Source organism: Leucobacter insecticola (assembly GCF_011382965.1).
GTDB lineage: Bacteria > Actinomycetota > Actinomycetes > Actinomycetales > Microbacteriaceae > Leucobacter > Leucobacter insecticola.
In genome coordinates this window covers 1,724,003-1,839,345 of sequence record NZ_CP049934.1, presented here as the reverse complement: position 1 = coordinate 1,839,345, position 115,343 = coordinate 1,724,003, and the positions used below count along the sequence as shown (strand labels likewise).

At 62.1% G+C, this 115,343-nt stretch carries 92 protein-coding genes, 2 tRNA genes and 15 pseudogenes (2 of these 109 running past the window's edge); 24 read left to right on the top strand and 85 right to left on the bottom strand.

The window, feature by feature from the left end:
- Positions 1-1,501: pseudogene (locus G7067_RS08455) on the bottom strand (DEAD/DEAH box helicase) (it extends 307 nt beyond the left edge of the window).
- Positions 1,502-1,569: 68 nt separating this feature from the next.
- Here G7067_RS08455 and G7067_RS08450 point away from each other — a divergent pair.
- Both G7067_RS08450 and G7067_RS08445 read left to right on the top strand, forming a co-directional pair.
- Positions 1,570-2,391, top strand: a complete 822-nt coding sequence (locus G7067_RS08450) for an SGNH/GDSL hydrolase family protein (protein WP_166323477.1) — start codon at positions 1,570-1,572, stop codon at positions 2,389-2,391.
- Between the two features lie 35 nt (positions 2,392-2,426).
- On the top strand, positions 2,427-2,768 hold the full coding sequence (locus G7067_RS08445; protein WP_166323475.1) for a spore germination protein GerW family protein: 342 nt from the start codon (positions 2,427-2,429) through the stop codon (positions 2,766-2,768).
- A gap of 6 nt (positions 2,769-2,774) precedes the next feature.
- Here G7067_RS08445 and gluQRS read toward each other — a convergent pair whose 3' ends face one another.
- Positions 2,775-3,725: a tRNA glutamyl-Q(34) synthetase GluQRS gene (gene gluQRS / locus G7067_RS08440; protein WP_166323473.1), complete on the bottom strand. Its 951-nt coding sequence runs from the start codon at positions 3,723-3,725 to the stop codon at positions 2,775-2,777.
- An 89-nt stretch (positions 3,726-3,814) separates the two neighbouring features.
- Between gluQRS and G7067_RS08435 the strand changes: the two genes are divergently transcribed.
- Complete coding sequence (locus G7067_RS08435; RefSeq protein WP_166323471.1) at positions 3,815-5,161, top strand: FAD-binding oxidoreductase; 1,347 nt, start codon at positions 3,815-3,817, stop codon at positions 5,159-5,161.
- Positions 5,162-5,181: 20 nt separating this feature from the next.
- On the opposite strand, the gene G7067_RS08430 is transcribed toward G7067_RS08435, so the two are convergent.
- Positions 5,182-6,675: an HNH endonuclease signature motif containing protein gene (locus G7067_RS08430; protein WP_166323469.1), complete on the bottom strand. Its 1,494-nt coding sequence runs from the start codon at positions 6,673-6,675 to the stop codon at positions 5,182-5,184.
- A gap of 142 nt (positions 6,676-6,817) precedes the next feature.
- On the opposite strand from G7067_RS08430, the gene pdxY reads away from it, so the two are divergent.
- On the top strand, positions 6,818-7,669 hold the full coding sequence (gene pdxY / locus G7067_RS08425; protein ID WP_166323467.1) for a pyridoxal kinase PdxY: 852 nt from the start codon (positions 6,818-6,820) through the stop codon (positions 7,667-7,669).
- Here pdxY and G7067_RS08420 read toward each other — a convergent pair.
- Together G7067_RS08420 and G7067_RS08415 are read right to left on the bottom strand one after the other, a co-directional pair.
- Positions 7,653-8,021, bottom strand: a complete 369-nt coding sequence (locus G7067_RS08420; protein ID WP_166323465.1) for a fluoride efflux transporter FluC — start codon at positions 8,019-8,021, stop codon at positions 7,653-7,655. The genes pdxY and G7067_RS08420 overlap by 17 nt on opposite strands.
- On the bottom strand, positions 8,014-8,475 hold the full coding sequence (locus G7067_RS08415; protein ID WP_166323463.1) for a fluoride efflux transporter FluC: 462 nt from the start codon (positions 8,473-8,475) through the stop codon (positions 8,014-8,016). The genes G7067_RS08420 and G7067_RS08415 overlap by 8 nt, the downstream gene beginning before the upstream one ends.
- Positions 8,476-8,535: 60 nt before the next feature.
- Between G7067_RS08415 and G7067_RS08410 the strand changes: the two genes are divergently transcribed.
- Positions 8,536-8,889 carry a DUF2200 domain-containing protein gene (locus G7067_RS08410; RefSeq protein ID WP_166323461.1) on the top strand — a complete coding sequence of 118 codons (354 nt, stop codon included), beginning with the start codon at positions 8,536-8,538 and terminating at the stop codon, positions 8,887-8,889.
- Positions 8,890-9,013: 124 nt separating this feature from the next.
- Here G7067_RS08410 and G7067_RS08405 read toward each other — a convergent pair whose 3' ends face one another.
- From G7067_RS08405 to G7067_RS08340, 14 genes and pseudogenes are all read right to left on the bottom strand, one after another.
- Positions 9,014-10,321 carry a hypothetical protein gene (locus G7067_RS08405; protein ID WP_166323459.1) on the bottom strand — a complete coding sequence of 436 codons (1,308 nt, stop codon included), beginning with the start codon at positions 10,319-10,321 and terminating at the stop codon, positions 9,014-9,016.
- Between the two features lie 128 nt (positions 10,322-10,449).
- Positions 10,450-11,967, bottom strand: a complete 1,518-nt coding sequence (locus G7067_RS08400) for an IS1634 family transposase (RefSeq protein WP_166323457.1) — start codon at positions 11,965-11,967, stop codon at positions 10,450-10,452.
- Positions 11,968-12,586: 619 nt separating this feature from the next.
- Positions 12,587-12,659 (bottom strand) — tRNA-Ala (locus G7067_RS08395).
- Between the two features lie 34 nt (positions 12,660-12,693).
- Positions 12,694-13,113, bottom strand: coding sequence for a ribosome silencing factor (rsfS, locus tag G7067_RS08390; RefSeq protein WP_166325981.1), 420 nt, complete (start codon positions 13,111-13,113; stop codon positions 12,694-12,696).
- Positions 13,114-13,152: 39 nt separating this feature from the next.
- A complete protein-coding gene (locus G7067_RS08385) occupies positions 13,153-13,689 on the bottom strand; it encodes a hypothetical protein (protein WP_166323455.1) in 537 nt (178 codons plus the stop codon).
- 166 nt (positions 13,690-13,855) lie between these two features.
- Positions 13,856-14,701 carry a hypothetical protein gene (locus G7067_RS08380; protein ID WP_166323453.1) on the bottom strand — a complete coding sequence of 282 codons (846 nt, stop codon included), beginning with the start codon at positions 14,699-14,701 and terminating at the stop codon, positions 13,856-13,858.
- Positions 14,698-15,270: a nicotinate-nucleotide adenylyltransferase gene (nadD, locus tag G7067_RS08375; RefSeq protein ID WP_166325978.1), complete on the bottom strand. Its 573-nt coding sequence runs from the start codon at positions 15,268-15,270 to the stop codon at positions 14,698-14,700. Before nadD ends, G7067_RS08380 begins: the two co-directional genes overlap by 4 nt.
- Positions 15,271-15,323: 53 nt before the next feature.
- The gene (locus tag G7067_RS08370; RefSeq protein ID WP_166323451.1) at positions 15,324-15,527 is read right to left on the bottom strand and encodes a hypothetical protein; all 204 of its coding nucleotides are present in this window, start codon (positions 15,525-15,527) and stop codon (positions 15,324-15,326) included.
- A 59-nt stretch (positions 15,528-15,586) separates the two neighbouring features.
- Positions 15,587-16,848: pseudogene (locus tag G7067_RS08365) on the bottom strand (glutamate-5-semialdehyde dehydrogenase).
- A gap of 21 nt (positions 16,849-16,869) precedes the next feature.
- Positions 16,870-17,664, bottom strand: a complete 795-nt coding sequence (proB, locus tag G7067_RS08360; RefSeq protein WP_166323449.1) for a glutamate 5-kinase — start codon at positions 17,662-17,664, stop codon at positions 16,870-16,872.
- On the bottom strand, positions 17,661-19,166 hold the full coding sequence (gene obgE / locus G7067_RS08355; protein ID WP_166323447.1) for a GTPase ObgE: 1,506 nt from the start codon (positions 19,164-19,166) through the stop codon (positions 17,661-17,663). The genes proB and obgE overlap by 4 nt, the downstream gene beginning before the upstream one ends.
- Before the next feature lie 76 nt (positions 19,167-19,242).
- The gene (gene rpmA, locus G7067_RS08350; RefSeq protein WP_166323445.1) at positions 19,243-19,497 is read right to left on the bottom strand and encodes a 50S ribosomal protein L27; all 255 of its coding nucleotides are present in this window, start codon (positions 19,495-19,497) and stop codon (positions 19,243-19,245) included.
- Positions 19,498-19,541: 44 nt separating this feature from the next.
- On the bottom strand, positions 19,542-19,850 hold the full coding sequence (gene rplU / locus G7067_RS08345; protein ID WP_166323443.1) for a 50S ribosomal protein L21: 309 nt from the start codon (positions 19,848-19,850) through the stop codon (positions 19,542-19,544).
- A gap of 156 nt (positions 19,851-20,006) precedes the next feature.
- Positions 20,007-22,388 carry an Rne/Rng family ribonuclease gene (locus G7067_RS08340; protein ID WP_166323441.1) on the bottom strand — a complete coding sequence of 794 codons (2,382 nt, stop codon included), beginning with the start codon at positions 22,386-22,388 and terminating at the stop codon, positions 20,007-20,009.
- A gap of 245 nt (positions 22,389-22,633) precedes the next feature.
- On the opposite strand from G7067_RS08340, the gene G7067_RS08335 reads away from it, so the two are divergent.
- Positions 22,634-23,245, top strand: coding sequence for a vitamin K epoxide reductase family protein (locus G7067_RS08335; RefSeq protein ID WP_166323439.1), 612 nt, complete (start codon positions 22,634-22,636; stop codon positions 23,243-23,245).
- Here G7067_RS08335 and coaE read toward each other — a convergent pair.
- Positions 23,214-23,831, bottom strand: coding sequence for a dephospho-CoA kinase (gene coaE, locus G7067_RS08330; protein WP_166323437.1), 618 nt, complete (start codon positions 23,829-23,831; stop codon positions 23,214-23,216). The two genes, G7067_RS08335 and coaE, sit on opposite strands and share 32 nt — an antisense overlap.
- Positions 23,832-23,875: 44 nt before the next feature.
- Here coaE and G7067_RS08325 point away from each other — a divergent pair, with 44 nt between their 5' ends.
- Positions 23,876-24,469, top strand: coding sequence for a DUF4126 domain-containing protein (locus tag G7067_RS08325; RefSeq protein WP_166323435.1), 594 nt, complete (start codon positions 23,876-23,878; stop codon positions 24,467-24,469).
- Positions 24,470-24,534: 65 nt separating this feature from the next.
- Here G7067_RS08325 and rpsA read toward each other — a convergent pair.
- Positions 24,535-25,985 (bottom strand): annotated as a pseudogene (rpsA, locus tag G7067_RS08320) (30S ribosomal protein S1).
- Between the two features lie 203 nt (positions 25,986-26,188).
- Positions 26,189-28,808, bottom strand: a pseudogene (polA, locus tag G7067_RS08315) (DNA polymerase I).
- Between the two features lie 124 nt (positions 28,809-28,932).
- On the opposite strand from polA, the gene G7067_RS08310 reads away from it, so the two are divergent.
- Positions 28,933-29,328: a PaaI family thioesterase gene (locus G7067_RS08310; RefSeq protein ID WP_425280710.1), complete on the top strand. Its 396-nt coding sequence runs from the start codon at positions 28,933-28,935 to the stop codon at positions 29,326-29,328.
- A 106-nt stretch (positions 29,329-29,434) separates the two neighbouring features.
- On the opposite strand, the gene G7067_RS08305 is transcribed toward G7067_RS08310, so the two are convergent.
- Entirely contained in the window at positions 29,435-30,043 is a 609-nt protein-coding gene (locus G7067_RS08305) for an ANTAR domain-containing response regulator (RefSeq protein ID WP_166323431.1), read from the bottom strand.
- 153 nt (positions 30,044-30,196) lie between these two features.
- Between G7067_RS08305 and G7067_RS08300 the strand changes: the two genes are divergently transcribed.
- A tRNA-Leu gene (locus G7067_RS08300) sits at positions 30,197-30,281 on the top strand.
- A 43-nt stretch (positions 30,282-30,324) separates the two neighbouring features.
- Here G7067_RS08300 and G7067_RS08295 read toward each other — a convergent pair.
- The 16 genes and pseudogenes from G7067_RS08295 to rpe all read right to left on the bottom strand — a co-directional run bounded on the left by G7067_RS08295 (position 30,325) and on the right by rpe (position 44,887).
- Entirely contained in the window at positions 30,325-30,693 is a 369-nt protein-coding gene (locus tag G7067_RS08295; RefSeq protein ID WP_166323429.1) for a hypothetical protein, read from the bottom strand.
- 176 nt (positions 30,694-30,869) lie between these two features.
- Complete coding sequence (locus tag G7067_RS08290) at positions 30,870-32,417, bottom strand: SulP family inorganic anion transporter (RefSeq protein WP_166323427.1); 1,548 nt, start codon at positions 32,415-32,417, stop codon at positions 30,870-30,872.
- A complete protein-coding gene (gene pyk / locus G7067_RS08285) occupies positions 32,410-33,885 on the bottom strand; it encodes a pyruvate kinase (RefSeq protein WP_166323425.1) in 1,476 nt (491 codons plus the stop codon). Before pyk ends, G7067_RS08290 begins: the two co-directional genes overlap by 8 nt.
- Positions 33,886-33,900: 15 nt before the next feature.
- Positions 33,901-34,962 carry a prolipoprotein diacylglyceryl transferase gene (gene lgt, locus G7067_RS08280; RefSeq protein ID WP_166323423.1) on the bottom strand — a complete coding sequence of 354 codons (1,062 nt, stop codon included), beginning with the start codon at positions 34,960-34,962 and terminating at the stop codon, positions 33,901-33,903.
- Between the two features lie 109 nt (positions 34,963-35,071).
- Positions 35,072-36,331, bottom strand: a complete 1,260-nt coding sequence (locus G7067_RS08275) for an Nramp family divalent metal transporter (RefSeq protein WP_166323421.1) — start codon at positions 36,329-36,331, stop codon at positions 35,072-35,074.
- Between the two features lie 17 nt (positions 36,332-36,348).
- A pseudogene (gene trpA, locus G7067_RS08270) lies at positions 36,349-37,133 on the bottom strand (tryptophan synthase subunit alpha).
- Positions 37,134-37,141: 8 nt separating this feature from the next.
- A pseudogene (trpB, locus tag G7067_RS08265) lies at positions 37,142-38,382 on the bottom strand (tryptophan synthase subunit beta).
- 31 nt (positions 38,383-38,413) lie between these two features.
- Positions 38,414-39,184, bottom strand: a complete 771-nt coding sequence (trpC, locus tag G7067_RS08260) for an indole-3-glycerol phosphate synthase TrpC (RefSeq protein ID WP_166323419.1) — start codon at positions 39,182-39,184, stop codon at positions 38,414-38,416.
- A 1-nt stretch (position 39,185) separates the two neighbouring features.
- Positions 39,186-39,419: a DUF6704 family protein gene (locus tag G7067_RS08255; protein ID WP_166323417.1), complete on the bottom strand. Its 234-nt coding sequence runs from the start codon at positions 39,417-39,419 to the stop codon at positions 39,186-39,188.
- Positions 39,420-39,455: 36 nt separating this feature from the next.
- The gene (locus G7067_RS08250) at positions 39,456-40,076 is read right to left on the bottom strand and encodes a Trp biosynthesis-associated membrane protein (RefSeq protein ID WP_166323415.1); all 621 of its coding nucleotides are present in this window, start codon (positions 40,074-40,076) and stop codon (positions 39,456-39,458) included.
- 3 nt (positions 40,077-40,079) lie between these two features.
- A pseudogene (locus tag G7067_RS08245) lies at positions 40,080-41,670 on the bottom strand (anthranilate synthase component I).
- 184 nt (positions 41,671-41,854) lie between these two features.
- Positions 41,855-42,214 (bottom strand): phosphoribosyl-AMP cyclohydrolase, encoded by a 360-nt coding sequence (hisI, locus tag G7067_RS08240; RefSeq protein ID WP_166323413.1) that lies wholly within the window; start codon positions 42,212-42,214, stop codon positions 41,855-41,857.
- Positions 42,211-43,000, bottom strand: a pseudogene (gene hisF / locus G7067_RS08235) (imidazole glycerol phosphate synthase subunit HisF). Before hisF ends, hisI begins: the two are co-directional and overlap by 4 nt.
- Before the next feature lie 10 nt (positions 43,001-43,010).
- Positions 43,011-43,852, bottom strand: a pseudogene (hisG, locus tag G7067_RS08230) (ATP phosphoribosyltransferase).
- Positions 43,853-43,948: 96 nt separating this feature from the next.
- Positions 43,949-44,212 (bottom strand): phosphoribosyl-ATP diphosphatase, encoded by a 264-nt coding sequence (locus tag G7067_RS08225; protein WP_166323411.1) that lies wholly within the window; start codon positions 44,210-44,212, stop codon positions 43,949-43,951.
- Positions 44,213-44,224: 12 nt separating this feature from the next.
- Entirely contained in the window at positions 44,225-44,887 is a 663-nt protein-coding gene (gene rpe / locus G7067_RS08220) for a ribulose-phosphate 3-epimerase (RefSeq protein WP_166323409.1), read from the bottom strand.
- Positions 44,888-44,940: 53 nt separating this feature from the next.
- On the opposite strand from rpe, the gene G7067_RS08215 reads away from it, so the two are divergent.
- Positions 44,941-45,786 carry a hypothetical protein gene (locus G7067_RS08215; RefSeq protein WP_166323407.1) on the top strand — a complete coding sequence of 282 codons (846 nt, stop codon included), beginning with the start codon at positions 44,941-44,943 and terminating at the stop codon, positions 45,784-45,786.
- A 104-nt stretch (positions 45,787-45,890) separates the two neighbouring features.
- Positions 45,891-46,307: a hypothetical protein gene (locus G7067_RS08210; protein ID WP_166323405.1), complete on the top strand. Its 417-nt coding sequence runs from the start codon at positions 45,891-45,893 to the stop codon at positions 46,305-46,307.
- Here the strand turns inward: G7067_RS08210 and G7067_RS08205 are convergent.
- The 4 genes and pseudogenes from G7067_RS08205 to G7067_RS08190 all read right to left on the bottom strand — a co-directional run bounded on the left by G7067_RS08205 (position 46,294) and on the right by G7067_RS08190 (position 53,164).
- On the bottom strand, positions 46,294-47,634 hold the full coding sequence (locus G7067_RS08205) for an MFS transporter (RefSeq protein WP_166325975.1): 1,341 nt from the start codon (positions 47,632-47,634) through the stop codon (positions 46,294-46,296). The genes G7067_RS08210 and G7067_RS08205 overlap by 14 nt on opposite strands.
- 132 nt (positions 47,635-47,766) lie before the next feature.
- A pseudogene (locus G7067_RS15235) lies at positions 47,767-49,220 on the bottom strand (RsmB/NOP family class I SAM-dependent RNA methyltransferase).
- Positions 49,217-50,134 (bottom strand): methionyl-tRNA formyltransferase, encoded by a 918-nt coding sequence (locus G7067_RS08195; RefSeq protein WP_166323403.1) that lies wholly within the window; start codon positions 50,132-50,134, stop codon positions 49,217-49,219. Before G7067_RS08195 ends, G7067_RS15235 begins: the two are co-directional and overlap by 4 nt.
- A 57-nt stretch (positions 50,135-50,191) precedes the next feature.
- Entirely contained in the window at positions 50,192-53,164 is a 2,973-nt protein-coding gene (locus G7067_RS08190; protein WP_166323401.1) for a DEAD/DEAH box helicase family protein, read from the bottom strand.
- Between the two features lie 345 nt (positions 53,165-53,509).
- Here G7067_RS08190 and trpB (G7067_RS08185) point away from each other — a divergent pair, with 345 nt between their 5' ends.
- On the top strand, positions 53,510-54,718 hold the full coding sequence (trpB, locus tag G7067_RS08185) for a tryptophan synthase subunit beta (protein WP_166323399.1): 1,209 nt from the start codon (positions 53,510-53,512) through the stop codon (positions 54,716-54,718).
- A 267-nt stretch (positions 54,719-54,985) separates the two neighbouring features.
- On the opposite strand, the gene G7067_RS08180 is transcribed toward trpB (G7067_RS08185), so the two are convergent.
- From G7067_RS08180 to G7067_RS08165, 5 genes are all read right to left on the bottom strand, one after another.
- Positions 54,986-57,121 carry a primosomal protein N' family DNA-binding protein gene (locus G7067_RS08180; protein WP_166323397.1) on the bottom strand — a complete coding sequence of 712 codons (2,136 nt, stop codon included), beginning with the start codon at positions 57,119-57,121 and terminating at the stop codon, positions 54,986-54,988.
- 20 nt (positions 57,122-57,141) lie between these two features.
- Positions 57,142-58,332, bottom strand: a complete 1,191-nt coding sequence (gene metK / locus G7067_RS08175) for a methionine adenosyltransferase (protein WP_166323395.1) — start codon at positions 58,330-58,332, stop codon at positions 57,142-57,144.
- A 155-nt stretch (positions 58,333-58,487) separates the two neighbouring features.
- Positions 58,488-58,742, bottom strand: coding sequence for a DNA-directed RNA polymerase subunit omega (rpoZ, locus tag G7067_RS08170; RefSeq protein ID WP_166323393.1), 255 nt, complete (start codon positions 58,740-58,742; stop codon positions 58,488-58,490).
- A gap of 67 nt (positions 58,743-58,809) precedes the next feature.
- The gene (locus G7067_RS14280) at positions 58,810-59,061 is read right to left on the bottom strand and encodes a DUF8185 domain-containing protein (protein WP_244301023.1); all 252 of its coding nucleotides are present in this window, start codon (positions 59,059-59,061) and stop codon (positions 58,810-58,812) included.
- Positions 59,034-59,456, bottom strand: coding sequence for a DUF8010 domain-containing protein (locus G7067_RS08165; protein WP_244301022.1), 423 nt, complete (start codon positions 59,454-59,456; stop codon positions 59,034-59,036). Before G7067_RS08165 ends, G7067_RS14280 begins: the two co-directional genes overlap by 28 nt.
- Positions 59,457-59,535: 79 nt before the next feature.
- Here G7067_RS08165 and G7067_RS08160 point away from each other — a divergent pair.
- The 3 genes and pseudogenes from G7067_RS08160 (at position 59,536) to G7067_RS08150 (ending at position 61,921) form a co-directional block, all read left to right on the top strand.
- Positions 59,536-60,404 (top strand): annotated as a pseudogene (locus G7067_RS08160) (acyl-CoA thioesterase).
- A gap of 96 nt (positions 60,405-60,500) precedes the next feature.
- Positions 60,501-61,391 (top strand): hypothetical protein, encoded by an 891-nt coding sequence (locus tag G7067_RS08155; RefSeq protein ID WP_166323391.1) that lies wholly within the window; start codon positions 60,501-60,503, stop codon positions 61,389-61,391.
- A complete protein-coding gene (locus tag G7067_RS08150) occupies positions 61,388-61,921 on the top strand; it encodes an RNA polymerase sigma factor (RefSeq protein WP_166323389.1) in 534 nt (177 codons plus the stop codon). Before G7067_RS08155 ends, G7067_RS08150 begins: the two co-directional genes overlap by 4 nt.
- A 143-nt stretch (positions 61,922-62,064) precedes the next feature.
- Here G7067_RS08150 and G7067_RS08145 read toward each other — a convergent pair whose 3' ends face one another.
- From G7067_RS08145 to G7067_RS08135, 3 genes are all read right to left on the bottom strand, one after another.
- Positions 62,065-62,535 carry an acyl-CoA thioesterase gene (locus G7067_RS08145; protein WP_166323387.1) on the bottom strand — a complete coding sequence of 157 codons (471 nt, stop codon included), beginning with the start codon at positions 62,533-62,535 and terminating at the stop codon, positions 62,065-62,067.
- An 18-nt stretch (positions 62,536-62,553) separates the two neighbouring features.
- Positions 62,554-64,236 carry an energy-dependent translational throttle protein EttA gene (gene ettA, locus G7067_RS08140; protein WP_166323385.1) on the bottom strand — a complete coding sequence of 561 codons (1,683 nt, stop codon included), beginning with the start codon at positions 64,234-64,236 and terminating at the stop codon, positions 62,554-62,556.
- Positions 64,237-64,331: 95 nt separating this feature from the next.
- Positions 64,332-64,832: a DUF6993 domain-containing protein gene (locus G7067_RS08135; protein WP_244301021.1), complete on the bottom strand. Its 501-nt coding sequence runs from the start codon at positions 64,830-64,832 to the stop codon at positions 64,332-64,334.
- Between the two features lie 224 nt (positions 64,833-65,056).
- On the opposite strand from G7067_RS08135, the gene G7067_RS08130 reads away from it, so the two are divergent.
- Positions 65,057-65,590, top strand: a complete 534-nt coding sequence (locus G7067_RS08130; RefSeq protein ID WP_166323383.1) for a single-stranded DNA-binding protein — start codon at positions 65,057-65,059, stop codon at positions 65,588-65,590.
- Between the two features lie 19 nt (positions 65,591-65,609).
- Here G7067_RS08130 and msrA read toward each other — a convergent pair whose 3' ends face one another.
- The 3 genes and pseudogenes from msrA to dnaE all read right to left on the bottom strand — a co-directional run bounded on the left by msrA (position 65,610) and on the right by dnaE (position 70,597).
- Complete coding sequence (gene msrA, locus G7067_RS08125) at positions 65,610-66,134, bottom strand: peptide-methionine (S)-S-oxide reductase MsrA (RefSeq protein WP_166323381.1); 525 nt, start codon at positions 66,132-66,134, stop codon at positions 65,610-65,612.
- Positions 66,131-66,962: pseudogene (gene nadE, locus G7067_RS08120) on the bottom strand (ammonia-dependent NAD(+) synthetase). Before nadE ends, msrA begins: the two are co-directional and overlap by 4 nt.
- Positions 66,963-67,099: 137 nt before the next feature.
- Positions 67,100-70,597 (bottom strand): DNA polymerase III subunit alpha, encoded by a 3,498-nt coding sequence (dnaE, locus tag G7067_RS08115; RefSeq protein ID WP_244301342.1) that lies wholly within the window; start codon positions 70,595-70,597, stop codon positions 67,100-67,102.
- A 136-nt stretch (positions 70,598-70,733) separates the two neighbouring features.
- Between dnaE and G7067_RS08110 the strand changes: the two genes are divergently transcribed.
- A complete protein-coding gene (locus tag G7067_RS08110; protein WP_244301020.1) occupies positions 70,734-72,263 on the top strand; it encodes a glycosyltransferase family 2 protein in 1,530 nt (509 codons plus the stop codon).
- Positions 72,264-72,391: 128 nt separating this feature from the next.
- On the opposite strand, the gene G7067_RS08105 is transcribed toward G7067_RS08110, so the two are convergent.
- From G7067_RS08105 to G7067_RS08005, 21 genes and pseudogenes are all read right to left on the bottom strand, one after another.
- Positions 72,392-73,309, bottom strand: coding sequence for an RluA family pseudouridine synthase (locus G7067_RS08105; protein ID WP_166323377.1), 918 nt, complete (start codon positions 73,307-73,309; stop codon positions 72,392-72,394).
- The gene (lspA, locus tag G7067_RS08100) at positions 73,296-73,871 is read right to left on the bottom strand and encodes a signal peptidase II (RefSeq protein WP_166325966.1); all 576 of its coding nucleotides are present in this window, start codon (positions 73,869-73,871) and stop codon (positions 73,296-73,298) included. The genes G7067_RS08105 and lspA overlap by 14 nt, the downstream gene beginning before the upstream one ends.
- Before the next feature lie 65 nt (positions 73,872-73,936).
- Positions 73,937-74,602, bottom strand: a complete 666-nt coding sequence (locus tag G7067_RS08095) for a DivIVA domain-containing protein (RefSeq protein WP_166323375.1) — start codon at positions 74,600-74,602, stop codon at positions 73,937-73,939.
- 112 nt (positions 74,603-74,714) lie between these two features.
- Positions 74,715-75,011: a YggT family protein gene (locus G7067_RS08090; protein WP_166323373.1), complete on the bottom strand. Its 297-nt coding sequence runs from the start codon at positions 75,009-75,011 to the stop codon at positions 74,715-74,717.
- A gap of 3 nt (positions 75,012-75,014) precedes the next feature.
- On the bottom strand, positions 75,015-75,521 hold the full coding sequence (locus tag G7067_RS08085; RefSeq protein WP_166323371.1) for a cell division protein SepF: 507 nt from the start codon (positions 75,519-75,521) through the stop codon (positions 75,015-75,017).
- 31 nt (positions 75,522-75,552) lie between these two features.
- Positions 75,553-76,239 carry a YggS family pyridoxal phosphate-dependent enzyme gene (locus tag G7067_RS08080; protein ID WP_166323369.1) on the bottom strand — a complete coding sequence of 229 codons (687 nt, stop codon included), beginning with the start codon at positions 76,237-76,239 and terminating at the stop codon, positions 75,553-75,555.
- Between the two features lie 26 nt (positions 76,240-76,265).
- Positions 76,266-77,495 carry a cell division protein FtsZ gene (gene ftsZ / locus G7067_RS08075; RefSeq protein WP_166323367.1) on the bottom strand — a complete coding sequence of 410 codons (1,230 nt, stop codon included), beginning with the start codon at positions 77,493-77,495 and terminating at the stop codon, positions 76,266-76,268.
- A 134-nt stretch (positions 77,496-77,629) separates the two neighbouring features.
- Positions 77,630-78,034 (bottom strand): cell division protein FtsQ/DivIB, encoded by a 405-nt coding sequence (locus G7067_RS08070; RefSeq protein ID WP_166323365.1) that lies wholly within the window; start codon positions 78,032-78,034, stop codon positions 77,630-77,632.
- Complete coding sequence (locus G7067_RS08065) at positions 78,004-78,831, bottom strand: hypothetical protein (RefSeq protein ID WP_166323363.1); 828 nt, start codon at positions 78,829-78,831, stop codon at positions 78,004-78,006. Before G7067_RS08065 ends, G7067_RS08070 begins: the two co-directional genes overlap by 31 nt.
- Positions 78,828-80,264, bottom strand: coding sequence for a UDP-N-acetylmuramate--L-alanine ligase (gene murC, locus G7067_RS08060; RefSeq protein ID WP_166323361.1), 1,437 nt, complete (start codon positions 80,262-80,264; stop codon positions 78,828-78,830). The genes G7067_RS08065 and murC overlap by 4 nt, the downstream gene beginning before the upstream one ends.
- Positions 80,265-80,310: 46 nt before the next feature.
- A pseudogene (locus G7067_RS08055) lies at positions 80,311-81,401 on the bottom strand (UDP-N-acetylglucosamine--N-acetylmuramyl-(pentapeptide) pyrophosphoryl-undecaprenol N-acetylglucosamine transferase).
- Positions 81,398-82,600 (bottom strand): FtsW/RodA/SpoVE family cell cycle protein, encoded by a 1,203-nt coding sequence (locus G7067_RS08050; RefSeq protein WP_166323359.1) that lies wholly within the window; start codon positions 82,598-82,600, stop codon positions 81,398-81,400. Before G7067_RS08050 ends, G7067_RS08055 begins: the two are co-directional and overlap by 4 nt.
- A pseudogene (gene murD / locus G7067_RS08045) lies at positions 82,584-84,082 on the bottom strand (UDP-N-acetylmuramoyl-L-alanine--D-glutamate ligase). Before murD ends, G7067_RS08050 begins: the two are co-directional and overlap by 17 nt.
- Positions 84,083-84,093: 11 nt before the next feature.
- Positions 84,094-85,179, bottom strand: coding sequence for a phospho-N-acetylmuramoyl-pentapeptide-transferase (gene mraY, locus G7067_RS08040; RefSeq protein ID WP_166323357.1), 1,086 nt, complete (start codon positions 85,177-85,179; stop codon positions 84,094-84,096).
- Positions 85,176-86,585, bottom strand: coding sequence for a UDP-N-acetylmuramoyl-tripeptide--D-alanyl-D-alanine ligase (locus G7067_RS08035; protein ID WP_166323355.1), 1,410 nt, complete (start codon positions 86,583-86,585; stop codon positions 85,176-85,178). The genes mraY and G7067_RS08035 overlap by 4 nt, the downstream gene beginning before the upstream one ends.
- Positions 86,582-88,129, bottom strand: a complete 1,548-nt coding sequence (locus G7067_RS08030; protein ID WP_244301018.1) for a Mur ligase family protein — start codon at positions 88,127-88,129, stop codon at positions 86,582-86,584. Before G7067_RS08030 ends, G7067_RS08035 begins: the two co-directional genes overlap by 4 nt.
- Before the next feature lie 28 nt (positions 88,130-88,157).
- Entirely contained in the window at positions 88,158-89,954 is a 1,797-nt protein-coding gene (locus G7067_RS08025) for a peptidoglycan D,D-transpeptidase FtsI family protein (protein WP_166323351.1), read from the bottom strand.
- 21 nt (positions 89,955-89,975) lie between these two features.
- Positions 89,976-90,587, bottom strand: a complete 612-nt coding sequence (gene ftsL, locus G7067_RS08020) for a cell division protein FtsL (protein WP_166323349.1) — start codon at positions 90,585-90,587, stop codon at positions 89,976-89,978.
- A complete protein-coding gene (gene rsmH, locus G7067_RS08015) occupies positions 90,584-91,555 on the bottom strand; it encodes a 16S rRNA (cytosine(1402)-N(4))-methyltransferase RsmH (protein WP_166323347.1) in 972 nt (323 codons plus the stop codon). Before rsmH ends, ftsL begins: the two co-directional genes overlap by 4 nt.
- An 11-nt stretch (positions 91,556-91,566) precedes the next feature.
- The gene (gene mraZ / locus G7067_RS08010) at positions 91,567-91,998 is read right to left on the bottom strand and encodes a division/cell wall cluster transcriptional repressor MraZ (protein WP_166323345.1); all 432 of its coding nucleotides are present in this window, start codon (positions 91,996-91,998) and stop codon (positions 91,567-91,569) included.
- A 625-nt stretch (positions 91,999-92,623) separates the two neighbouring features.
- On the bottom strand, positions 92,624-93,001 hold the full coding sequence (locus G7067_RS08005; protein ID WP_166323343.1) for a DUF3040 domain-containing protein: 378 nt from the start codon (positions 92,999-93,001) through the stop codon (positions 92,624-92,626).
- Positions 93,002-93,157: 156 nt separating this feature from the next.
- On the opposite strand from G7067_RS08005, the gene G7067_RS08000 reads away from it, so the two are divergent.
- Positions 93,158-94,174 carry a polyprenyl synthetase family protein gene (locus G7067_RS08000; RefSeq protein ID WP_425280709.1) on the top strand — a complete coding sequence of 339 codons (1,017 nt, stop codon included), beginning with the start codon at positions 93,158-93,160 and terminating at the stop codon, positions 94,172-94,174.
- A gap of 36 nt (positions 94,175-94,210) precedes the next feature.
- Here the strand turns inward: G7067_RS08000 and G7067_RS07995 are convergent, their stop codons facing one another.
- Entirely contained in the window at positions 94,211-94,558 is a 348-nt protein-coding gene (locus tag G7067_RS07995; protein WP_166323341.1) for an Rv2175c family DNA-binding protein, read from the bottom strand.
- A gap of 94 nt (positions 94,559-94,652) precedes the next feature.
- On the opposite strand from G7067_RS07995, the gene pknB reads away from it, so the two are divergent.
- A complete protein-coding gene (pknB, locus tag G7067_RS07990; protein WP_244301017.1) occupies positions 94,653-96,593 on the top strand; it encodes a Stk1 family PASTA domain-containing Ser/Thr kinase in 1,941 nt (646 codons plus the stop codon).
- 2 nt (positions 96,594-96,595) lie between these two features.
- Here the strand turns inward: pknB and G7067_RS07985 are convergent, their stop codons facing one another.
- Positions 96,596-97,924 carry a class II 3-deoxy-7-phosphoheptulonate synthase gene (locus G7067_RS07985; RefSeq protein WP_166325959.1) on the bottom strand — a complete coding sequence of 443 codons (1,329 nt, stop codon included), beginning with the start codon at positions 97,922-97,924 and terminating at the stop codon, positions 96,596-96,598.
- A 121-nt stretch (positions 97,925-98,045) separates the two neighbouring features.
- On the bottom strand, positions 98,046-98,726 hold the full coding sequence (locus G7067_RS07980; RefSeq protein WP_166323339.1) for a lysophospholipid acyltransferase family protein: 681 nt from the start codon (positions 98,724-98,726) through the stop codon (positions 98,046-98,048).
- A gap of 139 nt (positions 98,727-98,865) precedes the next feature.
- On the opposite strand from G7067_RS07980, the gene G7067_RS07975 reads away from it, so the two are divergent.
- A complete protein-coding gene (locus tag G7067_RS07975; RefSeq protein ID WP_166323337.1) occupies positions 98,866-100,698 on the top strand; it encodes an AMP-dependent synthetase/ligase in 1,833 nt (610 codons plus the stop codon).
- The gene (locus G7067_RS07970) at positions 100,698-101,246 is read left to right on the top strand and encodes a hypothetical protein (RefSeq protein ID WP_166323335.1); all 549 of its coding nucleotides are present in this window, start codon (positions 100,698-100,700) and stop codon (positions 101,244-101,246) included. The genes G7067_RS07975 and G7067_RS07970 overlap by 1 nt, the downstream gene beginning before the upstream one ends.
- Before the next feature lie 191 nt (positions 101,247-101,437).
- Here G7067_RS07970 and def read toward each other — a convergent pair.
- Together def and G7067_RS07960 are read right to left on the bottom strand one after the other, a co-directional pair.
- Positions 101,438-101,928, bottom strand: a pseudogene (gene def / locus G7067_RS07965) (peptide deformylase).
- Between the two features lie 17 nt (positions 101,929-101,945).
- Entirely contained in the window at positions 101,946-105,344 is a 3,399-nt protein-coding gene (locus tag G7067_RS07960) for a pyruvate carboxylase (protein WP_166323333.1), read from the bottom strand.
- Positions 105,345-105,557: 213 nt separating this feature from the next.
- Between G7067_RS07960 and G7067_RS07955 the strand changes: the two genes are divergently transcribed.
- A complete protein-coding gene (locus G7067_RS07955) occupies positions 105,558-106,403 on the top strand; it encodes a ParA family protein (protein ID WP_166323331.1) in 846 nt (281 codons plus the stop codon).
- Positions 106,404-106,473: 70 nt separating this feature from the next.
- Here the strand turns inward: G7067_RS07955 and G7067_RS07950 are convergent, their stop codons facing one another.
- The 4 genes from G7067_RS07950 to G7067_RS07935 all read right to left on the bottom strand — a co-directional run bounded on the left by G7067_RS07950 (position 106,474) and on the right by G7067_RS07935 (position 110,499).
- A complete protein-coding gene (locus G7067_RS07950) occupies positions 106,474-107,013 on the bottom strand; it encodes a MerR family transcriptional regulator (protein ID WP_166325956.1) in 540 nt (179 codons plus the stop codon).
- Positions 107,014-107,223: 210 nt separating this feature from the next.
- A complete protein-coding gene (gene ftsR, locus G7067_RS07945) occupies positions 107,224-107,901 on the bottom strand; it encodes a transcriptional regulator FtsR (protein ID WP_244301016.1) in 678 nt (225 codons plus the stop codon).
- A gap of 1 nt (position 107,902) precedes the next feature.
- Positions 107,903-108,379, bottom strand: a complete 477-nt coding sequence (locus G7067_RS07940; RefSeq protein ID WP_166323327.1) for an FHA domain-containing protein — start codon at positions 108,377-108,379, stop codon at positions 107,903-107,905.
- Positions 108,380-108,762: 383 nt separating this feature from the next.
- Positions 108,763-110,499, bottom strand: a complete 1,737-nt coding sequence (locus tag G7067_RS07935; protein ID WP_166323325.1) for a DUF7507 domain-containing protein — start codon at positions 110,497-110,499, stop codon at positions 108,763-108,765.
- On the opposite strand from G7067_RS07935, the gene G7067_RS07930 reads away from it, so the two are divergent.
- Together G7067_RS07930 and G7067_RS14275 are read left to right on the top strand one after the other, a co-directional pair.
- Positions 110,498-111,671 (top strand): IS3 family transposase gene (locus G7067_RS07930; RefSeq protein ID WP_166323323.1). Its coding sequence is split into 2 segments (ribosomal slippage): positions 110,498-110,778 and positions 110,777-111,671, totalling 1,176 coding nucleotides; the frame shifts between segments, so codons are not numbered across the junction. The genes G7067_RS07935 and G7067_RS07930 overlap by 2 nt on opposite strands.
- Positions 111,672-112,559: 888 nt before the next feature.
- A complete protein-coding gene (locus tag G7067_RS14275; RefSeq protein WP_166323321.1) occupies positions 112,560-115,163 on the top strand; it encodes a helix-turn-helix transcriptional regulator in 2,604 nt (867 codons plus the stop codon).
- 30 nt (positions 115,164-115,193) lie between these two features.
- On the opposite strand, the gene G7067_RS07920 is transcribed toward G7067_RS14275, so the two are convergent.
- Positions 115,194-115,343, bottom strand: partial view of an XRE family transcriptional regulator gene (locus G7067_RS07920; protein ID WP_166323319.1) — the 3' end only. 1,326 nt of this gene lie beyond the right edge of the window; only the last 150 of its 1,476 coding nucleotides appear in the window; the start codon falls outside the window, past its right edge; it ends in the stop codon at positions 115,194-115,196.

The following is a 115,343-nucleotide window of genomic DNA, read 5'->3' as shown; positions in this document are numbered from 1 at the left end:
GCTCAAGCAATCCCGGGAACCCCAAGAAGTCGAGCTCTTCCTCGCTCTCAACCTCCGCGTAGCCGCCAAACTCTGCACCATCGAACACGGCACGGTCAAAGTGCGCGTCGGAGGCGAGCGCCTGATACTTGAAATCGTCCTCAAGCAGCTCCGAGGAGGCGCGATCCTCACGCTCAGCCTCGGCCATGAGCGCTGCTTCCGCATCCCACATCTCCTCGGCGCTCCCCGGCCCCTCAAGCACGTGGTTGCGTTCCTTTTCAAGCTCGGCGGCAAGCTGCATGAGCGCGGGAACATTGGGGATGAACACCGACGCAACCTCACCGCGGCGGCGCGAACGCACAAAACGACCGATCGCCTGCGCAAAAAACAGCGGCGTCGACGAGCTGGTCGCGTATACCCCGACAGCGAGACGCGGCACGTCGACCCCCTCAGACACCATCCGAACGGCGACCATCCACCGCGAGTCACCGTGCGAGAACGCATCGATCCGCTCGCTCGCCCCCGAATCATCGGAGAGGATCAGCGCAACCTCTTCACCGGTCATTTGCTGCAGCAGCTGCGCGTAAGCCTTCGCCGAGGCATGATCGGTCGCGATCACAAGTCCCCCGGCATCGGGAATGTGCTGCCGCACCTCACTCAGACGCCGATTGGCGGCGTGCAACACCTTTGAGATCCAGTCACCAGCAGGATCAAGCGCCGTGCGCCAGGCCTGAGAGGTGATGTCTTTTGTATTGCCCTCGCCGAGGCGGGCTTCCATCTCTTCGCCCGCCGAGGTCTGCCATCGCATCTTGCCGGCGTAGACCATGAAGATAACGGGGCGCACGATCCCGTCCGCGAGAGCGCGGCCGTAACCGTAGTCATAGTCCGTGAGTGAAATTGTGGTGCCGTCGCCCTGCGGCGCATATCTCACAAACGGGATCTGGGCATCGTCGGATCGAAACGGCGTCCCGGTGAGCGAGAGTCGCCGCTTCGCTGTGCCGTAGGCCTCCCGGATCGCGTCCCCCCAGCTCAACGCGTCCCCGCCGTGGTGTACCTCGTCGAGAATCACGAGCGTGTCGGCGTGCTCGGTAAGGAGCCTGTGCTGGACCGGTTTCATCGCCACCTGCGCATATGTCACCGCCACGCCGTGATAGTGCCTGCCGTAGCCGAGCCCGTCGCTGTTGGAGTAGCTCGGATTCAGGCGAATCCCGGCACGCGCCGCCGCATCGGCCCACTGGGTCTTCAGGTGTTCCGTGGGCGCGACGACAATGATCTGCTGAACGGTGTGCTGCGCGCGGAGGATCGAGGCGAGACGCAGCGCAAACGTGGTCTTTCCGGCGCCGGGGGTGGCCGAAGCAAGAAAGTCTTGGGGGCCTGTTTCGAGGTACCGACGAATCGCTTCCTCCTGCCACGCACGCAGGCTTCCCGCGGTGCCGTGGGCGGCGCGCTCGGGGTAGGCGGGCGGGAGCTGTTCGGCGGCACTCGTCCCCGGAAGGTGGAGTGCTGGATCCGAATCTGTCACAAGGATCTAGACTACCTGTCAGAGCCGCATTTGTTTTTGTGAGATGCTCAGCCGATTCAGCAGGGAGTATGCAGGTGACCGAAGATCAGACAAGTTTTCCAGCGAAGGTCGAGATCCCCTGGTCACGATTTGTCGCAATTGGTGACTCCTTTACGGAGGGTGTCGGGGATCCCGATCCGGACAGCCCCAACGGATTGCGCGGATGGGCGGATCGTTTTGCCGAGGTGCTGAGCGAATACGATGAAGATTTTTCTTATGCAAACCTTGCCGTGCGTGGGAAGCTGATTCAGCAAATCTCCGAAGAACAAGTTGATGCGGCTTTGGATCTGCGACCCGATCTCTTGAGCCTGTGCGCAGGCGGCAACGATGTGATCCGCCCCGGCACCGATCCAGACGAGGTCGCCGCCAAGCTTGACCGTGTTGTTGAACGCCTCACCGCCAGCGGGGCCACGATCCTCCTTTTCACTGGGGTGGACGTGGCCTTCCAGCCCGTGTTTCGATCGATCCGCGGCAAGGTCGCGATCTTCAATGAAAACGTGCGCAAGGTCGCCCAAAAGTACGACTGCGTGATCGTTGATCAGTGGGCGATCGAGGAGCTTCAGGACAGCCGCTACTGGGCCGGGGATCGTCTGCACCTCAATACACTCGGTCACCACACGATCACACGGGCGGCTCTTGACGCGCTCAATGTTCCTCATGATTTGCGACCGCTTGACCCGCCACCACTTCCTGAACGTGCCTGGCGGCAGGCACGCAAAGATGACGTTGTGTGGGCCCGCGAACATCTCTTGCCTTGGGTGATTCGCCGGATCAAGCGGGTTTCTTCCGGCGACAACATCGAGCCCAAGCGGCCGCAACCTGCCCCGGCACGAACAGCCAAACACGGGTGATTCCGTCTTTCGCCGCCCGGGGTAGAGTTACTGATATGGCTAACCTCACGAAGCAGCTCGCAGTTACTCTCACCAAGGTCGGGGTTCACTCGGCGTACGGTGCCCCCGTGGAGGTGGACGGCACAACGATTATGCCTGTCGCCTGCACCGGCTACGGTTTTGGTGCCGGCGAAGCCACCGGCGAGCAGGCCGACGCTGGCGGTCAGGGTGAGGGCGGCGGAGGCGGCGGCCTGGCGATCCCGGTGGGCGCATACGTCACTCGGGAAGGCGTCACCCGCTTTGAACCCAACGTGCTTGCGTTGCTCGTGGTCGGGACCCCGTTCGTGTGCGTCGCCGGACGCGCTCTGGCGCGGGTCGTGCGCGCGCTGAAGCGCTAAAGTCATCTACTCGCGCGGGTGCCAGATCCACGGTTCGCGCGGCAACTTCGCCGGATCGAAGCGTGCAAGCAGCGTGTCCATACTCGGCCGCTCCCCCTCAAACGCGAGCCCGAGGGACGCCGCAAGCTCGCCCCGTACCTCTGTGTCACTGACGCCGTGATCCCGCAGTTGCGCAAGCGTCACCGCACCATCGCGCTTCGCGAGCCGCGCACTATCCGGGCCGAGCACCAGAGGAACGTGGGCATACTCGGGAGTAGGCAGCCCGAGCAGTTGCTGTAGCAGGATCTGCCTGGGTGTTGAGGGTGCCAAGTCATCGCCTCGCACCACCTGATCGATGCCCATCTCGGCATCGTCCACCACGACAGCGAGGTTGTACGCGACGGTATTGTCGCCGCGGCGCAGCACGAAGTCATCGATGTCGCCGCGGCCGGTGCCGAGCATCAGATCTGGGAACTCGGTCAGCACTTCATCGCCAAGGGGCGCGCGAAGCCTGAGCGCCGGGAGCCTCGGAGCAATCGCTGCCCGCGCCACCGCACGCTCTCCCTCCGAGCGGTTCCTGCAGGTCCCGGGGTACGCACCCGGGGGCGCATGGGGCGCTGTCGGCGCGGCAAGGATGTCCCGGCGAGTGCAGGTGCATTCATACACGAGCCCCCGCGCGCTCAGTCGTTCGATCGCGGCGGTATAGAGTTTCCCGCGGTCCGTTTGAAACACGACCTCGCCGTCCCACTCGATCCCGAGCCCGCGAAGGTCTGCGAGCTGGCGATTCGCCCCGCCACTGTCGCGTGCGCGATCCAGATCCTCGACGCGCATCAAGAATCGTCGACCGCTGGCTCGCGCAAACAGCCAGGCGAGCAGCGCCGTCCGCAGATTTCCAAGGTGCAGATCACCCGAGGGGCTCGGAGCGTAGCGCCCGGCTCCGGGGGTTTGGGCGCCGGGAGATACGGTCGCGGCGGGCATGCATCTATCTTGCCACGGCGGACACTTCAAGAGGCACCTCAGCTGAACCTCGATACGCTTAGACGATCAGTGACGACAGAGGAGGCAGCGTGGCCAAAACAGAGCAACTGCAGCAGAAGCTAGGTGATCGTCTCGTGCTCGATCCCGAGCGGATCGCCCACTACGCCCATGACAGCTCCCGCGCCGAGCCGGAGGGGACAGCGCTGGCACTCGTGCTGGCCGAGTCAACCGCGGATGTTTCCGCGGCGCTCGCCTGGGCGAACGAAGCTGGGGTTCCAGTAAGTGTGCGGGGAGCCGGCACCGGTCTCGTGGGTGGAGCCAATGCCTACCCCGGTGGCCTCATCATTTCGCTCGAGCGCATGAACCGGATCCTTGAGCTCGACGCGGAGAACCGCCTCGCCACGGTCGAAGCCGGCGTCATCACCGCCGAGCTTGACGCCGCGGCGCGAGCGCAGGGCCTGTTCTTTCCGCCGGATCCCGCGAGCGCGCGCACCTCAACGGTCGGCGGAAACATCGCCACCAACGCGGGTGGGCTCAGGTGTGTGGCTCACGGCGTCACGACCGACGCGGTTGCGGGACTTGAAGTGGTGCTCGCGGATGGCCGCGTGATGCGGACTGGCGCACGCACACGAAAGAACGTTGTTGGCCTGAATCTGACGAGCCTGATGGTCGGCTCAGAGGGCACGCTCGGGATCATCACCACGGCGACAGTGAGGCTGAAGCCAGTGCCGCCCGGGATCCCGCGCACCTTCCGCGCGAGCTTTGCGAGCCTCCAGGATGCGGGTCGGGCTGTCTCCCTGATCGTGAACGGCCCCGCCCAGCCCGAGGTGCTGGAACTGATGGATTCGTGGAGCGTGGAGATCATCGAGTCGTTCCATCCGAGCGGGTTGACCGCCCCGGGAGGGGCGATGCTCGTGGGGCAGACCGTCGGTCTTGACGCGCAAGACAAAGCCGAGGCGATCACCGAAACCTGCCTCGGCGCGGGGGCTGACGATGTCGAGATCTCAGAGTCGGACTCGCTGCTCGAAGCGCGGCGTCTCTCGAACCCGGCGTTGAACGCACGCGGCCTCAAGATCTCGTGCGACGTGGGGGTGCCGATCGCGCAGCTTGCGGAGGTGTTTCACGGGATCGACGCGATCTCCGAGCGCCACGGGCTCCGAGTTTCGACCGTCGCGCACGCCGGTGACGGCAATCTGCACAGCACCGTCGAGTCGCCCGACTCTCGCGAGGGAATCGCCGCGGCCGACGCGGTGATCGATGAGATTACGCGGCTCGCACTCTCGCTCGGCGGCACGATCTCCGGCGAGCACGGCATCGGGTCGGTGAAACGCCATGAATTGCCCTGGCAACAAGACGCGGTGACGCTTGACATCCAGCAGTCAATCAAACACGCACTTGACCCGCGGGGCACGCTCACGCCCGACCGCGCGATCTAGAACGGATCGGCCACACGACACTAGAACGGATCAGCTGACTCAGCATGCACTACCCGCCGGAATCGAACCGTGCTGCCGGGCCGGTCGGTGTACTTTCTGCCGAGAGGTGTTTCCCACTCCATCACCCCGCCGGGGTGTTGTCGGATTTTCCATCCGGGGTGATGCTTCATGGTGTGGTGGTATCGGCATGTTGTCGCGAGATTGTCGGTTGAGGTGGTTCCTCCCAGCGCCGCATCGAGCGTGTGATCGATGTCGCTGCGGTTCACCATAACGTTGCAGCCCGGGGCCCGACATCGCAGATCTCGTGCCGCAAGGAATCGTTTGATTGCGGCCGACGGGCGATAGGTGTCAGTGCTCAAGACCTGACCGGTGAGGGTGCTCACCATGATCCGTTCCCAGGCGGGTGAGAGACCCGCCACCGTGCGACTCGTGTCGGTATCGATCGGCCCATACCCAACAAGCTCTGTCGCGATGTGGTCACTGGCCTTGTCGCCGATACTGCCGCTGGCGCTGTCGCGACGGGCACTGCCAGCGGCGCTCCGATCACGGAGCTTTTCCTCGGGAATAATGACCTGGACGCGGGCTTTGATCGCGGCGAGCCCCTTCCCGTGTGCGGAGGCAATACCCGAGGGGTCGGCACTGAGGAGCATCTCGACAAACGCGTCTGCACGGATCTCGTTCAGGGAACGCTCGTCAACTTCACCCCCGGGATCAGCCGCCGCCGCGTTTCGGTTCGCGTTCTTCACTGCCCACCCGATCTGATCAAGCCGATCCATGATGCCTTTCCCATAGATCGCGGAAACGGTGGCAACAAGATCAACCATCCCGTCAGGTTGTTCAACCAGCACGACCCCGCGCCCCCGTAAGGCCTCCGCATGCCGGTCCTGAAGGGGGCGACATGCGAGTGCCTCAGCCAGGCCTTTGGCAATGGCGCGCAGCCGGCCAGCGGTCTCAGTTTTTGCGATCTCCAGTACCTGTTGTTCGTAAATCGCCCGCTTCCGGTCGACCTCCGCGTCACCGATCCCGAGGATACCTCCAGCGTCACGTATCACGCTGACGTGCCCCTGGGAGATCTCCCCCGCTGCCAGCGCAGCATGGACCGCCGGATAGTGTTCCACCAGCGTCGAAGCTCGCGCGATCTGGTGGACCATGGATCGGTCAGACTCACGAAGCGCAAACCCGATCTCTGCCGCAACCGAGCGATGCGCAAACTCACCATGGTCGAGGTGCCCCTCGTCTCTGGCGAGCCGACTAGCCGCCTCATCACACTGCTGCAACAGGGTAGCTTCGCGGGCTTGCAGTGCGGTGATCTGCGCGCGAACCTTCACCAGTTCACTAATCGCGGGGCCCACCGTCGCCGCGTACACCTCGGCGGGCGGCAGCGACGGCGCAGCGGCACCTTCGGCACCAGCGACAACGGGTGCCGCTGCGCCGGAGGCGGGAGTGGGACTCGACTTAAACATGTCACCATTACACACCACGCCACCGACATTTGCGAGGCCAAAATGCGTCAATTTAGAGATTGTGGATAACTCCCCTGAACAGGGAAAATATAGCACTTGTGAGCGGGTAATGAGATCCCCAAAATCGCGGGCCATGGTCCACCGAACTTTCGCAACACTGGTCTATTGACTGAACCAGTGCCAAGATTGGGGAATGCGCATTCTCTCCATCCAGTCCTCCGTTTCCTATGGCCACGTCGGCAACTCTGCCGCGGTGTTTCCGCTGCAGCGGATCGGCGTGGAGGTCATGCCCATCGCCACCGTCTGCTTCTCGAATCACACAGGCTACGGATCCTGGCGCGGCCCCATGCTGAGCGGTGACAATGTCCGTGAGATCGTCACAGGCATCGAAGAGCGGGGCGGATTGGAGGGCGTTGACGCAGTTCTCTCGGGCTACCAGGGAGGCGACGATATCGGCGATGCGATCCTCGACGCCGTCGCGCGGGTCAAGCATCACAGCCCCGATGCGATCTACGCCTGCGATCCCGTGCTCGGCAATGCACATTCGGGCTGCTTCGTCGCCCCCGAGGTGCAAAACCTGATTCGGGATCGGGTCGTGCCGCACGCAGACCTCATCACCCCCAACCAGTTCGAGCTCGGCTTCATTACGGGCACCTCCCCCGACACCCTCGAATCTACCCTCGAATCCGTTGATGCCACCCAGGAGCTTGGCCCGCAGACGGTGCTCGTGACGAGCCTGCAGCGGCCGGACCGCCCGGAAGGAACGATCGAAATTCTCGCCGCTACCGGCAAGGGAGCGTGGCTCGTGCAGACCCCTCATTTGCCGTTCAAGGCGAACGGATCCGGCGATGTCACCGCGGCGCTATTCACCGCCCACTTCCGCCGCAGCGGCGACGCAGCCGACGCCCTCGCGCGCACCACCTCGAGCGTGTTTGCGCTGCTGGAACGCACCCACGCCTCAGGGCAGCGCGAGCTCCAACTGGTGGAGTCGCAGGAAGACTACGCGAACCCGAGCATGCGCTTCGCGGTTACGCAGGTGCGGTAGTTAGGATCCCGAGCACCGCGAGCGCGACGCCGGCAACAAGAACCCCGAAGCCGTTAACCAGCGCGGCCCCAGGCCGCCTTGTGAGAAACAGCCGAACGGTGTCAACGCTCGCAGTACTGAAGGTGGTGTAGCCGCCGAGCAGACCGACCGCGAGCACGCTCGCCAGGGGTTCACCGAGGGACGCTCCCGTGAGCAGGCCAAGGGCGAATGATCCCGAGAGATTGACCACCGCGATGCCCCAGGGGAATCGGGATCGCAGACGCGTCGTGAGCGCGGTGTCGAGCAGGAAGCGCAGGCCCGCGCCCAGCCCGCCCGCGACAGCGATTCCGGCGACCATGAGAACGTCACTCATCTTGCACCCTGCCGCGGAACGCCCGTGCGCCGATCACGCCAGCCCAGCTCGCGAGTACCCCGGCAACCACCGTAACGATTCCGTAGGCTGCGCCGAGCAGCAGGTAGCCGTGAAGCAGCATCGCAGCAATATCGGCCGCGAGCAGACTGTAGGTGGTAAAGCCGCCAATCACCCCCGTGCCCAGCAACAAACGCAGCCGACGACTGCCGCCGGTATCCGATCCGCGCAACGCGAGCGATTCCAGCAGCACTCCGAGTACAAACGCACCGGAAACGTTGATAACGAGGATCCCGAGGGGCACACCCGCAACTTCACCAATCAGCCGGTTCAGCGCATAGCGGGCAAGAGTACCCACCGTGCCTCCGAGAATCACCCAACCGAACTCTGCGAGCAACACGAAACGCGCGACAGCGTTCGCGCCTGCCGGCGCCTCGTTCGCTCCTGTGATACCCATACTTCTTCCAAATTGTAGTGGTGTGAGAGACTCGGTGAAGGCTTAAGGAAAGGGACAACGATGACTCGTCACAAGATTTTCGACATGACTTTCGCGAGCATCTACCCGCTGTACCTTGCGAAGGTTGAGCGCAAGGGGCATACACGGGAGGAACTTGACCGGGTCCTCACCTGGCTCACTGGCCTCGATGCCCACTCGTTGCGGGCGGCCCAATCCTCGGACATGACGCTCGAAGAGTTCTTTGCCAACGCCCCCGCACTGAACCCCAATGCCGAGCTCATCACCGGAGTCATTTGCGGGATCCGGGTTGAAGACATCGAAGATCCACTCATGCAAAAGATCCGTTACATGGACAAGCTCGTCGACGAGGTCGCCCGAGGCAAGAAGATGTCGTCGATCCTGCGCGGATCCTGAGGAGCTGGGGTGCTCGACGCGCCGTAGACCATCATCCCGTCAACTACCGTGCCGGGAGGAAGATCTATGCTGAGCGTCGCGGCCTACTCCTTGGCGGCGCAGCCACCGCCGAAGAAGCTCCAGTTCACTCTTCGATCGCTTCTGCCGGAAACACCACGACAGAGCCATCACTGCGACGTTCGATCTCGATCAGCATGTCTGAATGCCGTCCGCCAACGTCAATTCCGCTACTCAGGCTCCTGAGCCGGTACGCGGCGCCTAGTAGCTTGTCGACCTCAGCCGGCGCATAGTGCACGTTCTTCAACAGACCGCTCGGGCGCTTAAGCTCAAGTGCAGACAGGCGCTGCAGCACATCGTTGATACTCGCCTCGAGGCCGTTCAGCCGCTGCTCGTCACTGCGCAACTCGCTAAGGAATGACTTGAACGGGTTGCCGGAGCCGTCGAGCTGCGCATGTTCGACGGACTGTAACACCAAAACACGACGCTTCAGCGCGATGGCCAGTCTCGCGGTGTCCAGGTGTGCGCCGAAGACACTGTTCTCGTCCAAGATGCCGGGGAATACCTTCGTCAGCGCGGTCAGCTCCACTGGACCCTCAGGGAGTCTGTCGAGAGCGCCTCGCCATTTCTTGAGTCTGTCTTCGACAGCTGCAATCGCCGTACTGATCTCGTGGGACGCGGAGTCGAGCCCGAGCGACTGCCCAATCTTGCCTTGATCAAGCAACACTGATGTGGCTTTGTCGATCGCGTCCCGGCAGCCGTCGAGCCGGTAGCGTTCCTGATCCAGTGTGTCGTCCTGCAGTTGCTCAAGCAGATCTGTGATCCGCTCAATAGCTTTCTGACGCTGATGGTCTGCATAGGCACTCGCGCTGACAGCGACGGCCATGAGGACGAGCGGTGCCGCGACTGTCAACGCTCCAGCTCCCGCGAGGCCGACGCCTGCGGTGGCCGTAGCACCGGTGGTCGCGCCCGTCCCAGCAACTGGCACAAATGTCGCTTTGGAGACGATGCCCGTCGAATCCAGAAGTGCACTGTAGACGCCTCCCGATACAGCCTTGGAGGTCATCGGCTTCACAAGCCCCTTGCTCACTTGGGACGCGACTTTCGCGGGCACCACCATGCGGTAGAGCGCTTCTCCAGAGGCGGCCATATCAACCTTCGCCGGGGATGACCTTGCCGTCTGCGTGACCAGCTGGGAGAGCTGTTGGGCGAGCGGACTACTCGAGCGCAGTACAATCCCGCCGGACGGATCACGATGCCGATCGATCGGGTGCATCTCCAGCGTCGCGATGGGTGCCTGTGCGAAGGCCGCAAGCGCAGTGCGCAGGTCGGCGAGACGCGCAGGAGTCATCTCCCCGTCCAGCATGAAGTCAGGTACGGCCATATCCTCGGTAGCGAGCGTCCACACCGGCACGAGCGCACTCTCGTCTGCCACATCTCTCCTACCGCCGCGAGTACCGCACCTCGGGCGGCGCGCATCTCTCTTGGAGATGATTCTAGGGGATTGAGTGCATCGGATGTGTTGGGCGTCGGGGGTCGCGTGAAACCCCTGAGTTGACCGGTTTAGTGACCACCACCCATGACAGTCAGACCCTTCAGTAGCAATGCAACTTCGTCAGTGATAGCCGCGGGAATTGTGTGCTCGATGCCCTCAACCACGATCACCGCGTCTTTCACCGGAGCCAACACCTTTACGAACCGCTTAATCGAGACCCCGGTGACTTCCTGGATATGCCGCGATACCGCGATTGCACAAAACACGACCGTGAGATGCGCCTCGATCTTTTCCCGCTGTCGATGAAAAATTGGGCGAGCCCGTAGATCAGTCTTCGCCATCCGAAACGACGCTTCCACGTTGAAGAGCTGATGATACGCATCAATTACTGTCGTTGCTGAGGCTGTCAATATCGGCAGATTTGTCACATACCCCTTCACCCCGGCTCGCTGCTTCGCTGATTCCACGAGCGCCTCATCAATACTCTTCTTGGCATCCGTGATCTTCAAGAATCGGCCCTTCTTTACGGCACTCGTCCCCGCAACCACGTTGCGGGCCTTCTCGACTTGCTTCTCAATGTTGCGCAGATCGAGACGGGCACGCTTCTCGCGATACTGGTACACCACCCGACGTTGTCTGCGGGTCTCACCTCGACCAAACCACTGCTGTGATTCAAAGATTTGACCATCGTTCAGGATCCCGCCATCGTTCTGGAATTCGGCAATATCGTATGGAGTTTTCGCGATCCTCGACCCTACAATGAATGAGTAGCCGGCGTCCTCTAACGCGAGGAGGTTCGCGGCAGAAAGCATGCCCGCATCACACGCCACACTTACTGCCACGTCGGGGTGCTGTGCTCTGAACGCGTCAAGCACCGGCACCAGGGTGAGCGTCTCTGCTTTGTTCCCCTCGAAGGAGTGCAATTGCAGGGGGAACCCCCGCTCATCAACGAGAAGACCAACCACAATTTGGGGTTCCAACCGGCGTTCTTTGGAGAGCCCCGGGATACGGTAGTCGTCTTCTTGTTCAACCTGGAAGAACAATGTCGTAACGTCATACAACACGAGGGTGAGTTGCTTGGTGCCACGAAACTCGACACACGCCTTCGAGAACTGGTCACGATAGTTCTCATCGGCAGCACGATTGAGGGAACGGTGAATGCCTGTGTTCGAAGGCGGGGTGAGCCCGAGTTCGTCAAGGATTCGGATGGTGTCGAGCTTTGAGGCGGGTTCGATGATGCGTGCGATCACCAGGTCACGGAACACGGCGTCATCGACGGCGGAAGCGAACCCGAGCTGCGCATATACGCCCGCGAGGGTGTCGTAGAGCAGTCGCGAGTATGCGCGTGCCAGCAGCGCAGTCGACGCGGGAGACGGGGCAAGACCGAAGTCGAACTCACCTTGCCCGGCATCGCGCTCACGTTCACGGATGCGTTGTCTCGCGATATCGGTCAGGAGTGCCAAGTCGGTGTCAGTGTGCGCGGACCCGATGTGATCGATTCCGGTGACCTGTCGCCCCGTTTTGGTGACGATCTGAACCGCGGTCGCACCAGATTTCGTCAGAACTTTCCGAACGAATACTGACATGCGTTCAGCCTACATAGGGGCACGTTAGTAACCACATTCTCAGCAGAGACCCGCATAAAATCAACGTTCTCGCGTTCAAATCCCACAAAACCACCCCAAAGCGGTCAACTCAGGTTCTAGGGGATTGAGTGCATCGGATGTGTTGGGCGTCGGGGGTCGCGTGAAACCCCAACGGAAAGTGTTCGCGCCGGAGTATCAACCCTGAAGTCAACACAAACTTGGCTTCACTCAACGTCTTCGCGAAGCCCGAATGCTTCCCGCTACCGGTTACACCCGTGACACATCGAACCCCGAGGAGCTGCGGTGGCACATGAGGCGTGAAGTGTGAAGTGCTGAGTTTCTGCGCACTGACCACGAATGCAACGAGTCAATCTGAGGGATTCGAGCCCCTGACCTCCCTGAGAGAAACTGCACGACGAGTATCGGCGCCCTCGGTTGCTTTTCCCTATTTGAGTCCCCCTTCTGTCCAAAGCATGGAAGCAGTGAGGAAAGTGGTCTCGGGTTTCGGGTGCGAGGATCCTGCGACTTCGCGCAGGATGACGGTGGAAGCGCCGGATGATGGGGTGGAGGCGCAGGATCACTGAGTGGCGCAGCACAACAGATTACCGAATGTAATGAGTGGATCTGAGGGGATTCGAACCCCTGACCCCCTGCATGCCATGCAGGTGCGCTACCAACTGCGCCACAGACCCGTGAAGTCGAGCGAATGCTCACCCGACAACTTTTCTAGTTTACACTACCGCCGGGTGCCTCTTGCAAATCGGCGGGCGCCTCGAGTATTGGCTTCAGATCGATGACCGGGGCATCCTGCCACAGTTTCTCAAGCTGATAGAAATCGCGCTCATCCTGATGAAAAACATGCACGATAAGGTCGCCAAAGTCGATCAGCACCCAGCGCCCACTTTCGCGACCCTCACGGCGGATAGTGCGCACGCCTGCCCCGCCCAGCGCATCTTCGATGGCGTCGGAGATCGCCTGCACGTTCCGCTCGACCGCTCCGCTGACCACCAAGAAAACATCAGCGAGGCCAAAGTTTTCGGATACTTCGAGCGCGACCTGACCAAACCCGCCCTTGTCGTCGGCCGCGCGCGCTGCGATCCGCAGCTCTTCGAGAACATCGCGCTGCTTGGGTAGTGTCGTATTCAGAGTATTTTCCTTCGTATCGGGGTAATGCACCGGTTCAGCCTAGCCGAACATCCCCTGACTTGCCGCCCAGACCACATATGCAATCACCGCGGCGAGAAGCCCGCCGCCGGTCAGTGACAGCACAAGCGGGAGCTTGTTGTTTTCCTTCGCAGGCTTCGCAACCACGGGAATCCCCGATGACACACGCGCACTCACAGCGCGGCGCGCGGAGACAGGGACGGGTCCTGCCTCGGAAGTCACCTGAGGTTCAGACGTCTCGTGCGCGACGACGGGATCCACTTCAACAGAGTCAATCAGCGCGGAATGCCCGCCGGTTTCACCCATCGACTTCGGCAGCTCAATCGACCCGGTGAGATAAAACTCACCGGTGCTTCCCAGTGGACCGCTCAAGCCACCGGTATCTTCAGGCATCGAAGGCAGGATCAGCGCGGAGGTATTAGATGTACCTGCGGCACCCTCCTGTGCGACCGCACGCGAGATCAGGTCGTCGAAGTCGCCGCCGCTGGGAGTGGCTGGGGCGCTCGGCGAGTCTGGCGAGTTCGATACCGCGGCTCGAGAGGCAGGATCATCAAACACTGATCGCCATTCCTCGGGGGAACGATGTCAGGGAACGAGTATCCGGGAGTTTCGCTGTCTGCGCGAGTCTCCGTCGCTTCTGCGGCTTCAAGATCGGGCTCGACTTCTGGCCCTGCCTCGTTCTCCGCTTCGACCTCAACTTCGTCAGCTTCCGGCAAATCTTCGATCACTTCACCAGCAACGGTCGAAGTGTCCTCAAAAGCCGTGCTGCTTGCGGAACGTTTGTCGGCGCTCTCGTCAGACGGGGCAGGATCTGTCTCTGGCTCAGGATCCACTTCTGCCGCAGCCGCAGGCACCTCGGCTTCTTTGTTTCGATTCCAGGGGAAGCGTCGCTTAGGTTTCGCGGGAGCAGCCTGCTCTTCGGGGAAGCAGACTCTTCCTCCGGTTCAGCTTCGAGAGGCACCTCGACAACGGGCTGTGGCGCATCTTTCGATGCGGGCTCGTCAAAAAGCATCGACCGCTCGGAAGGCTGCGAAGCCTCGTGCAGATCGGCCACAGAGAAAGGCTCAGTAGGCGGGGCGATGAGGCTGTCAAAATCTGGCGCGACCCCGGCATCGCTATCAACAGAAACCGATTCTGGGTTGTCGTCTGGAATCGGCTCAGCCACAGGCTCAGGCTCAGCAGCGGCTTCAGGCTCAGCAGCACCTTCCGGCTCAGCCTCAGCAACAACTTCCGGCTCAGGCTCAGGCTCAACCGCTACTGGATCAGGCTCCACCGCTGCTGGTATAGCTGCCGCACGCGCGGCTTCCCGCTCCGCCAACGCCGCCTCACGGAGCTGTCGCATTTCACGACGACTTCGGGGAGTGCCATCGTCGTTGAACGGAGAGATCTCAATATCATCATTTCCGTCAACAACGACCGCGGCCTCCGTCGCCGCTGCGGGTATGCTTTCAGATACCTCGCGGGAAGGCACCTCAGTCGATTGAGAGAGATCCAGCGCGCCGGTCTCCCCCATCTCCCTCGCTCTACGCTCTCGTCGCGTCAGCGGTTGCTGCTCCTTGTGCTCGCTCATCTCTTCGTCGCTTTCTCGCCGTACAGTCCGTGCTTGGCGATGTACTGCACAACGCCGTCAGGCACCAGATACCATACTGGAAAACCCCGTGCTACCCGCTCACGACAATCCGTAGAAGAGATTGATAGTGCGGGAACTTCCAACAAGCTTACGTGTTCACCAGACAATCCCGAAAGTGAGAGTTCATGCCCCGGACGCGAAACGGCGATGAAATGGGCAAGTTCCCAGAGTCGATCCACGTCTTTCCAACTCAGAATCTGCTCAACCGCGTCAGCTCCTGAGATAAAGAATAGATCCGCATCGGGCATTCGCTCACGCAAGTCCTTGAGCGTGTCCACCGTGTAGGTCATTCCATCGCGATCAACGTCTACCCGACTCACCGTAAACCGAGGGTTTGAGGCGGTCGCAATTACGGTCATCAAATAGCGATGTTCGCTCGGAGAAACATGTTCCTTTTGCCAAGGTCGCCCCGTCGGCACAAACACGACCTCATCGAGGTCGAAACTCTGCGCGACTTCGCTCGCCGCTACTAGGTGGCCGTGATGGATGGGATCGAAGGTACCGCCCATCACCCCGACGCGACGCCTCTGTGACACCGTCCGCTAAGGTCTAACTAGTGAGTCTACGCTGCGCCGTGCTCACGTGCGTAGGCTTCAGCCTTCGCTGCGTGACGATTTGCGACATCACGAAACGAGAAGGTCACAATAGCAAGCGCGGTGAATACGACAAACGCGGCAACACCGAACACGGGTGCCGGGAACGGCAACTCGTTGACGATGTGCTGGCCCTCTTCAGCGGCGACAGCGATCGTGGCGAGAAGTGACATGAAAACCCCTGCATTCATAACGGATTCGGATATATCAATACTTAGTGTAGCGCTTTCACTCAGCGGATCTGACCCGCACCGCGCACCAGCCACTTCGTGCTGGTTAACTCCGACAGCCCCATTGGGCCACGGGCGTGCAGTTTCTGGGTCGAAATCCCGACCTCAGCACCAAAGCCAAACTCGCCACCGTCGGTGAACCTGGTCGAGGCGTTCACCATCACGACGGCCGAATCAACCTCGGCAAGAAACTTCTCTGCGCTCGCGTAGTCTTGGGTAACGATTGACTCGGTGTGGTGGGTCGAGAATCGGTCGATATGTGCGATCGCCTCGTCAATCGAGTCAACAACGCGCACGCCCATCTGAAGCGCAAGATGCTCTGTGGCCCAGGTCGTGTCATCAGCATGAGCAAGTGACGCGACATCTCCGATGCTGGATCGTGCGCTCTCGTCACCGCTCAGCTCAACGCCCGCGGCCACCAATTCACGCGCAAGCCGCGGCAGCATACGGGCCGCTGCGTCACGGTGCACAAGAAGCGTCTCGGCAGCGTTACACACGCTCGGACGATGAGTCTTCGCATTCTTCACGATGTTCACGGCCATCTCTTCGTCGGCCGTAGCGTCAACGTACACGTGCACGATCCCCGAGCCGGTCTCGATCACCGGCACCGTCGATTCCTGCACCACGGTAGAAATGAGGCCGGCACTCCCCCGCGGGATCAGCACATCGACGTAGCCGCGTGCCTTCATCAGGCGGGATGCGCCTTCACGTCCGAACTCGTCAATCGTTTGCACGGCATCCCTGTCGAGACCCACACTCGAAATTGCGCGCTGGATCAGTGACACGAGCACCGCGTTCGACTGCTCCGCCGCGCGACCACCGCGAAGCACCGCACCGTTGCCGCTCTTCAGCGCGAGTGCCACGATGTCAACCGTGACGTTGGGGCGTGCCTCATAGATGGCACCGACAACACCAAACGGCACGCGCACCTGGCTGATCGTGATCCCGTTCGCGAGGGTACTCCCACGCACAACCTGGCCGATCGGATCCGGGAGCGCAATCACATCGCGGACCGCCGCTGCGAGAGCACGCAGCCGCGGCGCGTCGAGCATCAGCCGGTCGAGCAGGCCGTCGCCGATCCCCTCTTCGCGCCCCTCGCGAGATCGAGCGCATTCGCCGCAGCAACCTCGGCGATTCCCTCTTCGATCGCGAGGGCGATCGCTTCAAGGGCGGCGTTCTTTTGGCCTGTGGTGACGGTGGCGAGACTCTTCGACGCGGCTCGTGCGCGTTCAAGTTTGACGAGAAAGGGATCAGCGCTGGTCATAGCCCCAGTCTAGTCCCACACCTACTTGGCCGTGTCTGCTTCCATTTCGCGCGCATCAAAGCAGGTGCCGTGATCTGCACCGTCCAAAACGCTCGCGAACAGCGTTGTCTCGGTGAGCAGCACTGCAGTGCCTGCGTCTGCCGCGAGCCGAGCAGCCTGCACCTTGGTGGCAGCGCCCCCAGTGCCCCATCCCGACTGGGTCTCACCAATCTCGATGCCCTCAAGTTCGTCTCCGTGGGGCACGTGGGCGATCCTCGTGGCTCCCACCGTGGTGGGCGGCGCCGTATAGAGAGCATCGACGTCGGAAAGCAGCACGAGACGGTCTGCTCCGATCAAGCGGGCCACGAGCGCCGCAAGCATGTCGTTGTCACCGAAGCGAATCTCGTGGGTCGCTACCGTATCGTTCTCGTTGATGATGGGGAGGATCCCGAGCTGCAAGAGCCGTTCCAGAGCACGCCTCGCGTTACCGCGGTGTGTCGGATTCTCCATATCGTTCGCAGTAAGAAGCACCTGCCCCGCGATAATGTCGTGGTCCCCGAGCGCCCGCTGGTAGCGATTCACCAGAATGTTCTGGCCCACCGCTGCCGCCGCCTGCTGTGTAGCAAGATCCTCCGGGCGAGCCTCCAACTGCAGAAAGGGCACTCCCGTAGCGATCGCACCGCTCGACACCAGCACCACTTCGGCGCCGGCCGCGTGAAGTCTCGCGAGCGATTGCACCAGGGTCGGAATCTGGGTGGCATTCTCACCACTTACTGAGGAGGATCCCACTTTCACCACTATGCGTCGCGCTGCCAGTAGCTTGGCGCCCGCGCTCACGAGTCTTCGCTCCACATGCCCGCTTCACGCTCGCGCGCGAGTTCAGCACGCGCCTCGGCTTTCGCGTCCATCATCCTTGTGTATTCGGCACGGCGTTCCACATTGGTGCGCCTACTACTCTGGTCCACCCGATGATCGGTACCGCGGGCCCCCATTTGCACTTCGGCGGCACTCGTGACGGTCGGCTCCCAATCGAAGACAACCCCGGCACCCGGGCCAATCACGACGGTCGACCCGGCAACGGCCCCGGCCTTCACCAGCGCGTCTTCGAGACCAATCTTCTGCAGCCTGTCCGCGAGATATCCAACGGCCTCATCGTTCTTAAAGTCGGTCTGCTCAACCCAGCGCTCGGGTTTTGCGCCGAGGACCCGGTAAATCGTGCCGTAGCTGCCGCCCTCGGTGACGATGCGAAACCCGCTTTCGTTCACCGGCTTGGGCTGCAGCACGATCTTCGGCTGCTCAGTCGCTTCCGCAAGTTGCTTGGCTCGCGCGGCTTCAACAAGCTCCGCGAGAGCGAACCCCAGCTGGCGAAGACCCTCGTGAGAAACGGTTGAGATCTCAAAGACTCGATAGCCACGTGATTCGAGCTCGGGGCGCACAAAATCTGCAAGCTCGCGCGCTTCGGGCACATCGATCTTGTTCAAGGCGATCACCTGGGGTCGCTCAAGCAACGGTGCCTGGCCTGCCGGCACAGGATATGCGCCAAGCTCCTCAAGAATAATGTCGAGATCAGAGATCGGATCTCTGCCCGGCTCAAGGGTCGCGCAGTCGAGCACGTGCAGCAGCGCACTGCAACGCTCGACGTGACGCAGAAAATCGAGGCCGAGCCCCTTGCCTTCGCTCGCGCCCTCGATAAGGCCCGGAACATCGGCGACCGTGAATCGGTGTTCGCCTGCCTGCACCACGCCCAGGTTCGGGTGCAGCGTGGTGAAGGGGTAGTCAGCGATCTTCGGCTTCGCCGCACTCATGGCGGCGATCAAGCTCGACTTGCCTGCCGAGGGGTAGCCAACGAAGGCGACATCAGCAATGGTCTTGAGTTCAAGGGTAAAGGTTCCACTCGTGCCCTCAGTGCCAAGCAGAGCGAAGCCGGGCGCCTTACGCTTATTGCTGGCGAGCGCAAGGTTGCCAAGGCCGCCGAGGCCACCCTTAGCCGCGACGAAGCGGGTGCCCGGCTCAGCGAGGTCAGCGAGGGTCTCACCTGCAGCGTTCTTTACGACTGTGCCAACCGGGACCGGGAGAATGAGCTCCGGAGCCGTGGTTCCCGCACGGTAATCGCCAGCTCCAAAGCCACCGTTCTCCGCGGATCGGTGCGGCCTGCGGTGGTACTCGAGTAGCGTAGTGATCTGCGGGTCAGCGAGCAAGACAACGTCGCCGCCGTTGCCGCCAGCTCCGCCATCGGGGCCTGCGAGCGGTTTGAACTTCTCGCGGCGGATCGAGACACACCCGTTTCCGCCGCGACCTGCCTGGAGGTGCACCTGCACCTGATCCACGAACGTCACCATGCTGATGTACCCCTTAGAAAACCTCTATATATGGCAAAAGGCGAGCCGAAGCCCGCCTCGCCTTTACTGCCTCAGTCTACGCGGCAGCAACGATGTTGACGACCTTACGACCGCCCTTTGCGCCGAACTCCACGGCCCCCGCTGCGAGAGCAAAGAGAGTGTCATCTCCGCCACGACCGACGTTGACGCCGGGGTGGAAATGAGTGCCGCGCTGGCGAACGATGATCTCGCCGGCGTTCACCTGCTGGCCGCCGAAGCGCTTTACGCCCAGACGCTGTGCATTCGAGTCGCGACCGTTGCGGGTCGAGCTCGCGCCCTTTTTATGTGCCATGAGTCTCTAACTCCTAAGTCGTATCTGAAAACTGGTGGTGCTGGCTACTTGATGCCAGTGACCTTGAGGCGGGTCAGGTCCTGACGGTGACCCTGACGGCGCTTGTAGCCGGTCTTGTTCTTGTAGCGCTGGATCACGATCTTCGGGCCGCGGAGATCTTCGAGGACCTCTGCAGTCACCTTGACCTTGGCAAGCGCAGCTGCGTCGGTAGTGACCTTGTCGCCGTCAACGAGCAGAACAGCGGGAAGCTGAAGCTTACCCTTGGAGTCTCCTGCTACACGGTTGACGGTGATGATCGAGCCAACCTCGACCTTCTCCTGCCGGCCGCTTGTGCGCACAACTGCGTAAACCACTTGTCACCCTTTTCTTGAGGATTGTCTTGCGTGTCGAACCGCAGCCGTGCCGCGCTCGAAGTCTGAAGTTTCATCGCCCCGAGGGGCGACAGCAACACTCAATAATATCTCACACCACCAAGGCGGGTCAAATGCGTCCGCCTCGCGTGTCACGACTTATTGTGAGGATCTCTGCTGAGACGTCGCGTTCAAGGCCTCGAGCAGCGACTGCTGAGCAGCCTGCGCGGCTTCAGAGTTCTGCTCCACGCCACCCTTCAGCGTTTTCGTAGAGACTCGCCGATTCTTGGCACGGCCGCTGCCTGCGACCGGGGCTTCGGGAAGCGCATCGAGCACCGATCCCAAGAGGTCCTCCGGGTCGGAAGATACAGGTGCCCCGGGGTCGATCTCTTGCACGAGTGACCCTTCAGAAACACCAGATTCGGGATCCCGGGCTTTCCGCTGCTGCACACGCCCCGACTGGACTCGGCCCGAACGCACAGGAGCCTTGGCTGCTGGCGCATCGGGCGTTTCGTTGACCTCGGAGGTCTGATCCTCGCCCTCGATGCCCGACTTGGCCCCCTGGAGCGTCGAGGCTGCCACCTGGGCCAGCATGTTCTTTGCCCCGTCGGTAATGGCGTGCGTCTGCGATTTCGGCTCCTGAGGAGCTCCCTGGGAGCCCTTGCCGCGCTTCGAGCTGCTCCGCGGCGCACTGTCGCTACGGTGCTTTGATACGGGCTCGTGGTGCACGACAACTCCGCGACCCGCGCAAATGTCGCAGGGCTCACTGAAGGTTTCAAGGAGGCCGAGGCCGAGTTTCTTGCGGGTCATCTGCACGAGGCCGAGCGAGGTAACCTCGGCAACCTGGTGCTTCGTGCGGTCTCGGCTCAGGCACTCCACCAGGCGACGGAGCACAAGATCACGGTTCGACTCAAGGACCATATCGATGAAGTCGATCACGATGATCCCGCCAATATCGCGCAGCCGGAGTTGACGGACGATCTCCTCGGCCGACTCAAGGTTGTTCTTCGTCACGGTTTCTTCGAGGTTACCGCCGGTGCCAACAAACTTGCCGGTGTTCACATCGACGACGGTCATCGCCTCGGTGCGATCGATCACGAGAGAGCCACCAGAAGGCAACCAGACCTTACGATCAAGCGCCTTCGCGATTTGCTCGGTGATGCGGTATTCGTCGAAAATATCGCGCTCTTGCTCGTAGCGTTCCACCCGCTGCAACAGATCCGGAGCCACCTGCGAGAGATAGTCTTCGATGACCTCGTAGGTCTCTTTGCCTGAGATCAACAGGCGCTGGAAGTCTTCGTTGAAGACGTCACGCACGATCTTGATGAGCATGTCCGGTTCAGAGTGCAGCAGGACCGGCCCACCGCCCTTGGCAACGCGGGTCTGGATCGACTCCCACTGTCGCGTCAACCGCTGCACATCGTTGGTAAGCTGATCCTCGCTCGCGCCCTCGGCGGCCGTGCGCACGATCACACCGGCGCCGCTCGGCAACACCTCTTTCAAGATCTTCTTGAGGCGAGCGCGCTCGGTGTCAGGGAGCTTACGGGAAATACCATTCATGGCTCCCCCCGGCACATACACGAGGTAGCGACCGGGAAGCGAGATCTGGCTCGTCAACCGCGCACCTTTGTGGCCTACCGGATCCTTCGTAACCTGAACGAGCACCTGGTCGCCCGGCTTCAACGCATTCTCGATCTTGCGCGCGGCGTTTCCGCCGTCGAACTCGGACCAGTCAACCTCGCCCGAGTAGAGCACAGCGTTGCGACCCCGCCCGATATCCACGAAGGCCGCCTCCATGCTGGGAAGCACATTCTGTACGCGACCGAGGTAAACGTTGCCGATGAGAGAGTTCTCACTCGAGCGGGCGACATAGTGCTCCACAAGCACCTTGTCTTCGAGCACGCCGATCTGCACACGGTCCGGAGTTGTACGTACGATCATCTCCCGGTCAACGGATTCGCGACGGGCCAGAAATTCAGACTCGGTAATCACCATGCGACGGCGGCCTGCATCGCGGCCATCGCGGCGGCGCTGCTTCTTCGCTTCAAGCCTCGTCGATCCCTTTACCTTCTGAGGTTCAGTGATGAGCTGGGGGCTGCGCGAAGCACGACGGGAGCCGTCATCTTCCGAGCGATTCTGATCAGTGTCACCGGATCGACGGCGCTGCCGACGCTGACCCGAGAACGAGTCGCGATCACCGCGGTCGTCGCGATCCTGGCGGTCATCGCGGTCGTCGCGGTCGTAGCGGTTGTGATTCCGCATGAAGCGCTGGTCGAGCAAATCGTCGAGCTGCCCGAGATCACCACGACGAGAGCGGGGCTGGATCGGCGGCACATCAGGCGCCAGGAAAATCAATCGCGTCGTCGCGCGAAAGCGTTCCTCGGGAGTCATCTCCGAAAGCGGCAGCAACAGCTGGACCGGTTCAGGCGCCTCGGGGTTCTCCCCCGCTTCAACGATATCGCTCTTGATTTCCTCTGCGGCGGGCGCCCCCGCCGCTTCGAGATTCGCTTGCGGCTCTTCTGTGTGTTCTGTATTCACCATTTCTGGTGTGCTCCTCTGACCCGGGGAGACGCTCAGCCGCCCCGGGAACCTATTTGTGCGAGATATCCCGCAAATCCTATTCTCCGCGAATGCTCCGCAACCGCGCTCGATCGCTCTTCGACCGGTGAGTACCTTTCGGAACCCAAAAGACTGTGCGTGCTGCGAGCCTCCTCAGCTCACCGCACAGCTTTCATTATGTCACGCCACGGTCAGAACTCGCAGCAGACATCGTTATGATCGGAGATATGAGTTCTTCGATCCCTACATCGACACGGCCGCTCGCTTTTCCCATTTTTTCAATCATTGCCGGAGTGATCGGGTGGTTCGCATCCTTTGAGCTCTTGACGGAATATGTGAAGACCCTGCAAAATCCGGGCTATATTCCCAATTGCGCGGTCAGCGTCCTCGTTACTTGCGGCCCCAATATGGGCTCATGGCAGGGATCGGTCTTCGGTTTCACCAATACGCTGCTCGGCATCGCGGCGTTCATGGCACCCATAATTGTGGGCGTTGCGCTCCTCGCGGGTGCAACATTCGCCCCGTGGTTCTGGCGGCTCTACCAGCTCGGTCTATTGGGCGGCGTATTTGGCGTGTTTTGGCTCGCCTACCAGAGCATCTTCTCTCTCGGCACGCTGTGCCCGTGGTGCATGGTGGTGTGGACCGTCGTGATCCCGCTGTGGTGGGTTACGCTCTTCCGTCCTTACGCCAACGGGGATATTCCCGTTACAGAGTCGACGCGGCGTCTATTCGAGCGCATGCTCTCATGGACCTGGGTCATCGTGCTGATTTGCTACGTTGTGATCGCCTTCGCCGCACAGCTACACCTTAACTGGTTCGCTGAGTTCGCCCGCTTGTAAGCTTTTCCCACAGCTCATCGACCTGGTCAAGAGTGTGCGTTTCGCTGCCTGAAGTGTCGATGACAATATCGGCGAGGGCACGACGCTCCGCATCGCTTGCCTGATTCGCGATTCGGCGCCGGGCATCCTCCTCACTCATACCGCGCAGCTCGACCATTCGGACCACTCGCTGATCGACGGGCGCTTCGGCCACCACAACCAGATCCCATTCATCATTGCGCCCCGTTTCCGCGAGCAGCGGGATCTCGTAGACGATGATGGCATCGGGATCCGCGGCGCGTGCCCGCGCAAAGCTCTCACTCGCAAGCCGGCGCACCTCCGGGTGCACGATCGCATTGAGCTGTTCAAGCGCGGCAGGATCTGAAAACACGAGTTCGCCAAGCGCTGCTCGATCGAGAGATCCGTCGTCGTTCAGCACCCTCGGCCCGAAGCATTCCCGCACACGACTAAGACCCGGCGATCCGGGAGCAACCGCGTCACGCGCCAGCTGATCCGCATCGACCCGGAAAGCCCCAAGCGCGGCAAGGCGCGCACCAATCATCGACTTTCCCGAGGCGATACCGCCAGTCAATCCGATCAGTGTCATTCCTCAGCACTCCCTCAACTTGTTGCCGCTCTATGCTAGACGACATGCTCGAACTTATCACCGGCATTACGCTGGCATCGGCCGCGGGCCTGAACGCGTACATCCCTCTGCTGGGCATCGCGTTGCTCTCGCGCTTCACCGAGATGATCGAGCTGCCCGCAGGCTGGCTGTGGCTCGAAAACGACTGGTCGCTCGGTATCCTCGCCGTGCTACTCGCTGTCGAGATGTTGGTAGACAAGATCCCAGCCCTCGACAGCATCAATGATGTCCTGCAGTCGGTAGTGAGGCCAGCCTCGGGCGGCATGGTGTTTGCCGCGGGAACCTCAAGCAGCACCGTGGCTGTCGCAGACCCCAGCACTCTCTTCACCTCGGCCGAGATCTGGCCGTTCTTGCTCGGGATCGGGGTCGCGCTGATCCCTCACGTCTTGAAGGCGCTCGCCAGGCCGGTGCTCAACCTGCTCACCGCTGGCGCGGGCGCCGCGGTGTCGAGCCTCCTTGAGGATGTAGGGGCGGTGCTCCTGACAGTTCTCGCGGTGATCGTGCCCATCGTTGCCCTGCTGCTACTCATCGCGTTGATCGTGCTGCTTGTGCGTCGACTGCGGCGGGCACTGTCGAAGCGGCGGGCAGTCAGGCAGTAGGCAGAGACGCCAAAGGCCCGGCACCACGCTGCGAACAGCGGGAGGCCGGGCCTTCAGTGTAAGGGTTAGTTGCCCTCGAGCTGCGCCTTCAGCGCGGCAAGCGCTTCGTCATCAGCGAGTGCGCCAGCCGAAGCCGAATCGCTCGAGAAGGTCGATCCTGCGGCCGCATCATCCGACACGGGAGCAGCAGCGATCTCGGCAGCGGAAGCAGCAACCTGCTTCTTGTGTGCCTCCCAGCGCTCCTGGGCAGCTGCGTATTCCAGCTCCCACTTCTCGCGCTGCGACTCGAAGCCTTCCTTCCACTCCTGAGTCTCGGGATCGAAGCCCTCGGGGTACTTGTACTCACCGTTCTCGTCGTACTCGGTGGTCATACCGTAGAGCGCAGGATCGAACTCAGTGCCCTCGGGATCCAGGCCCTCGTTCGCCTGCTTGAGGCTGAGCGAGATGCGGCGGCGCTCGAGATCGATGTCGATGATCTTGACGAAGACTTCCTGGCCTGCCGAAACGACCTGCTCAGCAAGCTCAACGTGCTGACCCGACAGCTCGGAGATGTGCACCAAGCCCTCGATGCCATCTGCAACGCGCACGAATGCGCCGAAGGGCACAAGCTTCGTGACTGCGCCCGGAGCGATCTGACCGATCGCGTGGGTGCGGGCGAAGACCTGCCACGGGTCTTCCTGTGTGGCCTTCAGCGAGAGCGAGACGCGCTCGCGATCGTGCTCGACCGAAAGAACCTCGACGGTGACTTCCTGGCCAACCTCGACAACGTCAGAGGCGTGCTCGATGTGCTTCCAGCTGAGTTCGGAGACGTGCACGAGGCCGTCAACGCCACCCAAGTCAACGAACGCACCGAAGTTGACGATCGAGGAAATGACACCCTTGCGAACCTGGCCGGGCTTGAGCTCTGCGAGGAACGAGGTGCGCGTAGCCGACTGCGTCTCTTCGAGAAGCGCGCGACGCGACAGCACAACGTTGTTGCGGTTCTTATCAAGCTCGAGGATCTTCGCCTCGATCTCCTGACCCAGGTACGGGGTGAGATCGCGCACGCGGCGCAGCTCGATGAGCGAAGCGGGAAGGAAGCCACGGAGCCCGATGTCAACGATGAGGCCACCCTTGACAACCTCGATGACGGTGCCGGTAACGACACCCTCGCTCTCCTTGATACGCTCCACATCGCCCCAGGCACGCTCGTACTGCGCGCGCTTCTTGGACAGGATCAGGCGACCTTCCTTGTCCTCCTTCTGGAGAACGAGCGCCTCAACCGAGTCTCCGACCTGAACAACCTCGTCGGGGTTCACATCGTGCTTGATGGACAGCTCGCGGGAGGGATAACACCCTCGGTCTTGAAACCGACGTCGAGGAGAACCTCGTCGCGGTCAATCTTCACGACGGTGCCCTCGATGAGGTCTCCGTCGTTGAAGGACTTGATAGTCAGTTCGACCGCTGCAAGGAAGTCTTCGGCTGAGCCGATGTCGTTAACTGCAACCTGCTTGCGTTCGGTCGTTGCGTTCGTCATGTAATTGGTCTCCAGAATGGACAGGGAATCAGGCGCGTACGTACCGAAGTTTCGGTCGAGCCGAGGCTCGCAAGTCGCACACACGTGGACATTGTTGAGTCGCCACAGATGTGACGATTCATCCTACCGCGGATTCCCGCGCCTGAGCAAACGCTCGGGGCTCCTCATGACGTCAGCTACTCAGCCGATTGACCAGACAGGCGCTAGTGCGCTGCAGCGTTCCAGTTCGGACCGTGCCCGAGCTGCACCTCGAGCGGCACCGACAGCTCGGCCGCGCCAGCCATCTCTTCTCGCACGATCACCTCGAGCGCGTCCCACTCGCCTTCCGCGACCTCAAACATGAGCTCATCGTGGATCTGCAGCAGCATTCGGGAACTCATTGATTCCTCGCGCATTCTGCGTTCGATCTCGATCATGGCACGCTTGATGATGTCGGCGGCGGAGCCCTGGATCGGAGCGTTCAGCGCCGCTCGCTCCGCGTTCTCGCGGAGGATCCGGTTCGGGCTCGCGAGATCCGGGAACGGCCTCCGACGCCCAAAGATCGTTTCGGTGAAGGTGTCGCGCTTCGCCTGATCGACAACGGCACGCAGGTAATCGCGCACGCCACCGAATCGCTCGAAATAGTCCGTCATGAGCTGCTTCGCCTCGGCGGCCGAAATCCCGAGCTGCTTGGAAAGCCCAAACGCAGAAAGCCCGTAAGCAAGGCCATAGGACATGGCCTTAACTTTGGAGCGCATGTCGCTCGTAACCTCCTCGGGGCAACACCAAAGATCCGTGCGCCCACGAAACGGTGCAGGTCCTCCCCCTGATTGAACGCTTCAATGAGCCCCTCGTCGCCGGAAAGATGCGCCATGATCCGCATCTCAATCTGTGAGTAGTCGGCGGTCATCAGCGTCTCAAACTCGGGCGCGTGAATGAATCCTTCGCGGATCCTGCGACCCTCCTCTGAGCGCACCGGAATGTTCTGTAGATTCGGGTCGGTGGAGGCAAGACGCCCGGTGCTTGATCCGGTCTGCACCAGCGTCGTGTGGATCCGGCCGTCCTCTTTCACAGCCTTGATGAGCGTCTCGACCATCTGCCGCAGCTTGTTCGCATCGCGGTGCGCAAGCAGGGCGTCGAGGAACGGGTGTGGCTTTTTCACCTGGAGTTCGGCGAGCGCCGCAGCATCGGTCGTGTAACCGCTCTTCGTCTTGCGGGTCTTCGGCATGTCAAGCTGCTCGAAGAGCACCTCCTGCAGTTGCTTGGGCGAAGACAGATTCACCTCGCGATCGATCGCGGCAAATGCCTGCTTCTCAAGCTCCGCGACGCGGGCGCGCAGCTCCGCATCGTGCGCTTCAAGCAGCGGCAGATCGATCTGCACACCGCGATGTTCCAGGGCAGCGAGCACCGGTACGAGAGGCAGCTCGATATCGCGGTAGATCTCGCCCGTGCGAGACTGGAATCGTTCCACGATGGCTGAGTGGGTGCGCACCGTATACCAGGCAAGCGCGGCGACATCGGACACACTGCCCTCATCAGGCACGAGCTGGTTCGGATCCCCCTCGGGCACCTCTTCACCGAGATACCGGAACGCGGCCTCGGCGATGTCTTTCTCGGCGTTGGAGGGGCGCATCAGCCACGCCGCAAGCAGAACATCGCCGGCGAGTCCACCGATACGTTGACCCAAGCGGGTCACCAGCCCAATCTGCTGCTTCGAATCGAAGAAGATCTTGGGGGCGTCAGAGGCCAGCCACGCTTCAAACTGGGCGTAGTCGCGTCCACCGAGCTGCCAATGGAACAGGACACTCGCGGTGGGGGTTGCGACACCCACCTCAACGCCAGCCGAGCCTTCACGAATCAGCACCGCCGGCGTATCGGCCTTTGCCAGCCAGTCACCAAGCTCCTCATCAATCAGGTTCTTCGCGACCGGCTTCTCGGGTGCCAGCGGAGCCGCGCTCACACTGCCCCCGAGGGCGCCTCGGCACCAGCAAGCTTTGCGACGCGCTGCAGCAGCGTGCGGAACTCAAGTTCAGCGAACACCCGCTGCACCGCAGCCATGTCCATTTCGCCGCGCTTCAGATCTGCCAGCTCCACATCGAGCTCCACGTCGCGCACGAGGCGGTTCAAGCGCCGGTTACGCACGGCAAGGTGCGCGTGCTCTCGAAGGCTCTCGCCAACCTTTCCACCGATCTCATCCTGGCGGCGCAGAATCTCATCGAGCGAGCCAAACTGGTTGATCCACTTCACCGCGGTCTTCTCGCCTACCTTCGGCACCCCGGGCAGGTTGTCACTCGTTTCGCCCACCAGCGCGGCAATCTCCGGATACTGCTCGGGGCGGATCCCGTAGCGCTCCATCACTTTGTCCGCGTCGTAGCGGGTGAGTTCACTGACACCCTGCTTCGAGGGGTAGAGCAGCGTGACATTGTCGTCGACAAGCTGGATCGTGTCGCGGTCGCCGCTCACAACGAGCACCCGGTAGCCAGCCTGACTGCCTCGGGTCGCGAGCGTCGCGAGAATGTCGTCGGCCTCGTAGTTCTCTTTCTCGATGGTCCGGATCCCCATCGCGCGCAGTGCCTCCTGCAACAGAGGGATCTGCCCTTTGAACTCAACCGGGGTTTCACCGCGAGTGCCCTTGTATTCGGGATATTCCTCGGTGCGGAATGAGTGCCGAGAAATATCGAAGGCGACCGCGAGCGCGTCGGGCGTTTCGTTGCTGAGCAGATTAATCAGCATCGCGATAAAGCCGTGGATCGCGTTTGTGTGTTGGCCCGACTGCGTTTGAAAGCTGTCCACGGGCAGCGCGTAAAATGCCCGGAAGGCCAGCGAGTGGCCGTCGATGATCATGAGGGTAGGCTGAGGCGTATTCGTCACAGGCCCAGCCTACAAGCCGACGACGACAGACACGCAGAAGGAGCGGAATACGATGACTCAGCTTTTCCCTTCGAACAGCACCTCCGAGAACGCAGGAATGGATTTCATCCGCCTACGCGGCCTCGGAGCACTCGCCGACAAAATGGGGATTGAAATCACCGAGTTCACGCCAGAGCGTGCCATCGCCACGATGCCCGTCGAAGGAAACACGCAACCCTTGAATCTCTTGCACGGCGGCGCCTACGTGGTCCTCGGGGAATCTCTCGGATCGATGCACGCCAACTTCGTCGCGCCGGAGGGGTACGTGGCCGTCGGCGTCGACATCAATGCAACGCATACGGGATCCGCGACCGAAGGGTTGGTCACGGCTGTGTGTGAGCCTATCCAGAAAGGGCGAACGCTCGCTGTGCACGAGATTGTGGTGCGGGATCATAACGGCCGTCGCTGCTCGACAGTGCGCATCACGAACTACTACAAAAAGCACCGGGGATAGGCCGGGATCGCTTGGGGCTGATCCTCACCTGCGTATCGGCTCTGCAAAATGACGAACGCCCCGGCACAGCGAATGCTGAGCTCGAGGCGTTCGAAATGAGCGGGTACTAGTCCTTCTTCGGGCCCAGCTGGTCGATGATGGTCTTGGCAACGTCCTGCATGGTGAGGCGGCGATCCATCGACGCCTTCTGGATCCAGCGGAACGCCTCTGGCTCGCTGAGGCCCATCTTGTCGTTCAGGATCCCCTTCGCGCGATCCACAAGCTTGCGGGTCTCAAAACGCTCGGCAAGATCCGAAACTTCACTCTCGAGAGCAACGATCTGCTGGAAACGCGAAATCGCAATTTCAATGGCCGGGATTAGGTCGGCGGGGGTGAACGGCTTCACCACGTATGCCAGGGCGCCAGCCTCGCTCGCACGCTCAACCAGCTCACGCTGGCTAAACGCGGTCAGCAGCACGACCGGGGCGAGATGATTCTTGTTGATGCGCTCGGCGGCCGAGATACCGTCAAGCTGAGGCATCTTGACGTCCATCACTACGACGTCGGGAAGCAGATCCTCAACAAGTTTGACGGCAGTCTCACCGTCACCGGCCTCTCCAACCACGTCGAACCCGTTGTCACGCAGGGTTTCGACGATGTCGAGACGGATGAGGGACTCGTCCTCCGCAACAACAACGCGTCGCGGGGTGCTCGGTGCAGTACTTTGGTCATTCACGGAATTCAGCTTAGCGGTTTTGGCTGGTGACTTGCCCGAACTCTCCCTGCTTTAATCGCATTTCTTTGCTCGCCGAATGTTCTTCGACCACTAAGCTGCGATAAGGTAGTCCCTGGCATCGACTGCGGTCAGCGCCAACATAACTTCATACTTGCCGGATTGGCGGAATTGGCAGACGCGGCGCACTCAAAATGCGTTGTCGAAAGACGTGAGGGTTCGAGTCCCTCATCCGGCACCACCAACGAATTATTGTCTCTGCGTACGAGCAGGTGATTGCGGAGCTATTTCCGGCTCGTGATAATCGCGCGGGTAACGAAAAAAGCGACCGCCGCAATCAGCCCCGCAAGCAGGCTGGGGCCGATCAGTCCGGACCAGATCAGGAGCGTGATCGGGTTCTCTGTGTTCACAGTAACGATTATTGCGACAACAGCAAGGGCGAAGCCCATGCCACTCAGCCAAGCGATCGTTGCCAGGCTTCCGTTTGTGATCCTGCGCGTTTCAGGAGAGTCACCGTATTTGTTCTGGATGTGCTGCCATGTTCCGAACGTGAGATCACCGGGGATACTTGTTCCGGTATTCTCCCTGATCGCCTCACGCCGCGCAGCAGCTGCAAGCTCACGCTGTTCGGCAGAGGCATTCGTGTCACTCACTGCGCTTCTCTATCCACAACCACTATTGGCGCTTATCGCGTCTGATTTTTCGCACTGCTAGAACAACAACCACACCCGCGGCGACGAAAATTGACCATGAGATGATTGCTCCAATAACCACAGGGCAACAATATCAGGCCCGGCCATAGCCGGTTGATTTCGATTCACAAGCTCACTCAATCGGCGGTAAACACCGCCCACTCAATCGGCTGAGGTGAATCCCCAGAAAGCCGTGTGTGCAGCGCCGTCGCGGCCTCGTCCATGCCAACGATCTCGACGGTCTTGTCGCGTTGTGCATACTTCGTCACGATCGCATCGAGCGACGCCACCGTCGAGGCGTCCCAGAGGTGCGCCTGCGACATATCAATCACAATTCGTTCGGGATCCTTCGCGTACGAGAACAGCGTCGTCAGATCATTGCTCGACGCGAAGAACAGCTCGCCCGTCACAACATAGTGCGCCGACTCAACACCAAACGCAGAACTCAAGGTGCGTTCTACGGACACGAAGTGCGCGACACGACGCACAAACAGCACCGAGGCAACGAGCACCCCCACGATCACTCCGATGGCGAGGTTGTGCGTCAAGACGACCACCAGCACGGTCACCACCATCACAAAAGTCTCGCTCTTCGGCATGCGCCGCAGCGTGCGTGGCGCGATACTGTGCCAATCAAAAGCCGCAATCGACACCATGATCATTACGGCGACGAGCGCTGCCATCGGGATCACACTCACCACATCGCCGAGCACGACAACCAGCACGAGCAGAAACACCCCGGCCAAAAACGTAGAGACTCGGCTTCGCGCGCCAGACACCTTGACATTCATCATGGTCTGCCCGATTACGGCGCAACCACCCATGCCGCCGAAGAACCCTGACAGCATATTTGAGACGCCCTGCGCCCACGACTCGCGCGTCTTGTTCGAGTGGGTATCGGTGATTTCGTCGACGAGCTTCGCTGTGAGCAGCGATTCCAGCAGCCCGACGATTGCGACAGCAAAGGCGAAGGGCGCGATAATCGCGAAGGTCTCGGGCGTCAGCGGCAACTGCGGCATAAACAGTTCGGGCAGACTACGGGGCAGCTCCCCCTGGTCACCCACGGTCGGGACGTTCAGCGAGAACACGACCGCGGCGGTCGTAATGACAATGACGGACACTAGCGGGGCAGGAATCGCCTTCGTAATCCTGGGCATTAGAATGATCACAAGGATCCCCGCCGCTACCAGCGGATAGACCAGCCAGGGCACACCGATGAGGTGCGGCAACTGGGCAATAAATACCAGGATCGCGAGCGAGTTCACAAAGCCGACCATCACACTGCGCGGAATGAAGCGCATCAGTTTCGCAACACCCAAGAGTCCAAACAAGACTTGGAATACCCCGGCGAGGATAATCGTCGCGATCAGATAGTCGAGGCCATACCTGGGCGCAATCGGCGCGACCACGAGCGCCACAGCACCCGTTGCCGCCGTAATCATCGCGGGTCTACCACCGAGAAAGGCGATCGAGACCGCCATAATAAACGATGAGAATAAGCCGACCTTCGGATCAACGCCGGCGATAATCGAGAAGGAGATCGCCTCCGGAATCAGCGCGAGACCAACCACGAGCCCCGCGAGCGCCTCGCGCGTCAGCAAACGCGGTGAGCGCAGTACCGCCAGCACGGAAGAATCCGAACGGTAGCTGGCCACCTCGGGGCTCGTGGGCTGTGCGCTAGACAAACACCTTGCCGCGGCCGATGATGTGCTTGCGCGGGCCTGCCTCTGGCAGCTGCCCGGTCGCCTCGCCCACACGGTGAATGCGCATAGTGTTGGTCGTGCCGACCACCCCGGGAGGGGATCCCGCGATAATGACGACCTTGTCGCCAATTTCGAGGCGATCGTGATCGAGCATGACCTGGTCAACCTGCACGAACATCTCGTCTGTGCTGCCGACGCGATCCACCAGGTAGCTGCGTGCTCCCCAGGTGAGCTCCATGCGGCGCCGGGTCTCGGGATCCGGCGTGAACACGATAATCGGCATGGGCCTGCGAAGACGGGACATACGCCGCACCGTGTCCCCTGACTCGGTAAACACGCAGATGTACTTGGCCCCAATGAATTCGGCAACCTCTGCTGCAGCGAGGGTGAGCACACCGCCCTGCGTGCGCGGTGGGGTGCCGAGCGGCTCGATCCGATCGAGCGCGTGATCTTCCGTAGCCTCGATGATCCGGGCCATCGTCGCGACCGCCTGCACCGGGTAGGCGCCGACGCTGGTCTCTCCTGACAGCATCACCGCGTCAGCCCCGTCGAGGATCGCGTTCGCACAGTCCGAAGCTTCGGCGCGGGTGGGCCTCGGATTCTCGATCATCGATTCCAGCACCTGGGTAGCGACGATCACGGGCTTCGCGTTCTGGCGAGCCAGCTTAATCGCCTCGTTCTGCACGAGCGGCACCTGCTCAAGCGGCAGCTCGACACCGAGGTCACCGCGCGCCACCATAATGCCGTCAAAGGCATCCACGATCTCGGCGAGGTGCTCGACGGCCTGCGGTTTCTCGATCTTCGCGATTACGGGAAGGCGCACGCCTTCCTCGTCCATGATCTCGTGCACGCGCACAATGTCAGCGGCGTCACGCACGAACGAAAGCGCAATGTAGTCGGCGCCAAGCTTGATCGCCCACCGAAGGTCTTCCGCGTCCTTTTCAGACAGGGCCGGCACGTTGACAGCAACGCCGGGAAGGTTGATTCCCTTATTGTTCGACACGACGCCGGGAATCTCGACCACGGTGTATACCGTGTCCTCAGTCACGCTCACAGCGCGCAGCCCAACCTTGCCGTCGTCAACGAGCAGCGGATCGCCCGGTTTCACGTCCCCAGGCAGGCCCTTGTGGGTGGTGCCGCAGATCTCGCGGTTCCCCGCGATATCGCGCGTCGTGATCGCGAACTCGTCACCGACCTCGAGTTCGTAGGGGCCGCCCTCAAACTTGCCGAGGCGAATCTTCGGTCCTTGCAGATCAGCCAGCACCGCGATGGGGCGCCCCACCTCAGCCTCTGCTCGCCGAATATTGCGATAGATCCCCTCATGGACGTTGTAGGTGCCGTGTGACATATTGAGCCGGGCAACATTCACCCCGGCCCGGATCAGTTCGAGAGTGTGGTCATAGCTGGAGACCGCAGGTCCCCACGTCGCAACGATCTTGGCGTGGCGCATGAAGTAGCGGCCCTTCTACTGGGATTGTGCAGAGTTAGTGACTGGGTCAGCGCTGTCTGATGCAGCGTCCTGTGTATCGCCCTCAGACGACTCCTGTGGCTCAGAGGACTCATGCGACGCAGAGGACTCCTGTGGCTCAGACGACTCCTCCGGTGCAGCGGCTGCGTCCCCACGATCGAGCACATGGAAATACTCATCTGCGTTCGCAGTGACATGGAGCGCCGCGTCGGCGGGGTTCACGCGCCCGGGAAGGTACGTGGTGGTCTCAAGTCCGACGTGGCGACGGCGCTGCACGATGAAGATCACAATGCCGAGCACGACCGCGAGCAGGGCCGCGAGCACGTTGGTGCGCAGACCGAGGAAAAGCAGGCTCGGATCGACGCGCAGCGACTCGGTGAACACGCGACCGAGACCGTACCAAACGAGGTAGAGCGCGAAGAACTGGCCCCAGCGTGGGCGGAGCTTCCGCTCGATCGCGAGCAGCACGACGATGCCGAGCAGATTCCAAAGTGCCTCGTAGAGGAAGGTCGGGTGGAAGAGCGTATCTGCCGGAAGCCCAATCGGGAAGGCAGGATTCGTGGACTCGATCTCGAGGCCCCAGGGCAGCGAGGTTGGACCACCAAAGAGTTCGTGATTGAACCAGTTCCCGATGCGTCCGATAGCCTGCGCGAGCAGCAGGCCGGGCACGAGGGCGTCTGCGAATGACCAAAAGCGGATCCCCGTCAGGCGAGACGCGATGAGCACACCGATCCCGCCGCCGATGAGCGCTCCAAAGATCGCGATGCCGCCGTTCCAAAATGCAAAGATCTCAAACGGGCTCTTGCCCTCACCAAAGTAGTCACCCCAGTGCGTGACGACGTGGTAGAGCCTCGCGCCAATGATCCCGAGCACCAGCGACCAGACGACAAAATCGAATACGGCGCCGCGCTCACCCCCGCGCTTGCCGAGTCTCCTGGCCGTCCAAATCGCGGCAAGGATAATGCCGAGAATGATGCAGAGCGCATAGAAGTAAATGCGCAACGGCCCGAGCTGGAGGAACTGGATCTCGGGGCTCGGAATACTGAACGGATGAATCATTCACGTCTCTTTCGACGGCGGCTTTCGCCGCTGGAACCTAAGTTGCTGGGACTATCGATCGGTTATCGACAGTGGTCGGAACCAATCCTAGCGTGCGCAGTATCCTGAACTACGCCTGTCCAGTCAGGGTGAGCCATATCAGCAGAAGATTCAAGCCCACGATAAGCGCAACCACGACGACGGTGACCGCGCGAAGTGGCACACCGTTACGAAACTCGCCCATCACGCTGCGGTTCGCAGTGAGGCGGGCGAGCGGGATCAAGGCAAAAGGCAGTCCGATTGAGAGTAAGACTTGACTCAGGATCAGCGCCCACGTCGGATCCACGCCAGCCGAAAGCAGAATAATGGCGGGCACGAGCGTGATCGAGCGCCGGATCAACATCGGGATTCGCACCTTCAAGAGCCCCGACATGATCGCGGCCCCCGCGTAGCAGCCCACCGAGGTGGAGGCGAGGCCCGACGCGAGCAGACCAACCGCAAAGATCACCCCGATCACGGGTCCGAGCGCCTCGGTGATGGCCGCGTGCGCGCCCTCAATCGTGTCGGTATCGGTCACACCCGGCAGGCTCGCCGCCGCGAGCAGCAACATCGCGATGTTTACGCCGCCTGCGATCACGAGTGACAGCACGACGTCCCAACGGGTCGCGACGAGCAGCCGACGGAGCATCGGGACGCTGTGTCCCGAGCCGTGCCGATCCCGAGCGAGTGCCGAGTGCAGATAGATCGCGTGCGGCATCACGGTGGCTCCCAGCATGCCTGCGGCGAGCAGCACGGTCTGGGCGCCTTCGAAGCGCGGCACGATACCTGCCGCGATGGCACCGCCGTCGAGCGGGCTGAAGAAGAGCCCTGCGAGAAAACCGAGCGTGATAGTCGCGAGCAACCCCATAATCACAAACTCGAAGGTACGCTGGCCCCGCTGTGACTGCACACTCAGTAGCAACATCGAGACCGCGCCCACGATCAAGCCGCCAAGCGGCAGCGGCACCCCAAACAGTAGGTAGAGCGCGAGCGCGCCGCCAATCACTTCGGCGACATCAGTGGCGGCCGCGACAAGCTCCGCCTGCGCCCAGAAGAGCAGACGTGAGGTCCGCGGGAGACGCTCGCCGAGCATTTCGGGAAGACTGCGCCCCGTCACGAGTCCGAGCTTTGCTGAGAGATACTGCACAATCACCGCCATCGCGTTCGCGGCAACCAGCACCCACAACAGCAAGTAGCCGTATTGCGCACCCGCGGTGAGGTTCGCAGCGACGTTTCCGGGGTCGACATATGCGATAGCCGCCACAAACGCAGGGCCCAACAATCGGATGGTACCGCGGGTGGCTGGACGGCGCGAGGCACCCTGGCCGGTGCCGGTCAGGTTTCGCGCCATCACGCTCTCCTCGCCGTTTATGCGCGCGTTGTGCCGATGGCGATCTCACGCACGGTTGACGCAAGCTGGTTTACGCCGCCGTCGCGAAGGGACTTCACAAACACCGTTCCCACAATGGCACCATCAGCGTACTCGAGTGCCGCAGCGACTTGCTCAGCCGTGGAAATACCGATTCCCACGCAGGCAAGGTCTGCTCCCTGCGCGCGCAAGCGAGCGGTCAGCCCGCGTGCCGCGGCGTCGAGCTGTGCCCGCTCGCCGGTGATCCCCATCGTACTGACCGTGTAGACGAAACCGGTCGTCGCCTCGGCGACAAGCCGCAGACGCTCGTCGCTGGAGCTCGGGGCCGCGAGAAACACGCGATCGAGGCCAAACTGCTCACTCACCGTGATCCAGTCATGCGCTGAATCGGGGGTAATGTCGGGGGTAATGAGTCCTGCTCCCCGGCCGCCACGAGATCACGCGCAAACCTTTCGACGCCGTACTGGAGCACCGGGTTCCAGTAGGTCATCACGAGGACCGGCACATCAACCGCGGCGCGCACCCGGCGGATCGCTTCGAAGACGTCAGGCAGGCTGAAGCCGCGAGCGAGCGCTGTGTTGGTCGCCTCCTGGATCACCAGGCCATCCATCACCGGATCCGAGTAGGGCACGCCGAGTTCGATCACGTCGACGCCGTTTTTCGCCATCGCGATTGCCGCGTCAATGCTCGTGTCGAGATCGGGAAACCCGACCGGGAGGTATCCGATCAGCGCGCCCGCGCGATCCTGCTGTGCATTCCTGATCGCACGCGCGACCGGCGAGATCTCGTTCGTCACGCCTCAGCTCCTTCACTGCCGTCAAGCAAACCGAAGTAGCGGCCGGCGGTCTCCATGTCCTTATCTCCGCGCCCTGAGAGACTGATTGCGATGATCGCATCCGGTCCGAGCTCGCGCCCGATCCGCATCGCCCCGCGAGCGCATGTGCCGACTCGATTGCCGGAATAATTCCCTCTGTGCGACTCAGAAGACGAAACGCCTCCATGGCCTCCGCGTCTGTCGCTGGAATGTATTCGGCGCGCCCGATATCTGCGAGCCAGGCGTGGGCGGGTCCCACACCCGGGTAATCGAGCCCCGCGGAGATCGAGTGCGACTCGATCGTCTGTCCATCCTCATCTTGCAGCACATAGGTTTTTGCGCCGTGCAGGATCCCGGGCCGGCCTCGTTCAATCGATGCCGCGTGCCGATCCGTGTCGACGCCGTCGCCTGCCGCTTCGACACCGTAAATTCGCACTCCCTCATCGTCGAGGAACGCATCGAACATTCCGATCGCGTTCGAGCCACCACCGACGCACGCGACCACCGCATCGGGCAGTCGCCCAGTCTTCGCCAAGAGCTGCTCGCGCGCCTCTTCGGAAATGATCTTCTGGAAATCTCGCACCATGCCTGGGAAGGGATGGGGGCCAGCGGCGGTGCCGAAGATGTAGTTGGTCGTCTCTACACTCGCAACCCAATCGCGGTACGCCTCGTTGATCGCGTCTTTCAGCGTGCGCGATCCGGTCGTCACCGGAATGACTTCGGCGCCGAGCAGCCGCATTCTGGCGACGTTCAGAGCCTGCCTCTCGGTGTCAACTTCACCCATATAGATTGTGCACTCGAAACCAAAAAGCGCGGCGGCGGTGGCGGTGGCGACACCGTGCTGGCCGGCACCGGTTTCGGCAATCACGCGCGTCTTGCCGAGCTTCTTCGTCAGCAGGGCCTGGCCAAGCACGTTGTTGATCTTGTGGGATCCGGTGTGATTCAGGTCCTCGCGCTTCAAGAAAACGCGCGCACCGCCCGCGTGCTCCGCAAACCTCGGCACCTCAGTGATCGGCGAGGGTCGACCCGCATAGGAATGCAGCAGCTCAGTGAGCTCCGCCCGGAACTCCGGATCCCGTTTGGCGTCATCATACGCCGCAGCGAGCTCATCAATCGCGGCGATCAGGGACTCCGGCATGTAGCGGCCCCCAAAATCGCCGAAAAAGGGACCCATCTGCGCGCGTAGTGCGGTGGCGTCGCCAGGTTGCTGGGAATTCATATCCGCCTCACATGGGTCGATCGTCAGGTAGTTAGACGCTGGTGTAGGAAGCTAGCGTAGCAATAGGGTCACCCGTCACGAGCGCTTCTCCAACGAGCACCGCATCGGCTCCGGCCGCGCGGTAGTGCTGTACATCGCTCAGACTGAGCACGGCCGATTCAGCCACGCGGATCACTCCCGCGGGAATCTGATCGGCAACACGGCCGAAGAGATCACGGTCGAGTTCGAAGGTGCTGAGGTCCCTGGCGTTCACTCCAACGAGCTGGGCTCCGAGATCCACTGCGCGGGCGACTTCCTCTTCGGAGTGGGTCTCCACTAGCGGGGTCATACCGAGTTCGCGTATCAGCGCGTGCAGGCGCACGAGCCTATCTTGAGGAAGCGCCGCAACGATGAGAAGAACCAAATCGGCGCCGGAAGCGCGCGCCTCAAGCACCTGGTACTCATCGCCAATAAAGTCTTTCCGGAGAACCGGAATGCTCACGGCTTTCCGCACAGCCTCAAGATCTGCGAGCGAACCCTTGAATTTTCGCCCCTCTGTCAGCACGCTGACGACGCTCGCACCGCCAGCTTCATACTGGGCGGCGAGAGCCTGAGGTTCCGCAATTTCAGCGAGATCACCACGCGAGGGACTCGCGCGTTTCACCTCCGCGATCACTTTCACATGATCGGCAGGCGCGAGCGCTGCGAGGGCATCGAGAGGCGCGGGTCGCCTGAGGGCTTCGGTTTCGACGTCGGCGTAGGGACGCTCACGCCTGCGGGTGTTCGCGTCTTCGAGGGCACCCGCGAGGAGTTGCTCGAGCACCTTAGTCGTGCGTCTTAGGGGAGTACTTCGGGCCGTTCACACCATATCCGGCTTTCGAAAGCACGAACCCGAGAATGATGCCCAAGGCAACGACACCTACGCACACCCAAACCAGGGTGGGCATATTCAGGAAGAAGAATACGGCACCGGCCGCGATACCGATCAGCATCACTACAACTGCCGTCCATGCGGCGGGCGAATCGCCGTGGCCGGGTTCTTCGTGCTGGGAAGTCATGAATCTCCTCTTAAGACCTACGTGTACGGTTCCAGCCTAGCGGATATTCTCGCCCCGCTCTTCCTCGCCACTCGGATCATCACCGTCTGAGAGCAAGTCCCAGTCAGAGATGCGATCCGGCTTGGATTCCGTGTTCGCCCGCAGCTTTCGCTCGGCATCGTACTTTCGGCCGGCGGTCCCCCATTTGCCGCCCAAGATCACGACGGCGGCGCCCAGTAGCACGGCGACAAGGCCCGCAATCAGGCTCGTGTAGGCCCAAGGCGAGACCTGACTCCAAGTGACCTGACTCCAAGTGACGATCACGCCGTCCCCGCCACCCCCGCCGGTCAGCCCCGTGAGCTCGGTGATCTTGCCAGCAACGGAGCCGATGGGTGAGGCCAGCACCGCCCATGTGAGCGCCACGAGACCGGCCCCGAGCAACGCCACGAGCACTCCCAGCACCCTTCGAAAAACGGGCCCGGCGATCGTGAGCGCGAGGGCCGCGGCTACGATCGCGATCGAGACAGGCGACAGCGCCGAGTTGATTTCATGCCCTGTCGACACCTCGACAGAGTGGTTGCTGTCGAGCATGAACGACACCCAGGTCTGCGCCCCGGCAAGCAGGGAGACTGCGCCCGTAAGCGCGATGCCTGCAAGTGTCCAGAGTTTTGTGCGCATCGCTTAGGCTCTTTCTGCTGGCGTGTCCGCGAGAGGGCGAAGGGTGTTCGCGATCGCGATAGCCCGAAGGGGAGCCGCGGCCTTGCTGCGGCACTCCGCGTCTTCAGCCTCGGGGTGCGAGTCGGCAACGATCCCCGCCCCGCTTGCACCATTGCCACGCCGTTCTTGATCGTGGCCGTGCGAATCGCGATGGCAAGGTCAGCTGCGCCGCCGAGTCCAAAATACCCGACGACTCCCCGTAGACCCCCCGCTGCACCGGCTCAAGCTCGTCGATGATTTGCAGCGCGCGCGGTTTTGGGGCGCCGGAGAGTGTGCCCGCGGGGAAGGTCGCCCTAAACACATCGACGGGATTCTGATCCGGACGGGCCCGCCCCTCGACCGTCGACACGATGTGCATAATGTGACTAAACCGTTCGATCCGCATGAACTCGGTAACCTCAACCGAGTCGGGCTCACATGCGCGCAGTAGATCGTTGCGCGCGAGATCTACGAGCATCAGGTGCTCCGCTCGTTCCTTTTCGTCGGCGAGTAGGTCCTGCTCGTGCTGCTGATCCTCTTCGGTCGTCGCACCGCGAGGCCGCGATCCCGCAATTGGATGCGTCATGATGTGCCCGTCTTCCTGCACGGTCACGAGGGCCTCGGGACTCGAACCGACGACCGAGAAAGGCTCACCCTGGGCGTCCTCAAGCTGCAGCAAATAGAGATACGGGCTCGGGTTCAGATGCCGTAGCACGCGGTAGACGTCGAGCGGATCAGCGGTGCACTCTTGGTCGAAGCGCTGCGATGGCACGACCTGAAAGATGTCTCCATCAACGATGTACTGCTTCGCGGTTTTCACCGATTCGAGAAACTCGGGGGTGCTCGTGAGGCGCGCAGGATCCGGCTCGGCCAGGCGATCCAGCTGCCCGAGTGGAGACGCCTCGGGGGCCGCAAGCGCCGCCTGAAGTGCATCGAGTCGCGTCTGTGCATCCTCCCACTGCTCGTCGGCGGTTTGCGCCCCGTGGCGCTGCTCGGCAGCACCCCCAAGCGCACCGTCGTTCAACACGTTCACGAGCAGAACCAACGAACCTTCACGATGGTCTATCACCACGAGTTCGGACACAAAACTGAGTCCCTGCACCGGCAAGCCCGGGCCCACAGAGGGACCGTGCTCCAGCCGCTCGAACTGGCGCACGGTGTCCCAGCCAAGATAGCCAACAAACCCGCTTGCGAGCGGCGGGAGGCCGGGAACCTGTGGCGATCTCCACCGCTCATAAACCTCGCGCAGTGCAGCTACCGGGGCAAGCGAATCGACACCGCCGGGGAGTAACCTTTCGGCATCGAGCGTCGGACCACTCGAGCTTGCCTGCCAGTGTGCCCGGCCGTGTCGCTCACCGAGCACCCCGAAGCTGCCGGCTCCGACGAAGCTGAAACGAGTCCACACTCCGCCCTGCTCCGCTGATTCGAGCAGGAAGGTTCCCGGGCGGTTGCCGGCGACCTTCCGGTAAATCCCCACCGGGGTGTCAGCATCTGCGAACACCTCTCGGCAGACGGGAAGGACGGCGTGGGAAGCCCGGGCACTCTCGAAGGCCGCGCGCGTGGTGGTCAGAGTCACCGCACCAGCTTACCGGGCCTGATGTTGTCCGCCGAGTGCTGAACGCGTCGATCCTGGGCGGGAGCCATCCGACGTTGTGTGCGCAGCTTGTTCTTAACGCAGCGCATAATGACAACTTGTGCACACGGCAGAGCTGAGCTCTGCAGCGCAGCGCCGAGCTCCGCAGCGCAGCACAGAGCAGCGTCTAGGGTTCAGGATCCCCGACGAGGGCGGGGATCTCACGGTCGGTGAAGCAGCTGCGGGTACCGGTGTGGCAGGCCGCACCGATCTGGATCACGCGCACGAGCAGAGTGTCGCCGTCGCAGTCGGCAGCAACACTTCGCACGTACTGACGGTGGCCCGAGGTGTCGCCCTTTCGCCAGTACTCGCGGCGGGAGCGCGACCAAAAGGTGACGCGCCCCGTTGTCAAGGTACGTCTGATCGCCTCGCGATCCATCCAGGCGAGCATGAGCACCTCGCCCGAGGCATCGTCCTGAATCACCGCGGGGATCAGTCCGTCGCTGCCAAAAACGAGCGAGTCAGGCACGGGGTTCGGCGCGTTCATGCCGACGCCTCAGGGCCGCTCCGCACCAACCGCACCGTGTGCCCCGCGCTGGCAAGCGCCCGCTTTACCTGCGACACCGTGAAAGTGCCGTCGTGGAACACCGAGGCGGCAAGCACAGCGTCCGCGCCAGCATCGACCGCGGGAGCAAAATGTTCAAGCTTTCCGGCTCCCCCGAGGCAATGATCGGCACTTCTGAGAGGGCACGCACCGCTGCCGTCAACTCAAGATCGAAACCAGCGAGGGTGCCATCGGCATCCATCGAGTTCACGAGCAGCTCGCCCGCCCCCGATCGACGGCCTCCCTGCACCATTCAAGCGCGTCGAGATCGGTCTCTCGCTTCCCTCCGTGCGTGGTCACCACAAACCCGGAGGGCGTGCGCGGACTCCGCTTCACATCGAGGGAGAGCACGAGCACCTGGGATCCGAAGCGGTCAGCAATCTCTCCGATCACCGCGGGGCGGGCGATCGCACCGCTGTTGATCCCGACTTTGTCAGCACCGACCCCGAGCAGGCGCGCAACATCGTCAACCTCACGAACTCCCCCGCCCACCGTCAGCGGAATGAATACCTGTTCCGCGGTGCGCTGGACCACATCGTAGGTGGTCGCGCGATCATCGACGGTGGCGGTGACATCGAGAAAGGTCAGCTCGTCAGCGCCCTGTTCAGCGTAGCGAGCGGCCAGCTCGACCGGATCACCCGCATCGCGCAGATTGAGGAAGTTGACGCCCTTGACGACTCTGCCCGCGGCGACGTCCAAGCACGGTATGACTCGGGTAGCAAGTGACATCTTCGTCCTCCTACAGGCGCGCGGCGTGGATCGCGGTCACGAGGATAGCTTTCGCGCCCAGATCGTAGAGACGATCCATCACGTCATTCGCCTCATCTGCGCAGACCATCACGCGCACGGCAACCCAGTTCTCATCCCGCAGGGGCGAAACCGTGGGCGACTCGATGCCGCCCGCGATCGCGATCGCGGCGTCCAGCTGTTCGACCGGCAGGTCATAGTCCATGAGCACGTACTTGCGGGCGACGAGCACACCGCGCAGGCGACGCAGCAGGCGCGCGATCCCCGGGTGCTCGTTTTCGCCCCGGATCAGAACCGCGGTTGATTCGAGGATCACTGGCCCAAAGATTTTGAGACCGGCCGCCCGAAGCGTCGCCCCCGTAGACACGACATCGGCCACGGCATCGGCGACGCCCAACTCAACCGCAGACTCCACGGCACCGTCAAGCTGTACGAGCGTCGCTTCGACCCCGCGCGCGCGCAGGAAGTCATCGACAAGCCTCGGGTAGCTGGTCGCGACCCGGCGTCCTGCGAGATCAGTAATCTCGGAAATATCGCCCCAGCCGGCGCGGCAAAACGGAAGGTCGAGTCAGCGAAGTCGAGCTCCGCAATCTCGGTGGCACCGGATCCCGAGTCAAGCAGCAGGTCTCGCCCGGTGATGCCAACGTCGAGCGCATCTGAGCTCACGTAGGTTGCGATGTCGCGGGGGCGGAGGTAGAAAAACTGAACGTCGTTGTGCGCATCGGTGTGCACAAGTGTGCGGCTGTCGCGGCGACCAGAGTAGCCGGCCTCGGCGAGCATCTCGGCGGCAACCTCTGAGAGCGAGCCCTTGTTCGGTACGGCAATGCGCAGCATGGTGGTGTTGGGTCCTTCCGTGGTGGCCGATGTGCGGCCAGGGTGAGAAATCAGCGGCAAGCGTCGGCGCTTCGGGTCAAGACCGTGGCACCAACGCTAGAGATGCGTGTACACGTCCTCGAGCTTCAGGCCTTTTGCAAGCATCATGACCTGCAGGTGGTACAGCAGCTGGCTAATTTCTTCGGCGCACGCCTCTTTGGACTCGTACTCGGCAGCCATCCAAACCTCGGCGGCTTCCTCCACGATTTTCTTCCCGATGGCGTGCACGCCAGCGTCGAGCCTTGCGACAGTATCGCTTCCCTCGGGGCGGGTGGCCGCTTTATCGCTGAGCTCAGCGAACAGGTCATCGAAGGATTTCACCCGTCTAGCGTATCAGTGTGCGTGAGCTGCCACGGCGGCACGCAGCTTGGCGATCCGGTCTTCGGGCACGCCGCCATAAACGGCGGATCCTGCAACGAAGGTATCTGCCCCGGCCTCGGCCGCGATCCCGATCGTGTCGACGGTAATCCCACCGTCGACCTGCAGCCAGAGATCCAGCCCCAGCTTTGCCTTCGCGTCAGCAAATCGGCGCAGTTTTGGCATCATGTCGGGCATAAACGATTGACCGCCGAACCCCGGCTCAACGGTCATTACCAGTACCTGGTCGAATTCGGGCAGCAGCTCTAGATACGGTTCAGGATCGGTGCCAGGCTTCAGCGCAATGCCCGCCCGCGCACCGATCTGGCGGATCTTGCGGGCGAGGGCGACCGGCTCCGCCGCCGCCTCCGCATGGAAGGTCACCGAGTACGCCCCGAGCTCCGCATAGCCGGGAGCCCAGCGATCCGCGTCCGCGATCATGAGGTGCACGTCAAGCGGGATCGGTGACACGGCCTGGATCCGTTCAACGACAGGCGGCCCCATCGTGAGGTTTGGCACAAAATGGTTATCCATCACATCGACGTGAACCAGATCCGCCGTCCTGATTGCTTCAAGCTCAGCCTGAAGGTTGACGAAGTCGGCGGAGAGGATGCTTGGATTAATGCGGTGTGTGCTCACGTTTCAAGACTACACAGATGGGGGCGCTCCTCGGCTCCCCCTACAGTAGAGGCATGACCAATACGCAGGATCCCCAGCAGCCGAGTGAAACGGATCCGTCACAGGAACCCAACCCCACCTCCGAGATCCCAGATGGGCTCGCGCCGTCGCCAGGGCTCGCACCACCCGCCGACATGCAACCGCCGCAGAACTTTGAGTCGGCCCAGACTTTTGAGCAAAGACCGCTGTACGCGCCTCCTGTGTATCAGCCAGCACCGCAGTATCAGGCGCCTCAGTTCCATCAACCACCACAGGATCAAGCCCCGCAAGATCAGGCACCACAGTTCCACCAGGTGCCTCAGTTCCATCAGGTGCCTCAGTTCCATCAGGTGCCTCAGTACCTACAGAGCGGGATGCCACCCAGGAAGGGCCTCCCCACCGGTGCGATCATTGGCATCGTCGCAGGCGCGGTGGCGCTCCTCCTCATTCTTATCGGCGGTATCGCCGTCGTTGGATCCCTCGCGAACCGCAGCATTAGCCCTTACATTGATGAGCCCACGTATGGAGCATCCTCCCCGGGAGCAACGCAGGCCGTCGAGGACTATCTCACCGCACTCGCCGAGGGTGATGCCAAGACCGCCAAGGCGCTCGTCGGCGCTACCGCGAGTAACAAGCTCCTCACCGACGAGGTGCTTGCTGCATCACAAGAGCTGGCGCCGATCACGAATATCTCCGTCGATGTGGACGACTCATACACGCTCGACGACCACGAGGTGATTGTGCCGGCAACGTTTGATATTGGCGATGAGACGATCACCCGTGACTTCACCGTATGGGGCTATGGAGGAGAGGACTGGGTGATTTTTGACGGCCTTGTGGGTATGTCACTCTCGGGCTTTGGGGGCTGGGTACCAAGATAAACGGGGTTGAGCCCGGAGAAAGCTACGCAGAGGCGTTCATCGGCGCGTATCAGGTCACATTTGAAAACAAGAACTTCACCGTCTCCAGCGACAGTGACATCTTTGTGCTGGGTGACGACGACACAAATGATCTGCACGGCGTCAAGGCGGTGCTCACCGAGGAAGCGACCGCAACCTTCCGCGATTTGGTGCGCGCGTCTCTGACGGAATGTCTCGCCTCGACCGCGTTGACGACTCCCTGCGGCAACGATCTTTCCGATTTGCGGGCCATTGCGAAGCCGATTGATGGCACCGTGCAGCGCAAACTCACCACTGAGGGGGATGCCGCGCTCAACGCGCTCACCCCCGAGTCAAGCTATACCACCCCGAGCGTCGTCTCGAGCTACGACGTCATCCGTATCGACGTGACCTACGAATTTGAGAAGGCTGGCAAGCGCGAGAAGGCGCAGACGATGTTTGTTTCCCTACTCACACCCTACGTGGACTTCTCAAAAGAACCACTGGAGGTCACCTGGGAGTAGCGGCCTCGGTCGGTGTCGCGGGCTCGGGAGTCGGCGGCGCCGCGGCGTGCAAACTCTGTGACAGCTTGCGGTAGGAGCGGGTGAGGGATGCTCCCACCGCGAGCAGCAGCATCAGCGCCCCGGACACCAGGAAAATGAGCGCGATACCGCGACTTTCTCCTTCTCCCAGGGCCCACGCCCAGCGAGCCTCCCCCGCTTGCCCAGACATGTAGGGCACCACCCAGAACTCTGCGATCGGTGCGATCAGCAGCGAGGTGATCGGGGCTGCGGCCGCTTCAAAGGTCATCGCGAGCCCAAACACACGGCCCTGCTTCTCAAACGGCACCACCCGCTGAATCACGGTCTGTTCAGCGGCCTCGACCGCGGGCATCATCGCCATGAACAGCCAGATGCCAGTGATGAACAGCCACGGCCACTCGCGCAGCGTGAACACCATGCCGAGCACCCCGAGCACTCCCACGAGGATCAGCATCGTGCGGATCGGGTTGGCACCGAGCCCCCATTTGGCAACCACGATGCCACCCACAATGAAACCTGTCGAGGCCAGGCCAAACACGATCCCCCAGATTTCTACGGGAAACATGTTGAGCCCGTAGGGATCGAGCAGCGCCATGAACATCCCACCGGAGAGGTTGTTCAGCATCGTGAACAGTACGAGCGCGAAGAGCCCGGGAACCGCGAGCATCGCCTGCATACCGCCTCTGAAATCGACGGCGCTCCGATTCGGATCCCGCACAATCTCGGGCTCAGAAATCTTCAGCAGGTGCAAATGCAGGATCGGGATCGCGACGCACACGGTAGCGATCACCATGGTCCACCCCATGCCGAGCAAACCGACGGAGAGCCCGCTAAACACGCTCGTTGCAATGAAGGCGATCCCCTGCACCGTACCGACAAGCCCGTTCGCGTTCGCGTGACGCTCCGGCGGCACAAGCAGGGTCACCGTGGTGGAGAGCGCAAGATTGCGCAGCATCTCAACCACGCACCCGGCGAGCAGAACGAGCGTGAAGATCCAGAACCAGGGCCCCTGAAGGTTAAGAAGCGTGTCTTCCCGCATCGAGAAGTACATCGCGCAGCCGATCCCGAAGGCGACAAACGATGACCACGCGGAGATCAGCATCACTCGCTTCTTGTGCAAGCGGTCCACGAGGGATCCAAACCACATCGAGAATATGGCGAGCAGAATCATGTAGGCACCGCCGAGCACTCCCGTCGCGAGGATGCTGCGCGTCTCCAGATACACCCAGAACACAACAGCGAACCAGAGGAAGTTGGTGGTGAGGTTGGCAACCGCGGTGTTGATCAGCACCTGAACGAACACGCGCATGCCGCCCATAGGCGCGGGCGATCCGGCGAGGCGATCCTCGCGAGATTCCCCAGACGACAGTGTGCTGGTTGTCATAGAAACAGAGTAAAACTGGCCACCGACATTCACCTAGAGCTTTTTTGGGGACACGCCTTACCGCGCCCGCTCAAGCAGTGCGATAAACATCGCGTCGGTGCCGTGGCGGTGCGGCCACAGTTGCGCGCTCAGGGCATCGCCAGCAAGATCCACGTCGCCACGGGCAATCTCGCGGATCGTCGCCTTCGCGTCGAGCTCGCGGATCTCGGGGTGGCGCTTCAACAGCCGGTCAACCGTCACGCGGGTCTCAGCGATGTGCGGCGAACAGGTGACGTAGGCGAGCACACCTCCCGGGGCGAGGTGCTGGGTGGCCGCATCCAGCAGCTCACCCTGCAGCGCAGTCAGCACCGGAAGATCATTCGGTTGCTTGCGCCATCTGGCTTCCGGGCGGCGTCGAAGGGCTCCGAGCCCGGAACAGGGTGCATCGACCAGGATCCGGTCGAACAGCGCGTCTTGGGCTCGTGCGCCGCGATCCCTGTACGCGTCATCGTCGCGGCCATCATGACTCACAACTTCAACCCCGTCTGCGACCGCAGTAACGGACCGCCGCACCAGTTCCGCGCGGTGCGCGGACACCTCGTTCGCCCGTACCCTTGCGCCACCGCGCAGCGCCTCAGCGCCCAGCAGCGCGCTCTTTCCACCGGGGCCGGCGCACAGATCGAGCCATCGCTCCCCAGCCACAACCGGACGCGCGCGGGTGAGCGCGAGCGCCGCGAGCTGCGAGCCCTGATCCTGAACCCGGACCACGCCCTCGGGAAGACCCAGCTCCTCGATCACGGGGACCGGATCACCTCCCGCGAGTTCCATGCCGAGTGGCGAAGGCCCCTGCGCCGCGAGGTCATCAGCGGTGGCGGCCTCCCAACCGGGAAGGACGACCAGGCTGACGCGCGGTGGCACATTGTCTGCCCCGAGCAGATCCTCAAGCTCATCTTCTCGCCCTCAGCGCGCAGCGCATCCCTGAGCGCCCGCAGCACCCACACCGGGTGAGAGGTGCGCGCGGCAAGCGCGGCATCACGCGATTCGGCCGCCTCATCGATTCGCGCATCCCACTCCTCGCTCGACGCGCGCCCGATCGTGCGCAGCACGCCGTTCACAAAGCCCGCGGCACCTTGGTTCGCAACGCGGCGCTGCAACTCAACACTCTCGTTCACCGCGGCGTGATCCGCCGTGCGCATCGAAAGCAACTGGTGCGCGCCGAGCCGCAGCACGTTCAGGGTGCGCGAGTCGATCTCGCTCGCGGGGCGATTCGCAGCCAACTCAATGATCCGATCGTATCTGCCGCGGCCACGCAGCGCCCCTGCCGCAAGCTCGGTTGCAAGCGCCGCGTCGCGCCCGTCGAGCCTCGCCTCGCGGATCCTGGAGGGCAGCGCCAGGTTCGCGTAGGCGTCACGATCCTCAACATCGCGGAGCACGTCATATGCGACGAGACGCGCCGGTGAGATCCGCACCCTCGGCCGCTGCCTATTCGGCTCGCGTTGCCGCCGGCTCTGTCCGCCACCGCGCTCACTCATCGCACCACCGCTTTCCCGCCGCGGCCACGAAGCCACGCCGCACCGTCCATCGCCGCTTTGCCCGCCGGCTGCACGCGCTCGAGTTCGAGGTCACCGTCGGCAAGCTGCAGGATCGCCCTGCCGCCGCGGATCGAGGCCGTGGCAGGATCCTGAATCTCATCGCCACGTTCCACGGCCCGCAAGCTTAAGACCTTCAATGGTTTCTCATCCACCATCACGAACGCGCCGGGCTCCGGGGTCACTCCAGCCCAGTGGGCGAGCACTTGGGCGGCAGGCAGCGTGAGGTCAAGCCGTCCGTCTTCCCGCTCAAGCTTGTGCGCATAACTCGGCTCACCCGTCTGCGGCTCACCCGTCAGTGCACCGCTTCCGAGCCCATCAACCGCCGCGAGCAGCGCGCCCGTGCCACTCTCAGCGAGTGCGGCGAGCGCTTCACCTGCCGGGGTCCCCGCGGGGAAGTCACTCGCGTCGCGGGTGAGCACGTCGCCAGCGTCGAGGGCGGCGACCAGCCGAAACACCGTGACACCGAGGCGCTGTTCGCCCGCCTGCAGCGCCCGCTGCACGGGAGCCGCCCCGCGCCACCTGGGCAGCTCGGAAAAGTGCAGATTCACCCAGCCGAGCCGCGGCAGCGAGAGCAGTGGCTCGCGCACGAGCCCACCGTAGGCGACGATCACGCCAAGATCGGGAGCGAGATCCTGAACCCAAGCCGTGGCCTCTTCGCCGAGCCGGTTCGCCTTGAGCGTCGGGATCCCGGCCTCCGCGGCTACAACAGCGACCGGGGACGGGGTGAGCACACGCTTACGCCCCAGGGGCGCGTCCTCGCGGGTCACCGCCCCGACAACCTCGTGGCCAGCATTGAGCAGTGCCCGCAGACTGGGCACGGCAAACTCGGGGGTTCCCGCAAAGACGATCCGCATCCCGCTATTCTCGCAGCTTTCGCGGGTGCCGGGTTACGGCGGGGGCGACACGCTGGACTATGCCCAGACATCCCGAACGACGGAACGGTCGAGCGCTGGCCCGTTACTGCGCCGAGCACGCGTGAGGAGCGAAAGCTGATCCGACGAGTTGATCTCGTGCAGCACACACGGGCCAACACTTCTCCGCCATTCTTCGGCAAACACCATAGCGTCTTCCCGACGGCGTGCGACCCCACGAGGCACGTTGACAAAACGGGAGCGCCGGGTCAGAAGCCGCGTGATCAGGCCGGCAAACCAGGTGAGCGCTGTCGGCCACTTCAGCTGCGATTGTCCGACCTCAAGAAGGAATCTCGGTGTGCGTATCGGGCCGAATATTTCTCTCAGACCACCAAGAATCGCCTGCTGCTCGGCGATGTTGCCGCCTTTCACCTCGACAAGGTGATGGGCAACCACCCGCGGTGTTGCCATTACCTGAGCCACCACAATGTTTGCACGACCGAACGCCCGGGAGTCACCCCGGCGGTGCAGGGTTCGGGCAAGCGCAAGAGCCGCGCCCTGGTAGGCACTCCCCGGAAGCGCAAATGAGCGAAGTCCCTGGAAAAGCGAGCGGATCGAATCGCGTGCCAGATACGTGAAGAGTGCTATGCCCAGTGCAGCAATAATCAGTGTGACCCATGCGTCTCCCTGGGAGGCGCGAAGCGCCACACGCAATGCTTCGACGAATATTCCGCCCGCACCCCCCAACAGCATGAGCAACAGCACATCGAGAGTCGGTGGGCTTCGAAGCACACCAGCGGTTTCGGCGCGCGCAACGAGTTGTCGGCGTTCCTGTCCGAGGTAGGGTTCACCGATGCCCCAGCGGTCGCGGGTGTGCTGGCGTGAAGGCAGCGTGCGTTCAGTTTCACTGTTGAGCCATCGCACGTCTCGCGCCGTCGCAACTTTGTCGAGAATCTGCTCGAGCTGCCCTATCTGGGCAACCGTGAGGGTGTGTCCTAAACCACGAACCACTGAGGCCGGTTCCGTCACCGTAATGCCCCATGACTTGCTTTGTTTTCTGCGCATCCGAGCAACATCGCTGGCTCCCTCGATTGAGCTTCGTGCCTTCGGCAGGCAGGTGACCGTCCAGTTGTGCGCGACCTTTGCGGGCCAGCCGGGATCAATGCGCAGCGAGCGTCCTCGGAGCTGTTGTGTTGCAGCGGAGGTCGAAGAAGTCGACAGGTCAATCAGCGTGTTGATAGCGGGGCAGTCCCACCCTTCACCCAAGAGGCCCCGTGTACCTACGAGGAGCCGTACCACCCCTTCGGCGATCATCTGCGAGACGGCCTCGACCAGGGCGGATGTGCCGGTGCCCGGTGTTTCGAGGGTCAACACGCCGTTGTGTTCTGCACTTACCGCAACTTCCGCATTGAGTTTCTCCCGCAGTTTCGGCACAAGAATTGCCGCGTCCCGGGCCGCGATGCGCAGATGTTGTGCTGTCATCAGAACCGGTCGAAAAGCGTGAAGTGTCGGATCCTCGACAACAGAATCGAAACACCGTAACGCTCCGGCCCTACCGCGGCCAGAACCGACACCGTGTCCGTGCACGGCAAAATCCAAGATGACCACCGCGCGAATTTCTTCTCTGACCTCGCGGCTCATCTCAAGGCGCAGGATCTCCCCCACCGCCAAGTCTTTGGAACGCGATGTCGCGAGCACCTGGTCGACGGGGTCTCGCCCGCGGCGAATCCCCCGGTCGGTCAGGTGATACCCGAGATCTGACAGCAGACCCCGCGTGTCTTTCCAAAGCTGCTCACGCGCGGGGTCGGGCAGCATGTGCTCCAGCGCATATCGCGCAAGCACGCGGATGCGCTGTTCCATTGTCGCACCGCGCGGCGCATCATGGCCGAGCGTGCGCAGCAGCAGGTGCCCTGGAGAGACCTCAGCTAAGACAGCCGCAGCCGCTTCCGTAAACGCGAAATCGAGTTTGAAAGCTTCAGCGAGACGTCGATCCCGCTCCGTCGACTTCAAATTAAGGAATCTCTGACCACACAGTTTCTGGGCAAGAAACTCCACCCCCTCCGGGGTCTCGAGAATGCCCTTCACTAACGCCTCGAATCGGGACTGCTGCGCGCTCAAGAACTCCAGTTCATCGTCCTCCGGCGTCACGAACCACACCGCATCACGGTAGGGCGCAAGATTACCCTCCTTGACAACGGCGGGCGTGGGAACCTCATAGTCGACGTCTCCGAGAAGTCCGGTGTAGTTTTCGTAGGCTTCCTGGTCTTCTTCAGACGGCAGCGTCGCGGTCAACCCAACAATGACCGGCTCAACTCCACGCTCGCGAATCCGGCCAGCGAGACAATGAACAACGATCGCCCAGTAGTCGAGAAGGTGGTGACACTCATCAAGAATCAGCGTGGTCACCCCACGCTCGACGAGACGTTCGATGAGTTCGCGGGCATTCGGGTGCAAGGCCTCTTCGAGGCGCGAAGGATCCTCACGCACAACTTCTTTGCGTAGTCGACCGGCCCGACGTCGGATCCCCTGGCGATGCGCCTTCGGGTTTGCCTGCGCAAGGTGTTCGAGCCAGGATTCAGCGTCAGGAATCGAGCGCCCACCTTCAACAAGTTCGGCGACCCACGCGCGCTCAGCGAGTTGATCGAATGGGCTACTCGAGTCGATTGTCCCAAGCATCTGATAGGTCAGCGCGGTCAGATCCCCGATCGCTCGCGGGTCCTCTGATACCTCCGCCAACGGCACCTGTGGTTCATCCTCACCCCAGGTGCGGGCCGCGAGTTGCCGTGCCGTTTTTGCCCACTGACCGCGGATCGTTGTCGTGGGAGACAGCACAAGCGCTGGCGCACCGGCGCGCATCGCCAAGAGCAACCCCACCAGCGTTTTGCCGGAGCCTGGCGGAGCCACAATGTGAAGCGGAGATCCGGAAACAACATCGACCGCGTCAAGGATCGCAGCTTGGGAGTGCCGCAGCTGACCCGCGAACTCCCACTCCGCGAGTGGCTGTGCACCAACCACCGTTTCGAGATCAGCCATCAGAGACCTCTCGGTTCTCAAAACGGAGCCCGAGTGTCTCAGCGCGAGCCCGCAGACTGGGCACGGCAAACTCGGGGGTTCCCGCAAAGACGATCCGCATCCCGCTATTCTCGCAGCTTTCGCTGGTGCCGGGTTGGCGCCACACACTCCGGAGTAGAGGTAGCTTTCCCAGTTTTCCCGCGATGTCGACACGCTGCTGCTACACTACTGGTCATGCACAACGTACAGCAGTGGTGGGCCGCCTAGGGCGGTTCCCCGTACGCATCTGCATACACCCGACACCGTCTACTCGTAGGCGGTGTTTTTGTTTACGAGTGGCGCAATGAAGCAAAGGACCACTGAACCATGACCGAGACCCTATCTCCCTCTCGCTACCGCGCAGACTCCGCGGGATTCTTCGGCGAATTCGGGGGCGCCGACTTGCCCCCGTTCCTCGCTGAGCCGATCGCCGCAGTGGCCGAGGCGTATATCGAGGCCGCCCAGGATCCCGAGTTTCAGGATCAGCTCCAGGCACTGCTCAGCCGCTACGTTGGCCGCCCCTCGCTGCTCTACTTCGCCGAGAACCTCAGCGAGGAGCTGGGCGGTGCGAGGATCTACCTGAAGCGCGAGGATCTGAACCACACCGGCGCCCACAAGATCAATCACTGTCTTGGCGAGGCGCTGCTCGCAAAGCGTATGGGCAAGAAGAAGCTGATCGCGGAGACCGGGGCTGGGCAGCACGGCGTCGCCCTCGCCACCGCGGCGGCGCTGGTGGGGCTCGAGTGCGAGATCCACATGGGTGCGATCGATATCGCAAAGCAGCACCCGAACGTCGTGCGGATGGAGCTGCTCGGAGCCAAGGTCGTCGCGGTTGAGGAGGGCGGCCGCTCGCTCAAGGAGGCGGTTGACTCGGCATTCGCTGTCTACGCTTCCGCACCCGACGAGTATTTCTTTGCGATCGGCTCGGTCGTGGGTCCCCACCCCTACCCCTCGATGGTGCGCGATTTCCAGTCAGTTGTGGGCCGCGAGGCGCGCGCCCAGATCCTGCAAGCCGAGGGCCGCCTACCCGATGTGCTCGTTGCCTCGGTCGGTGGCGGATCCAACGCGATGGGACTCTTCGACGCCTTCCTTGAAGACGAGTCGGTGCGCATCATCGGTGTCGAGCCCGCGGGTGAAGGCCTCGACGGGGATCGGCACGCGGCCACCATGACGCTCGGCACCCCCGGCACCCTGCACGGCATGAAAACGAAGGTACTGCAGGATGCAGACGGCAACGCATCATCGGTGCACTCGATCGCCTCCGGGATCGACTACCCGGGAGTTGGGCCGCAGCACGCGCACCTCGAACAGATTGGCCGCGCCGAGTACGTGTCCGTCACCGATGAGGAAGCCCTGGCGGCCTTTCAGCTTCTCACCCGCAAGGAAGGGATCATTCCTGCGCTCGAATCCGCGCACGCGCTCGCCCAAGCGATCAAGCTCGCACCGAGCATGCCGCGTGACGGGATCATCATTGCGAATCTCTCGGGGCGCGGCGACAAGGACGTTGATTTCGTCGCCGAGCGACTGCGGGGTTGAGGGGCGCCAGCCCGCTCGTTCGAAGCAGGTGTCGTAATTGAGGAATACGTCGCGAAGTATCCGCGAGACTAGAGTCGGCTTGGGGTTTGGGACTCGGGCCAGTGGAACTGGTAGCTCGAGCTATTGCGCAGAGCGAGAGACTCTGGTGAGGTCCCACGATTATGGCGAGGTCCCACGAAAACCAAGCGTAAATTATGTGGGACCTCGCAACTATCATGGGACCTCGCAACTATCGTGGGACCTCGCCGCGGGCGTGAGAGTATCTGGTTAGCCGTCGAACACACCGCGGTCGTCGAAGCGGAGGCGGAGAGCCTCGGGGCGGGCGCGACCGGGGGTGCGGCCGCGGGTCCGGGAGTTGGATCCCGCAGCGTCAGCTACGAGGGCGCCGCGCAGACGCTTCGCGACCTCAGCGCCATGTCCGTAGTCGAAGCGGACGATCGCTCGCACGAGGTGAGCCGAGAGCCCGCCAGCCTGCCGCGATCCGCCGCCGGGTCCCGCATTCCCGCCAATCTGCTGGGGCACGGGTGCCGGCCCCAGGTAGTCAACGCCCGGGATCTCCGCGATCGTCTCCAACGCCCGCGCGACCTCTTCGGATCCGCCACTCACGCTCGCCACTCGCACGGCCGGCGGGTAACGCAGCGCGTGGCGATCCCGTAATTCGCCCCGCAGCCATTCGTCGCTGCGACCCGTCACAAACGCGGTGACCACAGGCCCGCCGCCCGACGCCATCAGGCACATGCCGTCGGGCGCAGCAAGCGCCGCAGCATTCTCCCACCAGCGCATGCAGTCTTCACCCGCCCGCAGTGTCTCGATGCCGAGCAGGCGCTCCGCGTCGAGCAGCACCACGGCGCGGTATCCCCCGGCGGCCAGCGGTTCGGCGCCGCGGGTCGCCACAACGAGAGCAGGGCGCGCATCGACGCGCTCTCGCGGGTGTTCGCCGTCACTCAGCAGCACCCGCACCCCGGCAAATTGCCGTTCGAACTGCTCCACGGTGCGCGCCGACCCCATGCCGCGCTCTTGTAACCGGGCACTGTCGCAGCTGCCACAGCGCCACGCATTCGCGTACTCGCCGCACCAGCGGCACGACGCGCGCCCAACCACCCGGAACCCAATCGGCCCGGCACAGCTGCCGCAGCGGGCAAGGTCGCCGCAGTCGCCGCACACCGCCACCGGTGCATAACCGGGGGTCGCTACCTGCACGAGCACGGGGCCAGTCTTCAGCCCCTCACGAATCGTCTGCGCGGCAAACTCGGGTACCCGCCCAGCAAACGCGTCGGGCGCACGGGCCGCATCAGCGTGAAACACCCGCGTGCGGCGCGGCGGGTGCACCTGCGCGAGCACATAGCCGAGATCCACGAGCCGCTGCACCTCGGCACTGCGCACGTGCCCAGCAAACAACAGCCCGGCACCCGATTGCTCCGCGCGAATCAGCGCCGAATCACGCGCGTGCACATAAGGGGCAAGCGGTTCGGCGAGCACGGGATCCCCGTCGTCCCAGGTCACCACCGCCCCCAAATTGAATGCGGGCGCGTACACCGCGGAGCGGTTGCCGAGAATGACCCGAGGCTCGGGATCAAGCGCGCGTAGGAAGCTCGCGTAGCGCTCAGAGTTCGACTGGCGGGAATCGACCCGCACGAAATCTGGATGGCCAAGCGCCGTGAGCGCATCGCGCAGCTGATCCAGATCTCGGTAGTCGGGGGTGACGAGGATTACGCTGCGGCCAAGCTCGAACACGCCAAGAGCCACCCGCGCGAGCTGCGCCGCCCAGCCACCCACCCACTCGCCCGTGTGCAGGCGTTCCGGCGAGTGAGACGCCGTGTGCGACAGTCGCGCGCCCTTCACGAGCTCGGCAGCGATCTTGGTTTCCGGGGGTGCTGATGTTGCAGCGGCGGGCTCAGGATCCGGCGCCTGCGCGGGCCGGTTGGCAACAGGCGTCTCTGCCGCAGCGGCCTCCGCAAGCGCGGCCAGGTGTTTCTTTTCGACGCGCACCTGCCGGGTCGGGATCGCGAGCCGCAATATGTCACCGGCGGATCCCCCGGCCCGATCCGCTACAGCCCGTGCGAGCCGCCACACGTCTGGAGTGAGCTGCGGCACCTCGGTGACGATGTCGGCGATGGGCGAGAGCTCCCCACCGAACTCGCTACGCTCCACGAAGCCAATGACGTAGCCGAAGGTCTTGCGGCTCTGCGAGCGAAACGGCACACGCACCCGCTGTCCAACCCGAATCGTCTCCGCGAACTCTGCGGGCACCGCGTAATCGAACAGGTGGTCGAGCTGTGGCAGCGCAGAGTCGAGCAACACCTGCGCAACCGCTCGACCCCCAGCGGCTTCTGCCCAGGTGTACCCACCCCAGTGTGCCTCGGGGACCGCATTCTCCCCGGCTACGCCGACTTCCGCAGACAAGCTGGAACCCCCACTATCAGCTACACACCTGCGGCGGCGCGCAGTTCCGCGACGCGCGGCGTGGCCTCCCAGGTGAACTCTGGCAGCTCGCGGCCGAAGTGACCGTAGGCGCTCGTCTTCGCGTAAATGGGCCGCAGCAACTGCAGGTCACGAATGATCGCGAGCGGGCGCAGATCGAAGATCTCACGAACGGCGGCCTCGATGCGCTCGCGGGGCACGGTCTCGGTGCCAAAGGTCTCGATGTAGAGCCCGACAGGGTGTGCGCGGCCGATCGCATAGGCCACCTGCAGTTCGGCGCGCTTGGCGAGCCCGGCACGAACAACGTGCTTCGCGACCCAGCGCATCGCGTACGCCGCGGAACGGTCGACCTTCGACGGATCCTTGCCGCTGAACGCGCCGCCGCCGTGACGGCTGACCCCGCCGTAGGTATCGATGATAATCTTTCGCCCGGTGAGCCCGGCGTCACCCATCGGACCACCGACCACAAACGGCCCTGCCGGATTAATGAAGAAGTTGGCGTTGTCGCTCGCGAGTTCGACGCGGTCGAGTACCGGCCGGATGACCTCGCGGGCGATAACATCATGCAGCGCCGGCTGCGAAATGCTCGGGTGGTGCTGGGTCGAGACGACTACCGCTTCAACGGTCGCTGCACGGTCGCCGTCGTAGCCGATCGTAACCTGGGTCTTACCGTCTGGCCGGAGCTCGGGGATCTGACCGCTCTTGCGGACATCAGCGAGCCGTTCGGCAAGGCGATGCGCGATCCAGCTGGGCAGCGGATGCAGTTCGGGAGTCTCATCGGTGGCGAAGCCGAACATGATCCCCTGGTCGCCCGCGCCCTGACGGCTCAGCCCGTCATCCGTTTCGCCGGTGCGCTGCTCAAGCGAGGCATCGACTCCGTTCGCGATGTCCGGAGATTGCTGCCCGATCGACACCGAGACCCCGCAGGATGATCCGTCAAAGCCCATGTCTGAGCTGGTGTAGCCGATCTCGCGCACGGCCTCGCGCACGATCTGCGGGATCTCAACATAGCCCGAGGTGGTGACCTCGCCCGCAACATGCACGAGGCCGGTCGTGACGAGCGTTTCAACCGCGACGCGCGCTCCCGGATCCTGCTTCAGCATCGCATCAAGGATGGAGTCTGAGATTCGATCACAGATCTTATCCGGGTGACCCTCGGTCACGGACTCGGAAGTGAACTGGCGCAGTGACACGGTGCTCCTCGCACATTGGAAACAGGTGGGGACGATCCTGGATCGAATGATCCAGAGCCATTGAGGCCTAAAAACGCCGGTGGCGCCGGGCCCTTTCCAGGGTATCCGACGCCACCGACAAAACTGCGGTTGCAGTCAAAAGTTACGCGAGAGTACTACTCGGCGCGCTTCGTCATCGTGAGCTTGCCCTCGACGACCTCGTGCAGCGCGATCGACAGCGGCTTATCGTCGACCGATGAATCCACAAGCGGGCCAACGTTGTCGAACAGGTTGCCGTCGTGCAGATCCGTGTAGTAATCGTTGATCTGACGCGCGCGCTGGGATGCGAAGATCACCAGAGCGTACTTCGAATCCACCTTCGCGAGTAGCTCGTCGATGGGCGGATCGATGATCCCGTTGACATTTGCCATGAAAACACTCCTCTGGTTGACCTCACTATCTTAGCTCAAGGATCCTGGATCCTGCTGACCGGAGCGACTATCCGAGCAATGACCTGACGAGAACGTGGCCACGGCCCGTGCTGAGCCGGGTCCAAGTGAGAGATTTTGAGAGCCGTGCGGGATCGTCACCGCTGAAGAAGCCGAGCGTTTCACCGGCAAACGCAGCGGCCGCCGGGAGCCCCGGCGCAATCTCAGCACCCCACACCGCGCCGCGCACCTGCTGCACCACCAGCTCACCTGGATTCTCAGGCAGGGCTTCGGCTACCCTCGCGATGCCGTCGGCAGCCACCTGGCGGAGCGACGCTGCGTCGACCACACCGACTGATTCCCAGCCCGACATCGGCGGCAGCACCCCGACCACGCGGCGAGCGCAGTAACATCCGGCAGACTGAGCTCTCTGCCGATGAAGCCGAGCCTCGCTATCCGGTCGAGCAGTGCCCTCGCCTGCACTGTCGTGTCGACTTCGACCTCGGGGGCTTCTGCGAGCTCGAAGGCGCGCATCACGAGCACCACGGGCACGGGATCGGTGATCCCCTTCGGCGCCTGCGTGCAGCCGTAAACGGCAGCAGTCGCCCCGCGCGTCACCAGGCGCACCTCTTCACGCCCCGCCTTCAATAACCGTTCGAGAAAAATTCGGAGGTCATCGCGGGTCGCGGCGTCAAGAAGCGGTAACGTGGCAGCCATCCAACCAAGCCTAGCGGCACGCTACACGACCTCTAGACTGGGTTCCATAAAGCTCGCGACGATCCTGCCAGGAGAAATGATGCACGCCTCTTCCGACCTCGTTGCCCTCCTCTCGGTGCTTGACTCGGGTGCCCGCACCCGCGAGGACATCCTCACCGGCCCTGCCCACCCCACTCCGCACGGCCGTTCCTTCGGCGGTCAGGTCGTGGGGCAGGCCATCGCTGCGGCGGGCACCACCGTTCCCGAGGATCGCCAGATCCACTCCATGCACGGCTATTTTTTGCGGCCCGGATCAAGTTCCGAGCGGATGACGTTCGAGGTTGCGAGGCTGCACGACGGCCGTTCCTTTTCGACGCGACGCGTGCAGGCGTATCAAGACGGCGCCGTGCTGATGTCGATGATCGCGTCGTTCCAGGGTTTGGAAGAGGGGGTCGACCACCAGGAGCGAATCGACCTTTCGCGGGTGCCGGATCCTGAAAGCCTGCCGACGGTGTGGGAGAAGTACGGGCATCTGGCCGATGGGGCCGCGCATCCTGGGTGCTGAATCGCCCCTTCGACCTGCGCTACGTCGAATCAGACATTGTGCTGCGGGTTGAGGAGCAAACGAGCACGCAGCGGCTGTGGCTGCGCGCCCGCGACACACTGCCCGACACCCCGCTGCTGCACGCTGCAGCCCTCGCGTTCGCAAGCGACTACGTGCTGATGGAGCCGGTGCTGCGCCGCCACGGGGTGCCGTGGGCGACGCCGGGGCTCAGCACCGCGAGCCTCGACCACTCCATGTGGTTCCACCGCCCGTTCCGCGCCGACGAGTGGCTGCTCTACGAGCTCGACTCCCCTACCTCGCAGGGCGGCCGAGGCCTTGCGCACGGCCGCTTTTACGACACCGCCGGCGACCTCGTGGCGAGCGTCGCGCAGGAGAGCATGCTGCGCCTGCCGCGGGCGGAGTAAGCGACGGTTCGGGATCATCGCCGATCCCAACCTAGTTTGTCACGTTTGGGCGGGAACTGACAGGTACATGGTGAACGACAGACATTGGAGGTCACCATGACAATCACTGACGAGGAACTTGACTCACGCTTACGTGCGGTCACGAGTCCGACTCCCGGCATCGATCAGGCAGCCGCTTCCATCATCATCCGAGAAGCCGCACGTCTCGCGGGCAAACGCAAGCGCCGCAGAAACTGGCTCGTGCCGACCGCAATCATCACTGCGGGTACCCTCGCGATCCCGACCGCGGCCGTTGCCGAACGCTTCTTTGCGGCCCAAACCCGAACGTTTGGCGGCAACTACTCTGAAGAGATGCTCGGTGACGAGTGGATCACGAACGAGGCCTCAGACTTTCCTGCCTACGTTGCATCCCAAGCACCTCGCAACCTCCCAGTACCGGAAAGCTTCGATTGGGATGCCGCCAGCGCAGAAATCGTTTCTCGCTACGTCGAGCCGAGCCAATTACAGCGGATCCACATCGAGTCAGACTACGAGCGCCTGATCTGGATCGCGTGGATTGCGGAGTGGCTCGACGCTGATCGCGCAAATGATGAGGTGCGGCGCACGACTGCGTTCGAGGCGATGCTTGGGGCACCCGCGTGGGAAGGATTCACGGAATCCGACGGGGGCGGGATCCGCATGCTTATCTGGGTTTCCCTTTTGCGCTACGCGCAGGGTGACGCACGAGAACGTACTGAGGTCATACAGACCCTCTGGCAGCAAGAGAGGGGACCCGCCAAAATTGGCGAAGCACCCGAGCCCGAATTCCTACTCTACTGGGACGGCGTTGATCGCCAAGACCTTATCAATGACACCCTGAATGAATGGGAAGGGTTCATCGAACCTTATGGGGTACTCGACCAGGAGTCACCCGTGTGGGAAGCCTACGAACGTGAGCTTGTGCGCCTCGAAGCCGAGACGCGCGCCGCGTTGGGTGATGCACGATGAGCACCTTCACAACGGACGATGTCTCTGTGGACGGCGCCTTGCCCAGTGCACATCGAAATGCGACGCACATCAACACCACCCTCGCCAATCTACTCCCACAGCTCACCGGCTATTTCCTGCGCAGACTCGGGAACCTGGACGACGCTGCCGACGCAGCCGCCGATGTGCTCGTTGTGTTGCTGGGCAAACGGAATCAGCTGCCGCGGGAAGCTGAAGCACTCCGCCAATACAGCTTTGGAGTTGCCCGCAAGGTGCTCCTCAAGGCCCGGCGCGGTCGCGTACGACACACTGAGCTGTCGGAACGCCTGCGGCGCGAAATGGTTGTGGCTGCGCCAGCGGATCAGGATCCTCACCCCGAGCTCATGAGTGCACTCAGCAGACTTTCCGAGCCTGATCGCGAGCTCCTCCTGCTTGTCGCGTGGGAAGGCTTATCAGTCGCCGAGGCAGGCTCGATCCTGCACCTCAAACCAGCCGCGGCCCGCCAGCGCTATTCCCGCACCCGCGCGCGGCTGCGCACCGAGCTCGGCTAGCGTTGACTGGCCGATTTTTCGACGAGAAAGCACTATCTCGACGAGAAAGCACTATCTCGACGCACGGGGATGGCTTCTCGTCGAGATACTAGCTTCTCAACGCGAAGAGGCCGCGAAGAGGCCGCGAAGAAGCTCTCGGAGCGCTAGCCCCGACGGAGCTGGAGCGGGGCGTCCATCCAGGGCTCGACCGCGGCGCGACCGTCCTCAGAAAGGCGCATCGGACGCAGCGTCACCCCGTCAACGATGACCACCGTGGTGATCGCACGGGCCACGACGCGACGCTCGGGCGACGACGCGCCATCCAGCACCTCGTAGTGGACTTCGAGGCTGGATCCGCCGAGCTTGCCGATCCACAGCTCGACCGCGACCGCCGCGTCCCCGTACTCGAGCACGTCCAAGAACTCGATGTGCTGGCTCGCAACCAGCATCTTCAGCCCGTCAGGGGTGTCCCCGCGGAAGTAGCCTTCCATGCCGGTACTCTCGCGCCCGGTGCCGCGCCAAAACACGCGTACGCGCGCTTCCTCAAGGTAGCGCGCGTACGCAACGTTGTTGACGTGGCCGTAGGCGTCTTGATCGCCCCAGCGGAGCTCGATATCAACGGTGGTGCGTGCCATGCCTGCGAGATCCCGAGCCTAATCTCTTGTCAATTTCCGGTACGTCACGCGCGACGGCTTCGCCGCGTCCGCGCCGAGGCGGTCGATCTTGTTTGCCTCGTACGACTCAAAGTTGCCCTCAAACCAGTGCCAGTTCGACGGGTTCTCTGGGGTGCCCTCGTACGCGAGAATGTGCGTCGCGATGCGGTCCAGGAACCACCGGTCGTGCGTAATGACCACGGCGCAGCCCGGGAATTCAAGCAGCGCGTTCTCAAGGCTCGACAGCGTTTCAACATCGAGGTCGTTCGTCGGCTCGTCAAGCAGCAGCAGGTTACCGCCCTGCTTCAGCGTCAGCGCGAGGTTCAGACGGTTGCGCTCACCACCGGAGAGCACCCCGGCAAGTTTCTGCTGATCCGGACCCTTAAACCCAAACGTCGACACATACGCGCGCGACGGAATCTCGGTGTTGCCGACCTGAATATAGTCGAGCCCGTCGGAGACGACCTCCCACACGTTCTTCTTCGGGTCGATGCCGCCGCGGGTCTGATCCACGTAGCTCAGCTTGACGGTCTCGCCGATCTTCAGCTCACCGCCGTCGAGGGGTTCAACACCCACGATGGTCTTGAACAGTGTCGTCTTGCCGACACCGTTGGGGCCGATGATACCGACGATGCCGTTCCGCGGCAGCGTAAACGAGAGTCCGTCGATGAGCACGCGTCCGTCGAAGCCCTTGTTCAGGTTCTTCGCGTCGAGCACGAGATTACCGAGGCGCGGGCCCGCGGGGATCTGGATCTCTTCGAAGTCGAGCTTCTTCGTGCGCTCGGCCTCGGCAGCCATCTCCTCGTAACGAGCAAGACGAGCCTTCGATTTGACCTGGCGACCCTTCGCGTTTGAGCGGACCCATTCGAGCTCGTCCTTCAGACGCCGCTGCAGCTTCTGGTCCTTCTTCCCCTGTACTTCGAGGCGCGCGGCCTTCTGCTCAAGGTAGGTCGAGTAGTTGCCCTCGTAGGGGTAGAGGCGACCGCGGTCGACCTCGCAGATCCAGGTGGCAACGTGGTCGAGGAAGTATCGATCGTGGGTGACGGCCATGACGGCGCCGGGGTACTTGGAGAGGTGCTGCTCAAGCCACAGCACACTCTCGGCGTCGAGGTGGTTGGTGGGCTCGTCGAGCAGCAGCAGATCGGGCTTTTCGAGCAGCAGCTTACACAGCGCGACGCGGCGCTTCTCGCCGCCCGACAAGTTCGCGACGATCGCGTCCGAGGGCGGGCAGCGCAGCGCATCCATTGCCTGCTCGAGCTGGTTGTCAAGATCCCAACCGTCGACGTGATCGATCGCCTCCTGCAGCTCTCCCATCTCTGGCAACAGTTTGTCGTAGTCAGCGTCGGGGTTCGCCATCTCAGCGGAGATCTCGTTAAAACGATCGAGCTTGCCCTTGATCTCGGCGACACCCTGCTGCACGTTCTCGAGCACGGTCTTGTCTTCGTCAAGCTCCGGCTCCTGCATCAAAATGCCGACGGAGTAGCCAGGGGTCAGGATCGCGTCACCGTTTGAGGGGGTGTCGATCCCGGCCATGATCTTCAGGATCGTCGACTTGCCGGCACCGTTGGGGCCAACCACACCAATCTTCGCGCCCGGCAGGAATGCCATCGTGACGTCATCAAGGATAACTTTGTCGCCGTGCGCCTTGCGCGCACGCACCATCTGGTAAATGTACTCAGCCATATGCTTTCCGGGATCGCCCCGAACTCCTCAGCGTAAAGAAAACTTGAAACGGATCCCCACCATTGTAGGCGGGTTGGGGGTGCGTGCCCTCACGCTCACCAATCAACCGAGCGCGTATTGCCGATCAGACAGATATTCCCCTCGGGCCCGACGGCCGGCTCGTTCGCCACCACGAAGCTCCGATCCCCCGTCACAAGCTGCCCGATCAGGCAGTCGGGTCCGATCAGCACCGAGACAAATATGTTGTCGGCGGGAAGCCCGGTCTTGCTCTGGTCGAAACTGAACTGGATCGCTGCGGGATCGAAGCCCGCGTCGACAACGCGCTGCGCGACGGGTTCTCCCTTGATCACGGAGTCTCCCGCAGCGTATTTTCGCAGTACCTCGGTGAAGTAGGGCAGGTTGTCAGCTGCGGAGCCGCCCGGCACAAACTCCGGCTCCACCTCAGGGACCGGCGGTTCTGTGCGGGTAGGCGTTTCCGGGGTGGGTCCCTCAATCAGGGCGCAGCCTGCGAGCAGTGGCAGGGTCGCGGCAAGGGCGAGCGCTACCCGGGCTGCCCGGATGGCTCGGGCTTTACGATTCGATGCAATTTCGATCACTCGAACAGTTTACGCAGCAGGACCCGGCGCTCGCTGAGGAAGGAGCATTATCCGCTCACAGCCGAGCTTTTGGTCGGTTCGCAGACGACTTATCCACAGATTTCGCGATACCGGCTTTTGTCCCTACAACGCATGAATGATGGAGACGAGCGGGTGATCCGAAACCGGCACGGCGCGGATCGCCCGCTCGCCAACAGTCCCCGTCTACGAGAGCAGGAATACACATGACTATTCAGATCAGCGCGGTCGGCACGATCGCAACATCCCCCAGGCTATTGAATGCCGAAAACCGAGCTGCCTTCTGCACCTTTCGCGTCGCTTGCAATGACCGCCGCTACGATCGCGAGAAGGGTCGTTGGGTTGACGGTGACACCAATTGGCTCACTATCAACGCGTTTCGCACGCTCGCAGAGCACGCTCACGAGTCATTCGCAAAGGGAGATCGAATCGTCTTAAGCGGCCGCTTACGCATGCGAGATTGGGACAACGGGAGTAAGTCGGGAACCTCGGTTGAGGTCGATGCAGACGCGCTCGGTCACGATCTGCGCTGGGGCGTCAGTAGCTTCACCAAACGTTCGGTGCCGAGCTCTGCGCCAGAACAGAATCCTGAGAGCGTCCCACCAGGCGAGGACGCCCAGCCCAGCACGCCGCATCATGGCGCGGAGCAAAGCGGTGCCAGCTCGTTCATTCCGGCAGAGGAGAGCTCCGCCCCACAGGGTTGGCTGATGCCGACCCCCGAAGCGGAAGCCGCCGCATAGTCGCAGGAGAGCTTCGGGCTCAGCGCAGGTATTTGGTGAACGCGGCACGTACCTTGTTCACCTTGGGAACGGCAACCGCGAGGCAGTAGCCCTGCGTGGGGTTCTTTGCGAAGAAGTCCTGGTGATATTCCTCCGCCGGGAATACTTCTCCAAGCGGTTCAACGGTGGTGACGATCGTTCCGGGCCACCATTCCCCGGCTCGCTCAATTGCGGCCTGGAACACCTCGCGCTGCTCCGGATCTGCCGGGAACATCGCGGAACGATACTGGGTGCCGACATCTGCGCCTTGCCGATTCAATTGGGTCGGGTCGTGCATGGTGAAAAAGGCATCAAGAATCACCTCTGAGGGGATCACACTCGGGTCAAAGGTCACGGCAACAGCCTCCGCATGCCCCGTCGCCCCGGTGCAGACCTGCTCGTAGCTGGGGTTCGGAGTATGCCCTCCGGTGTAGCAAGAAAGGACCTCGGTCACGCCGTTCAGCTGGCGATATGCCGCGTCGAGGCACCAGAAGCAGCCGCCCGCGATCACATATGTGGTTGTCATTGTGTTTCCTTCCACCAGGTGTCTGAAGGGGTCACCGGAAGTCTACGTTTGTGCTCGCTCGTGCGATACCGATGTTCCAGCCGTTCGGCCGCGCCCTCGGAAACGCGCTTACCGCTCAGATACGCGTCGATCTCGGGGTAAGTGACACCGAGGCTTGACTCATCACTTTGGCCAGGCTCACCGTCCAAGAGATCGGCGGTCGGAACTTTCAGCCAGAGGCGTTCAGGGCACCGAGGTGCTGCAGCATCGCCGCCCCCTGACTCTTCGTCAGCCCCGCGAGTGGCAACACGTCTGCCGCGCCGTCACCAAATTTTGTGTAGAACCCCGTGATTGCCTCAGCCGCGTGGTCGGTGCCGATCACGAGCAGGCCATTGTCCCCCGCAATAGCGTACTGGGCGACCATGCGCAGCCTCGCCTTCACATTGCCCTTGTTGAAGTCGCTGATGGGTTGCCCGAGCGCACCGCTCACACTTGCAGCGAGCGCATCCACGCCGGGTGCAATGTCAACGGTCACCGAACGGTCCGGAGAAATAAACGACAGCGCGAGCTGCGCATCATCCTCGTCGTGCTGAGCAGCATAGGGCAGCCGGACTGCCACGAACTCAGCCGTCTCACCGCTCTCGCGCAGTTGCTCGACCGCGAGCTGCGCGAGCCGCCCGGCAAGCGAAGAGTCCTGTCCCCCGGAGATACCGAGCACAAAGCCACGCACCCCGGGGTTGCCCGCGCGTAATCTGCGAGGAACGACACGCGCCGCGAGATCTCCGACGCGGGATCGATACTGGCCGCGCTTCCCAACGCCCCGATGATGCTCTGCTGCAACTCCGTCATAGCGACCAGGCTACTCTGCAATGCCGCAGAAAGAGACACCGCGCCACACATGTCCCTTGATTTCGATGCTTCGACTCGCTGCGTTCGCTCAGCACAGCGCTCGCTACGCTCGCGCAATCTGCGGGCGGATGGGGAGCCTACTCATCAACCGCGGTGAGACAGCGCGGCCCAAGAAGCCCCTTCAGCTCGCCGTAAAGATCGGCAGTGATGCGCACTTGCTGCCGCAGCTCGAACACGCGCACCGCGTTGGAGGTGAGCAGGTGCAACCGCACTTCGCTTTCGCCGCGGTGTCGCTCGAGCGTCGATTTCAGCTCGTCCATGAGCTCCTCTGTCGCCCGAGTGTCAGAGAGCGAGAGGTTGAGCAGGGCGACGTCGTCCTGTACACCGGTGTCGATCGGACGCACGCCGTAGGCGTGCATCGTCATGCCGTCGTCGCGAGCGTTCATCTTGCCGCGCAGCGCGACGATACTGTCTGGTTGCAGTAAGTGCCCGAATTCCTGATACGACTTGCCCATGAACAGCGCCTGTACCTCACCGGTGAAATCTTCGATCGTCACCATGCCGTAGAGGTTGCCCGACTTTGCGGTGCGGTGTTGCACGTTCGTGAGCAGCCCGGCAAAGGTTACGATCTCGCCGTCAAAGCTCGGGCTCGCGTCGGGGTTCGTCACCTGCTGCACGGTGGCAGATGCCTCTTTCGCGAGGGCATTTTCGAGCCCGCGAAGCGGGTGATCCGACACATACAAGCCCAGCATCTCGCGCTCAAAAGCGAGCTTGTCTTTCTTGGTCCACTCGGGCCGATCCGGCACCTGCGCGACCTGCTCAGCGTCACCACCACTCTCGGCGGCTTCGGCGAACAGGCTGTCGAAGTCGAAGCCGACGTTGCCGTTCTCTGCGTCACGTTTGTCTTTCACCGCGCTCTCAATGGCGCTCTCATGGATCTCAACGAGGGCGCGACGGGTGCCGCCGAGTCCGTCAAAGGCTCCGGCCTTCACGAGCGACTCGATCGTGCGCTTGTTGAGTGCAACGAGCGGCACCTTCTTCAGGAAATCATGGAAGCTTTCGAAGTTGCCCTTCTCCTCGCGCGCACCTCGCACCGCTTCCACGACGTTGGCCCCGACGTTGCGGATCGCGCCGAGCCCAAAACGAATGTCTTCCCCGACGGCGGCAAAGTCGGCAAACGACTCGTTCACTGCTGGTGGCAGCACATTGATACCCATACGACGGCACTCGTTCAGGTAGATCGCGAGCTTGTCTTTTGAATCCCCCACGCTGGTGAGCAGCGCCGCCATGTACTCTGCCGGGTAGTGTGCTTTCAGATAGGCGGTCCAGTAACTAATCACCCCGTAGGCGGCCGAATGGGCCTTGTTGAAGGCGTAGTCGGAGAAAGGCAGCAGGATGTCCCACAGCGCCTTAATCGCCTCCTCCCCGAAGCCATTCGCCTTCATACCACCGGAGAAGCCCTCGTATTGTTTATCGAGCTCTTCCTTCTTCTTTTTGCCCATCGCGCGCCGCAAGATGTCAGCCTGCCCCAGCGAGAAGCCGGCGACCTTCTGCGCAATCGACATCACCTGCTCCTGATAGATAATCAGGCCGTAGGTCGTGTCGAGAATCTCCCGCAACGGCTCCTCGAGCTGCGGGTGAATGGGTGTGATGGGTTGCAGGCCGTTCTTTCGCAGCGCGTAGTTCGTGTGCGAATCCGCCCCCATGGGACCCGGCCGATAGAGCGCGAGCACCGCCGAGATATCTTCAAAGTTGTCGGGTTTCATGAGGCGCAACAAACCGCGCATCGGGCCACCGTCAAGCTGGAACACGCCGAGGGTGTCACCGCGGGCAAGAAGCTCATAAGAGGCGGTGTCGTCAAGCGCCAGCCGCTCAAGGTCAAGCACCTCGCCACGGTTGAGGCGAATGTTTTCGAGCGCATCAGAAATGATCGTGAGGTTTCGAAGCCCGAGGAAGTCCATCTTGATCAGTCCGAGCCCCTCGCAGGTCGGATAATCGAACTGCGTGACGATCTGGCCGTCCTGCTCGCGCTTCATAATCGGAATGATGTCAATGAGCGGATCGCTCGACATGATCACACCGGCCGCGTGCACACCCCACTGCCGTTTCAGGCCTTCGAGCCCCAATGCGGTGTCGTAGACCCTTTTGGCATCAGGATCCTCGGCGAGTACAGCCCGAAACTCCGCTGCCTCCTTGTATCTGGCGTGGGAGGGATCGGTGATTCCCGACAGCGGGATGTCCTTCGCCATCACGGCAGGAGGCATCGCCTTCGTCAGCTTCTCACCCATCCCAAATGGGAATCCAAGCACCCGCGAGGCATCCTTCAATGCCTGCTTCGATTTGATCGTGCCATAGGTGACGATCTGGGCCACCCGCTCATCGCCGTACTTCTCGGTGACATACTTAATAACTTCGCCGCGGCGGCGATCATCGAAGTCGACGTCGAAGTCGGGCATGGAGACGCGGTCGGGGTTCAGGAAGCGCTCGAAGATGAGCCCATGCTGCAGCGGATCGAGATCCGTGATCCGCATTGCGTACGCCGCCATTGACCCCGCGCCGGAGCCACGGCCGGGACCCACCCGGATCCCGTTGTCCTTGGACCAGTTGATGAAGTCGGCGACAACGAGGAAGTAGCCGGGGAAGCCCATCTGGACGATAACGCCGGTCTCGTACTCGGCCTGCTTGCGCACGGCGTCGGGGATTCCTCCCGGGTAGCGGTAGTGCAGGCCGCGCTCGACCTCTTTGATGAACCAGCTCTCCTCGGTTTCGCCGTCAGGCACCGGATAGCGGGGCATGTAGTTGGCGCTCGTGTTGAATTCGGAGGCGCAGCGCTCCGCGATCAGCAGCGTGTTGTCACAGGCCTCGGGCAACTCCCGAAAAATGTGGCGCATCTCGGCGGCCGACTTCAGGTAGTAGCCACTGCCTGAGAACTGGAAGCGGTTGGGGTCATCCATGCGCGACCCCGATTGCACACACAGGAGCGCGGAGTGCGCCTCGGCGTCGCTTTCGTGCACGTAGTGCAGGTCGTTTGTGGCAACAAGGGGAATCTTCAGGTCTCGGGCAATGTCAAGCAGATCGGTCTTCACGCGGCGTTCGATGTCCAGGCCGTGATCCATCAGCTCACAGAAGAAGTTTTCCTTGCCGAAGAGATCTTGGAACTCCGCTGCCGCCTCGCGAGCTTCCTTCAACTGACCCAGGCGGATGCGAGTGTGGATCTCGCCCGAAGGGCAGCCGGTCGTGCCGATCAGGCCCTGGGAATACTTCTGCAGCAGCTCGCGGTCCATACGCGGTTTGAAGTAGTAGCCCTCGATTGAGGCGAGGCTGGAGAGCCGAAACAGATTGTGCATGCCCTCCGTGGACTCAGAGAGCAGCGTCATGTGCGTGTATGCGCCAGCGCCCGACACGTCGTCGCCCACGCCGTCGCCCCAGCGCACCCGCGTGCGGTCGCTGCGATGGGTACCCGGGGTGAGGTAGGCCTCGATGCCGATGATCGGTTTCACGCCGTGATCCCGTGCCGTTTTCCAGAAGTCGAAGGCACCAAAGGTATTGCCGTGGTCGGTGACCGCGATCGCCGGCATCTTTTGTTCAACGGCCGCCTGAATCAGCGGCTTCACACGAGCCGCGCCATCGAGCATCGAGTACTCGCTGTGCACGTGGAGATGAACAAAACCGTCTTTTTCAGCCACAGATGACGCCCCCTTCACGGACCTTCCAAGGGTACCCTGATTCGCCTAAAGAGATTACGCCGGTAGCTACGATACAGTTGCGCAGGTGAGCCAATCCGCAGGTCCCGGTGCCGTCCCCACCGTCAGTATCATTCTTCCCGTCTACAATTCGATGCCGTATCTCACTGAGACGATGGAATCCATCATCGCGCAGGATCTTCAGAACATCGAGATCATCGCGGTCAACGATGGTTCCACAGACGGCTCGGGCGAAGAGCTCGATCGTTTCGCGGCACTCGATGCGCGCATTTCGGTGTACCACCAACCCAACAGCGGCTGGCCGGGGATGCCGAGAAACCGCGGCTTGAATCTCGCCCGTGGCACCTTCGTGATGTTCATGGACGCCGACGACACGCTCGCGCCGCACGCGCTGCGAACCCTCGTTGAACAGTCCGAGGAGAAGGGCGCGGACGTCGCGATCCCGCGTTTTGAGGGCACTGGCGGCCGCGGGATCCAGACGCTCTTTCTGCTCTACCCCGAGGGCGATATCAGCTACGAGCGCGCAATGGAGACAATTTCGCCGCAAAAGCTGTTTCGCCGCGAAATGATCGAGAAGCACGGACTGCGATTCCCCGAGGGGGAGGTCCGACTTGAAGACGGGATCTTCGTCACTCAAACGTATGTACTCGCCAGACGCATCATTTTTTGCGGGAAGGATCCGCTCTACTTCATCGCCCTCCGCGGCGACGGCCAGAACATCTCGACTCGTCCCATCGACCCGTTCAACTATGTCGATTCCTGTCGAAAGATCGCTGAAACGTTGCTTGCGGGGGTGCCTGACCGGGCCCGCGCAGAGAAACTCGTGATGCAGTTTTTCACTCGCAAGGGCCTGCGGTTCTACGCTCCGAAGCGCTGGCAGAAATTCGATGCGGAGCGGAAGAGTAACTGGGTGAAGCTGCACCGGGAGTTCCTGCGGGATCTGGTGCCGCAAGAGCTTGATGCGAGCGTGCAGAACCCCACCGACCGCCGCAAGATCGAGCTCATTCGCGCGGGTTCCGTCGCGCAGATCGACACACTCATCGGCGCTGAGCTCAGCCTTACACACACGAGTCGATATGTTGGCGGACGGGCGACCCCCGACACCATCGAACTGCGGATCGCCGTCCTCCCCGATCCGACGGCGACACTATTGCTTGAGTCGCTGCCAGCAGAACGAAAAGTCTGGCTATCTCGCGCCATCAATCGCCTCGCGCGACCATTGTTTCGGCTGCGCGCGGTGCGGGGAGCCAGCCGGCGCACCGCGAATCTGATGCTCGGGGAGGCTCCCGGCGCCACGCTGATGCTCGCTGGCCGCAAGGCCAGGCGCACAACGGGGATCCCCGGCCGCCTCGTTGGTATGACGCCGGGCGCAAACGGCGCAGCCAGCACGGAGCTCATTTTTAGCTTCGTACTCCCCCGCCCGCTGCTGCAGCGCTTCGCGGGAGACCGTGTTGACGCGTGGACGGTCGCGCAGACCGTTTCGGGCATGAGCGGCCCGCAGCGCCGCGTCGCCGCAGCTCCCAAACCAAAGTCACTCGGCGGCCTCGTCTACCGAACGAACCAGGGCAACCTGAGCCTCAACCTGCTCAAACTGTAAATGGCAGGGTCCTTGGTTTCGACTCAGTGGGTTCGCTCAACCGGCGGGTAGGTGGTGTGCGCTCCCCACCCTCCGCCGGTTGAGCGACGAACGCAGTGAGGAGTCGAAACCAGGGGTTTCGGCGAGGGCTAGGACGAAAGCACGTCAATGACGTGCTGCAGATCCGCGGGATAGACACTCTCAAACAGCACAGGTTCGCCGTTTCCCGGGTGTCTGAATCCAAGCCGCATCGCGTGCAGCCACTGCCGGGTGAGGCCGAGTCGTTCGGAGAGCTTTGGATCCGCGCCATACATCGTATCGCCGAGGCAGGGGTGGCGCTGCGCAGACATGTGCACACGGATCTGGTGGGTCCGCCCCGTCTCAAGTTCAACCTCGAGCAGCGTCGCGTAGGGAAAAGCCTCAAGCGTTTCGTAGTGGGTCACCGAGTGTTTGCCGTCGCGCGTGACCGCAAACTTCCATTCGTGGCCTGGGTGTCGCCCAATAGGGCCCTCGATTGTGCCCGAGAACGGATCCGGATGCCCTTGAACCACCGTGTGATAGATCTTGTCGACCTCGCGCTGCTTAAACGCCCGTTTGAGCCTGCTGTAGGCGCGCTCGCTCTTCGCGACGGCCATGAGGCCGCTCGTACCCGCGTCGAGGCGGTGAACGATGCCTTGACGCTCTGGCGGGCCGGAAGTTGCGATCCGATAACCCGCGCCTGCGAGTGCGCCGAGCACGGTGGGACCGGTCCAGCCGAGCGAGGGATGCGCCGCAACGCCAGCCGGCTTGTCAACCACAACGATGTCGTCGTCGTCGTACACGATGCCGAGTTCGGGAAGATCCACCGGCACAATCTCCGGCCCGGCTTTTTCTTCCCAGTTCACCTCGAGCCAGGACCCAGCGGAGAGCCTGTCAGATTTTACGAGTACGCGTCCGTCAAGGCTGACGCCCCCGGTCTGCACGACCTCCGCGGCGTAGCTGCGCGAGAAGCCCAGCAGCTTGGCAAGCGCGGCATCAGCCCGTTCCCCGGCGAGGCCGTCGGGCACAGTCAGACTACGGTGTTCCATTGCCGGAGTTTTCAGCCTCGGGAGACCCTAGAGTCTCAGTCTCAGTCTCAGTCTCAGCAGCCGCCAGCGCGCGCGCTTTGCGAGTCTGGCGCGGGGAGCCGTCGATCGGGATCCCCAACAGCGTGATCCCGACGAACAGCAGCATGCCAGTGACGATGCCAATGTCGGCGATGTTGTAGATCGCCGGCATCATCCACGGTGTGTAGATGAAATCGACGACATGCCCCACCGGGAAGCCCGGCTCTCGGGTCAGGCGATCCGTGAGGTTACCGAGTACCCCGCCGAGCAGCAGCCCGAGAAACAGCGCCCAGGAGAGAGATCGCAGCCTGCGAATCTGCCACAGGATCACCACCACCACGATCACGGCGAGGATCGTGAAAATCCAGGTCGAGCCACTGGCTAGTGAAAAAGCGGCCCCCGGATTGCGAACAAAGTGCCACTGCAGGAAGTCACCGATCACCGGCACCGTATCACCCTCGGGCAGGTGGGTGACGACCCAGTTCTTGATCTGCTGATCAGAGATAAACACCACCGCTGCTACCCCGAGGAGTAGCAGCGGGATGAATCGACGCTTAGACTTCACGCCACCCGGGTTCGTAATCTCGGAAGTGTCGTTCACGCCCCGGGCTACTGCAGGCCGTCAGGCGCGCCGGCCGGCTCGGGTGAGCCGTCAAGTCCGCGCAGCTGCGACTGGATGTAAGAACGCAGGGTGCCGCGGTACTCGCTCTCGAACTGGCGCAGATCCTTGATCTTGAACTGTAGATCACTTCGTTCTTCGCCGAGCAGCCGCAGTTCGTCGCTGCGCTGCTTCTGCGCATCTTCAATCAGCTGCCTAGCGGTGAGTTCTGCGTCTTCAACCATCTGGTCACGCTTGGCCTCGGCATCGCGAATGAGCTTGTCTCGCGTGGCTTCACCCTCGTGCACGTGCTTGTCATGGAGCTCGAGTGCGAGCTGTAGCATGGCGCTCGACTTGACGGCATCGGGCTCGGGTGAATGGTGCTCTGCGACCGCAGGAGCGGCAGCTGGAGCCGCCGGCACCGACGGCGCCTCGACAACAATGGTCTGCTCTGAAACAGCGGTCTCGTCACCGCCTGATCCACGGGCTTCGCAGGCGGCAAGCTTTGCGGTGAGGTCCTCGATCTGGGCGTGCAGAGCGGCCTTCTCTTCCTCAAACTGGCGCAACTCTTCGACGATTGAGTCGAGAAAATCGTCGACCTGATCCAGATCGTAACCGTCGCGGAACTTGGTGATCGTGAACTTCTGATTCACGACGTCTTCGGGAGTCAGGGCCATCGTTACGTCTCTTTCGATTCGGGACCACTGACGTGGTCAAACTCAACGCTAGCAAAGAATGCCGCATTCTCGCATGTCGCGCTCGCCCGGGCGCGTGACTCTTGCAGAAAATTCACCACCAGGTGGGGATAATCGCGAGCAATATCCAGCAGGAAATAAGGGTCAGCATCCAACCGAGATCAAGGGAAATTTGACCGAGTCTGATCGGCGGCAGGATCCTCCGAAACATCCGAATGGGAGGATCCGTGACTGTGTACACGAAATCAACGAGCACTGCGATGATTCCTCGCGGGCGGAAATTGCGGTTCAGCACCATCACCCAGTCGAGCACGAACCTTGCCCACAGAACAAAAACATAGATTCGGAGAACGACACTGACAATCGTGCCGATCGCAGCGAGAATTTCCACGGGCTACGCAGAGGGAGTGACGAAGAAGGAGCCGCTGTCATTCGGACGAACCTCGTCGCTGGCACTTTCGATGTGCTCAGGTGACAGCAGGAAGACTTTGCTCGTGACCCGCTCAATTCGGCCGTGCAGGCCCATGCTGAGGCCGCTCGCGAAATCAATGAGGCGCTTTGCCTCGGTCTCGTTCATGCGCGACAGGTTAATGATCACGGGGACACCATCACGGAAGCTCTCGGCGATCACCTTGGCGTCGCGGTACTCCGCTGGATGCACCGTGAGGATCTCGTTCATGGCCTGGGCGGCGGGCTGCTTCGTTGGCGTAACCCGGCGTAGCGGGGTCACCGCGGCACGCTGCGAAGAAGGTCGACTTGCTGCTGCTTTGGGCTGAGGCTGCGCAGAAGTGCTCTGGCTCGCGGCCTGGACGGGCTGCTCCTGAGCCGTGGCGTTGTGATCCTCGAGGTCTTCTTCAGCGAGACCGAGGAACACCATGGTCTTCTTCAGCGGATTGCTCATATTTCTCTCCCAACGGTGCGGTGTTTCGAGACTACCCGTGCTCGGGCCGATTACCCGTGATTGCGCTACCAATGCGCAGGTGTGTCGCGCCAGCCGCGATTGCCTCGGCAAAGTCGTGAGTCATGCCCGCCGAGATCGCCGAGGCGTCTGGAGCGAGTGCACGTAGGCGTTCTGAATAGGATGCGAGACGTGCGAAGGAAGCCGCAGCAGGCTCTTCAAGTGGTGCGACCGCCATCACGCCGCGCAGCCGCAGCGAGGGCGTCTGCAGAGCCTTTTCGGCTAGAGATTCGAGGTCAGCGGGAACGACACCGCCTCGGCCTGGGTCATCGGTGAGGTTGATCTGCAGGAATGCGTCGATTGGCCGCTCTCCTGCAGCAATGTCTCGAGAATCGGCGAGCGCATCAATGAGACGCTCGCGGTCGATCGAGTGAATCGCGCTCGCGTAACGAGCCGCTTGCCGCGCCTTCTTGGTCTGCAGCTGACCGATGAAATGCCAGTTGAGGTCGAGGGCCGCGAGCGCTTCAGCTTTCGCCTGCGCCTCCTGGTGTCGATTCTCGCCAACGTCACGCACGCCGAGCCCCGCGAGCTCTTGCACGAGCGATGCCGGATGAAACTTGGTCACCACGATAAGGGTGACATCTTCGGGTTCTCTGGCGACTGCGGTGCAGGCCGCAGCAATGTCGCCCTGCACCGCAAGAAGTCGCTCTCTCAGCCCCATTGTGGATCCCAACGTGCGGCCTATTGCTACTTCAAAAATTCGGGGATGTCGAGATCTTCATCGTCATCGCCATCAAAGGCCGGATCCGGCAGCTGGGCCTCAACCGGGGGGTTTGACAGCACTTCGCCGAACTGCCCGGTGGGCGGGTTCTGTCCGCCCTGCGAGCTATCGGCGCCCGAGTCGAGCGGGTCACCACCCAAGCTTCCGGCGATTCCGGCGGCGACGCCCACGCGCGCGGTGGCGAGCTCAGCAATGCCCTCGATGTGGCTCCCGCGCCGTCCGCGCTCCACGGGAACGGTCTGCGGCTGCGGCTCTTCATCGAAACCAGCGGCAATCACCGTAACGCGCACTTCATCACCGAGGGTGTCGTCGATAACGGTACCGAAGATGATGTTGGCTTCGGGGTGGACGACGTCTTGCACAAGCGTCGAGGCTTCGTAGATCTCGCTGAGCGCGAGGTTCGAGGATCCCTGAATCGACAGCAGCACGCCGTGGGCTCCTTCTACTGAGGCTTCGAGCAGCGGCGAGGCCACCGCGAGCTCCGCGGCCTTGATCGCGCGGTCTGCACCGCGGGCGGAGCCGATACCCATGAGCGCGGCGCCGGCCCCCTGCATCACGGACTTCACGTCTGCGAAGTCGAGGTTAATGAGACCCGGAGTGGTAATGAGATCGGTGATACCGGAGACGCCCGCGAGCAGCACCTGGTCAGCCGCGGCGAATGCTTCGATCATGCTAATGCCTGGCTCGCTAATGTCAAGCAGACGATCGTTCGGCACCACGATGAGGGTGTCCACGGCCTCACGAAGGGTACTCACACCCGCGTCCGCCTGTGCCGCACGACGCTTCCCCTCAAAGCTGAAGGGGCGGGTGACCACACCAATGGTGAGGGCACCAATCGACTTCGAGATCCGCGCGACGACCGGGGCTGCACCGGTTCCCGTGCCACCACCCTCGCCCGCGGTCACGAAGACCATGTCTGCTCCGGCGAGCGCTTCTTCGATCTCTTCTGCGTGATCTTCTGCTGCACGGCGACCCACTTCGGGATCGGCACCTGCCCCGAGACCGCGCGTCAGCTCACGGCCAACATCAAGCTTGACGTCGGCATCGCTGAGCAACAGCGCCTGCGCATCAGTGTTCACGGCAATGAACTCGACTCCGCGAAGGCCGAGTTCGATCATGCGGTTGACGGCGTTCACGCCGCCGCCACCCACACCTACGACCTTGATCACCGCGAGGTAGTTCTGGTTTGTTGACACCTGGATCCTCCGCCCCTAACTTTCAACCTCTACCTGAAGTTAAAAGTTAGTATTGCCGTATACATTTCCTGGACACAAAGCTATGCGCCAGAACACCTTCTCCCCCGCAGACACGCCGAAAGCTGCGCCGGAAACTAACGAAAGACGGGTGCACGGGGAGACGAAACGTCGATGCTAGAGATCGCGCGATCTGCAAGCGAAGAAATCATCGCCGTGAGCACCGCTACCTTTCGCTGCGTCTCCTCGGCGTCACCCCAAAACACTTCAAGCCCGGTGTTGAACACGATGCTCACATCCTGCCCACTCGACGCTTCAACCGACGCCACCTGAACGCGCATGTCGGCCGGCATGTCCCGCAACACTCGGGAGGCTGCTGAGAACGCATCAGAATCCAGATCGGTCACCGCACCCGTGGCGAGCGGTACGCCCTCCATCGGCACCTCTGCACTCGCGAGCAACACTCCAGCGGCATCGTAAGAGTTGAATACACCATCCCGCTCAATCGTGATCACCGGCACCCGCTCGACGATGCGCACCATGAGCGTGTCCGGGGGATCAATTCGAACGCGTAACGCTGCACAAAGGGAAACGGCTGCAACGCATCGTGAATTTCAGATTCCTGCACCAGCGCCAGCGGCACCCCGTCGAAGCGGGAGAGAGCCTTCTCAACCTCCGCGGCATTCACGCTGTTCGCACCCACAAGTTGCACCTGCCGCACCGACATCAACGGGGTAAAGACGCCGACCGCCACGAACAGAGCGAGCAGGCAGACCGTACCGAGCGCGATCAACCAGTGCCGACGGCGGCGGCGCGCATCCGCCGAAAATCGCCTACTCTCGCGCTTCTCCTGCTGGCGACGCTCTTTCTTTGCCTCGCGAACTCGCTGCTCGGCCTGGCGCACCGGGTCCTCGTCGCGTTCCGAGCGGAATCTCGCGAGCGCACCTCGCACCCCGCCGCCCTCCGCGCTGTCAGCCAGGACGAGATCGCGCGCCCGCCGCACTTCACCCAGATCGATCGTCTCTGCCTCGCCTGAGCGAATCTCCGAGCTGACGCTTTCAAGCTCTGCCGCCTCTAATCCAAGGAGCGAGGCCTCGTCTTCAAACCCGTCGTTTGTCTCAACTTCGAGAGTTTCAAAGGCCTCAATCCCCGCGGCCTCCGACGCCTCAGTAGCTTCGAGCCCAGGAGCCGGCTGCTCGGCCGCACCGCGCCGCCTAAAGAGCGTACTGCGCAGCCTGGGTAAGCTCCGAGGCTCGTGAGACTCGGGCACCTCCGGGAGTTCTGCCTTCGGCCGATCCGGCTGCTGGGGGGCTCGGTCGAAACCGCCTGGTCGTTTCACTTGCCCGCTGACTCGAAGCGATCACGCAGAGCCTCGACCACCTGCGGGATAATCTGGTAGACCGTGCCGCAGCTCATCGTCACCATGACGTCCCCAGGCTGCGCATACGCTGCAAGATAGTCGGCTGCCCGCTGCCAATCATCGAGGTACTCGACCCGGCTTGCATCTTCGAAGTCGGCTGAGACAAGCTCACCGGTCACACCGGGCACCGGATCCTCGCGGGCACCGTCAACTGCGAGCACGACGGTATGATCCGCCCCGTGTTCGAGAGCCCGTGCGAACTCACGATGAAACAGCCGCGTCCGACTAAAGAGGTGTGGCTGGTGAATGGCGATTAGGCGCCCTTCCCCGACAACGGCGCGTGCTGATTGCAGCAGCGCCTCAACCTCGGTGGGGTGGTGCGCATAGTCGTCGTACACGCGCACGCCGGCAACATCGGCGTGAAACTCGAAACGGCGCTTGGTGCCCCCGAAACCAGCGACCGCGGCGAGCGCACGCTCAGCCTCGATCCCGAGTCCAGTGAGCACGGCGAGTGCGCCGACGGCATTCAGCGCGTTGTGGCGTCCGTAGACCGAGAGCTGGGCGTCAAGCCGTCTGCCGTCAATCTCCACGCCAAAGCGCACCGGACCCGAATCGTCAACGTCGACCAGGCGCAAGTCGGCTTCCGGGGATTCGCCGAAGGTGCGGATCACGGCGCTGGTTCCGGTTTCACCCGTGCCCGCCTCGCGCAGCGCTGCAAGCACTTCAAGCGCACCCGGATCATCCGCCGAGATCACAACCTGCTCGCGCGCCGCACGCGCAAAATCAACGAAGGCCTGCATGAACGCCTCGCGCGAACCGTAGAAATCCAGGTGCTCGGGATCGACGTTGGTGATGAGCGCGATGGCCGTGTCGTAGAGAAGGAAAGACTTGTCGGACTCGTCGGCTTCGATCACGAACAGATCACTGTTGCCCGGCGCCGAGCTCACACCGAGGGACTCGATGATCCCACCGTTGACGAACGAGGGGTCGGCGTCTACGCCAAGCAGACCCGTCACGACCATGCCGGTCGAGGTGGTTTTGCCGTGGGCGCCAGCGACCGACACGACCCGCTTGCCACGAGCGAGCCAGGCGAGCGCCTGTGAGCGGTGCAGCACGGGCAAGCCCTGTTCAAGCGCCCGCTGATACTCGGGGTTATCGGGCCAGAGTGCCCCAGTCACCACGAGCGTGTCTGCATTGCCAATATTCGCTGCGTCGTGCCCGATACAAACCGGAATACCGATCTCCTCGAGCGCGCGCGTGGAGTAGTTCGCGCTGCGGTCGGACCCCGTCACCGTGACCCCCGCCTGGTGCATCATCCGCGCGATTCCGCTCATGCCTGATCCACCGATACCGACGAAGTGCACTCGCCCAAGCTGCTCCGGAATCTCTAGGTCGAGATCGGGATAAATCATCTGGTTTCCTCCTGGATCATTGCTCGTCAAGACTACTGCCTTGGAGCTAAGAATCCCGTAGCGCCTCCCGCACCAGCGCATAGAGGCGGGCGGTGCCGTCAAGGGAACCGACCTCGCGGGCGCGCGCAGACATCTCAGAAAGTCTCGTTCCGTCACCGAGGAGGGGCAGGAGCGTGGCGCGCACCCATGCGGGGGTCAGCTCGTCATCGGTGACGAGCAGGGCGCCACCGGCATCCACCACACTCGCGGCGTTGAAGCGCTGCTCGCCGTTGCCGTGACCGTAGGGCACAAACACAGCGGGGATCCCGAGCCCGAGAGCTCACTCACGGTGGTTGATCCCGCCCGCGACACAGCAAGATCGGTAGCCGCAAAGGCGAGATCCATGCGATCACAGTACGGGATCACCTGATATCCGTCGACCCCCGGATCCTCGAGCTCGGTGAGGCCACCCCAAACATGCAGCACCTGGACCCCGGAGGCGACGATCTCGGCCGCGGCACCAGAAATCGCCCGGTTAATAGCCCGCGCTCCGAGCGAGCCTCCCGTAACGAGCAGCGTCGTGCGCTCAGGATCCAGCCCGAAGTGTTGCCGCGCCGAGGCGCGGAGAGCGACAGGATCAACGCCGGGGGCAAAGAGCCCCGTAATCTCCGGCCGCAGCGGCATGCCCGTAACCCGCGCGTTTCGAATCGGTGTGCCCGGAAAGGTCACCGCGACGTAGGAGGTGCTGCGCGCGCCGAGCCTATTGGCAAGCCCCGGCTTCGCGTTCGCCTCGTGGATCACGATCGGGATCCCTTCGGCATTCGCTGCACGATAGGCGGGCGCCGAGGCGTAGCCGCCGACACCCACAACCACGTCGATTCCGCGGTCACGGATCAGCTCACGCGTCTGCCGCACCGCACGGGCAAAGCGCGCGGGAAACTTGAGGGCCGCAACGTTGGGGCGTCTCGGGAACGGCAGCCGCGCGATCGTCACAAGCTCATAGCCACGGTCGGGAACGAGCCGCGCTTCCAGCCCCTCACGAGTACCCAGCACGACGATCTCCGCTCCCGGCTCCTCCGCCCTGATGTGATCGGCGAGCGCGAGCAACGGGTTGACGTGGCCAGCGGTGCCTCCCCCAGCAAGCAGATAGCGAGTCATCGCAGTGTCCTTCCATGTTCGGCCGCGAGCTCAGCCTGATACTCCGCGCCGTCGCGAGCAATTGATATCACCACACCCATTGCCACAAGACACGCGATCAGTGCCGTACCGCCAGCACTGATCAACGGAAGTGGCACTCCCAGCACCGGGAACACCCGAATCACCACCCCGATATTCACGAAGGCCTGGCCAACGATCCACACGAGAATTCCACCGACGACCGCCTTGCCGAAGCGATCACGAGCACGAGAAATCACCCGCAACATCACCGCAGCGAGCGCAATGAACAACACAACCACAAGGAGCGCACCGATAAGTCCGAGTTCTTCGCCAATAATCGCGAAGATGTAATCATTGTCGGCCGCGGGAAGCCACGACCACTTCGCCTTTGAACCGCCAAGCCCGACGCCGAAGAGACCACCGCCCGCAAGCGCCCAAAGCCCGTGCAGCGGCTGCCAGCCAAGCCCACTGTAGTCGTCATTGCCACCGGCGTGATCGAAGAGGCGGGCCATCCGGTTTGGGCTCGTCACCAAGAAGAACGCAACCGCGAAGAGGCCACCGCCGACAATAACCCCGAGCGTTTTCCAGCTCACTCCGCCGAAGTACATGGCTCCGATCACCAGCGCAGCCATGATCATCACGGTTCCGAGATCATCACCGAGCAACACGAGACCAAGCACGAATACGGCCCCGGGCACCACCACCGGAATGATCTCGTGACGCATCTGCCCGAGCAGTGGCTCCTTCTTGAGCAGCACCGCCCCGATCCACACCACCAGAGCGAGTTTCAGCGCCTCAGACGGTTGAGCCCCGAAGCTGCCAATCTGAATCCAGTTGCGGTTGCCGTAGACCTCGACGCCGAGCGGGGTAAACACGAGCAGCTGCAACAGCATCCCGAAACCGAGCAGCACCCATGCCCACTTCTTCCAGAACGAGATCGGCATCGCCGCCGCGAGCAGCATCAGCGGCAAACCGATGAGCGCGAAGGTCGCCTGGCGCCAAAAGCCACCGAAGAATCCTTGGTCTGCGACGTAGGAGGTGATGGACGAGGACGAAAGCACCATAATGAGCCCGAACCCCACAAGCAACAGGGTGAGCGCATAGAGCGCAGCGACCGATTTATCAGACCCCGCCCTGAGCGCCGCGCCGAGGCTGATCCTGGCAAGCCCGCGGGCCTTCGGCTCAGGCTTGTGTGCCATCGTCCACCTCGCGCGCAGCGAGCTTCGCCACCGCCGCCTGAAACTGCCGGCCGCGATCCGCGTAGTCGGTGAACTGATCCATCGAGGCTGCAGCTGGCGAGAGCAGCACAGTGTCCCCCGGCTCGGCAATCGCCGCGGCGGCGGCTACGGCGTCGGCCATCACGTCCGCAGAGGAGGCCCCGTCAATTTCAACCCTCGGAACGTCGCCGAGATGCCGCTTGAGCGCCGCCATCACTTCGATGCGGTCTGCACCAATCACGACCGCACCGCGCAGCCGTGAGGCGTGAGCGCGCACCAGTTCGTCAATATCGACGCCCTTGAGGAGCCCGCCCAGGATCCACACGACATCCCGCATCGCGCTGAGCGAAGCATTCGCCGCATGGGCGTTCGTGGCCTTGGAATCGTCGATCCACAGCACGCCGCCAACCTCACCGACGCGCTCAGCGCGATGCGGATCCGGGGTGAAACTCAGGATCGCCGCTGCGATCGCGGCGGGTTCAACCCCGCGAGAACGAGCAAGTGCGCTCGCCGCGAGAATGTTCTGCACCATATGCGGCGCCGCGACTGCCCGCTCCGCGAGCTCCGTGACCGTCACAAGCTCGTAAGCTTCATTCCTGCGCTCGGCGTGGAAGCCGCGGTCCACGAGGATCCCCTCGATCACCCCAAAACCGCTGGGGGGCGGCGCATCGAGCCCGAAGCTGATCGCACGGGCACCCTCAATAACGTCGGCGTTCTCAACCATGCGCTCAGTGGCGGGATCGGCCCGGTTGTAGACGCACGCCACCTGAGTGTGTTCATAGACTTTGGCCTTGGCCGCAAGATAGGCCGAAGCGCTGCCGTGCCAGTCAAGGTGATCGTCGGCAATATTCAGGCATACGCTCGCGTAGGGAGAAATCTCCCCGAGACGCTCGAGTTGAAAGCTGGAAAGCTCGACCACGATCACGTCATAGCCCTGCGGATCGCGGAGTGCGTCAAGGATCGGAACCCCGATGTTGCCTGCGGGGATCGCGCGGAGGCCCCCTCAAGCAGCATGTGGGCGGTGAGCTGGGAAGTGGTGGTTTTGCCGTTGGTCCCGGTAACGCAGATCCAATCAGCAATGCGCGCGGTCTTGTCGCGCAGCCGCCAACCGAGTTCGATATCGCCCCACACCGTGATGCCGTTGTCTGCAGCCCAGCTGGTCAGCGGATGGTCAGGTCGATATCCCGGCGACACAACAACCAGATCGGGTTCGAACACCCTCAGGTCGGTGAGCTGCCCCTCGATCTCTTCGTCGCAATAGCGTTCCGCGCCGATCACGTCGAGGAGTCGCTCGCGATCCGGATCCTGCGCACCGTAGATGACCCGTACGCGCGATCCCAGCTCAACGAGGGTGTCGGCCACGGAGAACCCGGTTACGCCGAGTCCCAGCACCGCAACTCGAAGACCCGACCAATCGTCGTGCCAACTCGATAGGGTCCGCACACGCTGCTGAACGGGTGCCATCTCTCCGCCCGTCACTGCTTCAGCAACCATTCCGCATAGAACATGCCCACTCCCGCGATCACAAACAGCGCGGCGACGATCCAGAACCTGACCACCACCGTCACCTCAGCCCATCCTTTGAGCTCGAAGTGATGGTGGATTGGACTCATCAGGAAGATCCGTTTACCGCGGGTCACCTTGAAGTAAATGCGCTGCACAATCACAGAGCCGGTCTCGATGAGAAAAAGACCGCCAATGAGCACGAGCAGTATCTCAGTGCGGCTCAGGATCGCGAGCGCGGCGATCGCCCCGCCGATTGCCATCGACCCGGTGTCGCCCATAAACACCTGAGCGGGGTTGGTGTTCCACCACAGAAACCCGGCGACGCCGCCGAGGAAAGCGGCGGCAATGACGGCGAGATCCATCGGATCTCGCGTGACGTAGCACCCGGTCTCATAGGCTGTGGTCGCGCAGTTTTGCGCCGTCTGCCAGAAGCCAATGATCAGATACGCACCAAAGGCGAAAATGGCGGCCCCCGAGGCGAGGCCATCGAGACCGTCGGTGACGTTGACCGCGTTCGTGGTGGCGGTAACAATCACCATCACCCAGATCACAATCAGGCCGATCCCCAGGTAGGGACCGAACGTCATAAAGTCAAAGGGAAGATCACGGAACATCGAGATGCGGGTCGAAATCGGGGTGACCCCCGCATCGTTTGCGAAGCGCAGCCCCAGCAGCGCGAACGACACTGCGATGACCACCTGGCCACCGATTTTGGCCCAGCCGCTGAGTCCGGCCGATTGCTGCATGCGCGTCTTCATGAAGTCGTCGATGAAACCGACCAGGCCGGCTCCCACCGCCATCAGAATCACGAGCATCGCCGTCGGAGTCGGCTGCTCCCCCATCACCAGCTTGCCCACAAAGTAGGCAATCACCGATCCAGAGAGGAAGATGATCCCGCCCATCGTGGGCGTACCGCGCTTGACCTCGTGCTCTTTTGGCCCGTCGACCCGAATCGGCTGGCCCCAGCGCAGGCGGTTGAATCCCCGCACGAACAGCGGGGTGAGGAGAAGCGAGTAGAGCAGCGAAAATCCGCCGGCAATGAGCAGCGCGATCATGCGAAGGCCTCTCCCAAGCGGTCGCCCAAGATGCGAAGTCCCGCGGCGTTCGAAGATTTCACCAGCACGGTGTCGTTTGTCTGCAAAGTCTGCACCAGGTAATCGTAGGCCTCATCCTGGTTTTCAAAGAAAACGCTCTCTCCATCCCAGGATCCTTCGTTGATCGCGCTAATGTGCAAATGCCGCGCTTCTTTGCCCACCACCACGAGCTCGGAGATGCCGAGACGAACGGCCTGCAGCCCAATACGAATGTGCTCCTCGATCGAGTATTCGCCGAGCTCGCTCATCGCACCGAGCACGGCAACGGTGCGGGATCCCGGGTTTGCGATCTGAGCGAGGGTGCGAAGTCCCGCAGCCATCGAGTCCGGGCTGGCGTTGTAGGCATCGTTGATGATCGTGACGCCATCACGTCCACCCATCACTTCCATGCGCCAGCGGGCCGCACGAGTGGCGCCCTGCAGCGCGGTCACGATCTTGCCAATCGGGAGCCCGAGCTCTGAACCTACCGCCGCCGCCGCAAGCGCGTTGGTGACGTGGTGTTCACCGAGCACTCGAAACACCACCCGGCGCGATTCATCGCCGATGTGCAGCGTAAACCGGGTGCCCGAAGCGTCGGAATCTATGTCGCTTGCCCGAATGTGCGCTTCGGGGTGCTGCCCAAACCAGAGCACACGCGCGCGCGTCAAATCTTTCATGCGGGTGACGTGCGGATCGTCGCGGTTCAGGACCGCAACCGCGCCCTCGGGGAGATCCCGCACCATCTCACTCTTCGTGCGGAACGTCGTTTCGATGCCGCCAAATTCTCCGGCGTGCGCGAGCCCCACCGTGAGCACGACGCCAATCGCGGGGGGCGCCATCGCCGTGAGGCGCCGAATCTCCCCCTCTTTGCTTGCCCCCATCTCAGCGACGAGTGTGCGCGTGCGATCTGTCACGCGCAGCATGGTGAGGGGGCCGCCGACCTCATTGTTGAACGACTTGGCAGAGGCCACGAATGCTCCGCACTGCTCGGCCATCGCTGCCACGAGGTTCTTAGTTGTCGTTTTCCCGTTCGAGCCGGTGATCCCGACGATCGTGAGATCGCCTCCGGCGAGCACGCGGGCAACAACTTCGGTCGCAAGCCTGCCAAGTGCCAGCGTGGCATCGTCCACCACAATCTGCGGCACACGGTCATCCGTCTCGCGCTCAACAACGAGCAACGCAGCGCCCGCGTCAACCGCTGAGTTGGCAAAAAGATGGCCGTCAGTTTCCTCGCCAACACGGGCAAAAAAGATCTGTCCGGGACCCACCTCGCGCGAATCGGTCTGGGATTCGCCGTCAACAACCGTTTCCGGGGTTGCCCCGCTTTGTCCGATGACCAGGCGTCCCGCCGTGGCCGCCGCAATCTCAGCGAGCGTCAGTCTAATCAATGCAGCAATCCTGCCTCGCGGAGAGCCCCGCGTACTTCCTCACGCGCCGAGTAGGGAAGAAACTTCCCGGCGACTTCCTGATGATCCTCGTGACCGGGACCGGCATACAGAATAACGTCCCCCGGCTCGGCAAGCGAAATGGCGAGGCGCACCGCAAGCCTGGGGTCGCCCTCTTCGATGACGGTCGCGCGGTTCGCGGACCGCGCCCCCTTGAGCAATTGCGCCCTGATCGCCTCCGGTGGTTCAGATCGGGGGTGATAGTCGCAAATGATCACGGTGTCTGCGCCCGCGCCTGCGATCCTGCCCATCTCCTCGCGTTTCGTGGTGTCACGGTCGCCATCCGCACCAAACATGAAGATGATTCGCCCCGGGGTGACCTCCCCGAGCGCCTCAAGCATCGCCTCGAAGCTGCCGGGAGTGTGACCGTAGTCAACAAAAAAACGCGGCCCCTCACCGCCCGCGGTGATCTCTTCAAGCCGGCCCGGAATATAGACCGGGATCAGGCCGCCGCTGAGGCCAGCCTCAACGCGCGCGAGCGGGATCCCCGCCTCGTGCAGCATGATCAGCGCGAGCGCCGCGTTTTCGGCCATGAATCGCCCCAGCACCGGCACGCGACCCCTGAAGCTCGCGCCGGCTGGTCCCTGCAATACAAAAGACACACCATCGAGCGTCTGCCTGGTGACGGCAAGGTGCCACTCGGCCTCCTGCCCGTATTCGGTCGCGAGACGAGTGACCGGGATCCGCGATTCTGCGACGATCCGCCGTCCATACTCGGAATCGACCACCACCACACCTCGGGCAGCGTGCTCGGGCGTGAAGAGCGCGCGCTTCGCGGCGAAATAGCTCTCGAGATCACCGAACTCATCGAGGTGATCCTGCGAGAAGTTATTGAAGGCGACAATGTCGAAGTGCACGCCATCGAGGCGGTGGCGAACGACAGCCTGGGCCGACACTTCAATCGCCACCCCATCGACACCGGTCTCGCTCATGCGAGCGAGCAGCCCGTGCAGTTCGGAGGCCTCGGGGCTCGTGAGGTTCGCCGGGATCACCTCATCGCCAACCCGGCGCTCCGCCGTCGAGCTGAGCCCCGGAGTGAGCCCCGCGGCGCGCATCAGTTCGGCGAGCAGGTACACCACGCTCGTCTTGCCGTTCGTGCCGGTCACACCAAAGAGCTTGGCCGCAATATTCTCGGTGCCGTAGATCATCGCTGCAACGGCACCCAATATCTCGCGCGGGTGCTGCGAAGCCACCAGCACGGGTAGCCCGGAGCCGCCCCCGAGTACCGCACCCGCTTCGTCACTCAAGATCGCGACGGCACCGCGCTTCTTCGCCTGCTCCGCGAAGTCAGCGCCGTGGCGCTTCGCACCGGGCATCCCGATGTAGAGATCTCCCACCCGCACGTCGCGCGAGTCGAGCGACACTCCGGTTACCCGGGCACCCTCCAGCTCGCCGCGGATACTGAGCGCAAAACGCTCAGCCACCGCTTCAAGCGAAACGGGGAGAGGGGTTCTCGGGCGAATGCTGAGCGCATCTCCGTTACTCACGTGTGTCTGCCTCCTGCGGGCATCGAAATCAGTATTCCGTCGGGAGTGGCACGAACTCCCCAGTCGACGGTGGGATATGGAAGGTTCGGATCGTAGCCTCGGCCGCATCGCGGAAGGCCGTGATTGCTGCGATGCTCCCCTCGCCGTTTGCGGGGAACGCAATAGATGCTACCGCTACGTACTGCGGGTCCTCGGCAGGGAAAATGCCAGCGAAGGTGTGAACATAGTCGCTGCGGTACGTTCCGGTCTCCGGGTCCACCTGCTCGGCGGTGCCGGTTTTGCCGGCGATGCGGTACCCAGGAATTGAAACATACTCTTTGTACCAGCCCTGATCCACAACGGTTTCCAACATCTGCATGACCTGGGCCGCGGTTTCGGGAGTAACCGCCTGTACCGGATCCCCGTGCTTCAGGATCTTCTCAGACCCATCAGCGCCGATGCACGCTCGCACGACACTCGGGGGCACACGCTCGCCACCGTTCGCGAGGGCCTGGAATACCCCGGCGGTTTGCACGATCGTTGACGACAGCCCCTGCCCAAAGGTCGTGTTGTAGGAGGTCTGGCGATCCCAGTCTTCGGGCGCTGCGAGCATGCCGGAGTCCTCGACGGGGAGCCCCGCATTCGTCGCAATGCCGATGCCGAACTTGTGCAGGTAGTCATAGCGGGTCTCAGCGGACATCTGCGTACCGAGCATCGCCGTGCCGACATTCGATGACTGAGTCAATATCCCGGCGAGCGTCCACTGCTTGACCGGGTGCGAAAAGGAGTCGCCGAAACGCACCCCGGGCTCAGGCTCAAGGTAGTCGGGAGTCGCGTTCTGCGTCAGCGGGGTGGCGAGGCCCTGATCGATCAAGGCGGCTGCGGTAATCGATTTGAAGGTCGATCCCGGTTCGTAAGGGTAAACAAACGAGCGCGCTTCGCGCTTCGCCGGATCGGAGGCATCAACGTCGTTCGGGTCCACCGAACCGTCTTCTGCGACCGCGACCAGCTCACCCGTCTTCACATTCAGGATAACGAGGAGACCCCACTCGGCGGCAACCCGCTGGGTCTGCGCGTTGATCGCCTGCTGCGCCTGCCATTGCAGGTCACGGTCGATGGTGAGTTCGACGGTGCCGCCGTCAACGGCCTTCTGCGTCACAACGACGCTGCCGGGAAGCGGCACGCCGTCAGCACTCCGCTCGTAGTTCTCAGAGCCGTCAACGCCAGTCAAACACTTGTCCTGAGACACTTCAACGCCCGATTGCGGCACGTCTTCGAACCCCGAGAAACCAATAATGTTGCCCGCGACCGCGCCGTTCGGGTAAGTACGTGTGTGGTGACTCTCGAAGGTGAGCCACGGGATACCCAGCGCCTTGAGACGGTTCAACACGGTGAGGTCGACCGAGCGAATCACGTACGCAAAGTCGGACTTCTCATTGACCGCGAGGGCATCGTCAACGATCTTTTGCAGCTCTTCCGGGGTCTGCCCCGTGATCGCAGCGATCTCAACGAATGCTTCCTCGGCGGTGACCTCCACGTTGCCGATGCCGCCTTCCGGGTCGGCTCGCCAGAAGCTCCCCTTGTTCAGCTTGGTGTTCTTCGGAGAGAGCTGAACGTCATAGCGCACGTCCGTGGTCGCCAGGATCTCGCCGTTGCGATCGACAATGTCGCCTCGCAGGCTCGGGATCACTACGGGAACAGCTCGCTTGTTGGCGGCGTCCTCATTGAGGGCCGCCGCTGATACCAGCTGCACATCGATCAACCGTATAAAAAATACGATCGCTACGATCACGATAAGTGCGAAGGCGAGAACCCGGCGAAGCCGTGAGCCGCGCTGTGTCAGCATCCCACATCCCTTGTCTCTGGCCTAGTGAGTTCTTGGCGCCGGAAGTTTGCCTTCCCACTGTACCGGCGCTTTGACCGGCTCAGCCGCAGCCTGCCCGGCTAGTCCGGTGTTTCGCGCGACGAGCGATCCAGCCGAATCGATGACCGGAATCGCGTCAAGGGTTGAGTTGGGAACAAGGTTGCCTCGCGCCTCTGTTGTGACCGATTCGAGGGATCCCAGCACGACTCCGTCGCTCAATCTGAGTGTCGCCGGGCGAACGTTTTGCACCATGCCAAGCTGGGCGGCGTTTTCCGCGAGATTCTGCGGGGAGGCCAATTTCTCGACGTTTTGTGAGAGCAGACGCTCTACGCGAGCCAGATCCCGCTGTTCGATCTCAAGCGCGCGCACTTCGTACGCACCCTCGGATATGGCGATACTCAGTCCAAGCTGCGTCGCGAGGATCACGAGCACCAGACCCACCGCGACGAGTCCGCCGAGCAGTGGACTGCGCCCCGCGCGACGTCGCGGTGAAGCAAGCCGCAGGTGTCGTTCTTTCGGCTGCGAAAGCGGTGCTAAAGAACCTGTAGTCGCGCCCGGAAAGAGCTCCCCGTCAAGTTCGACACCTTCAAATTCGAGCGGAACCGTGTTGTTCATCGCACATTCCTTACTCGTTCTGCGGCCCGCAATCGCACCGGGATCGCTCGGGGGTTTTTGCCACGTTCTTCTTCTGAGGCGAGTTCTGCTCCCCGGGTGAGGAGTCTGAACTCGGGTCGATGCTCGGGCAGCTCGACCGGGAGGCCCGCGGGGGCTGTGGACTTCACGCGCTCGGCGAGCTCGCGCTTCACGAGGCGATCTTCGAGTGACTGATAGGCCATGATCACGGCGCGGCCTCCGAGGTTCAGCGCGTCGAGCGCCGCAGGGACCGCCCGCTCCAACACCGCCAACTCGCTGTTGACCTCAATGCGCAGCGCCTGGAAGACACGTTTTGCGGGGTGCCGCTGATCCCGCACGGCGGCCGGGGTTGCCGCTTGCAGAATATCGACGAGCTGACCGCTGCGCTCGATCGGTGCTTCCTGCCTGGCCGCGATGATCGCGCGCGCGTAGCGGCCCGCGAGGGGTTCTTCGCCATAGCGTTCGAAGATCGCGCGCAGGCGCCCCTCTGCTGCTGTCGCAAGAATCTCCGCCGCAGTTTCGCCACGGTCCTGGTCCATTCGCATGTCGAGTGGGGCATCCTGCGCGTAGGCGAAGCCGCGGTCAGCGTCGTCGAGTTGCAGGGATGACACCCCCAGGTCGAAAAGCACGCCATCGATGCGGGTGAATCCGCAGTGTTTGATCGCGCCGGCGATGCCGTCATACACGGTGTGCACCAGGCGCGCGCGGTCGCCGAAGCGAGCAAGCCGCGATCCCGCGAGCTGCAGAGCTTCGGTATCGCGATCGAGACCGATCAGGGTGAGGCCGGGGTGGGCTTCCAACAGCGCTTCGCTGTGTCCACCCATGCCGAGGGTCACGTCGACCACGACGGCTCCCTCTCGGGAGGCAACGGGGGCGAGCAGTTCCAGGCAGCGCTCGAGCAGCACCGGGGTGTGCAGGTCGGCGGGGTTCCGTGAATCGTTTGGGATCATGTGTTTCCGGGCTAGAACATGCCCGGAATCACCTCCTCCTCGATATCCGAGAACGCTGATTCCTGAGCGGTCAGGTAGGTCTGCCAGGCCTCGGCATCCCAGATCTCTGCCCGTGAGCCCGCTCCAATGACGGCGAGCTCGCGGTCAAGACCCGCATACTCCCGAAGCCCCAGGGGGATCGTGACGCGGTGCTGTTTGTCCGGGTTCTCCGGGTGTGCACCGGAGAGAAACACGCGCAGGTAGTCGCGGGCCTGCTTAGAGGTGACGGGTGCCTGCCGAATCCGTTCGTGCATTGAAGCGAACTCTTGCTCGCTGAACACGTACAGGCAACGCTCCTGACCCCGGGTAATGACGAGGCCGTTGGCAAGTTCGTCGCGGAACTTCGCGGGGAGGATCAGGCGTCCCTTGTCGTCGAGCCTGGGGGTGAACGTTCCAAGAAACATGGCACCCCTTCCCTTTCACACGCAAGCTAGGTCCCCAGACTACTCCACTTTCCTCCACCAATTGAACTTTTTGCTCCACTTTATTCCCACTAAATTTCTGCACCGCAAACAGCCATTGAAAAATCATTGAAAACATGCGGAAAACTCGCCGGGCTCGCGCAGCGCCGACCCGCATGGCCACATCACGCCACACTCCTCAAGCCGACAGCTTTACCCTCCAAGACCACCCAATTTGCGCCCACACCACCCCATTTTTGCCAGTTTCGGCAAAATCGTGGAGCAAAGTGGAGTCGCCTGGATTGCGCGCGAACGATGATTCTCTGCAGAGGTTCTCGGGCATGAGCGTGCGGTTCGCCGGCGAGAGTGCGGTTCGTTGCCGAGATTGCCTTCCACTGCCCAAACTGCGGTTCCTGACAGCAGCTTCGGCGGTGAAAGGCAAGTTCGCTGAAAACCCGCAACTACACCCTCGTTACGAAGACACAAAAGGGGCCCTGGTCGAAACCAGGGCCCTCTCAAGCAGAGCGCAAACGCGATGCGTTTTCGCTAGCGCCCCACCTCTCGCTCCGCTCCGTAGGCTGCCGCCGTGTGCGGCACCGACCGCGAGCGCAAACGCGATGCGTTTTCGCTAGCGGTCGCCCATTCGCTCGTCCCAGCGACGCTCCGCGCGCTCGCTCAAAGTCTCGCGAGTTTCTTTGCGGGGGCTCTTGCCGCCCTCAGCGATGTGTTCAGCGGTGAGCTCGGGCTCAGAGCCGCGGGCCATCATCAGCATGACCCCTCCGAGCATCACAGCGAATCCGATCAGGCCAAGCCACAGTAGCTGCGCAGCCACACCACCGATCAACACGCCGACACCGACGACCGCGACGATAATGCCCAGAACCAGCGTGCGGTAATTCACCCTGCGACGGCTGGAGGAGGTGGTCTGTAACACGTCAGCTTCGCTGCGATAAAAGCCGCGTTCCATCTCGTCCAGCAGCCGCTGTTCATGCTCTGACAGAGCCATGGCACCCTCCCGAGAGATGATAGAAACTGTTTGCGCCCAGTCTACGCGCCTCAGCCACAGCTAAGCTAGCTGGGTGGACGAAACGATACGACTCGCAGGCCTTATACAGGAGCGAATCTCCGACACCCTCGCCGAGCATCGTCGCGAACTTGCCCTCTGGGCCCCGACGCCGCGCCGATCCTCGACGAAGCCGTCGGATTTCTTACGGGAGGAAAGCGGTTCCGCGCCCAATTCGCGACGCTTGGGTACCGTGCGATCCGCCCCCTCGACCTCGATGGCCCGGTTGACGCGGAATTCGGCGCGATGCTCGACGCCGCATGCGCACTCGAGCTCTTCCATGCCGCAGCGCTCATCCACGACGACGTCATCGACCGGTCCGACACTCGGCGCGGCCGCCCAGCCACCCATCGACTGTTCACAACGCTGCACAATCTCAGCGGGTGGCAAGGTTCCTCCGAGCATTTCGGACTGTCCGGTGCAATTCTGCTCGGCGACCTGCTCCAGTCATGGGCGGACGAACTCATGCAGGCCGCTTGCGACGCGATCCCGGATCGCCAGGCGGTGCGCCGAGCACGAGCCCACTTCAACCGGATGCGCAGCGAAGTGGCAATCGGCCAGTACCTCGATGTGCTTGAAGAACAGCAGGACGGCTTTGCCGAGCACGACGAACAACTCGAACGTTCGACCCGCGTGCTGGTCTACAAATCAGCGAAGTACAGCGTCGAAGCTCCCCTACTCATCGGAGCAGCCCTCGCGGGCGCAAACGAGGCCCAAGAACTCGCCCTGGCGGGATTCGGTCTGCCGGTGGGAGTCGCGTTCCAGCTGCGCGATGATCTGCTCGGCGTGTTTGGTGACACCGAAGTCACCGGGAAACCCAGCGGAGACGACCTCATAGAAGGCAAGCGCACCGTGCTCGTCGCCCTCGCGCGGAACAATCTGCCCACCACGCAGCGCAGAATCTTTGACGATCTCATTGGCAGCGAACTCGGTATGGACCAGATCGCCGTCATGCAGGGCACCATTCGCGAAAGTGGTGCGGTCGACCAGGTTGAGGAGATGATCACTCGAAACATCGACCGTGCGGCCTCGACTCTGAACGATGCCCTACTGCGCGAAGACGCAGTAGCTTCACTGCGGAAGCTCGCGGAGCGCGCGGCGCGGCGCACCTCTTAGTGGCCACCCCGCAGCGCATCGCAGGATCTATGCCAGCTAGAAGGCAAGTCCCTGTGTTGCGCGCCTGACGGCGCTCTTGCGCCCGTCATTCAGGGAATCGATGGGGCGTTCACCAAGCTCATCATTGTGCTGAAGCAGCCACGTCACGGCCTGCTCGGTCGAGTACCCGGCGTCCAGTAGCGCAAGCAGTGTGCCCCGCAGCGGCGGCAGTGGCTGGTTTCCCTGCACAAACTCCGCAGGCACCTTCCACACTCCATCGACGCGTACCGCTGCAAGGTAGTTGTCTTCGATGAGGCGGTGGATCTTCCCGGGAGCGAGATTAAAGCGTTCGACCAGGTCAGGGATCGTCAGGTATACGGTTTCGGGGGTGAGATTCTCAGACACACCTTTACTCTGCCAGCGCAGCCGCCAGATCGCAATGTGTGTGCGTCCGGCGCGCATACCCCTTCGATCCGGGATTGTTCCGTAGACTCTCGTCGTGACTTCTGTGCCTACCGACCCGCTGATCGGGAAAACGCTCGATGAGCGCTACGTGATTCGTTCCCGGATCGCACGCGGCGGCATGGCGATGGTGTACCTCGCAAACGACCTGCGCTTAGAACGAAGAGTCGCCGTGAAGGTGATGCACGAGCATCTCGCAGAGGACGAAAACTTTACGAGACGCTTCGAACAGGAAGCACGAAGCGCCGCCCGGCTGGCCCACCCAAACCTCGTGAACATCTTTGACCAGGGGCACGACGCGGGACGCACGTACCTCGTGATGGAGTACCTTCCCAGTATCACGCTGCGCGATCTTCTCAAAAAACAGAAACGGCTCACGATCGATCAAGCCCTAGAAATCGGCGAAGCCGTGCTCGCGGGACTTGCGGCGGCGCATCGAGCGGGGATCGTGCACCGTGACTTGAAGCCCGAAAACGTGATGCTCGCCGACGACGGCCGTATCAAACTCGGTGACTTCGGACTCGCACGCGCGGTGAGCGCCAACACCACAACCGGCCAGGCCCTTCTCGGCACGATCGCATACCTCTCCCCCGAACTCGTCACGCGCGGCATCGCGGACGCCCGCAGCGACCTCTACGCCTTCGGCATCATGATGTACGAGATGTTCACGGGGGCGCAGCCCTTCACCGGCGAGCAGCCCATGCAGATCGCGTATCAACACGCACACTCCGAAGTACCGGTACCGTCACTCGTGAGCAGTGAAGCGACCCCCGAGCTCGATGAGCTTGTGCGCTGGACCACTCAGCGGGAGCCGGATCAGCGTCCACGAGACGCGGGCGAAGCCCTCGAGTTCCTTTCTGCACTTCGCAACGGCTCCGCGGTGCCGGGATCCACTCGCGTACTCGATTTGCAGGATCAGCAGACCTCGATGCTCACACCATCAACCACAGTCCTTGGCAATGAACAGCGGGATCTCCTCGCAGCCGGCAGTACGTCCGACGGGGAGGACACGGGATCACAGAACGACGCCCCGGTTTCTGCCATCGAGCGAGCGGCAGATTCGGCGAAGCGACGCGGAGCGCGGGGCAAGGTGATCACCGCGGTGCTTGTGCTGCTTGTCGTCGTCGCCGGCGGCACTGGTTGGTGGTTCGGGCAAGGGCCGGGATCCCGCGTCACCGTTCCAAACGTCGCAGGGCTCGATATGGAGACCGCAAATGCGAGTCTCACTGAGCGCACGCTTATCGTCGACGTAGTCGACTGCTCGAGCCTGGAGATCCCAGAGGGATTCGCCTCCGTCACTGAGCCGAAGGCTGGCACCCGGCTCGACCGGGGTAGCAGCGTGCAGCTATGCCGATCAACAGGTCCGGAGCTTAAGCCGGTCCCCACAATTGTCGGCATCTCCCTCGAAGAGGCCAAGCGCACGATTAAGGACGCGGGTTTTGTCTTTGGTGAGGTCATCGAAGAGCGATTCTCCGAGGAGGCCGCTCAGACGGTGCTCGCTGCCCTCAATACCGACGGTGAACCACTCGAAGATACGTACCCCGAGCAGGCGCGCATTGACCTGGTGGTCTCCGCAGGTCCCCTCCCCGACGTCAACGGAATGACCGTCAGCGAAGCCACCTCCAAGCTTGCGGCACTGAAACTTACCGTTGACACTTCGCTCATCAGCGAGTCGTACAGCACTGACATTGCCGAGGGTAAGGTTTTGGCCCTCACGTTGCACACCGATCCGGTGCGCCCGGGCGACTCCGTCGGCCTGCAGGTTTCGCTTGGCCCCGAACTCTTCGAGATACCCGATGTTGCGGGCATGGGCTTGCAACAGGCGATGGATACCCTCACGGCCGCAGGTTTCGCACCCTCAACACTCGTACCGGACGCGCTGCGTGGCCTCGCCACGGCAACGGGCACCGATCCCGCCGTCGGCCAGCGAGTCGCAGCAGGCACTGAGATCCGTGTGAAGAGCACGCTCTCGCTGTAGCTCTACAGCTTCTTCAGTTCCTCCGCTACCTGGAACGCGAGTTCCAGCGACTGGCGGTGATTGAGCCGCGGGTCGCACAAAGACTCGTAGCGAGACGCTAGCCCCAGCTCGTCAATGTTGTCCGAGCCACCGAGGCATTCGGTAACGTCATCGCCGGTGAGCTCCACGTGGATGCCACCAGGGAAAGTGCCGACCTCGCGGTGCGCCTCGAAGAAACCACGCAGTTCGTCCATGACATCGTCGAAGCGGCGCGTCTTGAACCCGGTCTCGGTCGTGATGCCGTTGCCGTGCATCGGATCCGTGATCCAGAGCGGCTGTGCACCTGAATCACGCACCCCCGCGAGCAAACCGGGCAACACGTCGCGGATCTTGTCTGCTCCCATGCGCGTGATGAAGGTGAGGCGACCCGGCTCGCGGTCGGGGTCGAGCTTGTCGATGAGGCGCAGAGCGTCGTCGGTCGTGGCGGTGGGCCCGAGCTTTACAGCAATCGGGTTGCGCAGGCGTGACAGCAGATCGACATGCGCGCCGTCGAGATCGCGCGTGCGCTCACCGATCCAAAGCATGTGGCCTGAGGTTCCGTAGGGCAGCCCCGTGCGTGAATCGATACGGATCAGCGGACGTTCGTAATCGAGAAGCAGCGCCTCGTGGCTGACGTAGAACTCGGTCTGCGTCAGGGCTGTGTGATCCACACCACACGCGTCCATGAACTTCAAGGCGCGGTCAATCTCCGCCGCGAGAGACTCATAGCGATGGTTTGCCGGGGTGCCGACAAAACCTTTGTTCCACTCGTGCACCTGACGCAGGTCCGCAAATCCGCCCTGCGTGAAGGCACGGATCAAGTTGAGTGTCGAGGCAGAGACATGGTATCCCTCGATCAGTCGTTCTGGGTTCACGGCGCGCGATTCTTCAGTGAAGTCGTAGCCGTTCACCAGGTCGCCGCGGTACGCGGGAAGTGTCACACCGTCGCGGGTCTCAGTGTTGCTCGAGCGGGGCTTTGCGAACTGGCCGGCCATGCGCCCGACCTTGATCACGGGCATGGATGCACCGTAGGTCAATACGACCGCCATCTGCAGCAGCGTCTTCACGCGATCACGGATCTTGTCAGCCGTCGCGGCCTCAAAGGTCTCAGCGCAGTCGCCCCCCTGCAGCAGGAACGCCTCGCCACGCGCTGCAGCGGCGAGCCGGGCACGCAGCTGATCCGCTTCGCCGGCAAACACCAGCGGCGGCTGCTTAGAGAGTGTGTCAGATGCAGAAGCAACAGCTGCGGGATCCGGCCAGACCGGCTGCTGCTTCGCCTCGAGCGCGCGGTACGCGTCGAGTCCTGCAAGCACGCTGCTGGTATCGATTCCGTGTGTCTGGCTCACCTTGGCCACCGTGGTCCTTTAGCTGTTCTCGACTGTGATTGCGCGGCGCATGTGCCACCGCAACCTCTTAAGCCTACCGAAAGGAATACTATGCGGCAGCTTGATTGCGCACGCTCGTGGCGTACACGTCGATGTATTGCTGCCCGCTGAGCTTCTGGATCTCGATCATGATCTCGTCGGTAACGCTGCGGAGCACGAAACGATCGGCGCTCATGCCGGAAAATCGACTGAAGTCCATGGGCTTTCCAATCACGGTGCCGATTCGGCGAATCTTTGGGATCTTCACACCCTTGGGCATCGCCTTTTCGGTGTCGATCATCACCGCAGGCACTACCAGCGCACCGGATTCGAGTACGAGCCGGGCGACGCCCGTGCGGCCCCGGTAGAGCCGACCATCGGGGCTGCGGGTGCCCTCGGGGTAGATCCCCAGCACCTCGCCACGGTCAAGCACGCTGAGCCCGGTGTTCAGCGACGCCTCCGAAGCCTTGCCACCCGAACGGTCAATCGGCAGTTGCCCGACTGCGAGCATGAAGCTCGCAACGATCCGCCCTTTCAGTCCTTTTCCTGTGAAGTAATCACTTTTTGCGAGGAAGTAGACACGCCGATCGATCATCAATGGCATAAAAAAAGAGTCAATGACAGATAGGTGGTTTCCCACAATAATCACCGGCCCGGAGCCCGGAAGATTTTCGGCACCCTCCACCCAGGGCCGATAAATCGTTTTCAACAACGGCCCAAAAACTAGGTGCTTAAAAAACCAGTACAACACAGTAGGTGTCCTCTCGACTCAACACAGAATAGCCGAGGCCCGAGTTCCACGGGCTATGCATATAGGCTGTTTGCAACAACATAGCGCGGCGAGAACCCTGCCGCGTCGGAGGCCGATACGAGGTGTCAAAGGAGCTGCCATGAATCTGTCCGAAATGCCCATCCAGGTTCCACCGATCCCGGAAGACAACATCACCGATCTGCTTGAACAGCGGGTTGAAGCCACGCCCGACCGTATTCTTTTCGCCGTTCCCGATGGCGGGGGCTGGCGCGATATCACGGCTACGCAGTTCCGTGCCCAGGTCATCGCTCTCGCAAAGGGCTTCGCCGCGGCGGGTGTGCAGCCGGGCGACCGAATCGCGTTCATGTGCAAAACAAGCTACGAGTGGACGCTCGTAGACTTTGCGCTGCACTACGCCGGCGCGATCATGGTGCCGGTCTACGAGACCTCCTCTGCACTGCAGTTGCATTGGATCCTGGAAGACTCGGGCGCACGCGGCCTCCTCACGGAAACAGCCGCACACGCCGAACACTTCAATGAGATCAGAAGCGATGTCCCCCACACCGAGCTCCTCTGGCGCATGGACGAGGACGCCATCGCGTCACTCTCCCTCGCCGGCGCTTCCGTGGACGACGAGGAGATCGAACGCCGCCGGAACCTTGCGGTTGGCAGCGACATCGCAACGCTGATTTACACCTCCGGCTCCACCGGCCGCCCGAAGGGGTGTGTGCTGACCCACTCGAACTTCGTCGATCTGTCGCGGAACGCGGGAGCCGCGCTGTATCAGGTCGTGCAGCAGGAGGGCTCCTCGACGCTGCTGTTCGTCACCCTCGCGCACGTCTTTGCCCGCTTCATCTCGGTGCTGTGTGTGCACGGCGGCGTGCGGGTCGGCCACCAGCCCGACACTTCACAATTGTTGCCGTCGCTCGGCTCGTTCAAACCGACGTTCCTGCTTGCGGTGCCGCGAGTATTCGAGAAGGTCTACAACTCCGCTGAGCAGAACACCGAAGCCGACGGCAAGGGCAAGATCTTCCGCACCGCAGCGGCGGTTGCCGTGCGGCACTCCGAAGCCCTTGATGCCGGCAAGGTACCGTTCATGCTTGGCCTCCAATTTAAGCTCTACGACAAGCTCGTGTACGCCAAGTTGCGTCAGCGGCTCGGCGGCCGTGTGCAATTCGCGGTTTCGGGATCGGCGCCCCTCAGCCACTATCTCGGCCACTTCTACCGCAGCCTCGGTGTGAAGATCTTGGAGGGCTACGGCCTAACTGAGACAACCGCCCCGGTGACCGTCAATCTGCCCGATCACTTCAAGATCGGCACCGTCGGTCCGCCGCTCCCCGGCCACACGGTGCGTGTCGCTGCAGACGGCGAAATCGAGGTCAAGGGCATCGACGTTTTCAAGGAGTACTGGAACAACCCGGAGGCCACAGCGGCTGCCTTCACCGACGACGGTTTCTTCCGCACAGGTGATCTCGGTTCACTCGACAGCGAGGGCTATCTCACCATCACCGGGCGCAAGAAAGAGATCATCGTCACCGCCGGCGGCAAGAATGTCTCACCCGCCGCGCTCGAGGATCCGATTCGCTCGAATACGATCATCAGCCAGGTCGTGGCGGTCGGCGACCAGAAGCCGTTTATCGCGGCGCTCGTGACCCTCGACATGGAAATGTTGCCCACTTGGCTGAAGAACAATGGGGAAGATCCGAAGATGTCGAGGGAGGTTGCAGCTAAGAATCCCAAGGTACTCGCCGAGGTGCAAGTCGCGATCGACCGCGGCAACCGTTTCGTCTCACGGGCCGAGTCAATTCGTAAGTTTGTGATCCTGCCCACGGACTTCATTGAGGCAAATGGGCATCTCACTCCCAAGATGAGCATCAAGCGCGACAACATCCTGCGCGATTTCTCGCGCGAGATCGGCGAACTCTACGGCGATAACCCGCAGACAGAGAACGTCGACATGCAGAGGAAGTAGTGAATATTCAGGAGAACCGAAAGCACTGGATCCCGGGCTGGGCCATTGCCCTGATCATCATCGGCGCGGTCATTGTGTTCGGCGCCACGACGATCCTCACCGTCGGCACGTTCCGCGTCGTAATGACCATGTCTGCGGCGATGCCTCGCCCGGAGCCCGCGCCTACGCCTTCAGCTCCCTCCACCCCCTCAACCCCGTCCCAGGAGTCTTCCGAGCGTGCGCTTGAACAGCTGCGGGATCGACTCTCGGTGAGTCGCGAGGAGTACCTCGAAGCCATCAAGGATGGCACCATCTATGATCGGCTGCCCGACGGGGATAAGGTCGACCCCAACTATATTCGCGACTTCATGTTCTTGTTCACTGATTTGAAGAGTGCCACCGTCTTTATGGGCGGCAGCGATCTCGCCAGCATCGAAGAGCTGAGCGATGAAGCCGACGAACTCGAACGCCGCTTTCTCGCGGGCGAGGATCTGGGAAGCTCCGTGCGACTCGTGCGTGAGGACGGCACGGTCTACGAATCAGATGGCAAGTACCGCACGATCAAGTAGCTCAGCCCGCGACACGGGAGACGGGACACTAGTGTCCTGTGTCGCAAGTTGCTTTGCAGATACCGGTGCTCCGGTGGATGCAGCGCGAGGCGGAGGAGTGAGGCGATGCCGTTGCATCGTCGAGTGACGACAACGACGTGATGCGCCGCCGGAGTGCCGGGATATGTGAAGCGAATTTGCGACACGGGACACTAGAACCAAGTGGCACTGCGGATCTGGCGCATTGCCTCACCGCGCTGTTCGCGGTCGAGGCGCGAAATGTAGAGCTTGCCATCGAGATGATCGCACTCGTGCTGCAGCGCCTGGGCGAGCAGCCCCTCCCCGAAATCTCGATCACTTTTCCATCGAGGTCGATACCGCGCACGGTGGCACGCGGGTAGCGCATCACCTCGAACCATAGATCCGGCACTGACAGGCAGCCTTCGCCGGTTGGCTGCGGCTCGCCCTCAAGAGAGACGATCTCCGGGTTCAGCACATAGCTGATCTCGCCGTCGATATTCAGGCTAAACGCACGCTGGGTGTGTCCGATTTGCGTCGAGGCGAGGCCAGCACGGCCATCCATGTCGACTGTCTCGCAGAGGTCTTCGACCAGCGCGCGCACCCCGTCATCAACGACCCCAATCGGGTCACAGACTGTGCGCAGCACGGGATCTCCAAACAGGCGAATGTCACGGACGGCCATGCTTACTCCTCTGACGACTAAACGATAACGGCGATGAGGTCGCTGGCCTCGACCGGGCGAGCACCTGTAAACGCGACGCGTTCGATAGTACCGGTCACGGGAGCCGTGATCGCTGCCTCCATCTTCATCGCCTCGATCGTCGCGATGGGCTGCCCCGCCTCAACCGTGTCTCCCACCGCGACCTTCACCGTCACCGTGCCAGAGAACGGGGCCGCAACATGCCCCGGCACCGTACGATCAGCCTTCTCCGCTACCTGGACAGACACCGCGACACTCTCGTCCTTCACGAAGACCTGCCGCAACTGCCCGTTCACGCGCACCATCACCGTCCGCACGCCCTTATCGTCGGCCTCACCGATCGCTTCGAGCCCGACATACAGGCGCACACCCTTCGACAGATCGATCGCGTGCTCACCGCCCGCGTCAAGCCCGTAGAGGTAGTCACTCGTATCGAGCACGGAAAGATCCCCGTACTGTTCCTTCGCCGCCTCATACTGGGCCGTGGGGGCCGGGAACAGCAGGCGGTTTAGCGTCTGGCGACGCTCCGCGCTCGTGCCGTCCAACAAAGCCTGATCGGTGTCTGCCACCGGGGCGACCTCGATCTTGATGTCTTTCCCGGCGAGCACCTTCGTGCGGAACGGCTCGGGCCAGCCGCCCGGGATCTCCCCCAGCTCCCCAGCAAGGAATCCGACAACAGAATCTGGAATGTCGTATGCGCCGGGGTTCGCCTCAAAATCGGCAGGATCGGCGTCTACCGCAGCGAGGTGCAGCGCCAGGTCACCGACCACCTTCGAAGAAGGGGTCACCTTCGGGATCCGGCCCAGGATCCGGTCGGCCGCCGCATACATGTCTTCAATCTTCTCGAAGTCGTTTGCGAGCCCCAACGCAATGGCCTGCTGGCGCAGGTTGGAGAGCTGGCCGCCGGGGATCTCGTGCGTGTACACGCGCCCCGTCGGTGACGGGATCCCCGATTCGAACGGCTTGTACAGCGATCGCACCGAATCCCAGTAGGGCTCAAGCGCGTACACCGAGTCGGCATCTAAGCCAGTGTCACGCTCCGTGTCTGCAAGCGCAGCCACGAGCGAGGACAGTGACGGCTGGCTCGTGGTGCCCGACATCGGGGCTGAAGCAACATCCACCGCGTCAACCCCCGCCGCGGAGGCTGCCAGCAGCGTCGCAAGCTGCCCGCCCGGTGTGTCATGCGTGTGGAGATGCACCGGCACGTCAAAGCGTTCCCTGAGCGCCGTAACCAGCTTCGTCGCGGCCGCTGGACGCAGCAGACCCGCCATGTCCTTAATCGCGAGCACATGCGCCCCTGATTCGACAATGCGGTCTGCGAGCTGCAAGTAGTAGTCGAGCGTGTACTTGTCCTCTGCAGGCGACAACAGGTTCCCGGTGTACGACATCGCAACTTCGGCCACCGCGGTGCCCGTTTCCCGGACCGCATCAATCGCGACCTGCATCTGCTTCACATCGTTCAAGGCATCAAAGATCCGGAACACATCCACGCCCGTCGCGGCAGCCTCCTTCACGAAGGCCTGCGCAACCTGTTTCGGGTACGGCGTGTAGCCGACCGTGTTCTGTCCGCGCAAAAGCATCTGGATCGGAACATTCGGGAGCGCCTCGCGCAGGCTCGCAAGCCGTTCCCAGGGATCCTCGCCCAAAAACCTCAGCGCGACATCATAGGTTGCCCCGCCCCACGCCTCCACCGACCACAGCTCGGGCGTAAGCCTCGCCACATACGGAGCCACCCGCACGAGATCCTTCGAACGCACCCGGGTCGCAAGCAGCGACTGGTGCGCATCACGGAACGTCGTCTCCGTCACCGCGAGCGCGGTCTGGGCGCGCAGCGCGGCCGCGTACTTCTCGGGGCCAAGTTCCAGGAGCCGCTGGCGGTATCCCGCGGGCGGCTCAGCCGCGAGATCAATCTTGGGAAGCTTCGCCGCGGGATCAATCGGCCCGGGCTTCGCCCCGTTGGGTTGATTCACCGTCACGTTCGCGACATGCTGCAGCAGCCTCGTCGCCCGATCCTTCGGTTTGTTCATCTTCAGCAGCTCTGGCCGCTCCTCAATGAACGACGTCGACACATCACCCGCCTGGAAGTCCGGGTCAGCCAGCACCGCCTGCAAAAACGGAATATTTGTTGCGACACCGCGGATCCGAAACTCCGCAAGCGCGCGCTGCGCCCGGGTCACCGCAGCCCCGAAATCACGGCCGCGGCAAGTGAGCTTCGCAAGCATCGAATCAAAGTGCGGGCTGATCTGCGCGCCCGCGTTGATCGTGCCACCATCAAGACGCACCCCGCCACCGCCCGGTGACCGGTACGCGGTGATCCGGCCAAGATCCGGGCGGAACCCGTTTGCAGGATCCTCCGTCGTGATCCGGCACTGCAGCGCAGCCCCCCGCAACACGATCCGGTCCTGGGTCAAGCCGAGCTCTTCAAGGGTCTGCCCGGCCGCGATCCGCATCTGCGACTGCACCAGATCCACATCCGTGACCTCCTCGGTCACCGTATGCTCAACCTGGATCCTGGGGTTCATCTCGATGAACACATGCTCACCCGCGCGTGCTCCCTCGGTATCCATCAGAAACTCGACCGTACCCGCGTTTTCGTAGCCGATCGAGCGGGCAAACGCCACCGCATCACGCGTCAACGCGTCACGCTGCTCCTGCGACAAATTCGGGGCGGGCGCAATCTCCACAACCTTCTGGTGGCGGCGCTGCACCGAGCAATCGCGCTCAAACAGGTGCACCGTCGCGCCCGTCTTGTCGGCCAGGATCTGCACCTCGATATGGCGCGGACGCAACACCGCCTGCTCGATAAACATCGTCGCGTCACCAAACGCGGACTCCGCCTCCCGCATCGCCGCCTCGAGCGCGTCACGCAAATCAGCCTCACGCTCCACCCGGCGCATACCGCGCCCACCACCTCCCGCAACCGCCTTCGCGAAGACCGGGAACCCGATCTCTCTCGCGCCCGCGATCAACGCGTCAAGATCCTGAGACGGCGGCGTTGAACGCAGTACCGGCACACCCGCAGCAATCGCGTGTTCCTTCGCAGCGACCTTGTTCCCCGCCATCTCAAGAGCCAGCCTGCCAGGACCAATGAAACGAATTCCGGCGGCTTCAGCCGCCGCCGCCAACTCGGGATTCTCTGACAAGAATCCGTAGCCCGGATAGATCGCGTCAGCTCCCGACTCGCGCGCCACCCGCACAATCTCAGCAACATCAAGGTAGGCCCGCACCGGATGCCCCTCCGTGCCGATCAGATACGCCTCATCCGCCTTCAAGCGATGCAGCGAGTTCCGATCCTCAAACGGGAACACCGCCACCGTCGCAGCACCTAACTCATGCGCCGCACGAAACGCGCGAATCGCAATCTCACCACGATTAGCGACCAAAATCTTGCTGAACATCCAGGAACACTCCCTTGTATCTGTTGTCACCGGTTGCCCAGACCGTCGAGTCATTTCGATTTCAGAGTACATCGTAGCGAGTTCATCTCCCCTGTGCGCAGGACATTTTTCACGACTCGAAGATGCTGCGGTGTGCGGCCTCCTCAGGCACCCAACCACGAACTTGCTTGGTTCACCGGGCGATTTCGATTCAGGATCAACTAAACTGTTGGAGTGCATGTATTAAGTGTGAGCTCCCTTAAAGGTGGCGTCGGCAAGACAACCGTGACTCTCGGCTTGGCTTCTGCCGCCTTCTCCCGAGGGCTTCGGACCCTGGTGGTCGATTTTGATCCTCAGTCTGATGTCTCTACCGGACTGGATGTCAACCCCGACGGCTATGCGAATGTCGCCGATGTGTTGGAGAGCCCGAAGGAGAAAACAGTTCGCTCCGCCATCGCGCACAGCGGCTGGAATCAGTACCACGAGGGCGGCACAATTGATCTCCTCGTCGGCAGCCCCTCCGCTATCAACTTTGACGGCCCTCACCCCTCTGCGCGTGATATCTGGAAACTCGAAGAGGCCCTCGCCACGGTCGAGTCGGAGTACGACTTGGTACTCGTTGACTGCGCACCCTCGCTCAATGCCCTCACCCGCACCGCCTGGGCCGCGAGCGATCGCGTGCTCGTCGTGGCTGAACCGAGTCTGTTCGCAGTTGCTGCGACTGATCGTGCCCTGCGCGCGATCGAGGAGATTCGCCGCGGCGTGAGCCCCAGACTGCAGCCACTCGGCGTTCTGATCAACCGCACGCAGCCGCAGTCGATCGAGCACCAGTTCAGGATCCGCGAGCTTCGTGAGATGTTCGGACCGCTCGTGCTGAACCCTCAGCTCCCCGAGCGCCCTTCGCTGCAGCAGGCGCAAGGCGCAGCGAAGCCCGTGCACATGTGGCCGGGAGAGGCGTCACAAGAGATGGCCGCTCACTTCGACCAGGTACTCGACCGGATCCTTCGCTCGGCAGGCATCACAGATTCGCCCGCTACTGAATCCTCTGCCCGAGCAACCGTGGTGACGGACGAGGCCTAAAACGCTAGCTTAGAGGTCGCGCCAATAGGTCGCACACATCATCACTACGGCGCACCTATCGGCGCGAGCTCTAAGAAATCTTCCGCGAGTTTCGGCGGGCGGCGAGTTCGTCGAGCTTCGACTCCGCCGACTCCTTCAGGCCCTCAACCCGGTGCTCGTCCATATCAACGAGCGACGTCTCAACCTCGCGCAGCACCTTGCCGACAGCGATGCCGAATACGCCCTGGCCGCGACTGACAAGGTCAATGACCTCGTCGCTTGAAGTACACAGGTACACACTCGCACCGTCGCTCATGAGGGTCGTCTGGGAAAGATCGTGCACCCCGGCTTCGTGCAGCTGACTCACGGCAGTACGAATCTGCTGAAGAGAAATCCCAGTGTCAAGCAAACGCTTCACGAGCTTCAACACCAGGATGTCGCGGAACCCATACAGACGCTGCGATCCGGATCCCTTTGCCTCTCGCACAGTCGGCTCAACGAGCCCCGTGCGCGCCCAGTAATCGAGCTGGCGGTAACTGATACCAGCTGCGCGCGCGGCGGTCGCGCCCTTGAAGCCACCGTCCTGATTCGGCCTCGGCAGACCATCATCAAACAGCAAATCGTCACCCATTGACGCCTGCTTGACAAAAGGAGATTCCGAGTCACCCGACGGCAGTTGAGGGTGCTCCATGAGTGTTCCTTTCCGCGCCGATGCACGTGCACCGAACTCCACCAACGCTACCCACCCTCACAGCCCCGCGCAACGACCGGAGAGTGGCATTTTCCGCGAGCCGCCTTCAAGCTTCAATTGAAGGTTGAAATTACGCGGATCTCACACAAATCACTGCCCGCCGAACCGCCTCCGCAACACGCCGGAGCGCACCGTGTCGAGGTAGCCGGCGAGCTCAAGCGCGTCTTCCGCACCAAGCGGAGTGCCACTCTTCACGCCTCGCGTCGAAACCGCGTGCGAGATCAGTTCAGCCTCACGCTCAGCCGCCACGCGAAGCGACCGCAGGTGCCGAGGGGTGATCCCGCGCTCAGACAACCGCAAGAGTGCGGTCAGTTGAGCCACTGCATCGTGAGGAAAAACTTCCGCGGCCGGGAGCAGCCCGGCAGCGATCGCTTCTCCAAGGAAGCGCGAGCTAGCACCGGTCGAGCGGCGCAATTCATCACTGCTGAGTACGCGCTTTGGGGCCAGCACGCTTGAAGCATTCCTCGGGGTTGCCCCGGGGATGACCGGGTCTAGGCCTTGGTCAAGATCATCGAGCACTTCGGCAATCACTTTAAGTGGAAGATAGTGATCGCGCTGAAGGGTCAGGATCAGACGCAAACGCTCAATGTGTTCCTGTGAGAACTTTCGGTACCCGGATTTTGTGCGTTCGGGAGTGACAAGTCCCTGCTCTTCAAGGAAACGCAGTTTCGAGGGCGTCAGGTCCGCGAAGTCGTCTTGGAGGCGAGCGAGCACCTGGCCAATACTGAGGAGGCCAGCAGTAACGCGGTGGGCCCCCGCTGCCGCCACGCTAGAGCTCTTCTGCAAGGTCGAAACGGGACGCGAAGAACGTGAAGCGAAACTTGCCCACCTGTACCTCGGCGCCATCTGAGAGGCGGCTCTCGCCTGCGATACGCGCGCCGTCACAGAAGGTGCCATTGAGGGAACCGAGGTCTGCAACGGAGAACTCCGTGCCTGAACGGCGGAACTCGGCGTGTCGGCGAGAAACAGTCACGTCGTCGAGAAAAATATCGACGGCGGGATGTCGCCCGGCCACCGTGAGATCCTGGTCGAGCAAGAACCTGGCACCGAGATTCGGACCGCGGCGGACCACCAGCAGCGCAGCACCGGAAGGAAGGGCTTCAACGGCCTCGCGCTCATCAATCGTCAGATCCGTTGCGCGGCTACGAATCATGGAGCCTAGATCCTCGCGGAACTGCTGAGTCGAACGCACCTCGGTACTGTCTTCACGACGGGCCTGATCTTCAGCGCTCACAATCCCACCCATTTTTCTACACTCGCGGCTTTTCACAGGGCGTCGTGCCCTGCACCCCTACGATATCGCAGCGAGGGAGGCCGCCGCATCTCGAACATAGAAACTTCTGTGGTTTACGGCGTGGCGCACAAGCAAAACCGAAAAATGAGGCCACGCACCTCAAGTAATCGAGATCCGTGGCCTCGTCCCACATATGGGCCCCCGGGGGGATGGGGCCCATGTGAGATGCTCGGTCGTGGGGAACCGCAGTTCACCTGCGACCTGCTTCCCGACGCTGAGGCCGCCACACGAGGGGGACGGGGCGGCCTCAGCTCAGGCTTAGTTCGCCCGTCGTCGTCGCACCATAAGCGTGACGACACCGGCGAGAATGACGCCCACACCCACAAATAGGATGCCTATCTGCTCGGGGCTGCCAGTCTTTGCCAACGCTGCATCCTTAGGGGCTTCTCCCCCGGGCACAGGCTTCGAGGTCTTGTCGCCACCATCGGTCGGCGGCGGGGTCTTATCGCCACCATCGGCCGGGGGATGACCTCCACCCGAGCTTCGCCCTTTGCTTCCTCCGGAGGCTTCACTCCCTCGGGCGCTGACGCGTTTGCTACCGCAACATTGAGCACGAAGCCCGCTACGCTGTCCTGCTCCGTGACGGTATATGTGTTCGCAGAGCACGAGGTCGACTCGCTCGGTGCCAAAACAGTCTTCTCACAGACCACCTCACCGACGAGAGGATCAGACACCTCGACGCCACTGAGAGTGACGTTTCCGTCGTTCGTCACCACGAAGCCGTAGCTGATCTGGTCTCCGACCTCAGCGGGAGCAGATTGCGCACGATCCAATACCGTCGCAGTCTTTTGAATCAGCAGATGCGCTGCGGGAGGGACTGTGGGTGTGACAACCTCATCCGTTGGAGGATCCACCGGATCAACACCCTCGGGAGGCGTACCGTTCGCGGTCGCGACATTCTTCACCGAGCCAGCAACCACGTCAGCCTCGGTCACCGTATACGGCGCATCACCCGCACACGTCGTCGATTCACCCGGAGCCAGCGAATCCTTCTCGCACGTCACCCCGGACAGCATCGGATCAGAAACCGACACACCCGTCACCGTCACGTTCCCGGTATTTTCGACCACAAACGAGTAGTCGATCGTTTCGCCCGCATCAGCAAGACCGTTCCCATTCAGATCGTTCAGCTTCGCAGACTTCGCAAGCGACAACGCCGCGTTCTTGACCGGAGCCACGACAGCTACGGTCGCCTGTGACGTTGAGGAAAGTTGACTTCCCAGCGATGAGGTGCCGGTTGCGGTCGCGGTGTTCACGAGTTTACCTGAAGGATCGCTTGCCTGTGCCTCGGTCAGCACGAGTGAGCCCGTGCACACCATCGAGGCGGTTGCGCCACCCGCAGGGCCCAGATTCTTTGCCGGGCATGAGATATTGGCGATGAGAGGATCAGTGACCTTGATATCCGTCACCGATTCCGCGCCGGTGTTCGTTACGACGAACTGATACGGTACCGTGTCACCGACTGAATACGCATCTGGTTGCGTGTCAGTATTGTCAACCTGCTTGACGAGGTGTAATTCCTCGAGCGAATCGATCGAGCGGATCGAGACGTTGCTGATCAGATGTACATCAGTAAAATCACCGGTTGAACCGCTGAAACCAAACTTGTAGGTCGGCGGTGCTTTCTTGTCCATCTTGTAGTCGATAACCTGCTGGTAGTTGGTCTTGGTGCCGGAGAAGTCGACATCGACCTTGACTTCTGGAAAGTCACCAGGAGAGACGCTGACACGCACATTGCGAATTGCTGCTTCCGGCCCGCTATCGCTGTGAATCTTCCCCTGAAGCTCCGAGATGCCTGTCGGGTCGAGAAAATCATGCTGCTTCGTATCATCAACCGGGGTGTGTGCAAGCAGGCAGTAGCCGCTGTATCCGTCTCCTGGACCACGAAGGGTTACGTTGTTTCGGACCTGATACGGGAACGGTGACTTTTCAGCACAGCCGTTTCCGAGCCCACGAAAGTCGCCAATGTAGTTTCCCCAAGCATCAAGCCCGACACCGATGGGGTCTGCTGAGGGTTTGGTTGAGTCTAAGATTGCATAGCTTTGAGGCTGTGCTGGAAGGATAACAACCATGCCAAAGAATGTGTTTAGTGATGAGTTCAAGCGAGACGCTGTCGCGCTGGTCGAGTCGGGCATCTCGCAGAAGACGGTGTGTAAAGATCTTGGCGTCTCGAAGTCCGCGTTGCAGTCATGGGTGCGCGACGCGAGGTTCCAGTCCCACGGAATGACCCCGTCAGCTGATCCTGTCGAGCGGGCCGAGATGGCGAAGGCCGTGAAACGGATTCGTGAGCTTGAGATGGAAACCGAAGTGCTCCGTCGCGCGGCAGCATACCTGTCACAGATACACATCACACCCCAAAATGATCTCCCCGCTCGTCCAAGAGATGGCTGCGCCAGGTGCCCCTGTCAGGGTGCCGGTCGCGGTGGCGTGCCGGGTGTTGGGTTTCAGTGAACAGGCCTACTACCAGTGGCTGAAATGCCCGAAATCTGCGCGCGAGATTGAGGAAGAACACCTCATTAGCGTGCTGCGTGAACTCCACGAGGACGACCCCGAACTCGGGTACCGGTTCCTCGCTGACGAACTCCATGACCTCGGCTACCAGGTGAGCGAACGCAGGGTGTGGCGATTGTGTCATGTTGCAGGCATCAGTTCAGTCATTACGCAGCGTAAGCGCCGCTACCAGCAGGCTGGCCCGCCCGTGGGTGATGACCTCGTGAAGCGTGAGTTCACCGCTACTGGCCCGAACCAAGTGTGGCTGACCGACATCACGGAGCACTGGACAGGTGAGGGGAAGCTGTACCTGTGCGCGATCAAGGACCTCTGGTCGAACAAGATCGTCGGCCAGTCAATGGGGCCGCGCATGAAGGCCAGGCTCGCGGTTCAGGCGCTTACGAACGCGGTCCAGCAGCGCGGCTACCCTGAAGGCGTGATTGTGCATTCGGATCGCGGAAGTCAATTCAGGTCAAGGAAGTTCCAGAAGGCCCTGAAACGGTACAGGTTGAGAGGGTCGATGGGCAGGGTGGGGGCGTGTGGGGATAACGCTGCGATGGAATCCTTCTTCAGTCTGCTGCAGAAGAACGTGCTCGATCGTAAAGCCTGGCGTACTCGGCAAGAGTTGCGGCTCGCGATTGTGCACTGGATTGAAGCGAAGTACCACCGTAAACGCAGACAGCGCCGGCTTGGGAAGCTGACGCCGGTCGAGTTCGAAGTGGTTATGATGGATGCTGTCGCGTTGGCGGCATAACAACCCCTGACTCAACCAAACCCTCAGCAGACCCATGTAACCTCCAGCGACACCTGGAATCATCGGGGAAGTGCTCTGCCCGTATCCAAGCGACCCTCCGTAAGAGCCGGTTCGGGTGAGTTTGCGAGACCCGTCGGAAAGGAAGAATCCGATACCGTCCGCCGCCCACTTTTCAACGGATCCGTATTGCGCCTGGTCAAACTCGATCTCGATCCCCGCGGAAGAAGGCAGCGCGCGGTCGAACACCATGCCACCAGTTGCGTTCTTGCTCGCATCCGTGAGTTGCAAGTACCCTGTGCTGCCGGGAGTGGGGCTCAGATTGGTTTTGGCGCACGGACCAAGGTTCGATTCGCCTGCACCGGGAGCGGAGGTCGCGTTTGTCAGGCATGCATCATTCAAACCAATCGCCCGCGCATCAGCGACACTAGAGCCAGAAAAGCTCTCGTTCAACAGCAGCGAACCAGTTCCTGCAGCCTGCGCACTCGAAGTTATCTGCGGTGAGACCAGCGAACCTCCCACAAGCAGCAGCAACGCGGCTGCTGCGACGAAAGAACGCGTGCCTCCCGCTCGCTTTAACCGTTGCATTCCTCTAACACTCAAGGAACTGTCATCTAATTTAGACAATTACGCTCTCCGATCCACCTATTTGACACGTGAAGTATGAGTGAGCTACGTCCATTTGAAATGACACAGCTATAGCTTTCACTCGAATCCCTATGATTGCGGCGAAAATCCGCTCCTGCGGTAGCTATGCAAAGATCTCGTGGTCGATCCATTGAAAACTCGTGGTAGGAATTCGTGAGCAAGGCACGGAACTACCCAGCAGCACTCATAGACTCGAAAATCAGAGCCGAAGGTTTCGATCCAGAAATACGAAGGAAAATAAGAGTGAGCTACTTCGCCAGGGATGCTGAACTACAATTCACCAAAGAAGCACTTCTCAATGGAACCTCAGTGGAACTCGTTGGTCGCCCAGGTTCAGGCCGTAGTTACTTTCTCCATGCGGTAACAGAAGAGCTTGCGCAGTCCGGCAAGCGGGTCGTTGAGATCGGCGGGCGAATCACGCCGAGCAATCAACACCATAATGCTCTCGCGAACGCACGGATCACTGACTTTGAAATGAAAGGCAGAACAGTCCCTTCGAGAAGGCGTGATGACCTTTTGGATACGGTTCGAGAACGTCCCAGCATTCTCGTCATCGATGATGCCCGACTACTCGACGAGGGATCGTGGGAGGCGGTTCTTGCCGCACATTCAGAGTTCGCCACCCCGATTCTCGCATCCTATCCGCTCAGCCCAGCACACCGGACGCCCGGAGTTATCTCCGGCACGATTGCCACCTCTTCGGTGCGAATGCACTTGCGCCCGCTGAACTACAGCCAGACCTCACAGATCATTTTGGAGCGGCTCGATACCAACGCCGAACTTACAGTGCTGTCAGAGATTTTCGCCAAGTCTGGCGGGCTACCGGGAGTCACTCTGGCAATTCTCGATGCCGCTCGCGCTTCAGGCGCACTGCTCCTCGAGTCGGACCAGTGGCGCCTCGTTCGCCCGCTGTGGAGCGACGCACTGTCCGGAGTTGTTGAGCGTCTCATCAGCGGCATCTCTCGAGGCCAGCAGAATCTGGTGGAGGCGATCGGACTTTTTGGAGCGTTGCCGCTCGAATCGGCTTTAGAGATCGTTGACGAGGAAGAACTCGAGAATCTTGAGCTCTCGGCCATCGTTTCCATCGCGGAAGCACCCAACAGTATTGAGGTGCTCCTAGATCCTCCGATCATTGGCGACTGGGCTACCAATACGCTGTCTCCACTGAGGCGGCGCACGATTCAGGCTTTGGTGGCCACCGCTTCAGATGACACACAGAATCTTCCCCCAAGGCCCGATGCCAAGCGCAGCGGGATATCAGGCGCCATCGCGGAGCACGGCTCTAGCGTGGCGAACACTTTTGAACGCAACATTGCACAAACGATCTCACAGGCACGAGATGACTACGCAACGCAGGGTACCTTTGCTTCCGGCGTGCGCCTCGCCCGGCTCCTCCAGGAGACTCCCGCGAACGCAACGGAACTCAAAGCGCTTCACGCGAAGCTCTCCTCCGAAGAGCCCGGCCAGCCCGAGAGTCCAATTCGAACTCAGTATCTCATTTCGAAGCTCACTTGGATCGCGTACCAACCGACCGGCATGTCAGATGCTGCTGCATTCATCGACAAGCTGAAGTCAGAAGAGGGGCAGCTCTCGGCACAGCTTCTTTCTGCATGGATAAAAATACAGATCTGCATCAGCGGAGTCCCGGAAGATATCAGAGAACAGCTTACGCAGTTTGACCGTCTGAAGGGCACCGACGGTGCGGGCGCCGGCTGGGCTGTGGCAACGACGGCGTTCGTCGAGCTCGTTCTGGGGCGTCCCGTGACAGCGCTCAAACTCTTGGAAGCGGGAGCGCCAGCCCCCGGGGATCCACACCCCAAAGACCTTGACGACTTCCGCAAAGTCCTCTCGCTTTGGTCAACCATGGCGAACGGTGGCCTCACGAAGGGATTGGAAGATGCGGTGCGTCTCTTGAACGACGCACTGCGATCGGGAGAACCCAGCCTTGTGCGCGCCTTCGCATTGCCTGCAGCCGTCTGTCTCCACGCATGTGGGCATTATGAAGCGGGAAGCTCGTTCCTTGGCACGGTTCTGTCTCTCGGCGCACCTACCGTTGACGAAGATGGCGTGTATCGGGCGCTCATTAATTACATGGCGGTGTTTTGCTGCATGAGCAACAACTTCTCTCTTGCTGAGGCGATGACGCGGGAGGCTGAGACGTTGCGTTCACCGATCACCCCATACCCGGCAGCAACCAGTGCGCACGCGCGAGCATCGCTGGAGTACTTTACTGGCGACCAGTCAGCTTCTATCAAGGCCGCCATTGACTCCTTTGAAGACCTGAAGTCCAGAGGGCTCCTCCTGTCTGCCGTAGACGGTGCGCTGGTTGGAGGAGTTTTGTACGGCGCAGTACAACTCGTGCAAGCGATCATCCCGCTCCTTCCCGACATGGAAGGTGATTGGCGACTCCATTACATCGGGTATCTGAAAGCGCTCCATAGCGGAAATGTGCTTGATCTTGAAGCCAGTACCGAGCACCTTATCAATGTCGGCAGGTTGGCTGCGGCGCAATTTGCAGCAACCGAGATCCACCGCATTCATCTCGCCAATAATGACCCCGCGGGCACCCAACGCGCTGCCGAACTTCAGCAGAGGATTCGTCTGCTCAGGGACGAAACGGACGTTGCGTCGGCTCCCTTAGTCCACGGCCGCCACTACCGGTTTAAGGCCAAACTCACGCCTCGTGAGAACGACATCCTCCAACTGGCGAGACAAGGGCTGAGCAATCAGGCCATCGCCGATGCGCTCACCGTTTCGTTGCGCACGACGGAGACTCACATGACGAGCATCTTTAAGAAACTGGGTGTAAAGAACCGGATCGGTTTGCTCGGCTTCGACTGGGAGTAGTACAAACCGCACTGCGGGGCGCGGGCCGGACTACGAACGCTGCTCTTGTTCCTCCAAAAACGCGTACACCTCGTGCGAGTCGACGCCCGGAAACGTGCCAGTGGGAAGGGCCGCCAGGAGGCTCGTGGGGGTCGCGGCTTCAGGCCACGCGGCTGCCTGCCACTTCAGGGTGAGTTCCTT

Excerpts from the sequence above, each read along its gene's own strand:
- G7067_RS08450 (WP_166323477.1), top strand. The coding sequence starts at position 1,570 with ATGCAGGTGACCGAAGATCAGACAAGTTTTCCAGCGAAGGTCGAGATC.
- G7067_RS08445 (WP_166323475.1), top strand. The coding sequence starts at position 2,427 with ATGGCTAACCTCACGAAGCAGCTCGCAGTTACTCTCACCAAGGTCGGG.
- gluQRS (WP_166323473.1), bottom strand. The coding sequence starts at position 3,725 with ATGCCCGCCGCGACCGTATCTCCCGGCGCCCAAACCCCCGGAGCCGGG.
- pdxY (WP_166323467.1), top strand. The coding sequence starts at position 6,818 with ATGCGCATTCTCTCCATCCAGTCCTCCGTTTCCTATGGCCACGTCGGC.
- G7067_RS08420 (WP_166323465.1), bottom strand. The coding sequence starts at position 8,021 with ATGAGTGACGTTCTCATGGTCGCCGGAATCGCTGTCGCGGGCGGGCTG.
- G7067_RS08415 (WP_166323463.1), bottom strand. The coding sequence starts at position 8,475 with ATGGGTATCACAGGAGCGAACGAGGCGCCGGCAGGCGCGAACGCTGTC.
- G7067_RS08410 (WP_166323461.1), top strand. The coding sequence starts at position 8,536 with ATGACTCGTCACAAGATTTTCGACATGACTTTCGCGAGCATCTACCCG.
- G7067_RS08400 (WP_166323457.1), bottom strand. The coding sequence starts at position 11,967 with ATGTCAGTATTCGTTCGGAAAGTTCTGACGAAATCTGGTGCGACCGCG.
- G7067_RS08380 (WP_166323453.1), bottom strand. The coding sequence starts at position 14,701 with ATGAGCGAGCACAAGGAGCAGCAACCGCTGACGCGACGAGAGCGTAGA.
- nadD (WP_166325978.1), bottom strand. The coding sequence starts at position 15,270 with ATGGGCGGTACCTTCGATCCCATCCATCACGGCCACCTAGTAGCGGCG.
- G7067_RS08370 (WP_166323451.1), bottom strand. The coding sequence starts at position 15,527 with ATGTCACTTCTCGCCACGATCGCTGTCGCCGCTGAAGAGGGCCAGCAC.
- obgE (WP_166323447.1), bottom strand. The coding sequence starts at position 19,166 with ATGGTGACGTTCGTGGATCAGGTGCAGGTGCACCTCCAGGCAGGTCGC.
- rpmA (WP_166323445.1), bottom strand. The coding sequence starts at position 19,497 with ATGGCACATAAAAAGGGCGCGAGCTCGACCCGCAACGGTCGCGACTCG.
- G7067_RS08340 (WP_166323441.1), bottom strand. The coding sequence starts at position 22,388 with ATGGTGAATACAGAACACACAGAAGAGCCGCAAGCGAATCTCGAAGCG.
- G7067_RS08335 (WP_166323439.1), top strand. The coding sequence starts at position 22,634 with ATGAGTTCTTCGATCCCTACATCGACACGGCCGCTCGCTTTTCCCATT.
- coaE (WP_166323437.1), bottom strand. The coding sequence starts at position 23,831 with ATGACACTGATCGGATTGACTGGCGGTATCGCCTCGGGAAAGTCGATG.
- G7067_RS08325 (WP_166323435.1), top strand. The coding sequence starts at position 23,876 with ATGCTCGAACTTATCACCGGCATTACGCTGGCATCGGCCGCGGGCCTG.
- G7067_RS08310 (WP_425280710.1), top strand. The coding sequence starts at position 28,933 with ATGGATTTCATCCGCCTACGCGGCCTCGGAGCACTCGCCGACAAAATG.
- pyk (WP_166323425.1), bottom strand. The coding sequence starts at position 33,885 with ATGCGCCACGCCAAGATCGTTGCGACGTGGGGACCTGCGGTCTCCAGC.
- lgt (WP_166323423.1), bottom strand. The coding sequence starts at position 34,962 with ATGATTCATCCGTTCAGTATTCCGAGCCCCGAGATCCAGTTCCTCCAG.
- G7067_RS08275 (WP_166323421.1), bottom strand. The coding sequence starts at position 36,331 with ATGGCGCGAAACCTGACCGGCACCGGCCAGGGTGCCTCGCGCCGTCCA.
- G7067_RS08255 (WP_166323417.1), bottom strand. The coding sequence starts at position 39,419 with ATGACTTCCCAGCACGAAGAACCCGGCCACGGCGATTCGCCCGCCGCA.
- G7067_RS08250 (WP_166323415.1), bottom strand. The coding sequence starts at position 40,076 with ATGCGCACAAAACTCTGGACACTTGCAGGCATCGCGCTTACGGGCGCA.
- hisI (WP_166323413.1), bottom strand. The coding sequence starts at position 42,214 with ATGAACGCGCCGAACCCCGTGCCTGACTCGCTCGTTTTTGGCAGCGAC.
- G7067_RS08215 (WP_166323407.1), top strand. The coding sequence starts at position 44,941 with ATGACCAATACGCAGGATCCCCAGCAGCCGAGTGAAACGGATCCGTCA.
- G7067_RS08205 (WP_166325975.1), bottom strand. The coding sequence starts at position 47,634 with ATGCGCGTGTTCGTTCAGGTGCTGATCAACACCGCGGTTGCCAACCTC.
- G7067_RS08195 (WP_166323403.1), bottom strand. The coding sequence starts at position 50,134 with ATGCGGATCGTCTTTGCGGGAACCCCCGAGTTTGCCGTGCCCAGTCTG.
- G7067_RS08190 (WP_166323401.1), bottom strand. The coding sequence starts at position 53,164 with ATGGCTGATCTCGAAACGGTGGTTGGTGCACAGCCACTCGCGGAGTGG.
- trpB (WP_166323399.1), top strand. The coding sequence starts at position 53,510 with ATGACCGAGACCCTATCTCCCTCTCGCTACCGCGCAGACTCCGCGGGA.
- rpoZ (WP_166323393.1), bottom strand. The coding sequence starts at position 58,742 with ATGGCAAATGTCAACGGGATCATCGATCCGCCCATCGACGAGCTACTC.
- G7067_RS08165 (WP_244301022.1), bottom strand. The coding sequence starts at position 59,456 with ATGGCTGCCACGTTACCGCTTCTTGACGCCGCGACCCGCGATGACCTC.
- G7067_RS08155 (WP_166323391.1), top strand. The coding sequence starts at position 60,501 with ATGACAATCACTGACGAGGAACTTGACTCACGCTTACGTGCGGTCACG.
- G7067_RS08150 (WP_166323389.1), top strand. The coding sequence starts at position 61,388 with ATGAGCACCTTCACAACGGACGATGTCTCTGTGGACGGCGCCTTGCCC.
- G7067_RS08145 (WP_166323387.1), bottom strand. The coding sequence starts at position 62,535 with ATGGCACGCACCACCGTTGATATCGAGCTCCGCTGGGGCGATCAAGAC.
- ettA (WP_166323385.1), bottom strand. The coding sequence starts at position 64,236 with ATGGCTGAGTACATTTACCAGATGGTGCGTGCGCGCAAGGCGCACGGC.
- G7067_RS08130 (WP_166323383.1), top strand. The coding sequence starts at position 65,057 with ATGACTATTCAGATCAGCGCGGTCGGCACGATCGCAACATCCCCCAGG.
- msrA (WP_166323381.1), bottom strand. The coding sequence starts at position 66,134 with ATGACAACCACATATGTGATCGCGGGCGGCTGCTTCTGGTGCCTCGAC.
- dnaE (WP_244301342.1), bottom strand. The coding sequence starts at position 70,597 with ATGCTCGATGGCGCGGCTCGTGTGAAGCCGCTGATTCAGGCGGCCGTT.
- G7067_RS08105 (WP_166323377.1), bottom strand. The coding sequence starts at position 73,309 with ATGGAACACCGTAGTCTGACTGTGCCCGACGGCCTCGCCGGGGAACGG.
- G7067_RS08095 (WP_166323375.1), bottom strand. The coding sequence starts at position 74,602 with ATGGCCCTGACTCCCGAAGACGTCGTGAATCAGAAGTTCACGATCACC.
- G7067_RS08085 (WP_166323371.1), bottom strand. The coding sequence starts at position 75,521 with ATGAGCAATCCGCTGAAGAAGACCATGGTGTTCCTCGGTCTCGCTGAA.
- G7067_RS08080 (WP_166323369.1), bottom strand. The coding sequence starts at position 76,239 with ATGGGGCTGAGAGAGCGACTTCTTGCGGTGCAGGGCGACATTGCTGCG.
- G7067_RS08070 (WP_166323365.1), bottom strand. The coding sequence starts at position 78,034 with ATGGTGCGCATCGTCGAGCGGGTGCCGGTGATCACGATTGAGCGGGAT.
- murC (WP_166323361.1), bottom strand. The coding sequence starts at position 80,264 with ATGATTTATCCCGATCTCGACCTAGAGATTCCGGAGCAGCTTGGGCGA.
- G7067_RS08050 (WP_166323359.1), bottom strand. The coding sequence starts at position 82,600 with ATGGCACACAAGCCTGAGCCGAAGGCCCGCGGGCTTGCCAGGATCAGC.
- mraY (WP_166323357.1), bottom strand. The coding sequence starts at position 85,179 with ATGATCGCGCTGCTCATTGCCGGCGGATTTTCGCTGCTCTACTCGCTT.
- G7067_RS08025 (WP_166323351.1), bottom strand. The coding sequence starts at position 89,954 with ATGCTGACACAGCGCGGCTCACGGCTTCGCCGGGTTCTCGCCTTCGCA.
- ftsL (WP_166323349.1), bottom strand. The coding sequence starts at position 90,587 with ATGAACAACACGGTTCCGCTCGAATTTGAAGGTGTCGAACTTGACGGG.
- rsmH (WP_166323347.1), bottom strand. The coding sequence starts at position 91,555 with ATGATCCCAAACGATTCACGGAACCCCGCCGACCTGCACACCCCGGTG.
- mraZ (WP_166323345.1), bottom strand. The coding sequence starts at position 91,998 with ATGTTTCTTGGAACGTTCACCCCCAGGCTCGACGACAAGGGACGCCTG.
- G7067_RS08005 (WP_166323343.1), bottom strand. The coding sequence starts at position 93,001 with ATGGCTCTGTCAGAGCATGAACAGCGGCTGCTGGACGAGATGGAACGC.
- G7067_RS07975 (WP_166323337.1), top strand. The coding sequence starts at position 98,866 with ATGAATCTGTCCGAAATGCCCATCCAGGTTCCACCGATCCCGGAAGAC.
- G7067_RS07960 (WP_166323333.1), bottom strand. The coding sequence starts at position 105,344 with ATGTTCAGCAAGATTTTGGTCGCTAATCGTGGTGAGATTGCGATTCGC.
- G7067_RS07950 (WP_166325956.1), bottom strand. The coding sequence starts at position 107,013 with ATGGGTGACGATTTGCTGTTTGATGATGGTCTGCCGAGGCCGAATCAG.
- G7067_RS07940 (WP_166323327.1), bottom strand. The coding sequence starts at position 108,379 with ATGGGTGGGATTGTGAGCGCTGAAGATCAGGCCCGTCGTGAAGACAGT.
- G7067_RS07935 (WP_166323325.1), bottom strand. The coding sequence starts at position 110,499 with ATGGTTGTTATCCTTCCAGCACAGCCTCAAAGCTATGCAATCTTAGAC.